General features: G+C 66.4%; 100 protein-coding genes. 49 read left to right on the top strand and 51 right to left on the bottom strand.

What is annotated here, in order from left to right; all coding sequences use genetic code 11:
* The first annotated feature begins 747 nt into the window (after positions 1-747).
* The 3 genes from ACSQ3D_RS26675 to ACSQ3D_RS26685 all read left to right on the top strand — a co-directional run bounded on the left by ACSQ3D_RS26675 (position 748) and on the right by ACSQ3D_RS26685 (position 3,019).
* On the top strand, positions 748-1,248 hold the full coding sequence (locus ACSQ3D_RS26675) for a hypothetical protein (RefSeq protein ID WP_436128842.1): 501 nt from the start codon (positions 748-750) through the stop codon (positions 1,246-1,248).
* 93 nt (positions 1,249-1,341) lie between these two features.
* On the top strand, positions 1,342-1,965 hold the full coding sequence (locus ACSQ3D_RS26680) for a superoxide dismutase (protein ID WP_436128843.1): 624 nt from the start codon (positions 1,342-1,344) through the stop codon (positions 1,963-1,965).
* Positions 1,966-2,116: 151 nt separating this feature from the next.
* The gene (locus tag ACSQ3D_RS26685; RefSeq protein ID WP_436128913.1) at positions 2,117-3,019 is read left to right on the top strand and encodes a ZIP family metal transporter; all 903 of its coding nucleotides are present in this window, start codon (positions 2,117-2,119) and stop codon (positions 3,017-3,019) included.
* Positions 3,020-3,144: 125 nt separating this feature from the next.
* Here the strand turns inward: ACSQ3D_RS26685 and ACSQ3D_RS26690 are convergent, their stop codons facing one another.
* Positions 3,145-4,374, bottom strand: a complete 1,230-nt coding sequence (locus ACSQ3D_RS26690; RefSeq protein WP_436128844.1) for a nucleoside recognition domain-containing protein — start codon at positions 4,372-4,374, stop codon at positions 3,145-3,147.
* Positions 4,375-4,685: 311 nt separating this feature from the next.
* Between ACSQ3D_RS26690 and ACSQ3D_RS26695 the strand changes: the two genes are divergently transcribed.
* From ACSQ3D_RS26695 to ACSQ3D_RS26725, 7 genes are all read left to right on the top strand, one after another.
* Complete coding sequence (locus ACSQ3D_RS26695; RefSeq protein ID WP_056419800.1) at positions 4,686-5,399, top strand: YebC/PmpR family DNA-binding transcriptional regulator; 714 nt, start codon at positions 4,686-4,688, stop codon at positions 5,397-5,399.
* Between the two features lie 83 nt (positions 5,400-5,482).
* Positions 5,483-5,812: a J domain-containing protein gene (locus tag ACSQ3D_RS26700; RefSeq protein WP_056419803.1), complete on the top strand. Its 330-nt coding sequence runs from the start codon at positions 5,483-5,485 to the stop codon at positions 5,810-5,812.
* Positions 5,809-6,387 carry a hypothetical protein gene (locus tag ACSQ3D_RS26705; protein ID WP_056419807.1) on the top strand — a complete coding sequence of 193 codons (579 nt, stop codon included), beginning with the start codon at positions 5,809-5,811 and terminating at the stop codon, positions 6,385-6,387. The genes ACSQ3D_RS26700 and ACSQ3D_RS26705 overlap by 4 nt, the downstream gene beginning before the upstream one ends.
* A gap of 154 nt (positions 6,388-6,541) precedes the next feature.
* Positions 6,542-7,309: a hypothetical protein gene (locus ACSQ3D_RS26710; protein WP_436128845.1), complete on the top strand. Its 768-nt coding sequence runs from the start codon at positions 6,542-6,544 to the stop codon at positions 7,307-7,309.
* Positions 7,310-7,411: 102 nt separating this feature from the next.
* Positions 7,412-8,701: a hypothetical protein gene (locus ACSQ3D_RS26715; RefSeq protein WP_436128846.1), complete on the top strand. Its 1,290-nt coding sequence runs from the start codon at positions 7,412-7,414 to the stop codon at positions 8,699-8,701.
* A 488-nt stretch (positions 8,702-9,189) separates the two neighbouring features.
* A complete protein-coding gene (locus tag ACSQ3D_RS26720; RefSeq protein ID WP_056419952.1) occupies positions 9,190-10,362 on the top strand; it encodes a GGDEF domain-containing protein in 1,173 nt (390 codons plus the stop codon).
* 220 nt (positions 10,363-10,582) lie between these two features.
* Complete coding sequence (locus tag ACSQ3D_RS26725; protein WP_436128847.1) at positions 10,583-11,230, top strand: DUF1569 domain-containing protein; 648 nt, start codon at positions 10,583-10,585, stop codon at positions 11,228-11,230.
* Between the two features lie 185 nt (positions 11,231-11,415).
* On the opposite strand, the gene ACSQ3D_RS26730 is transcribed toward ACSQ3D_RS26725, so the two are convergent.
* The 3 genes from ACSQ3D_RS26730 to ACSQ3D_RS26740 form a co-directional block, all read right to left on the bottom strand.
* A complete protein-coding gene (locus tag ACSQ3D_RS26730; RefSeq protein ID WP_436128848.1) occupies positions 11,416-12,816 on the bottom strand; it encodes a hypothetical protein in 1,401 nt (466 codons plus the stop codon).
* Positions 12,817-12,860: 44 nt separating this feature from the next.
* Positions 12,861-13,160, bottom strand: coding sequence for a hypothetical protein (locus ACSQ3D_RS26735; protein ID WP_156370498.1), 300 nt, complete (start codon positions 13,158-13,160; stop codon positions 12,861-12,863).
* A 247-nt stretch (positions 13,161-13,407) separates the two neighbouring features.
* Positions 13,408-13,935 carry a hypothetical protein gene (locus ACSQ3D_RS26740; protein WP_235504085.1) on the bottom strand — a complete coding sequence of 176 codons (528 nt, stop codon included), beginning with the start codon at positions 13,933-13,935 and terminating at the stop codon, positions 13,408-13,410.
* Between the two features lie 150 nt (positions 13,936-14,085).
* Between ACSQ3D_RS26740 and ACSQ3D_RS26745 the strand changes: the two genes are divergently transcribed.
* Together ACSQ3D_RS26745 and ACSQ3D_RS26750 are read left to right on the top strand one after the other, a co-directional pair.
* Positions 14,086-15,615, top strand: coding sequence for a winged helix-turn-helix domain-containing protein (locus ACSQ3D_RS26745; RefSeq protein WP_436128849.1), 1,530 nt, complete (start codon positions 14,086-14,088; stop codon positions 15,613-15,615).
* A gap of 151 nt (positions 15,616-15,766) precedes the next feature.
* Entirely contained in the window at positions 15,767-17,881 is a 2,115-nt protein-coding gene (locus ACSQ3D_RS26750; protein ID WP_436128850.1) for an NAD(P)-binding protein, read from the top strand.
* A gap of 36 nt (positions 17,882-17,917) precedes the next feature.
* Here the strand turns inward: ACSQ3D_RS26750 and ACSQ3D_RS26755 are convergent, their stop codons facing one another.
* Positions 17,918-19,192, bottom strand: coding sequence for an amidohydrolase family protein (locus tag ACSQ3D_RS26755; protein WP_436128851.1), 1,275 nt, complete (start codon positions 19,190-19,192; stop codon positions 17,918-17,920).
* A gap of 254 nt (positions 19,193-19,446) precedes the next feature.
* Here ACSQ3D_RS26755 and ACSQ3D_RS26760 point away from each other — a divergent pair, with 254 nt between their 5' ends.
* Complete coding sequence (locus tag ACSQ3D_RS26760; protein ID WP_436128852.1) at positions 19,447-19,848, top strand: VOC family protein; 402 nt, start codon at positions 19,447-19,449, stop codon at positions 19,846-19,848.
* Between the two features lie 54 nt (positions 19,849-19,902).
* Here the strand turns inward: ACSQ3D_RS26760 and ACSQ3D_RS26765 are convergent, their stop codons facing one another.
* The 9 genes from ACSQ3D_RS26765 to ACSQ3D_RS26805 form a co-directional block, all read right to left on the bottom strand.
* The gene (locus tag ACSQ3D_RS26765; RefSeq protein ID WP_436128853.1) at positions 19,903-20,640 is read right to left on the bottom strand and encodes a helix-turn-helix domain-containing protein; all 738 of its coding nucleotides are present in this window, start codon (positions 20,638-20,640) and stop codon (positions 19,903-19,905) included.
* A 15-nt stretch (positions 20,641-20,655) separates the two neighbouring features.
* Positions 20,656-21,129, bottom strand: a complete 474-nt coding sequence (locus ACSQ3D_RS26770) for a hypothetical protein (protein WP_436128854.1) — start codon at positions 21,127-21,129, stop codon at positions 20,656-20,658.
* Between the two features lie 66 nt (positions 21,130-21,195).
* The gene (locus tag ACSQ3D_RS26775) at positions 21,196-21,852 is read right to left on the bottom strand and encodes a DUF4230 domain-containing protein (protein ID WP_436128855.1); all 657 of its coding nucleotides are present in this window, start codon (positions 21,850-21,852) and stop codon (positions 21,196-21,198) included.
* A 3-nt stretch (positions 21,853-21,855) separates the two neighbouring features.
* Positions 21,856-22,494 (bottom strand): LysE family translocator, encoded by a 639-nt coding sequence (locus ACSQ3D_RS26780; RefSeq protein ID WP_436128856.1) that lies wholly within the window; start codon positions 22,492-22,494, stop codon positions 21,856-21,858.
* Positions 22,495-23,418 carry an ABC transporter permease gene (locus ACSQ3D_RS26785; protein ID WP_436128857.1) on the bottom strand — a complete coding sequence of 308 codons (924 nt, stop codon included), beginning with the start codon at positions 23,416-23,418 and terminating at the stop codon, positions 22,495-22,497.
* A gap of 102 nt (positions 23,419-23,520) precedes the next feature.
* Positions 23,521-24,582: an ABC transporter permease gene (locus tag ACSQ3D_RS26790; RefSeq protein WP_396505201.1), complete on the bottom strand. Its 1,062-nt coding sequence runs from the start codon at positions 24,580-24,582 to the stop codon at positions 23,521-23,523.
* A 211-nt stretch (positions 24,583-24,793) separates the two neighbouring features.
* Positions 24,794-26,335 (bottom strand): ABC transporter ATP-binding protein, encoded by a 1,542-nt coding sequence (locus ACSQ3D_RS26795; protein ID WP_436128858.1) that lies wholly within the window; start codon positions 26,333-26,335, stop codon positions 24,794-24,796.
* A gap of 200 nt (positions 26,336-26,535) precedes the next feature.
* Positions 26,536-27,534: a 5'-methylthioadenosine/S-adenosylhomocysteine nucleosidase gene (locus ACSQ3D_RS26800; protein ID WP_436128859.1), complete on the bottom strand. Its 999-nt coding sequence runs from the start codon at positions 27,532-27,534 to the stop codon at positions 26,536-26,538.
* A 210-nt stretch (positions 27,535-27,744) separates the two neighbouring features.
* The gene (locus ACSQ3D_RS26805; RefSeq protein WP_436128860.1) at positions 27,745-28,755 is read right to left on the bottom strand and encodes a BMP family protein; all 1,011 of its coding nucleotides are present in this window, start codon (positions 28,753-28,755) and stop codon (positions 27,745-27,747) included.
* A gap of 389 nt (positions 28,756-29,144) precedes the next feature.
* Here ACSQ3D_RS26805 and ACSQ3D_RS26810 point away from each other — a divergent pair, with 389 nt between their 5' ends.
* Positions 29,145-29,678 (top strand): hypothetical protein, encoded by a 534-nt coding sequence (locus ACSQ3D_RS26810; RefSeq protein ID WP_396505197.1) that lies wholly within the window; start codon positions 29,145-29,147, stop codon positions 29,676-29,678.
* 78 nt (positions 29,679-29,756) lie between these two features.
* Here the strand turns inward: ACSQ3D_RS26810 and upp are convergent, their stop codons facing one another.
* The 3 genes from upp to ACSQ3D_RS26825 form a co-directional block, all read right to left on the bottom strand.
* Positions 29,757-30,401 (bottom strand): uracil phosphoribosyltransferase, encoded by a 645-nt coding sequence (gene upp / locus ACSQ3D_RS26815; protein WP_056165581.1) that lies wholly within the window; start codon positions 30,399-30,401, stop codon positions 29,757-29,759.
* A gap of 195 nt (positions 30,402-30,596) precedes the next feature.
* A complete protein-coding gene (locus ACSQ3D_RS26820) occupies positions 30,597-31,589 on the bottom strand; it encodes a threo-3-hydroxy-L-aspartate ammonia-lyase (protein ID WP_056419850.1) in 993 nt (330 codons plus the stop codon).
* Between the two features lie 290 nt (positions 31,590-31,879).
* Positions 31,880-32,728 carry an enoyl-CoA hydratase-related protein gene (locus ACSQ3D_RS26825; protein ID WP_436128861.1) on the bottom strand — a complete coding sequence of 283 codons (849 nt, stop codon included), beginning with the start codon at positions 32,726-32,728 and terminating at the stop codon, positions 31,880-31,882.
* A gap of 360 nt (positions 32,729-33,088) precedes the next feature.
* On the opposite strand from ACSQ3D_RS26825, the gene ACSQ3D_RS26830 reads away from it, so the two are divergent.
* Positions 33,089-34,042 carry an EamA family transporter gene (locus ACSQ3D_RS26830; protein WP_436128862.1) on the top strand — a complete coding sequence of 318 codons (954 nt, stop codon included), beginning with the start codon at positions 33,089-33,091 and terminating at the stop codon, positions 34,040-34,042.
* A 63-nt stretch (positions 34,043-34,105) separates the two neighbouring features.
* On the opposite strand, the gene ACSQ3D_RS26835 is transcribed toward ACSQ3D_RS26830, so the two are convergent.
* From ACSQ3D_RS26835 to ACSQ3D_RS26845, 3 genes are all read right to left on the bottom strand, one after another.
* A complete protein-coding gene (locus ACSQ3D_RS26835; protein ID WP_436128863.1) occupies positions 34,106-34,996 on the bottom strand; it encodes a LysR substrate-binding domain-containing protein in 891 nt (296 codons plus the stop codon).
* A gap of 28 nt (positions 34,997-35,024) precedes the next feature.
* Positions 35,025-35,870, bottom strand: coding sequence for a glycine-rich domain-containing protein (locus ACSQ3D_RS26840; protein WP_436128864.1), 846 nt, complete (start codon positions 35,868-35,870; stop codon positions 35,025-35,027).
* Between the two features lie 325 nt (positions 35,871-36,195).
* Complete coding sequence (locus ACSQ3D_RS26845) at positions 36,196-37,734, bottom strand: helicase HerA-like C-terminal domain-containing protein (protein ID WP_436128865.1); 1,539 nt, start codon at positions 37,732-37,734, stop codon at positions 36,196-36,198.
* 237 nt (positions 37,735-37,971) lie between these two features.
* Here ACSQ3D_RS26845 and ACSQ3D_RS26850 point away from each other — a divergent pair, with 237 nt between their 5' ends.
* The 7 genes from ACSQ3D_RS26850 to rng all read left to right on the top strand — a co-directional run bounded on the left by ACSQ3D_RS26850 (position 37,972) and on the right by rng (position 45,243).
* Positions 37,972-38,691, top strand: a complete 720-nt coding sequence (locus ACSQ3D_RS26850; protein WP_436128866.1) for a YebC/PmpR family DNA-binding transcriptional regulator — start codon at positions 37,972-37,974, stop codon at positions 38,689-38,691.
* 226 nt (positions 38,692-38,917) lie between these two features.
* The gene (gene purD, locus ACSQ3D_RS26855) at positions 38,918-40,198 is read left to right on the top strand and encodes a phosphoribosylamine--glycine ligase (RefSeq protein WP_056419865.1); all 1,281 of its coding nucleotides are present in this window, start codon (positions 38,918-38,920) and stop codon (positions 40,196-40,198) included.
* Entirely contained in the window at positions 40,198-41,178 is a 981-nt protein-coding gene (hemF, locus tag ACSQ3D_RS26860; protein ID WP_436128867.1) for an oxygen-dependent coproporphyrinogen oxidase, read from the top strand. The genes purD and hemF overlap by 1 nt, the downstream gene beginning before the upstream one ends.
* A 216-nt stretch (positions 41,179-41,394) precedes the next feature.
* On the top strand, positions 41,395-42,333 hold the full coding sequence (rsfS, locus tag ACSQ3D_RS26865) for a ribosome silencing factor (protein ID WP_436128868.1): 939 nt from the start codon (positions 41,395-41,397) through the stop codon (positions 42,331-42,333).
* A 59-nt stretch (positions 42,334-42,392) separates the two neighbouring features.
* Positions 42,393-42,860 (top strand): 23S rRNA (pseudouridine(1915)-N(3))-methyltransferase RlmH, encoded by a 468-nt coding sequence (gene rlmH, locus ACSQ3D_RS26870; RefSeq protein ID WP_056165599.1) that lies wholly within the window; start codon positions 42,393-42,395, stop codon positions 42,858-42,860.
* Positions 42,861-42,964: 104 nt separating this feature from the next.
* Positions 42,965-43,579 (top strand): Maf family protein, encoded by a 615-nt coding sequence (locus ACSQ3D_RS26875; protein WP_056419875.1) that lies wholly within the window; start codon positions 42,965-42,967, stop codon positions 43,577-43,579.
* A 176-nt stretch (positions 43,580-43,755) separates the two neighbouring features.
* Entirely contained in the window at positions 43,756-45,243 is a 1,488-nt protein-coding gene (rng, locus tag ACSQ3D_RS26880; protein ID WP_436128869.1) for a ribonuclease G, read from the top strand.
* Between the two features lie 170 nt (positions 45,244-45,413).
* On the opposite strand, the gene ACSQ3D_RS26885 is transcribed toward rng, so the two are convergent.
* Positions 45,414-46,022, bottom strand: coding sequence for a glutathione S-transferase family protein (locus ACSQ3D_RS26885; RefSeq protein ID WP_436128870.1), 609 nt, complete (start codon positions 46,020-46,022; stop codon positions 45,414-45,416).
* Positions 46,023-46,119: 97 nt separating this feature from the next.
* Between ACSQ3D_RS26885 and ACSQ3D_RS26890 the strand changes: the two genes are divergently transcribed.
* On the top strand, positions 46,120-47,073 hold the full coding sequence (locus ACSQ3D_RS26890; protein ID WP_436128871.1) for a helix-turn-helix transcriptional regulator: 954 nt from the start codon (positions 46,120-46,122) through the stop codon (positions 47,071-47,073).
* A 30-nt stretch (positions 47,074-47,103) separates the two neighbouring features.
* On the opposite strand, the gene ACSQ3D_RS26895 is transcribed toward ACSQ3D_RS26890, so the two are convergent.
* Positions 47,104-47,835 (bottom strand): TorF family putative porin, encoded by a 732-nt coding sequence (locus ACSQ3D_RS26895; protein ID WP_436128872.1) that lies wholly within the window; start codon positions 47,833-47,835, stop codon positions 47,104-47,106.
* A gap of 173 nt (positions 47,836-48,008) precedes the next feature.
* Between ACSQ3D_RS26895 and ACSQ3D_RS26900 the strand changes: the two genes are divergently transcribed.
* From ACSQ3D_RS26900 to ACSQ3D_RS26950, 11 genes are all read left to right on the top strand, one after another.
* Positions 48,009-48,983, top strand: a complete 975-nt coding sequence (locus tag ACSQ3D_RS26900; protein WP_436128873.1) for a magnesium and cobalt transport protein CorA — start codon at positions 48,009-48,011, stop codon at positions 48,981-48,983.
* A gap of 229 nt (positions 48,984-49,212) precedes the next feature.
* Positions 49,213-49,311, top strand: coding sequence for a potassium-transporting ATPase subunit F (locus ACSQ3D_RS26905; protein WP_056414695.1), 99 nt, complete (start codon positions 49,213-49,215; stop codon positions 49,309-49,311).
* Position 49,312: 1 nt separating this feature from the next.
* Positions 49,313-51,118, top strand: a complete 1,806-nt coding sequence (gene kdpA / locus ACSQ3D_RS26910; protein ID WP_436128874.1) for a potassium-transporting ATPase subunit KdpA — start codon at positions 49,313-49,315, stop codon at positions 51,116-51,118.
* A gap of 9 nt (positions 51,119-51,127) precedes the next feature.
* Positions 51,128-53,227, top strand: coding sequence for a potassium-transporting ATPase subunit KdpB (kdpB, locus tag ACSQ3D_RS26915; protein WP_056414699.1), 2,100 nt, complete (start codon positions 51,128-51,130; stop codon positions 53,225-53,227).
* Between the two features lie 10 nt (positions 53,228-53,237).
* Positions 53,238-53,810, top strand: a complete 573-nt coding sequence (gene kdpC, locus ACSQ3D_RS26920) for a potassium-transporting ATPase subunit KdpC (protein WP_436128875.1) — start codon at positions 53,238-53,240, stop codon at positions 53,808-53,810.
* Positions 53,811-53,855: 45 nt separating this feature from the next.
* A complete protein-coding gene (locus ACSQ3D_RS26925) occupies positions 53,856-56,627 on the top strand; it encodes a DUF4118 domain-containing protein (RefSeq protein ID WP_436128876.1) in 2,772 nt (923 codons plus the stop codon).
* A 7-nt stretch (positions 56,628-56,634) separates the two neighbouring features.
* The gene (kdpE, locus tag ACSQ3D_RS26930) at positions 56,635-57,339 is read left to right on the top strand and encodes a two-component system response regulator KdpE (protein WP_094291090.1); all 705 of its coding nucleotides are present in this window, start codon (positions 56,635-56,637) and stop codon (positions 57,337-57,339) included.
* A gap of 123 nt (positions 57,340-57,462) precedes the next feature.
* A complete protein-coding gene (locus ACSQ3D_RS26935) occupies positions 57,463-57,852 on the top strand; it encodes a hypothetical protein (protein ID WP_436128877.1) in 390 nt (129 codons plus the stop codon).
* Between the two features lie 206 nt (positions 57,853-58,058).
* On the top strand, positions 58,059-59,177 hold the full coding sequence (locus tag ACSQ3D_RS26940; RefSeq protein WP_436128878.1) for a peptidase C39 family protein: 1,119 nt from the start codon (positions 58,059-58,061) through the stop codon (positions 59,175-59,177).
* Position 59,178: 1 nt separating this feature from the next.
* The gene (locus tag ACSQ3D_RS26945; RefSeq protein WP_436128879.1) at positions 59,179-60,714 is read left to right on the top strand and encodes a RimK family protein; all 1,536 of its coding nucleotides are present in this window, start codon (positions 59,179-59,181) and stop codon (positions 60,712-60,714) included.
* A 486-nt stretch (positions 60,715-61,200) separates the two neighbouring features.
* Positions 61,201-62,103 (top strand): DMT family transporter, encoded by a 903-nt coding sequence (locus ACSQ3D_RS26950; protein ID WP_436128880.1) that lies wholly within the window; start codon positions 61,201-61,203, stop codon positions 62,101-62,103.
* 65 nt (positions 62,104-62,168) lie between these two features.
* On the opposite strand, the gene ACSQ3D_RS26955 is transcribed toward ACSQ3D_RS26950, so the two are convergent.
* The 6 genes from ACSQ3D_RS26955 to lptF form a co-directional block, all read right to left on the bottom strand.
* Positions 62,169-62,717, bottom strand: coding sequence for a hypothetical protein (locus ACSQ3D_RS26955; RefSeq protein WP_436128881.1), 549 nt, complete (start codon positions 62,715-62,717; stop codon positions 62,169-62,171).
* 27 nt (positions 62,718-62,744) lie between these two features.
* Positions 62,745-63,896: a pyridoxal phosphate-dependent aminotransferase gene (locus ACSQ3D_RS26960; protein ID WP_436128882.1), complete on the bottom strand. Its 1,152-nt coding sequence runs from the start codon at positions 63,894-63,896 to the stop codon at positions 62,745-62,747.
* A 153-nt stretch (positions 63,897-64,049) separates the two neighbouring features.
* Positions 64,050-64,991 (bottom strand): CysB family HTH-type transcriptional regulator, encoded by a 942-nt coding sequence (locus ACSQ3D_RS26965; protein ID WP_099655625.1) that lies wholly within the window; start codon positions 64,989-64,991, stop codon positions 64,050-64,052.
* 71 nt (positions 64,992-65,062) lie between these two features.
* Positions 65,063-65,440 carry a sirohydrochlorin chelatase gene (locus ACSQ3D_RS26970; RefSeq protein ID WP_436128883.1) on the bottom strand — a complete coding sequence of 126 codons (378 nt, stop codon included), beginning with the start codon at positions 65,438-65,440 and terminating at the stop codon, positions 65,063-65,065.
* A 33-nt stretch (positions 65,441-65,473) separates the two neighbouring features.
* A complete protein-coding gene (gene lptG / locus ACSQ3D_RS26975) occupies positions 65,474-66,580 on the bottom strand; it encodes an LPS export ABC transporter permease LptG (RefSeq protein WP_436128884.1) in 1,107 nt (368 codons plus the stop codon).
* Positions 66,577-67,683, bottom strand: a complete 1,107-nt coding sequence (lptF, locus tag ACSQ3D_RS26980) for an LPS export ABC transporter permease LptF (protein WP_056414734.1) — start codon at positions 67,681-67,683, stop codon at positions 66,577-66,579. The genes lptG and lptF overlap by 4 nt, the downstream gene beginning before the upstream one ends.
* Positions 67,684-67,728: 45 nt before the next feature.
* Here lptF and ACSQ3D_RS26985 point away from each other — a divergent pair, with 45 nt between their 5' ends.
* From ACSQ3D_RS26985 to ACSQ3D_RS27000, 4 genes are all read left to right on the top strand, one after another.
* Complete coding sequence (locus ACSQ3D_RS26985) at positions 67,729-69,309, top strand: leucyl aminopeptidase (RefSeq protein WP_436128885.1); 1,581 nt, start codon at positions 67,729-67,731, stop codon at positions 69,307-69,309.
* Between the two features lie 19 nt (positions 69,310-69,328).
* Entirely contained in the window at positions 69,329-69,763 is a 435-nt protein-coding gene (locus ACSQ3D_RS26990) for a DNA polymerase III subunit chi (RefSeq protein WP_056414740.1), read from the top strand.
* On the top strand, positions 69,763-70,521 hold the full coding sequence (locus ACSQ3D_RS26995) for a hypothetical protein (RefSeq protein ID WP_436128886.1): 759 nt from the start codon (positions 69,763-69,765) through the stop codon (positions 70,519-70,521). Before ACSQ3D_RS26990 ends, ACSQ3D_RS26995 begins: the two co-directional genes overlap by 1 nt.
* 130 nt (positions 70,522-70,651) lie before the next feature.
* Positions 70,652-71,779: a branched-chain amino acid ABC transporter substrate-binding protein gene (locus ACSQ3D_RS27000; RefSeq protein ID WP_056414743.1), complete on the top strand. Its 1,128-nt coding sequence runs from the start codon at positions 70,652-70,654 to the stop codon at positions 71,777-71,779.
* A 282-nt stretch (positions 71,780-72,061) separates the two neighbouring features.
* Here ACSQ3D_RS27000 and ACSQ3D_RS27005 read toward each other — a convergent pair whose 3' ends face one another.
* From ACSQ3D_RS27005 to lexA, 3 genes are all read right to left on the bottom strand, one after another.
* A complete protein-coding gene (locus ACSQ3D_RS27005; protein WP_056414746.1) occupies positions 72,062-73,069 on the bottom strand; it encodes a D-2-hydroxyacid dehydrogenase family protein in 1,008 nt (335 codons plus the stop codon).
* A gap of 327 nt (positions 73,070-73,396) precedes the next feature.
* Positions 73,397-73,903 (bottom strand): hypothetical protein, encoded by a 507-nt coding sequence (locus tag ACSQ3D_RS27010; protein ID WP_436128887.1) that lies wholly within the window; start codon positions 73,901-73,903, stop codon positions 73,397-73,399.
* Positions 73,904-74,035: 132 nt separating this feature from the next.
* The gene (gene lexA, locus ACSQ3D_RS27015) at positions 74,036-74,710 is read right to left on the bottom strand and encodes a transcriptional repressor LexA (protein WP_056414752.1); all 675 of its coding nucleotides are present in this window, start codon (positions 74,708-74,710) and stop codon (positions 74,036-74,038) included.
* 112 nt (positions 74,711-74,822) lie between these two features.
* Between lexA and ACSQ3D_RS27020 the strand changes: the two genes are divergently transcribed.
* From ACSQ3D_RS27020 to ACSQ3D_RS27030, 3 genes are all read left to right on the top strand, one after another.
* A complete protein-coding gene (locus ACSQ3D_RS27020) occupies positions 74,823-75,755 on the top strand; it encodes an asparaginase (RefSeq protein WP_436128888.1) in 933 nt (310 codons plus the stop codon).
* Positions 75,756-75,805: 50 nt separating this feature from the next.
* Positions 75,806-76,228, top strand: a complete 423-nt coding sequence (locus ACSQ3D_RS27025) for a hypothetical protein (protein ID WP_436128889.1) — start codon at positions 75,806-75,808, stop codon at positions 76,226-76,228.
* A 92-nt stretch (positions 76,229-76,320) separates the two neighbouring features.
* Positions 76,321-76,791, top strand: coding sequence for a DUF6152 family protein (locus tag ACSQ3D_RS27030; RefSeq protein WP_056414761.1), 471 nt, complete (start codon positions 76,321-76,323; stop codon positions 76,789-76,791).
* Between the two features lie 232 nt (positions 76,792-77,023).
* On the opposite strand, the gene adk is transcribed toward ACSQ3D_RS27030, so the two are convergent.
* From adk to ACSQ3D_RS27060, 6 genes are all read right to left on the bottom strand, one after another.
* Complete coding sequence (adk, locus tag ACSQ3D_RS27035; protein WP_056414764.1) at positions 77,024-77,680, bottom strand: adenylate kinase; 657 nt, start codon at positions 77,678-77,680, stop codon at positions 77,024-77,026.
* Between the two features lie 321 nt (positions 77,681-78,001).
* Positions 78,002-78,829 carry a 3-deoxy-manno-octulosonate cytidylyltransferase gene (kdsB, locus tag ACSQ3D_RS27040; protein ID WP_436128890.1) on the bottom strand — a complete coding sequence of 276 codons (828 nt, stop codon included), beginning with the start codon at positions 78,827-78,829 and terminating at the stop codon, positions 78,002-78,004.
* Positions 78,826-79,008, bottom strand: a complete 183-nt coding sequence (locus tag ACSQ3D_RS27045; RefSeq protein WP_056165650.1) for a Trm112 family protein — start codon at positions 79,006-79,008, stop codon at positions 78,826-78,828. Before ACSQ3D_RS27045 ends, kdsB begins: the two co-directional genes overlap by 4 nt.
* A gap of 99 nt (positions 79,009-79,107) precedes the next feature.
* Positions 79,108-80,178, bottom strand: coding sequence for a tetraacyldisaccharide 4'-kinase (lpxK, locus tag ACSQ3D_RS27050; RefSeq protein ID WP_436128891.1), 1,071 nt, complete (start codon positions 80,176-80,178; stop codon positions 79,108-79,110).
* 178 nt (positions 80,179-80,356) lie between these two features.
* Entirely contained in the window at positions 80,357-80,791 is a 435-nt protein-coding gene (locus ACSQ3D_RS27055) for an ExbD/TolR family protein (RefSeq protein WP_056414765.1), read from the bottom strand.
* Positions 80,792-80,962: 171 nt separating this feature from the next.
* Positions 80,963-81,607, bottom strand: a complete 645-nt coding sequence (locus ACSQ3D_RS27060; RefSeq protein ID WP_436128892.1) for a MotA/TolQ/ExbB proton channel family protein — start codon at positions 81,605-81,607, stop codon at positions 80,963-80,965.
* Positions 81,608-81,969: 362 nt separating this feature from the next.
* Between ACSQ3D_RS27060 and xseA the strand changes: the two genes are divergently transcribed.
* Positions 81,970-83,298: an exodeoxyribonuclease VII large subunit gene (gene xseA / locus ACSQ3D_RS27065; RefSeq protein ID WP_436128893.1), complete on the top strand. Its 1,329-nt coding sequence runs from the start codon at positions 81,970-81,972 to the stop codon at positions 83,296-83,298.
* Between the two features lie 245 nt (positions 83,299-83,543).
* Positions 83,544-84,125: a superoxide dismutase gene (locus ACSQ3D_RS27070; protein ID WP_436128894.1), complete on the top strand. Its 582-nt coding sequence runs from the start codon at positions 83,544-83,546 to the stop codon at positions 84,123-84,125.
* A 99-nt stretch (positions 84,126-84,224) separates the two neighbouring features.
* On the opposite strand, the gene ACSQ3D_RS27075 is transcribed toward ACSQ3D_RS27070, so the two are convergent.
* Positions 84,225-84,713 (bottom strand): DUF192 domain-containing protein, encoded by a 489-nt coding sequence (locus ACSQ3D_RS27075; RefSeq protein WP_396504791.1) that lies wholly within the window; start codon positions 84,711-84,713, stop codon positions 84,225-84,227.
* A gap of 242 nt (positions 84,714-84,955) precedes the next feature.
* Here ACSQ3D_RS27075 and ACSQ3D_RS27080 point away from each other — a divergent pair, with 242 nt between their 5' ends.
* The 6 genes from ACSQ3D_RS27080 (at position 84,956) to ACSQ3D_RS27105 (ending at position 94,458) form a co-directional block, all read left to right on the top strand.
* Positions 84,956-85,336 carry a hypothetical protein gene (locus ACSQ3D_RS27080; protein WP_436128895.1) on the top strand — a complete coding sequence of 127 codons (381 nt, stop codon included), beginning with the start codon at positions 84,956-84,958 and terminating at the stop codon, positions 85,334-85,336.
* A gap of 74 nt (positions 85,337-85,410) precedes the next feature.
* Complete coding sequence (icd, locus tag ACSQ3D_RS27085; protein ID WP_436128896.1) at positions 85,411-86,670, top strand: NADP-dependent isocitrate dehydrogenase; 1,260 nt, start codon at positions 85,411-85,413, stop codon at positions 86,668-86,670.
* Between the two features lie 413 nt (positions 86,671-87,083).
* Positions 87,084-87,995, top strand: a complete 912-nt coding sequence (locus ACSQ3D_RS27090) for a hypothetical protein (protein ID WP_436128897.1) — start codon at positions 87,084-87,086, stop codon at positions 87,993-87,995.
* Positions 87,996-88,558: 563 nt separating this feature from the next.
* Positions 88,559-90,409, top strand: a complete 1,851-nt coding sequence (locus ACSQ3D_RS27095; protein ID WP_436128898.1) for a PAS domain S-box protein — start codon at positions 88,559-88,561, stop codon at positions 90,407-90,409.
* Positions 90,406-90,807, top strand: coding sequence for a response regulator (locus ACSQ3D_RS27100; protein WP_056165663.1), 402 nt, complete (start codon positions 90,406-90,408; stop codon positions 90,805-90,807). Before ACSQ3D_RS27095 ends, ACSQ3D_RS27100 begins: the two co-directional genes overlap by 4 nt.
* Before the next feature lie 15 nt (positions 90,808-90,822).
* The gene (locus ACSQ3D_RS27105; protein WP_436128899.1) at positions 90,823-94,458 is read left to right on the top strand and encodes an EAL domain-containing protein; all 3,636 of its coding nucleotides are present in this window, start codon (positions 90,823-90,825) and stop codon (positions 94,456-94,458) included.
* 30 nt (positions 94,459-94,488) lie between these two features.
* Here ACSQ3D_RS27105 and ACSQ3D_RS27110 read toward each other — a convergent pair whose 3' ends face one another.
* The 13 genes from ACSQ3D_RS27110 to ACSQ3D_RS27170 all read right to left on the bottom strand — a co-directional run bounded on the left by ACSQ3D_RS27110 (position 94,489) and on the right by ACSQ3D_RS27170 (position 106,658).
* Complete coding sequence (locus tag ACSQ3D_RS27110) at positions 94,489-95,292, bottom strand: glutamine amidotransferase (RefSeq protein WP_436128900.1); 804 nt, start codon at positions 95,290-95,292, stop codon at positions 94,489-94,491.
* A complete protein-coding gene (locus ACSQ3D_RS27115; RefSeq protein WP_436128901.1) occupies positions 95,289-96,767 on the bottom strand; it encodes an ABC transporter ATP-binding protein in 1,479 nt (492 codons plus the stop codon). Before ACSQ3D_RS27115 ends, ACSQ3D_RS27110 begins: the two co-directional genes overlap by 4 nt.
* Entirely contained in the window at positions 96,764-97,612 is an 849-nt protein-coding gene (locus tag ACSQ3D_RS27120; RefSeq protein ID WP_436128902.1) for an ABC transporter permease, read from the bottom strand. The genes ACSQ3D_RS27115 and ACSQ3D_RS27120 overlap by 4 nt, the downstream gene beginning before the upstream one ends.
* The gene (locus tag ACSQ3D_RS27125) at positions 97,609-98,574 is read right to left on the bottom strand and encodes an ABC transporter permease (protein ID WP_436128903.1); all 966 of its coding nucleotides are present in this window, start codon (positions 98,572-98,574) and stop codon (positions 97,609-97,611) included. The genes ACSQ3D_RS27120 and ACSQ3D_RS27125 overlap by 4 nt, the downstream gene beginning before the upstream one ends.
* Entirely contained in the window at positions 98,571-100,175 is a 1,605-nt protein-coding gene (locus tag ACSQ3D_RS27130; RefSeq protein WP_436128904.1) for an ABC transporter substrate-binding protein, read from the bottom strand. Before ACSQ3D_RS27130 ends, ACSQ3D_RS27125 begins: the two co-directional genes overlap by 4 nt.
* A 120-nt stretch (positions 100,176-100,295) precedes the next feature.
* Entirely contained in the window at positions 100,296-102,482 is a 2,187-nt protein-coding gene (locus tag ACSQ3D_RS27135) for a TonB-dependent siderophore receptor (RefSeq protein ID WP_436128905.1), read from the bottom strand.
* Positions 102,483-102,666: 184 nt separating this feature from the next.
* Positions 102,667-103,059: a DUF2946 family protein gene (locus ACSQ3D_RS27140; protein ID WP_436128906.1), complete on the bottom strand. Its 393-nt coding sequence runs from the start codon at positions 103,057-103,059 to the stop codon at positions 102,667-102,669.
* A gap of 271 nt (positions 103,060-103,330) precedes the next feature.
* Positions 103,331-103,699: a DUF4440 domain-containing protein gene (locus ACSQ3D_RS27145; protein WP_436128907.1), complete on the bottom strand. Its 369-nt coding sequence runs from the start codon at positions 103,697-103,699 to the stop codon at positions 103,331-103,333.
* Between the two features lie 56 nt (positions 103,700-103,755).
* Complete coding sequence (locus ACSQ3D_RS27150; protein WP_436128908.1) at positions 103,756-104,016, bottom strand: hypothetical protein; 261 nt, start codon at positions 104,014-104,016, stop codon at positions 103,756-103,758.
* 696 nt (positions 104,017-104,712) lie between these two features.
* Positions 104,713-105,447, bottom strand: coding sequence for a hypothetical protein (locus ACSQ3D_RS27155; RefSeq protein ID WP_436128909.1), 735 nt, complete (start codon positions 105,445-105,447; stop codon positions 104,713-104,715).
* On the bottom strand, positions 105,444-105,926 hold the full coding sequence (locus ACSQ3D_RS27160) for a hypothetical protein (RefSeq protein ID WP_436128910.1): 483 nt from the start codon (positions 105,924-105,926) through the stop codon (positions 105,444-105,446). Before ACSQ3D_RS27160 ends, ACSQ3D_RS27155 begins: the two co-directional genes overlap by 4 nt.
* Before the next feature lie 78 nt (positions 105,927-106,004).
* Positions 106,005-106,250, bottom strand: coding sequence for an Imm32 family immunity protein (locus tag ACSQ3D_RS27165; protein WP_436128911.1), 246 nt, complete (start codon positions 106,248-106,250; stop codon positions 106,005-106,007).
* A 54-nt stretch (positions 106,251-106,304) separates the two neighbouring features.
* A complete protein-coding gene (locus ACSQ3D_RS27170) occupies positions 106,305-106,658 on the bottom strand; it encodes a hypothetical protein (RefSeq protein ID WP_436128912.1) in 354 nt (117 codons plus the stop codon).
* Between the last annotated feature and the right edge of the window lie 387 nt (positions 106,659-107,045).

The raw sequence follows: 107,045 nt of genomic DNA on the forward strand, positions 1-107,045 counted from the left end.
TGCAGGCCGCCCGAGACCGCAGATGCACACGGCGCGATGATTCGTGCAGAGAGTCCCTAGGAGTCCCCATTGAATCGCCGCATCGTCACCATCTCTTTTGGAATCGCCACATTCGCGATCATTGGGGCGTCCTTGGCCCCTCTTTTGCTGCCCGCACCGACAACAAAATGCACACACCTCAGTACACCGGTTCGGTTTACGAGTATTGACAGCTTCCCCGTAAAGGTCAGTCGAGGCACACGCCAGTTTCCTCTGGTGGAATACAGTTACGTTGCTTCCGGCAAGAGCTATACCAGCACCAATATCTTCTGCGGAGCGAACGATAACGTCGTGGTGGACTGGAATAGAGTCGCCCAATTTTTTCATGATGCAAAGAATGGGGTGGACGTGGTGGCTTGGTTTGCCCCCTCGTCACCGGAGTCGGCATGCATCTCCATAACTTCCAAGTTCCGGTACTCCGTGGTGTCCAGCACATCCGCTCAATGTCGCTCGGACTGAGGCCGAGGATTCAACGAAGTGGACATGCACGGCAAGCTGGGCAGTTCCGCTCATTTCAACTCCGAGCGTCCGCTCTGCCAGCGCCAAAGGTCGCCTAAATTCAGCGCCAACGCATGCGGCGCTACCGCAACTGCCCGGCCAGCCTCTCAAATCCCTGCGCTAGACATTTTAATTGAGAATGCATATCATTTGCATGCCTGAGTACGCCACCTTCGTCCACCGCAAAAGGCTTCCCCCAGGAGCATTGCCATGGACACCGGCTTACACCCCCGCCCTCACCGACCCGATGCGACCCCCCACCAACCCGCCACGCTGACGCGCTGGCAGCATGCCGCGCAGCGCGCGCGGTCCGCACAGCAACTGGGTCAGTGGCGCATGGCCATGGCGTACCAGCACCAGGCGCTGGCCCTGTCGCTGCAGCTTCTGGAGCGCACGCCGCCCGCAGGGCATGAAGACGACTGCATTGCTGCCGCCGTGGTCTCGCACCTCAACGTGGCCGAGCTGCAGGCAGAGGCCGGAGCGCTGGCGGACGCCGCCCGGGTGCTGTGCCGTGCCCACGCCCTGTTGCTCAGCCTGATGGCCGACGCGCGCCATGGCGCGGCCCTGCAGCAGGCCGCCTGGCGCCATAGCCGCGAGACGCATGCCGCGCTGCTGCGGCATGTGCAGGCCCATGGCGCACAGCCCCTGATCACGCAGACCCTGACGTCGGCCCATGTGGTGCATGCGGCCGGTGGGGCAGGGCACCACTGAATCCTGTCCTCTTTCGCGCGCTGTGCCTGTTCGCGGTCGCTGCACTACGTTCGCCGCGCTTTTTCCCCAACTTTTTTGCCTTTCAAGGACACCATGCCCCATACCTTGCCCGCCTTGCCGTACGCCTATGACGCGCTGGAGCCGCACATCGATGCCCGCACGATGGAGATCCACCACACCAAGCACCACCAGACCTACATCAACAACCTGAACGCGGCGCTGCAGGGCACGCCACATGCCGACCTGCCCATCGACGAGCTCGTGGCACGGCTGGCGCTGTTGCCCGAAAACCTGCAGGGCCCTGTGCGCAACAATGGCGGCGGGCACGCCAACCACAGCCTGTTCTGGCGCGTGATGTCACCCCAGGGCGGCGGCCAGCCGCAGGGCGATGTGGCGCGCGCCATCGACGCAGACCTGGGCGGGTTCGATGCGTTCAAGGACGCCTTCACCAAGGCGGCACTCACGCGCTTTGGCAGCGGCTGGGCATGGCTGTCGGTCACCAAGGCGGGCCAGCTGGTGGTCGAAAGCACGGGCAACCAAGACAGCCCGGCGATGGCGGGCCTGATGTCCGGCCACACGCCCATCCTGGGCCTGGATGTGTGGGAGCACGCCTACTACCTGCAGTACCAAAACCGCCGCCCCGAATACATCGCGGCGTTCTACAACGTGGTGGACTGGGCCGAGGTCGAGCGCCGCTACGCGCTGGCCCGGGGCTGACAGATTCATCCGGGCCGTACACGCCACACCGCAGCCCGGCAATCGACCCGCTCTGTACCGCCCCCTGACCGATCCAGCCCGACTGACCCCAGGAGCCACCATGCCCACCCCGCCCACCTCCCTGACGTCGCCGGACACGGCGGATGAACCGATGCTGCCCGCTGAGCCTGGCGCGCGCAGCGACGCTGCCTTGCACTGGCGGCAGTGGATCGGGCTGGGCATCGTCCTGCTCGGTGTGGTTGCGGCGTTCGCCCAGGTGTGGGCCTGGATTGCCAACCAGCCTGTGGTGCTGGGCGCCCTGTGGGGCGGGCTGGCTGCGGCGCTGGCCACGGCGCTGGGCACCTTGCCGGTGATGCTGTCGCAGCGGCTGTCCGAGCGCACGCAGGACACGCTGTTCGGCTTTGGCGCGGGCGTGATGCTGGCGGCCTGTTCGTTCTCGCTGATCATTCCGGGCATCCAGGCAGCGCGCGCTGGCGGCGCGGGGGCCTGGGGCGCGGGCGGCACGGTAGGGGCGGCCATCCTGCTGGGGGGGCTGGTGTTGCTGCTGATGGAGCGGTTGCTGCCGCACGAGCATTTCATCAAGGGGGTGGAGGGCGCGCAGGCGTCGCGCACCCTGCGGCGCACCTGGCTGTTCGTCTTTGCCATCGGCCTGCACAACCTGCCCGAGGGCCTGGCGATCGGCGTGGCCTATGCCGGCGGCGACGCACTGCGTGCGAGTGCCCTGGCCACCGGCATTGCGATCCAGGATGTGCCCGAAGGCCTGGTGGTGGCCGTGGCGCTGCTCGCTGCCGGGTACCGCCGTTCGCTGGCGGTGGGGCTGGGCATGGCGTCGGGCCTGATGGAGCCCGTGGGCGCCGTGCTGGGCGCCGCGGTGGTCAGCTATTCCGCCAGTCTGCTGCCCTGGGGCCTGGGCTTTGCGGCGGGTGCCATGCTCTTTGTGATCAGCCACGAGATCATTCCCGAGTCCCACCGCAAGGGGCACGAGGCCTGGGCCACGGGCGGGCTGATGGTGGGGTTTGTGATCATGATGCTGCTGGATACCGCCTTGGGTTGAATGCTACATTTTTTATAGCTGTCAGCGCTTGCTGGAAAGGCGATAGGGCCGGTTTTGATGCTGCAAGGGGGCGATATCTGCATTGCCCCGAGGCATGTGCATTGCTTGGAGCAGGGCTTGGGCACTCACCCAAAGAACCAGTAGCACACCGCGATGGCCGCCACCACCCCGGCCAGTTCTGCCAGCAGCGCGCAGCCCACCGCGTGGCGGGCGCGCTGGATGCCCACGGCCCCGAAGTACACCGCCAGCACGTAGAACGTGGTTTCGGTGCTGCCCTGGATGATGGCGGCGGCCAGGGCCGCAAAGCTGTCCACGCCGTGCGTCTGCATGGTCTCGATGAGCATGGCGCGCGCGGCGCTGCCTGAAAACGGCTTGACCAGAGCCGTGGGCAGGGCGTCCACAAAGCGGGTGTCGGCACCCAGTTCGGTCACGCACCAGCGGATGCCGTCCAGCACATAGCCCAGCGCGCCCGAGGCGCGGAACACCCCCACGGCGCAGAGCATGGCCACCAGGTAGGGCAGCAAGCCCTTGGCCACATCGAAGCCCTCGCGCGCGCCGTCGATGAAAGCCTCGTACACAGCCACCTTGCGCCACGCGCCGATCGCGACAAAGGCGACGATGAGCGCAAACAGCGTGAGGTTGCCCAGCAGCGACGACAGCTGCGCCAGCGCCGCGCCGCTGAGCGTGGCCAACAGCGCCATGAAGCCACCCAGCAGCAGCGCCACAGGCAGCAAGTAGGCCAGCACCACCGGGCTCCACAGCGGCAGCCGCTGCACCACCGCCACGCTGACCAGCCCCACCAGCGTGGACGCGGACGTGGCCAGCAGGATGGGCAGGAACACCAGCGTCGGGTCCGGCGCGCCCTGCTGCATGCGGTACATGAAGATGGTCACCGGCAGCAGCGTGAGGGACGACGCGTTGAGCACCAAAAACAGGATCTGGGCATTGGTGGCGGTGTCGGGCTCGGGGTTCAGCTCCTGCAGCGCCTTCATGGCTTTGAGGCCCATGGGCGTGGCGGCGTTGTCCAGCCCCAGCGCGTTGGCGGCAAAGTTCAGCGTCATCAGGCCGAGGGCCGGGTGGCCGCCGGGCACCCCTGGCATCAGCTTGGCGAACAGCGGCGCCAGCCACCGCGCCAGGGCATCGACGATGCCGGCCTTCTCGGCGATGCGCAGAAACCCCAGCCACAGCGTGAGCGTGCCGAACAGCAGCACCATCACCTCGACCGACAGCTTGGCCATGGCGAACAGGGCTTCCACCATGGCCGCGAAGATCTGCGCGTTGCCGCCCACCAGCCATTGCGCCAGCGCGGCCACGGCCGCCGTCAGAAAAAAGCCCAGCCACAGGGTATTGAGCATCAGGAGTCCGTCATTCCAGGGAAGTGGGTTGGTCGCGTAAAGAGCGGGGGTGCCTAGCAATGGACTTTTCATCCGCTGCTTTCTGTCTGCCTGCTTGTCTATTTGCCTTTCTGCGAGGTTACCTGTCCTTGCCCTGGGCAGGGTCTGGCGGCGTGGCAACCGGGCAACGGTGGCCACAGTGGTACCCTATAGGGTTCGGTTCCGTTCACCGCAGGCGGCTTTTTACAGCCTGTGTCCTGCGCTGACGCAGAGCCGCCCGTACAAGGCGCCCCGGCGCGCCGCACACCAACACCAAGGAAAAGAGGTCCATCATGGGCGCGCAGTGGAAGGCAAAGGGCAAGGCGTTGGTCGCCGATGCCAAGGGCAAGCTGTTTGGCAAGCTGGTCAAGGAAATCACCGTGGCCGCACGCGGCGGCGCCGACCCCGCCAGCAACTCGCGGCTGCGCCTGGTGGTCGAGCAGGCCCGCAAGGTGTCCATGCCCAAGGACACGCTAGAGCGCGCCATCAAGAAGGGCTCGGGCACCGGTGCCGACGCGGTCAACTACGAGCGCGTGATCTACGAAGGCTTTGCGCCCCACCAGGTCGCCGTGATGGTCGAATGCCTGACCGACAACGTCAACCGCACCGCCCCTGAAATGCGCGTGCTGTTCCGCAAGGGCCAGCTGGGCACCTCGGGCTCGGTGGCGTGGGACTTCAACCACGTCGGCATGATCGAGGCCGAACCTGCCAACGCCGATGCCGACCCCGAGCTGGCCGCCATCGAAGCGGGTGCGCAGGACTTCGAAGCCGGCGACGAAGAAGGCACCACCACCTTCTGGACCGACCCGACCGACCTGGACCTGGTGAGCCGTGCCTTGCCCGCCCACGGCTTTACCGTGCTGTCGGCCAAGCTGGGCTACAAGCCCAAGAACCCGGTGAACCCCGCCAGCCTGAGCGCCGAGCAGCTCGAAGAGGTCGAAGCGTTCCTGGCGGCCATCGACGGCAACGACGATGTGCAGAACGTGTTCGTGAGCCTGGGCGCGTGAAGCAGCGCGCTGCAGCGTTCACCGCCTGCCCGGCGCGGGCTGCCTGCCGCGCAGGGGCCGGCGCACATGGAGAGGGCTGATTCATGACCGCAGACCACTACGCAGCGCTCGGGCTCGCGCCCAACGCGTCGCTGGCCGACATCAAGAAGGCCTTTCGCCAGAAGGCGTCGTTCTACCACCCGGACCGCAACGACGCGCCCGACGCCGCGCAGCGGTTCCAGGCGGTGCAAAAGGCCTACGAGGTGCTGTCGGACGACACCGCCCGCCAGGCCTACGACGACAACCGCCGCCGCAACCTGCTGGACGACCCGCTGCAGACCGCGCAGGAAATCTGGCAGACCTACGCCCGCGACATTCTTTCCTCGTCGTCCTCTTCGTCCTCGTCTTCATCTTCCTCTTTGCCCGTTCAGTGAAACTTTCTCCCTACTTCTATGACCTGCGTTCGGCCTACCAGGCCGAGCTCGACGATCTGGTGTCCGACTCCGAAGGCAAGGACGTGCTGCGCAAGCGCCTGGCCGAAAAGCGCAATGAAATCGCCTTCCTGGTGCAGATGATGGAGCTGGCGCCCGAGATGGTGGCGGTGGCCTTTCACCAGGGCTTTCGGTTTGCAAAACCGGCTGCGGTGGAGCACCTGCTGGGCCTGCCCCAGGATGAACTGCCCGACTGGCACAGCCTGACCCACGCCGTCACGCTGGAACCCTGGGCGCAGAGCCTGGCGCAAACCGTGTTGCGCGAGCCGCAGGGCGCGCGGTTTCTGGCGGTGGCCGCCGGGCTCGAATACACGCTGCTGCACGCCCGCATGGCCCCCGCCGCGCAGGCTGCAGACGCCGATGGCGACGACGCCGAAGACGGTGAAGACGCCGCGGAACACGACGACGACTTCAACACGCTGAGCGCCGACGACGCGGCAGACCCGCAAAACAGCCGCACGCGCGAAGAGGCCAGCTCCAACTGGCTGTCGGACGTCGGCTTCGACCGGAAGGATTGAGCCCCCTGAGGCGCTGCGCGCCTTCCCCCCGTGGGGGGACGCCTCTGGTGGACCGGCTAAGCCGGATCCACGGCGGCGCTGGCGATGGACGCGCGCCGGTCTCGGGCGCGTTCTGGAAACGACGAGACATTCTCTTGAGAGCTGAGGTACGACCATGAGCAACGACAGCAACAACACCCACCTGGCCCTGATCACCAAGACCACCAGCCTGATTGCGGCGGGTGACATCGTGGGCGCAGAGTCGGCGCTGGCCGAGCTGGCCGACACCGACGGCGACGGCGCGCTGATGGTGGTGCTGGACCAGCTCGCGCCCAAGGACATCCTGGCGGTGATGCGCGAGTACGACGACTCCAAGGCCTCGGTGGTGAACCTGCTGGTCACGCCCGAGCAGTTCGCGCGCGCGATGGTGCTGGAAAAACAGTACAAGGACCTCACGCACACGCACCTGCGCAACATGGTCAATGCGGTGGTCTTCCGCGACGACGCGGACCCGGTGGAATTCCTCACCGCGATTGGCGACCTGGAAGGCGGCGCCGAGGCGCTGGCCAACTACTTCGCCGAGAAGTGGAGCCGCATCGAGGCGTTTGCCCGCACCGGCACCTTCGACGCGGTCGAAGACTACGGCGTCACGCTCACCGACGATGAACTGCTGGCGTCCGGCTATGTGCAGCCCCGCGTCGACCAGGACGAGGTCGCGGACCGCGACTGGATGCAGATGGCCTGGCTGCTGCGCTACGAATGCCGCGACCTGTTCATCGAAATGCTGCTGGTGCTGCGCGCCAAGGCCCGCGCGTTCGACCTGGGCCTGGAGGAGGGCGACGAGCCCGCCGACGAGGACGATGGCAAGTTCGAAACCAGCGAGACCGACCGCGGCAAGGCCACACCGGCTGCGCGGGCCTCGGATGAAGAATCCGCTATCTAGATGGCAACCCCCTGTGGCGGGGCGGCCCTTGCGCGGCGGCCCTGGCTGGGGCCGCGCCAGTTTCGTGACACCGCGACGACGCGCAGCGCGATGGAAACCTGAATGACATTGCCTCACACACCACCCACCGATTCGCCTGCCGCACCCGGCGCGCTGCAACTGCACGATGCCCGCCCGTTCTTCGACAAGGCCCTGGCCTACGGTGTAGCGCACGGCATCATCGGCGCGGACCGGCTCGCAGCCATCCACACCGATGCCCCCAAAGGCATGGTGCAGATCGCGCGCTACTTCGGCAGCGAGTTCCTGCGGCCCGAGCTGGAAAAGGCGCGGGACCGCATGGTCAACCTCGTGAGCCTGTACCTGCTGGACACCACCGGGGGCGATCTGCACGAGGCGGCCGTCTCGTTGCGTGACAACTCCTTCTTGTCGCGCTCCAAGGGTGGCTCCGACATGCTCAAGCGCCTGATCGCCATGCCCGAGAGCAGCAACTTCGGCATGGCGGGCTACGCCGATGCGGAGACTCCGCTGCTGGCCGTGTGGTCGCTGCGCAGCCATGCCGAATACCGCGCCGAGCTCGCGCGCCGCACGCAGACCGCGGCCGCCATCGGCGCAGCCCGGTGGCTGGCACAGCAGTACGACCTGGACGAAGACGAGCTGGAAGCCGCTGGCGCCGATGCCGAGGCGGTCATCCGCACCGGACTGCTCATGCAAGCGCTCGCCCCCGGGGCGATGGAGCTGGGCGAATGGCCCAATGCCGTCGCGTTCGACAAACTGGTCACCGCGTTGCGCAAGAAGAAGGTGGCGGCCCCGGCCACGCTTCGTGTGCCGGCGGGCCTGCCCGCCGACTTGCGGGGCGCTGTCGAGGCGCAATGCGCCGCCGTGCTGGCCGACCTGCCCAGGCTGCTGGACACCGCCGCGCCCCTGCGCAACCTGCTGCGCCCTACAGGCACCTTCCGTGCGCGGTACTTTTTGCTGGACGACCCCCTGGCCGAGGTGGACGACTACCACCGCAGCCTGGACGAACTCGATGCCGACGAAGAGCCTCCGCAGCCTGCCAGCAAGACCTGGACGAAAACGGTGCAGGGCAACGACGACGAGCACTCGCTGCTGACGCTGTTCCTGTGCCTGGCGGCCGGGGTGCCCAAGAAGACCCTGCTGACCGAGAAGACCGCCGCCAGCCTGGTGCGCAAGGTCCGCAAGTCCGGCTGGCAGCCCGCACTGGCCACCGACTTCATTCAGGGCCACGCCAGCGGCGTGCACCAGCAGGACTACGCCACGCTGTGGGCCGGCTTCGTGCAGGATGCAGAGAAGACCTTGCTGAGCGACATGGACTACCAGATGCACGACGCGCTGGCGCTGCTGCGCCGCGAGTGCAACGTCGTGGGCGACTGAAGCCGCTGACGACACCGACGAGACTGACGTCGTAGCGCCCGGGCGCTGCGCCGGGTCGCCACGGCCGCTCTGGGCCGCCAGGCATCGGTGCCGCGCCATGGACCGCAGGTGGGCCAGCACGCACAGAGCCTTCGGGTCAATGATGAAGATGCCGTCGGAGTCCACGCCACCATCCGGTGCGTCCCAGTGCCGGTCGCGTGCGCTGGTATCCAGTTAGAGCCACCTGCAGCAGCCCGGTGCGGCCTTGCGCAGACATCAAACCGCACCGCGTCAATGGCATCGCACCGGCTGCGCCGCACACAGGGGCGAGCGACTTGCTTCACTGTCATCCGCATGAGGTCATGCTCGGTTAACATGAGGCCGCTTTCATGCCCTGCAGCGTGCGCTCTTGGATGATCGATCTGTCTGAGACGCCGAGCCTGCAGGGTAGACCAAGCCCGTGCCCGCGGCCCACCAGCCCCAGTTTTCTGCCCAGCTTCTTCGCGTACGTGCACAGTCCCACCCTCGTCATTCTGGCGGCCCTGCTGGCTGCGCTGGTTACCTCCGTGCTCTACGCCGTGTGGTACTTCCACCGGAACATCCCTGGCCTGCGCCTGTGGGTGCTGTCCTTTCTGGGGGCGACGGTGTTCAGCACCACACTGCTGCTGCGCACCTTCATGCCCGAGGTGGTGTCGGTGCTTCTGGCGCAGGCCTCCATCGCCCTGGCCTCGTACACCTGCCTGATGGGCAGCCGTGCCTATGTCGGCCGCAGTCCCCTGGGGCATGGCGCCGCCGCGGTCGGCATGGTGCTGCTGCTGGCGCTGTCGGCGTATTTCACGGTGGTGCACCCGCATCCGGGCGCGCGGTTTGCGCTGGCGGGTCTTTTCTCGGGGCCCTGCTTTTTGCTCACGGCGCGCACGCTCGCGCGCGGCGGCTTTCGCAACGTACCGGTGCGCTACCTGGTGGGGACGGCAATTGGCGCGCACGGGCTGTTCGTGCTGGTGAGGCCCGCACTGTTCAAGCTGTCGTCGCCGCTCACGGGCTTTCAGTGGAACGATGAGCTGCTTGAGCTGCTGTCCCAGTTCGTGGTGCTGGAGGCCACGCTGGCGCTGGTGCTGATCGGCTTCGGCGTGCTGATGCTCACGCACGAGTTCACCACGCGCGAGTTGCGCCACTTGGCCGAGGTCGACCCGCTGACCAGCGTGTTCAACCGCCGCGCGTTCCTCACGCTGCTGGACAAGGCGATCAGCAACGCGCAGCGCACGCAATCGGCGCTGCCCGTGCTGGTGATGGACCTGGACCATTTCAAGCGCATCAACGACACCTGGGGCCACCACTGCGGCGACGATGTGCTGCGGCACTTCGTGCAGCTGGCGGGCCGCTGCCTGCGCAAGGAAGACGTGATGGGGCGGCTGGGCGGGGAGGAGTTTGCGATCTTTTTGCCCAATGCGGATGGGCTGGGCGCGGCGGCGGTGGCCGAGCGCTTGCGCTCCACGGTCGAGTCCCAACTGGTGGAGAGCCTGGGGCCACAGGGCCGCAACGGCCCGCCGCTCACGGTGAGCGTCGGCGTGGCGCTGTTTGCCGAACCCGACACGGGCGAGGCCGTGCTGCAACGGGCCGACGAGGCCATGTACCTGGCCAAGCAGCGCGGCCGTAACCGCGTGGAGGTGCTGCAGCGGTAAGGGCGGCGAAGTGCGCGCGGCTGCATGGCTGCATGGCTGCACGCCCATCAGGCTGACCCGATCGATAGCGCATGCGCGGGCTGCCGGGCCGGGCGTGCTGCCGCGCTCGAATGTGGCTTGTGTCGCCTGCCCGACCTTGGCCGGCAGCTGGTGGGTGGCTGCCGGGCGGGGCGCGGTCGCACAATGGCAACCCCTTCCCCCACCTTCGTAAGAACCCCCGATGAGCGAGCAGACCGGCATGGCAGGCACAACACGTGGCGGTGCGGCTGCACCACGATCAAACCGGGGAATCCGGGCCCCGTCGCACACGCGCCGACGCGTTCTGGCGCTGGGCTCTGGCGTGGCTGCAGTGGGAGTGGCTGCGGGCGCCGGATACCTGCTCTACCAGCCCAGCCATGACCGGCAACTGGTCTACGCCCGCGTCAGCGACGCCATGAAGGAAGTGGACCGCCTGCACGCCGCGTCCGCCCAGCCAATCGCGCCCGCCACGGCGTGGAGCTGGTCGCAGACGTTGAAGCACTGCGCGCAGAGCATCGAGTTTTCGTTGGCGGGCTTTCCCGAGCCGAAGTCGGCGGTGTTCCAGCACACGGCCGGGGCCGCGGCGTTCGGCCTCTTTGCCTGGCGCGGTCGCATGAGCCATAACCTGGCGGAGCCCATTCCGGGTGCGCCGGCGCTGACTGCGCCCACAGCGGATGCGTCAGCCGCCTTGGCCCGACTGAAAGCCGCCGTGACAGCGTTTGAACTGCACCCAGGGCCGCTGCATCCGCACTTTGCCTATGGCATGCTCAGCCGCTCGCAGTACGAGCATGCCCATGCCATGCATCTGGCCAACCACCTGTCTGCGTTTGACGCGCGCATTGCTCGTTGAGCGACTGACCCGCTTGGCGGTCAGGTTTGATGGATGAAGCAACCTGGGATGTGCACCAACACCTGGGTGGAGCAGGCAGGCTGCCAGCCCTTTTTGGCCATGGGTCATGTGTGGAAGGTATCACCGGCCCCGCCGATCGGTGCTCGATGGCGAGTTGCGGACCATCGTTTTTAAAGAGTCTGTCATTACCGGTCAAAATATTTCGCGGGCAATGCAGGTGCGGTATTCGGAATCTCAATAAGCTGCGTATCGAGCCACGCTTGAGGTGCCGGATTGGATGGATTTTTTGCGTAGGCTCCCACATAAGGCGCCATTCGCGTGGTTTGGTAGACCGTGGGCGTCCATTCAGCCGGTGCCAGAAACAACGTGGTGCCTCTTTTTTCACTGTATGGACATGCACCGTACGTAGATATGTTCCACAACGTCTGCGTGTAGGTTTCATAGTCCGCAGTGTGACGCTTTGAGCCGATCGAGTACGGCCAGCCTTCAAGTTGGAAAAAGCTGTTGTAATCCCCTGGGCGCGCCAGCGGATTGTTGACCGTTCGACCCGTGAGGAACGAGAGAATAAGACCGCAGCCCGGTGGAGAAAAATCTCTGGATATATCCAGGTAGTACGTTCCCGTCACGTTGAGTAAACTCGTATAGTGTGAATTGCCAATGTCGTGCTTTGTTGTCAAAGCGCTCGACTTCAGCATCTCATCCATGGGCGTGACATTAGCGGTCGACGATGGCAGATCATCTTTTGCGCAGATTGCGACGAAGTGGCCGCCGCCCAGTAAAAGTGTCAAAAAACACGTGACGGTATCTGAATTCCAGGAATTTCCAGCACCGAGGAATGGCATCGAAATATAGCCGCTGAGCAAGTAGGAAATGGGCTCGGAATTTTCGACTGGCGCCATCGTGGGAAGCCAGAGGGTGAGTGGTCCGCTTGAGCTTGCGGTCACAATATAGTGTTTAAGAAAATCGAGAAGAGCGATGTCGTCGCTGTTGCAGATGCCGGTCTCCGTGCCATGCCATTGATCCAGAAACACTGCTGCAGCCCCAGCCAGCTGTCCGCCTGTGAAGTCTGCGGGCATGACGTAGCCGCTCTTGCAAGGCTCACTCGGTGTTGCTGAAATCTGAGATGCAGACCGAATGTTGGGCCCGAACATGCTGTTGGAGAAGTCTTGGCCATTTTCAAATGGCGGATTTGCCAAAATGCCCAGCGGTACTACGTAGCCGCCATCTGGACCAGAAGGTACGCTGTGATAGAGGTTCAGCTGCGGTGCAATAGATGTGCCCTGGTAGACAGGCGCATTGAATTCGCCGATCACTCCGACTGGCAAGCTGATGGCAATATTCGCAGGTCCGCCTTCAGGATTTACGGTGTAATTTATGATCAATAGATAATCTTCAGCGACGAGCTCAAATTCTCCAGCGCAGCCAGTCATTCCATTCGCGCTTATGTTTATCGCCCCATCAGGTGCGACAGACGGGGCGGATGGAGTGGGGGATGATCCAATGGTAGATGTCGGATTGTCAAATGTGAGCGATACCGATAGTCGATTGACGATCAATAAGTTGATGCTCGTTTCCACAGAAGGCATGTGCATTTCCGAGTTGATTGAATCCCCCCGCCCGCAAATTAAATCTATGCTTGATTCAGCGTAACGCTAAAGTTGGAAGTTGCGTTCCGAGGATTGGCTATATAGTAATTTTTCCCCGTGGTGAGCTTTCCGCCGGGGACAACGGTTCCATTTGTCGCGTCTTTGACAGGCGTTGGGTCTTCCTTGAGCGAAATGTCTTGTTTGATATCAAAAACGATGCCAGAGGGTAATGACAATGTAATGGATCCACCATCATCGCTGATGAGCGTAAAGTTCGGTCCGGACCGATGGGATTGGCCGGATTCGGGTTTTGGCAGCGAGGTTCCTGCGGCAATGACAGTCATTTTGAATTCCTTTGATTTGTGAGATTTAACAATGAGGATCGGCAAGTTGTTTTGCACTTGCCGATTTATTTCATTGGGAGTGGCTTAGTGCGTAGCATTAATTCGTCGCCTATCGCGATATAGACCATTTCGGTCATTCAATCCGAGTGGGTAATGAATTAATGAAATGCTCTGGATTTGATGTAATGAATATGAAATTTTGATAGGCGGATTCGTTTTATTTTTCAGGCCTATCAAATTTTATAGATCAGCAAGCGCCGAAGAGGGTGACGTTGGCGATGACGCTACCGTTCAGGTAGATCGTGGCCTTCAGGCCGGTGGGAATGAAGCTGCCGCAGGTTTGGGCGCACACCTTGATCTGACCGCCCACTGGAATATGCACTGGGGAGGTCACGCAGTAATTGCCATAGATCGGAATGGTGAAGCAGATCTTGTTGGTGGACGCGTTGTAACTTGCGCCAACGCAGACGGAAAGCTTCAGCGCATGGACGCCTTCCAGCTGCGCAGCTACGCCAGCATTGGCCTGCAAGGCCTGTGCGTGGCTGTTGCCTTCGGCGAAACCGGCTTCCGCAAAGTTGGGCACTTGGGCAGAGTTGTCATTGGCATTGTTTTGGTTGCAATTGCAGTCAGACATGGCTTTTCCTTGGAAATGGGATTTTCTGAAATTAATGCCGGCGTCGGAAGTGACTTGGTCCGGCATTTTCTCATGATGCTTTTGATTAATTTTAAATATCGATTTGATAATATTTAAAATGTTTTCTTTTTTGCGCTTCATGAGTGAAGGAATTCTCTGTCGTGCGTGGCCATATTGGCCTTAAGGCAAGCTGGCAAAAACTTAATAGTCCTTAAAAAATTCTTGATGTAGAGTCCGCCGGGCCACCTGAGGGGTGCATTGCACAGGTGATGAGAAACAGAGGCCAAGACCATGGAATTCACGTTTTCCCACTTCACGCTGAGGGTTCACGAGCGACAGTTGCTTTCCTACGGGAAGCCCGTCTTGCTGGGAGCGCGCGCTTTCGATGTGCTGTGCGCCCTGGTGCATAAGGCCGGCGGACTGGTGACCAAATCGGAGTTGTTCAGCCTGGTATGGCCGGGCGTGGTGGTGGAGGAAAACAACCTGCAGGTGCACGTGTCCTCACTGCGCAAGCTGCTGGGCTCCGAGGTGATCGTGACGATCCCCGGGCAGGGTTACAGGTTCGTGGCGCACGTTGCGCCGGTGGTGGTAGACGGCAGCGCCTCGGAGCTTCTGCCGTCCGTGGTGTCCAGTGCGTCCCGTTCGGTGGCAGTGCTTCCTTTCGGCGTCGCCGCGGGAATGTCCGACGACGGGTATCTGGCCGATGGAATGGCCGAGGACATCATCAACCGGCTCTCCCGGTCGCGATGGTTGTACGTGATAGCCCGCAACTCGTCGGTGAGCTACCAGCACCCACTGCCTGCGAGCGGCACCATCAGCCGCGAGCTGGGGGTCCGGTATCTCGTCTCCGGTTTTATCCGTTGGACCGGCAAACGCCTGCGGATCACCGCAGAGCTCATCGATGGACCGCGCAATGAAACCATCTGGGCGCAGAGCTTCGACAGGCCGGCGTACGACCTCTTTCAGGTGCAGGACGAAATATCGGCCGCCATCGTGAGCGCCATCGAGCCCGCCTACCTGCGGCGCGAGGAGTGGGCCAGCAGCCAGTCCACACCCCGTGACCGCGAGCATTGGGAGCTGTTGATGCGTGCACGCTGGCATTTCTGGCGCACCACGCTGGAGCACATGGACAAGGCAGAGCACTTTGCGAAAAAGGCGCTGCAGGCCAAACCCGACGATCCGCCGACCCTGGCCATGCTCGCTTTCATCTTGATGTCGCGGGTATGGGCAGGCTGGTCGGAGTCTCCCCGCATGGACATCGCCGAGGCCAACCGGCACGCCCTGCTGGCGGTCAGCCACGATGACAACGACGCCTTCGCGCATTTCACGCTGGGGACGGTGCTGTCGTTCTCGCGCAATTTTCCGCAGGCGATCTCCGAGCAGGAACATGCGCTGTCCATCTACCCGCAACTGGCCGCTGCTGCCGGCGAACTGGGGCGCCTGCTGGCGTTTTGTGGACGCACCCAGGAGGCTGCAAGCTACGTGCTGCAGGCCTGCGAGGCCAGTCCGCTCGATCCGCACCTGAGCCTGTGGCTGCGCACGCGAGCCCTGGCAAGCTTCATCGAGCGCGACCATGAGGCCGCGTTGAAGTTTGCCTTGCAGGCGCTGTCCAAGCGGCCGGACTGGTTCTTCAACCACTACCTCCTGGCGGCATGCCAGGTAGCCGCCGGCCATGTCGAAGATGGCCAGCAAACCCTGCGGCAGGCCCAGAAATTCGGGCCTTACACCATGCAGGCCTTGAAGGCCGGACACCCCTTCGCCGCCGAGGCGCATCTCAACGAGTACACGCACTGCCTGCGCCAGGCGGGCTGGAGCGAGTGACCCCGCTCAGCCACGCGTCCATGGGCTTGGCCTTCGGCCGTCAGTCGTCACGCGTTATGCGTTATCCGTTATTTGCAAGTTGCCAGTCCTTAGTTTTTAGTCATTCATTCATCCACAACAAGCCGCCTGAAATTCACTGGAGAGGGAAACCATGCCTGAAACGAATGCACCCCAGAAGATCGCCATCCTCGGAGGCGGCCTGGCCGCGCTGACGGCTGCCTACGAGCTGACCCGCCAGCCGGGCTGGCAGCAAAAATACGAGATCACCGTGTACCAGATGGGCTGGCGGCTGGGCGGCAAATGTGCGACCAAGCGGGGGCCCAACAACCGCATCGAAGAGCACGGCATCCACGGGTTTCTGGGCAGCTACTACAACGCGCTGCCCCTCATGGCCGACTGCTACAAGGCGCTGAGCCGCCCGGCCGACGCCAAACTCGCCACGTTCGAGCAGGCCTTCCTGCCTGAGAGTTTCGTGCTGATGTGGGAGTTCGAGAACGGCGGCTTCAAGCGCTGGCCCATGACCGTGCCGACCAACTCGCTCACCCCGGACGATGCCTCGTCGTTGCAGACCATCCGGCAGTGGATCGGCGGGCTGGCCGAGACTGCGCAGGGCCTGATCGACCCCCAGGCCGTGCCGGGCCTGAGCGAGATCCACCAACTGGAATTGCGCGCCGGGCAGGACATTTTGCGGCGCCTGCAGGCTGCCGTGCTGGATGAGAACGCCGAGCTGGCGGAGAAGCACCCCGTGCTCGACGAAGTGTGGAGCTGGCTGAACGCCCGGCTGAAGGCGTTGATCGAGGGCAACGACGACCTGAGGCGCCTGTACATCGTGCTCGAATACCTGATGGCCATCGTGCGCGGCGTCTTGGCCGACCGCATCATCGAGCGGGGCTTCGATGTGATCGACAACGAGAATTTCAGCGACTGGCTGACCCGCCACGGCGCGTCGGTCATGACGGTGTCGTCGCCGCTCGCGCTCAATACCGTCAACCTGTCCTACCAATACCCGCAGGGCGACACGGCCCGCACGGCCAGCATGGCGGCAGGTGCGTACCTGCACTGGTCGCTGCGCAGCTATGCGTACATGGGCGCGTTCGCCTGGCTGTTTGCCGCAGGCACCGGCGAGACCGTGATCGCGCCGCTGTACCTGGTGCTGCGCCAGCGCGGCGTGCAGTTCGAGTTCTTCCACAAGGTCGAGAACCTTGCGCTGTCGGCCGACGGCGAGTCGGTGGCCGCCGTGCAACTGGGCGTGCAGGCCACGCTGGTCAATCCGCAGGCTCCTTACGAGCCCCTGGTGCCGGTCGAGGGCCTGCCCTCGTGGCCTTCCGGCCCGGGCTATGACCAACTGGTGCAAGGCGATGCGCTGCGCGAGCAGAACATCGACCTGGAGTCGTACTGGACGCCGTGGAAGAACGTGGCCCAGAAGACCCTGAAGGCCGGCGAAGACTTCGACCAGGTGGTGCTCGCCATTGCGGTGGGTGCCGTGCCTTACCTGTGCAAAGAGCTGCTGGCCGCGCGCCCCGTGTGGCGCACCATGGTCGAGAAAGTGCCTACCGTACAAACGCAAACCATGCAGGTGTGGCTCAACCGCAGTACCACCGACCTGGGCTGGGACATTCCCCTGAAGAACCCCACGGACACGGTGATCGGCGCCACCTACATGAACCCGCTGGACGGCCAGGTGGACTTCACCCATCTGCTGCCGTGGGAGTCGTGGCCGGCCAGCCAGACGCCCAAGTCCCTGTGGTACTTCTCGGGTGCCATGGCCGACTACGAGCCACCGCCGCCGCTCACCGACACGGACTACCCGGCGCGGGCCCATGCGCGGGTCAAGGCGCAGTGCATTCAGTACCTGCAGGTGTGCATGGGACCGCTGCTGCCCAAGTCCACCACCAATGTGGTCTCGCCGCCGGGCGACCCGACCGGCATGGATTTCAGCCTGCTGCAGGACCACGACCCGGCCAATGCAGGGCAGGGCGTGCAGCGGTTCGATCAGCAGTTCTGGCGCGCCAACATCGACCCGTCCGAGCGTTACGTGATCAGCCCGCCGGGCAGCACGGCCGCACGGCTCAAGGCTTGGGAGTCCGGTTTCAGCAATCTGGTGCTGGCGGGCGACTGGATCTACACCGGCCTGAACGTGGGCAGTGCCGAGGGTGCCACCATGGGCGGGCGGCTCGCGTCGCATGCCATCAGCGGATACCCGGCGTTGGAAGACATCGTGGGGTATCCGGTGCCGGCAGCGACTCCGCCCACATCGCCGGTTTAGTCCGTTTAGGCCACCGTGCTGCTTTCAGCGGATAACTCATCCCGCCAGGAAAGCCACGTTGCCCGGCCGCCCTGGCAGGTCGAGCATGGCCACGGGCGCCGGGCTGCTGGCGACTTTCCTGCCCCGGCGGTACACCGCCAGCCGCGTGGCGCGCAGGCGGATGGCCTCGACCGGATTGCGTGCGTGCAGCAGCACGAAGTCGGCATGGCAGCCCGCCTGCAGCCCATAGCCCTCCAGGCCCAGCAGCCTGGCGGGGTTGACCGTCACTGCGTCGAAGCACTGGAGCATGGCGGCCTGGCTGGTCATCTGCGCCACGTGCAGGCCCATGTGCGCGGCCTCCAGCATGTCGGCGCTGCCGCCGCCGTACCACGGGTCCATCACGCAGTCGTGGCCGAAGGCGACGGTCAGGCCTGCGGCCATCAGCTCGGGCACGCGGGTCATGCCGCGGCGCTTGGGGTAGGTGTCGTGGCGGCCCTGCAGCGTGATGTTGATGAGCGGGTTGGCCACCACGCCCAGTTGCGCCTCGGCCATCAGCGGGATCAGCTTGCTCACGTAGTAGTTGTCCATGCTGTGCATCGATGTGAGGTGCGATCCTGCCACGCGGCCGTGCAGGCCCAGGCGGTGCGTCTCGTGCGCCAGGGTTTCCACATGGCGTGACAGCGGGTCGTCCGACTCGTCGCAGTGCATGTCCACCCGCTTGCCGAGTTTCGCCGCCAGCTCGCACAGGATCTTCACGCTCTCGGCGCCCTGGGCCATGGTGCGCTCGAAGTGGGGAATGCCGCCCACCACGTCCACGCCCAGGTCCAGTGCGCGGGTCAGGTTGTCGAGGCCGCCGGGCGAGCGCAGCACGCCGTCCTGCGGAAACGCCACGAGCTGCAGGTCCAGGTACGGCGCCACGCGCTGCTTCACGTCGAGCAGGGCCTGCACCGGCAGCAGGCTCGGGTCGCTGGTGTCCACATGCGAGCGGATGGCCAGCAGGCCGTGCGCCACGGCCCAGTCGCAGTACGCAAGGGCGCGCTGCACGATGGCCTCGTGCGTGAGCTGCGGCTTGAGCTCGCCCCACAGCGCGATGCCTTCGAGCAGGGTGCCGCTCTGGTTCACGCGCGGCTGGCCGTAGCTCAGCGTGGAGTCCATGTGGAAATGCGCGTCCACGAACGGCGGGCTGACCAGCAGGCCGCCCGCGTCCACGGTCTCGTGGGCGGGGGCTTGCAGGCCCTCGGTCACTTCGGTGATGCGCCCGTCCTGCACCGCGATGGAGACATCGGACCGGCCGTCGGGCAAGGTGGCGTGGGTAACGAGCAGGTCGAGCATGGTGTGAGGCAGTGCTGGGAGGGCAGGGTGGGCTAAAGAGCTGGGGGCACCGTCATGAAGCGCTGTCCACGGGTGTGTAGTGCAGTGTAGAGCGCTCGCGCGGTGCTGTGGGGCCAGCAGCATTCATGCCACGCACAGGCCGCAGTCCGCGGCTGTGTTCGGGGCTTGCCTGCGTGTGTCGGATTTCTTCAAGACGCCTGGCCGCCCCACGCCTATGCTCCACGCTTTTCCTGAATCTGAAGAAGGGCCCCCCTATGCAATTCGGCTACACCATCCTCTACGTCGAAGACGTTCCCCAGACCATTGCCTTCTACGAAGCCGCGTTCGGCCTCACGCGCCGGTTCGTGCACGAGGCTGGCGACTATGGCGAGCTGGACACCGGCGCGACTGCGCTGGCGTTCTCGTCGCTGCGCCTGATGACCGAGCTGGGCAAGAACCCGCAGCGCGCCACCGCCCGGGCCCCCAGCTTCGAGATCGCTTTCACCACCGCCGATGTCGCTGCCGCCGTGCAGCGCGCCGTGGCCGCCGGTGCGCGCCTGGTGCATGCGCCCGAGCAAATGCCCTGGGGCCAGACGGTGGCCTACGTGGCCGACATCAACGATGCGCTGGTGGAGCTGTGCACGCTCGTGGCGCCGCCGCCCGCCACCGCGGGCTGAACCGGGTTGGTGGCCGAGGACGCAACGCACGCTGCCGATGCGCAGCAAGCGCACTCAGCCATAGCCCGCCTGCGCCACCGTGGCCAGCAGGCCGGGTGAGCGGCGCAGCGCTGACGGCGACTGCCCCAGCCAGCGCAGGCAGTCGCGGCTGAGGTGGGCCTGGTCCGCATAGCCGTGGTCGGCCGCAATGCCGGCCAATGCCTCGCTGCCGCCCAGCGCCTGCGCCGCGCGGCGCACCCGGGCCAGGGCGCGCCAGTAGCTGGGCGGTTGCTGGGTCGCGGCACGGGTGAGGCGTTCCAGGCTGCGCTCCGACACCCCCAGGGACCGGGCCGCAGCCGCCACGGTGGCGGTGTGGGCCAGGGTGTGCAGGGCTTCCTGCACGCGCGCCTCCAGGTGCGTGTGCGTGTCGATGGCGTCGAGCAACTGCTGCTCCACGGTGGCGTCGATGTGCACTTGCTGACTGCTCCATAAGGCCCTGCGCACAGCCTGCGACCAGATGGCCTGCGCAGCGCGGATCAGCGCCGGGGCCTGCACCACCGTGCCCGGCCGCAGCCGGTAGCCGCGCCAGAACTCGTGGGCGGCCCCGGGCACGGTGACTGCGGCATCGGCCAGCGGCGATACCTGCCAGGCAGGGCGGCCCGCCGCATCCACATGCAGGATCAGGTCGCAGCAGCCATCGGGCAGCACCACCGTGGCGCCGGGCTCGGTGGTGCTTTGCTGCCAGCGGGCCAGCAGGCTGCGCGGCAGCAGCTCTGCGGCAGGCGGGGCGGGCGGCGGCTGCAAAAGATCCATGGCGGGATGGCGCCGTCAGCGCGAGGGCATGGTGCGGTAGCGCAGCGCGCCGGGCCGGTGGCCTGCATCGATGGTGATGCGAAACACACTGTCGTCATGGCCCGACTCGGCCCGCGCGGTGAAGCGGATGCCCTGCGGCGTGGCCTGACAGCGCATCTGGCTCAGCGAGATGGAGGCATGGTCATTGTTCAGCGCCGCCACGCCCACGGTCTTCACCTCGTGCGCGGAGTCGGTGTCGTCACGGCGCAGCCACTGGATGTACAGGAACGACTGGGCGTACCGCGTGGCATGCACGATGCGGTACATGCCCCTGCGGCTGCCATCCTTGCCGGGCGGGGCGGGCCATTCGCCGCAGGCCTGCACCCAGTCCACATCGGGCTCTGCGGCAAAGGCGCCATAGGGCAAGTCCATGCCCAGTGCGTGGGCGTTGCCGGCGGCTGCAAGCATCAGGGCCATGGTCCACAGTGCGGGCCGAAAGAGTTTGTGCATGGGTATCGAAGGGTTGTCGCAGAGGCGATGGCACAGGGTTCAGGTCAAGGCTCACTCAAGGCTCACTCAAGGCTGCCAGCGCACCTGCACCGTCCAGCCCGTGGCGGCGAACAAGGGCTTGAGCACCGCCTCGGCATTTTCCTTGGCGGTGGCCACGGTGCTGCTGGCCTGGCAGGTGCGCTCCACATCCTGCTGCGCGCGCTGCAGGGCAGTGTCGATGGCCTGCGTGTGGCTGGCCGAGCCCGGGATCAGCGGCTCGATGCCCGTGCCCTGCACCGCGTAGAAGTAGGAGCCGCCCTGGTCGCGCGGGCCGTGCTGCACCCGGGCCGACAGCGTGACAGGCGCTGGCAGCCGCAGCACGGCGGTGCGGGCAGCAGCGTCCACCGCTTCATAGCGGGCCTGGCGCATGTCGGCGCCCACCAGGCAGTCGCCGCGGGCCACCAGCAGCACCTGCGTGCCGCCCAGCTTCAGCTCCCACTGCGTCCACGGAATGCCCTGCGTGATCTGCTGCGTGAACTCGATGACGTTGGCATACCGCACCTTGACCGAGACCAGGTGGCCCATGTCCTCCAGCGTCAGCAGGGCAGGTGGGGGCGGCGGCGCGGCAGGCCGGTGCAACACGGCCCACAGGCCCAGCCCGCCCAGCACCATGCCCAGGGCGGTGCCGGCGAGGGCCGCGGCCAGCGGGCTGCGGCGCGGCGTGGCGACGACGGTGTCCGCCACGGTTCAGGCGCCGTGGCGCCGGTAGCCTGCCAGCAGTGCCGCAAGCACACCCATGCCCACGGCGCAACTGCGGTTGAGCCAGCGCAGCCCGCGCTGCGACAGCCACCGCACGGCCTGCCAGCCTGCAGCGGCGTAAGCCACCATGACCAGCGTGTCGAGCCCCACGAAGAGCGCGCCCAGCACCGCGTACTGCAGCGCCTGCGGCTGCGCCGGGTCCACGAACTGCGGCAGAAAGGCTGCAAAGAACAGCAGCGTCTTGGGGTTGGACAGCGCCACGCCCAGGCTGCGCGCAAACGCTGCCCGCCCCACGGCCTGCTGGCCTGGCACCTGGGCCACGGCGGCCTGCACATCCACCGGCGGGCTGCGCCACAGCTGCACGGCCAGCCACAGCAGGTAGAGCACGCCGGCAACGCGCACCGCGTTGAACAGCGTGGCCGATGCATTGAGCAGCGAACCGAGGCCCACTGCCACCACGGCGATCAGGATGCCTGCACCCAGCCCCGCGCCCGCCATGCCCCAGGCCGCACGGCGCATGCCGCCGGCCATGCCGTTGGCCAGCGCCAGCAGCATGGTGGGGCCGGGGATCACGGCCAGCGCCAGCGAGGCGGCGGCGAACATGAGCAGGGTTTGCAACGTGGGCATTCAGCGTTCTCCTTTGCGGTAGGGCTTCATCAAGGCCTGAGGATACGCGGCCTTGCGCGCCACCAGCACCAGCGCCAGGATGGACAGCCCGTACGGAAGCATCAGATAGACCTGGTAGGGCAGCCACGCATCGCCCGCCTGCTGCAGCCGCAACTGCAGCGCATCGCAGAAGGCAAAGAGCAAGGCACCCAGCAACGCCTTGCCCGGCCGCCACGAGGCGAACACCACCAGCGCCACGCAGATCCAGCCGCGCCCGTTCACCATGTTGAAGAAAAACGCGTTGAACGCCGACAGCGTGAGGAAGGCACCCGCCACGCCCATCAGCGCGGACCCCGCCACGATGGCCCCGGTGCGCGTGGCCGCCACCGGAATGCCCTGGCCCTCGGCCGCCTGCGGGTTCTCGCCCACCATGCGCACCGCCAGGCCCAGCGGGGTGCGCATCAGCACCCAGGCCAGCAGCGGCACCAGCACCAGCGCCAGCAGCGTGAGCGGCGTTTGCGCCGACAAAATGGGTATGCCCAGCCACTCCATCGGCGCAAACGGCTCGATGGTGGGCGGCGTGTTCACCTTCGGGAAGCTCACCCGGTACCCGTAGTACGACAGCGCCGTGGCCAGCAGCGTGATGCCGAGGCCCGACACATGCTGCGACAGCGCCAGGCCCACCGTCAGCCACGCATGCAGCAGCCCGAACGCCGCGCCCGTGAGCGCTGCCACCAGCACCCCCGTCCACAGGCCGTGCCCGGCATGCACGGTCAGCCAGCCCGTGAAGGCCCCCGCCACCATGATCCCCTCGATGCCCAGGTTCAGCACGCCCGCGCGTTCGCACAGCAACACGCCCAGCGTGCCCAGGATGAGCGGCGTCGCCACGCGCAGGGTGGCGATCCAGAAGGCCGGGTTGGCGAGGATGTCGAGCAACTCGGTCATGCGGCGGCGCTCCGGTCTTTCGCTATCAAATTAGTAGCTTCTAGCGCTTGATAGGCAAGCGGTAGGGGCATTTTTTGTTTGAATTTTGGGTGCATGGCGGGTTCACTTCCAGCGCACCCGGTACTGCGTGAGCAGCCCTGCCACCAGCACCGCGATCAGCGACGTGGCCACGATCACGTCCGCAATGTAGGTCGGCACGCCCACCGCGCGGCTCATGCTGTCGGCCCCCACCAGCACGCCCGCCACGAACACGCCCGCCGCCACCACGCCCAGCGGGTGCAGCCCTGCCAGCATGGCGATCACGATGCCGCTGTACCCGTAGCCCGGCGACATGTCGAGCGTCACATAGCCGGTGCGGCCCGCCACCTCGATGGCCCCCGCCAGACCCGCCAGGCCGCCCGACAGCAGCGCCACCAGCACCACGGTGCGCGTGATGGGCACGCCCGCAAACGCCGCCGCCCGCGCATTGGCACCTGCCGCGCGGATGTCGAACCCCGGCACCGTGCGCGCCAGCAGCGCCCACAGCATCACCGCCAGCGACACGGCCCACAGCAGCCCCGTGTGCAGCCGCGTCTGCGGCACCAGGCGCGACAGCTCCAATTCGCTCTGCAGCGCCACGCTCTGCGGCCAGCCCATCGAGAGCGGGTCCTTCATCGGGCCGTCGAGCAGTGCCGACACCAAGAGCAGCATGATGAAATTGAGCAGCAGCGTGGTGACCACCTCGTCCACCCCCAGCCGCGCCTTCATCAGTGCCGGGCCCAGCAACAACAGCGCCCCCGCCATCGCCGCCGCCAGCATCATCAGCGGAAAGAGCAGCCAGGGCGACCATTCCAGCCCCGTGCCGCCGTGCATCCCGCCCACGGCCACGGCGGCCAGCGCGCCCGCGTACAACTGCCCCTCGGCACCGATGTTGAACAACCGCGCCCTAAAGGCCACCGCGGCTGCCAGCCCGGTCAGGATCAGCGGCGTGGCGCGGGTGAGCGTTTCGGTCAGCGCAAACACCGAGCCGAAGGCGCCCTGCAGCAGCAGCGCGTAGGTCTGCCCCACCGGCGCGCCGGCCCACAGCACGAGCAGCGCGCTGATGAGCAGGGTGAACACCACGGCGCCCAGCGGCGCCAGCACGTAGGCCGCGGGGGAGGTGTGGTTGCGTTTTTCGAGTCTCATCGTTGTCCGTTGTCTCTTGCATGCGAAACGGGCGCGGCCCACGCCCGTGCACCCGTGGAACTGGCTTCGCCAGGCCACCGGGTGCGTCCCCCTCCCGAAGGAGAGGGGCTGAGGGCCGCGGCTCCAAGCCCGCCTGCGCAGGCTTGGACGGCCTCGAAGAGCCGGCGCCTCGGGCGCCGGCACCGAGGCGCGAAGCGACGCAGGGGGAGCTTCATATCACCCCCGCCATCGCCAGGCCGATGGCCTCGCGCGTCCAGCCCTCGGCAGGCAGCGCGTCGCCCAGGTGCCCTTCGTGCATCACCGCCACGCGGTCCCCCAGCGCCAGCACTTCATCCAGGTCGTCCGAGATCAGCAGCACGGCTGCGCCGCCGTCGCGCGCGTTGATGAGCTGCTGCTGCACCAACATCACCGCGCCGATGTCCAGCCCCCAGGTCGGCTGGTGCGCGACGATGAGGCGCGGGGCGGCGGCGGTGCCGGCGGCATCCTGCGGCGGCAGCAGGGCGCGGCCCAGGATGAGCTTTTGCATGTTGCCGCCCGACAGCGCCCGGGCAGGCGCATCGGGCCCGCCACCGCGCACGTCGAAGGTGCGGGCCAGGTGTTCGGCATGCGCGCGTGCGGCCCGGCGCTTGACCCACAGGCCCTTGAACCAGGGCTGCGCGAACCAGCGGCTGCGCAGGCGTTCGGACACCGCGTTCTCCCACACCGGCAGGTCGCCCACTACGCCCACCGCGTGCCGGTCTTCCGGGATGCGGGCCACGCCCTGTTCCACCAGCCACGCGGGCTGTGCGCGCAACGGTGCGCCCAGCAGCGTGGCATAGCCCGACACAGCGGCGCGCACGCCGCACAGCACATCGGCCAGCGCCACCTGCCCGTTGCCCGACACACCGGCAATGGCGACGATCTCGCCCGCATGCAAGGTGAGCGACACGTCCCGCAGCCGGTCGCGCCCGGTGGGGGCGGTGCTGACGCGGTCGAGCACGCACACCGGTGCACCCACCTGGCGCGCGGGGCGGCGTTCTGCGGCCTCTACGGCATGCCCCACCATCCATTGCGCAAGCTGGCCCTGCGTGGTGCCTTGCGCTGGCGCCTCGGCCACCAGCCGCCCCTGGCGCAGCACGGCCACGCGGTGCGACACGCGCAGCACCTCGGCGAGCTTGTGGCTGATGAAAATGATCGACAGGCCCTGCGCCACCATCTGGGCCAGCGTGTCGAACAACGCCTCGCTCTCCTGCGGCGTGAGCACCGCGGTGGGCTCATCCAGGATCAGGATGCGCGCGCCGCGGTACAGCGCCTTCAAGATCTCCACCCGCTGACGCTCGCCCACCGACAGGCTGCCCACCCGCGCATCGGGCTGCACTGGCAGCCCGAACTGCTGCGACACCGCCAGCAGCCTGGCCCGTGCCGCCGTGCGCCGCGAGAACGGCTGCCACAGCGGCTCGGTGCCCAGCAGCACGTTGTCCAGTACCGTGAGGTTGTCGGCCAGCGTGAAGTGCTGGTGCACCATGCCGATGCCCGCACCGAGCGACGCGCGCGGCTGGCCCGGCGGCAAGGGCTTGCCGAACACTTCGATATGCCCTTCATCGGCCACGTAGTGCCCGAACAGGATGGACATCAGCGTGGACTTGCCCGCCCCGTTCTCGCCCAGCAGCGCCAGCACCTCGCCGCGCTGCAGGGTCAGGCTGATGCCGTCGTTGGCAACCAGCTTGCCAAAGCGCTTGGTGATGTTCGTCAGGTGCAGGACGGCGTCGGGCATGGTGTGTGCGATGGAGTGCGTTATTTGCAATGCCTGTTCAATGCGCGCCACTCCCTCTCCCCCCGCGGGAGAGGGCCGGGGAGAGGGGGGCGGCATCCGCACCAGCGCAGCGCCGGCTGCACGTGCCCCCTCTCCCCAACCCCTCTCCCGCGAGGGGAGAGGGGCTCCATGCGGCCAGCGCCCGCTGCGGGTTCATGGTGTCACTTCCAGCTGGCCAGAAACGCCTGCAGCACCTTGGCCGAGTTGGCCGCGGCCAGGTGCATGAAGGTGTCCATCTCGTTCTCGCCATCGCCCCCGCCGGCCAGGTCGCTCAGTGAGCGGAAGGCGATGTAGGGCACGCCGTTGCTGTGCGCGACCATGGCGGTGGCGGCGGTTTCCATGTCGAGCACGTTGGCATCGAAGGTCTTGAACGCGTATTCGCGGAACGCCTTGTTGTCCACGAAGGCCTGGCCCGAGACGCCGTTGCCGCCGATCACCATGCGGGGGCGCTCCTTGAGGCACTTGTCGGCGTGGCAATGGTCCAGCGCGACGCTGGTGCCCAGGCTGCGCGCTACGGCCAGCATGCGGGCGTCGGCGGCAAACCAGAACTGCTTGGTCAGGGAGGGTTGTGCGGCGCTGCGCACCTCCACCGGGCGGGGGTGCATCATGCCGAAGGCGGGCAGGGTCAGCTCGCTTTTCATCCAGGCCGGGGCGCTGTACTGGCCGGGTTTGTCCTCGCGGGCCATGAGCCATTCCATGTACTGGCCCCACTGGGCAGGCACTGTCACGTCGCCGATGTGCAGGCCCGGGTTCACGCCGCCCGCGATGCCGCTGAACACGATGTGGCTGACGTTGAAGCGGTCCAGCGCGAGCTGGGTGTTCATGGCCGCGTTGGTCATGCTGATGCCCGACAGGAACACCACCACGGGCTGGCCCGACAGGGTGCCGGTGGTGAACTCCACACCGTTGATGCGGTGCTTGGCGGCTTGCTGCACCTGGGGCAGCAGCACGGTGAGTTCGGGCTCGAAGGCCGAGATGACGGCGATGCGCGGTGTGGCATCGAGCTGCACCACCGCAGCCCTCGATGAACGAGTGGGTGCTGTGCTGCAGCCTGCCACCGCCGCGGCCAGGGTGGCCGCCGCCAGCAGGCGCAGCCCGTGCCGGGCGAGGGTGCTGCGAAGATGGGTGGAAGTGGTGGTGCTGCTGCTGGATGAGGGCATGGTCAGGTCCTGAAAATGTCAGAAGTGCCGCAGCCTAGCGCAAGGCCGGTGCGGTGCGGTGCCGGCAACGCAGTGGAGGGCTGCCCGGCACCATTGACGGCAACGGTGTGCGCACGGCCGGTGGGTGACGGTGGCGGGTGGTCCACCACCGTCACGGGCGCTGCACCGCTGGCCGCGCCCATCAACGCAATGCCGACGGCATTACTTCGATTACTTCGCCGTGGACTTGGGCTGGCTGTCGTCCACCTTCACCGTGAACTTGCTGGCCAGGATCTCGGCCTCGCGCGCCTTGACCTTGGCCACGATGTCGGCGGGCACCTTTTTCTCGAACGTGCCCAGCGGCGCGAGTTCAGAGCCCTTGTGCTTCATCATCGAATACGGGCCGTAGTCCTCGGGCGTGAACTTGCCTTCCTTGACCAGCTTGAGCGCGCGGTCGATGCTGGGCTCCATGTGCCACAGGGCCGACGCCACCACGGTGTCGGGGTACTTGTCCTGCGTGTTGATCACGTTGCCGATGGCGAGCTTGCCCTTTTCCTTGGCCGCGTCGGACACGCCAAAGCGTTCAGCATAGAGCACGTCGGCGCCCTTGTCGATCATGGCAAACGTCGCTTCCTTGGCCTTCGGCGGGTCGAACCAGCTGTTGATGAAGCTCACGGTGAACTCGACCTTGGGATTGGTCTCTTTCGCCCCCGCCATGAAGGCGTGCATCAGGCGGTTCACCTCGGGGATGGGAAAGCCGCCCACCATGCCGATCTTGTTCGTCTTGGTCATGCCGCCCGCGACCATGCCCGACAGGTAGGCGGGCTCCTGGATGTAGTTGTCGAACACGCTGAAGTTGGGCGCCTGCGGCTTGCCGGACGAGCCCAGCAGGAAAGACGTCTTGGGGAAGTCCTTGGCCACCTTGCGCGCGGCGGCCTCCACCGCAAAGGCCTCGCCCACGATGAGCTGGTTGCCGCCGGTGGCGTACTCGCGCATCACGCGCTCGTAGTCGGCGTTGGAGACGTTCTCGCTCGACTTGTATTCGATCTCGCCCCGCGCCTCGGCGGCCTTCAGCGCTTTGTGGATGCGGCTCACCCATTGCTGCTCGTAGGGCACCGTGTAGATCGCCGCGACCTTGAGCTTGGCCTGCGCCCCCGCCAGCGAGGGCGCCAGGCCCAGGGCGGCCGACAGGGCCATGGAGGTGCAGAGCAGGCGTCCGGTGAAGATGCGGCGAGTGGTCATGGCAACGCTTTCTTGGGTTGGGTGCAATAGGGCAGTGAACTTGGCTCCAAGCAATAAGCATGCACGACGTTGCAGTGGCCTGCAACCGGCGGAGCGCCGTGCCCGGCCACGGGGCCCTCCCCCAAGGCTTAGCGCAGCGCACGATGTTCGCTTGCCAGGCGAGCCATCACGGGGCGGGCGGCCGCGCGCTGGGCAGGGGGCTCTTCCGTGGTGCGTGCCGATGCACTTTTATGTGCGACAGGCAACGCCACACGACGTGTTGTGCTGAATCAAAAGCCAAAAGTCGGTAATGTTCCGAATGCGACCAAGGCACCCTTTTGGGGTGTGTTCTTCTAGTTACAATTCGCCGCCCGCAAGCAGCGGGTCTATAAAACGAAGAGGGATTTCTTGTGAAAGCTTTGCTTGCAGCAGCGGCTGCCCTGTCGCTGGTAGGGTGTGCATCGGTCATGAACGACACCACGCACGGAGTGCGCGTAGACACCAAACAAAAGGGCGGCACCGTCGTGGTGGGCGCCGAGTGCGTGGCCACCAACGATTACGGCTCCACCACCTTCAAGTCGGGCACGATGCAGGCCCTGCGCCGTTCGTCCAAAGACATGACGATCGTGTGCACGCAGCCCGGCGAGGACGCCGCCAACGGGTCCCTGGTTTCCCGTCCCAATGGCGCTCTGGCCGGCAACATCATCCTGGGTGGCGTGATCGGCGCTGTCGTGGACCACAACCGCGGCACGGCCTACACGTACCCCACGTGGATCGAGATGGTGTTTGGCGAAACGCTGGTGTTCGACAGACAGCTGCAAAAAGGGGATACCGCTCTGGCGGGCGTGCCCGCCAACTCCCCAGCGGCCGTGGCCAAGGCACCTGGGAGGAGCAATGCGTCTTCAACCGAGTGCATGCAGCAGTTGCCTGGCGCTATTTGCTGACCCGACCGCCTTTGGGCCGTCTTCCGCCACGTACAAAGCCTCGCTGTTGCGAGGCTTTTTTACGGGTGCCCGTGGCGCCTACTTGGTGCCAAAGATCCGGTCGCCCGCATCGCCCAGGCCCGGCAGGATGTAGCCGTGGTCGTTCAGCTCGCGGTCGATGGCGGCGGTGAAGATCGGCACGTCGGGGTGGGCCTTTTGCAGCGTGGCCACGCCTTCGGGGGCGGCCAGCAGGCAGACGAACTTGATGGAGCGGGGGTTGAGCTTCTTCAGGCGGTCCACACACGCGGCGGCCGAGTTGCCGGTGGCCAGCATGGGGTCGACGACGATGATGTCGCGCTCTTGCATCTCGGACGGCATCTTGAAGTAGTACTCCACGGGCTGCAGCGTGGCCGGGTCGCGGTACAGGCCGATGTGGCCCACGCGGGCGCCGGGCACCACGTTGAGCATGCCGTCCAGAAAGCCGTTGCCCGCGCGCAGGATGGACACCAGCACCAGCTTCTTGCCGTCGATGACCTTGCCGGTCATGGTCTCCAGCGGGGTTTCGATCTCGAAGTCCTGCAGCGGCATGTCCCGCGTGACTTCGTAGGCCATCAACGTGGACAGCTCGCCCAGCAGGCGGCGAAAGCTGTTGGTGCTGGCGTCCTTGCGGCGCATGAGCGTGAGCTTGTGCTGGACCAGGGGGTGGGTGATGACGGTGACGTTGTTGTTGCTAGCGGTGCTCATGGCGCGGCCTCGGGTGTGCTGGGAATTGAATGAATGGCGGTGGGTGTATTTTCACCTCCATTCGCCGCGGGGCCGGGAAACCCGAGCGGCGGGGGCGCCCCGGCGGGGGGGCCAGGGCGTGTGATGGCAAAGCTGCAGCGACGTGCACAGCCGTACAGAGCCGTACAAAGCCACAGGCCCCGGCGCGCGGCCCGCTCAGTCCGCCAGAAACCGCGAGTACCGCGCCAGGTCCACGTTGCCGCCGCTCACGATGACGCCCACGCGCTCGCCGTGCAGCAGCTTGGCGCCGTCGTCCTCGCCGGAGAAGGCCTGCACGCCCGCGAAGGCGAGGGCGCCAGTGGGCTCGACGGTGAGCTTCATGCGCGCGGCGAAAAAACGCAGCGCTTCGATCAGCTGCGCGTCGCTCACGGTGATGATGTCTTCGACATGGTCGCGGATGATGGGGAAGGTCAGCGCGCCCAGCGACTGTGTCTGCGCCCCGTCGGCGATGGTTTGCGGGTGGTCAATGGTCACGATGTGCCCGGCGCGCAGCGACTGCTGGGCGTCGTTGGCGGTGGCGGGCTCGACACCGATGACCTTGCACTGCGGCGCCAGCGCCTGCGCGGCCAGCAGGCTGCCCGAGAGCAGCCCGCCGCCGCCCAGGCAGACGAAGAGGTAGTCGAGGTCGGGCACCTCCTGCAGCAGCTCCAGCGCGGCGGTGCCCTGGCCCGCGATGACGTGCGGGTGGTCGAACGGCGGCACCAGCGTCATGCCGCGCTCGCGCGCGAGTTGGCGGCTGATGGCCTCGCGGTCTTCGGTGTGGCGGTTGTAGGTGACGACCTGGGCGCCGTAGTCGCGCGTGGCGGCCATCTTGGAGGTGGCAGCGTCTTCGGGCATGACGATCAGGGCGGGCATGTCGAGCAGCCGGGCCGACAGTGCGATGGCCTGCGCGTGGTTGCCCGCCGAGAAGGTGAGCACGCCGCCCTCGCGCTGCGCATCGCTGAACTGGGCCAGCGCGTTGTACGCGCCGCGGAACTTGAAGGCGCCGGTGCGCTGCAGGTTCTCGCACTTGAAGAACAGCTTGGCGCCCAGGCGCTGGTCGATGGCCGTGCAGCGCATCACCGGCGTGTGGTGCGCGACGCCTGCGAGCCGCTGCGCGGCGGCGGCCACATCGTCGTAGGTGGGCAGGGGTAGGCTGGGCACGGTCATGGTGGCGTCCTCGCTGCGGGGCGCGGCCTGCCCCGGGTCGGCACATGATAGCCCTTGGTAGCGGTTTTGGGGTTAAAAATGACTGCTACCGCTTGATGGGTGGACGCTGGTAGCTATGAAATCGATAGTGATTGAATGGCTGGGGTAGGGCGGCGCTTCGGAGGGTGCGCCCTGGCTTCGACGGGCTCAGCCCGAACGGGTGGGGTGAGTGCTCCCAAGCTGTAGACACGCAGAGGTGGCGCAAGCAGCCGGCCACGACCGCAGCCCGCGGCTGCCCACCGCCCGCGCCATTACCCCTGTTCGCTGAACCGTATCAGCGGCGTCAGCGCCGGGAAGTCGCCCGCACGCTTTTGCTTCATGGCCGTGACGGACTCGCGCACGTGCTGGTTGCTCCAGATGGCGCCTTGCAGCCAGCCCATCTGGCGCAGGCTGTCTTCCACACTGTGGTCGCGGGCGTAGTTCAAGGCCTGCTTGGTGCCCCAGATGGCGACGGGGGGCTTGGTGGCGATCTCCTGTGCGCACTGCAGTGCGGCGGCGACCGTGGCCTCGTGGGTGTCGAACACCTCGTTGACCAGCCCGTGGCCCAAGGCCTTGGCGGCGCTCAGGCGGCGGCCGGTGTAGGCCAGCTCCTTGACCACGCCCAGCGGGATGAGCTTGGGCAGGCGCTGCAGCGTGCCTACGTCGGCCACCATGCCGATGTTGATCTCCTGGATGCAGAAGAAGGCGTCGGCCGTGGCGTAGCGCACGCAGGCCGCCGTGACCATGTCCACCGCGCCGCCGATGCAGCCGCCCTGGATGGCCATGATGACGGGGATGCGCAGGCTCTCGATGCGGCTGAAGGTGGCCTGCATGTCGGTGAGCAGGTCGAAGATGGCGGCCCGGCCCTCGGGGCTCTGGTCGTCCATGGTGATGGCGCCGCCGAAGGTCTCGAGCGCCATGCCCGCGCTGAAATGCTTGCCGGTGCTGCTGATGACCAGCGCCCGGGCCTCTCCCGCCTTGTTCAACTGGGCCAGCACCTCGTCCAGTTCGCGCCAGAAGGTGGGGTGCATGGTGTTCATGGCCTCGGGGCGGTTCAGCACGAGGTGGGCAACGTGGCTGTCGATGCTGAGCGAAAAGCAGGTGAAGGGCGGTGTGTTCATGGGCAGGCACTGTAGACCCGGCGGGCAGCGCTGTGTCGTCGCGTGGGTGACTTGGGGGGCGCCTTGGATATGAAAAGGGGCTCTATCGCTTTCCCTCTGTGCGCAGGGCGCTATGGATTGCGTAGCAGAGCGGAGGCAGTGTGGCTGCACCGGGCTGCGGTGCGATTGCTGCGCCGTGGCGCGCCACTGCTGCGCAACCGTCCGCAATCGCAGCGGCAGCGTGTTTAGCCTCGGTGGCTTTTCTTTATTGCAAGAAAGGCCTTGTGTGAATCGCTTCCAATGCTGCGGTGCGGCGCCCGCCCTCGTCCTGTCCGTTGCACCGATGCAGCGCCTTCGATGCCTTGCTGACGGAGCAGGCGCATGACCACCTGGGTGCTGCTGGGCTTGCTGGCCGGGCTGGTGCTGGGCACCTATGACTTTCTGACCAAGATCGCGCTGCGGGAGACCGGGGTGCTGGCCGTGGTGGTGGCGTCGTCGCTGCTGGGAGCCTGCGCATGGCTGCCTTTCATCGTGGTGCCGGGCGGCAGCGCTGCAGCGCAGGTGCTGGGCCCGCTGGGCTTGCACCCTGCGCCGCTGGCCTGGCAGGCGCATGCGCTGCTGCTGCCCAAGTCGCTGATGATGGTGGCGACCTGGGTGCTGTCGTACTACGCGGTCAAGGCGCTGCCGCTGTCGATATCGGCCGGGGTGCGCGCGTCGGGGCCGGTGTGGACGGCGCTGGGCGCCATCGTGCTGCTGGGCGAGCACCTGAGCGCGTGGCAGTGGGCGGGGCTGGCGGTGGCCATGCTGTCGTACCTGGCGTTTTCGCTGATCGGGCAGAAGGAGGGCATCCGCTTCAGCCGCGATGGCTGGGTGCTGTGCATGGTGGCGGCCACGCTGCTGTCGTCGGCCAATGCGCTGTACGACAAGCACATCGTCGCGCAGCTGCGGCTGGACCTGGCGGCGGTGCAGGCCTGGTCGGCCGTGCAGCGGGGCGTGCTGGCGCTGTGCCTGCTGCCGTGGGTGGTGACGTCTGTGTTGCCGGGGCGGGGCGGACGTGGCTTGCGAGGGCGGTGGCCGGGTTGGAGTGCGGCGTGGCCCGCTGTCTGGCCGGTGGTGGCGATTGCGGTGGCGTACGTGGTGGCCGAATACATCTACCTGGCCGCGGTGCAGGTCGAGGGGGCCATGATCTCGGTGATCTCCGTGCTGCGGCGGACCAACCTGGTGATGGTTTTCGGCCTGAGCGCCTGGCTGCTGCAGGAGCGGTTCATATGCCACAAGACCGTGGCGATGGCGGGTGTGCTGGGGGGCATCGTGTTGATGGTGAAGACGGGGTGACACCTGGGCAGCTGGCCCGCGTATTCCCCTTTCTGCGGCACAGGTGGCCGGCGTTGGCAGGCGCTATGGCGCCGCGTTGCCCTGACGTGCCAATTGCCGGATCCAGTCCATCACGGCCTGGCCGCGCGGCGTGATGACGGTGCGCTCGGACGCGAGCAGGTAGTACGACTGCTCGGCGGGCAGCGCCACGTCCGACAGCCGCACCAGCGCGCCGGACGCCAGCAGGTCGTGCACCAGCGACTGCCGCGCCAGCGCAATGCCCTGTTCGGCCAGGGCCGCGTCGATGAGCAGCGCGGTGTCGGTGAAGGTCATGGCGCGCTGCGCCGCCGCCACGCGGATGCCTGCCTGTGCCAGCCACGGCTGCCAGGGTTGCCGGGTGTGGGTGAGCAGCGTGCCCTTGCGCAGCGCACGCTCGCTGGCCGGGACGTCCAGCCGCCGCAGGTAGCCCGGCGCCGCCACCGGGAACCACACGTCGTCCAGCAGCTTTTCGCAGTGGTAAGCGTGCGGCCGGGCGCGTGCAAAGCGGATGGCGATGTCGGCGTCGCCCTGGTCCACGTCGGCCAGGTCGGTGCTGGCCTGGATCTCGATGCCGGGCGCCTGCCCGGTGGCCTGCAACTGCGCAAGCGCCGGTACCAGGCGCAGCCGCGCGAACGAGGGCAGGGCGCTGATGCGCACCACGCTGCGCTGCTGGTGCGCGTAGCCGGCAAACGTGTCCTGCAGGGCCTGCAGCGCGGTCTTGGTCTGCTGGTGCAGGTGCAGGCCTTCAGGCGTGGGCGCCACCGACCGGGTGCTGCGGGTGAACAAGGGCACGCCCAGGGTCTTTTCCAGTTCGCGCACGCGGTGGCTCACGGTGCTGGCCGACAGGCTGAGCGCGTCGGCCGCTTTTTGAAAGCTGCGCCACTGCATCACCGCGTCGAAGGCGGCGATGAGGTGCAGCGGCGGGATGGAGTGCATGGGGGCGAGGTTACCTGCGCGCGCCGCGTCAGTCGCCGCCGCCACCTCCGCAGCCGCCGCCGCAACTGCCCCCGTCACCACCTGCGTCGCCGCTGCTCCCGTCATTGCTGCTGCTGCTGGAGTGGGAGCTGGAGCTTTCGGCACCGCCGAAGTCGCCCGAGCTACCGCTGTAGCCGCTGTTGGCAAAATGGGTGCCGCAGTAGGTGCCGCTGGCGTCGCCCCCAGCATCGCTCTTGCGGATGATGTCGCGGCAGTCGGGCACGTAGGCAAAGCCGCCGGCAATCGCGAGCTTGGCGTCCAGCGCGAACAGCAGCGGCAGGCGCGAAGGGTATTTGGGGTGGATGCCCTCGTCCTTGCACGCCCAGTACCAGGCGCGGCGCAGGCCGTCGTTGTTCTTGGCCCGGGCGCCCAGGGCCTCGGCGGGCGTGTGGTGCAAGAAGAAGCCCAGCGCGCGCTCGCACCAGGTCTTGTAGGCCTGGGTGTGCAGGATGAACTCGTGCCACATGGCGTCCACCGCCTTGGACGGCATGGCGACGAACTGCTTCCGGCTGCGCATGCAGGCCATGAAGAACTGGCGCAGCCCGCGCTCGACCAGCTCGCAGTCCTTCTGGTTCAGGTGGGGGTACGCTTCGCGCAGTTTGCGCTTCAAGAACTGGGGCAGGGCGGCTTCGCGCACATAGCGCTCGCGCACCACATTGGTCCACTGGATGACGATGGCCGTCAGCACCACGGTGGCGACCGCATACGCCGCCCACGTCCAGCGCATGCGCCACAGCCCGGCGAACATGCCCACAAAGACCAGCACCCAGATGCCGCTGGCCATCAGCACTGTGCGGGGCCCCCAGCGCACGAGCAGGTTGTCGATGCGTCCCATCCCATCCTCCTGTGGTGTGTTGTTTTGTGCGCGCATGGTGCCATGCCTGCACGCACGCCGGGAGAAGAATTTGAGGGGGTGTGGCGAGGATGTTGAATGCTATTGAATTGATAGCTTCTGGCGCCTGATGGATAAGCGGTAGAGACCTCTGCAGTGCACTGTCTTCAGCCCTGATGTGCCCCCAGCGAGATCCCTTTGTCCAAGACCGTCATGACTGGCGCGCCCCAGGCCAGTGCACCCGTGGAACTGGCTTCGCCAGGCCACCGGGTGCGTTCCCCTCCCGCGCAGCGAGAGAGGGGGAAGGCGCGCAGCGCGGGAGGGCGAGCTACCTCTTCTTGCTGCCGAAGATCCCGCCCAATACGCCGCGCAGAATCTCCTTGCCGACACTCGTGCCCACGGTGCGCACGGCCGACTTGGCCATGGTCTGCACCAGACCGTCCTTGCGCCCGCCGCGCGGGCCGGTGGTGCCAAAGAGCAGGTCGTTGAGAAAGCTGCTTTCCTGCGGCTGGGCGCCTGTACCCGCCGTGCCCACCGGGGTGCCGCCGCCCGTGCGTGCGGCAGGCGTGCCGGCCGGTGCCGCGGGGGCGCTGTCGGCCCGGCCCTTGAGCTTTTCATACGCGGACTCGCGGTCCACCGTGGTCTCGTACACGCCGGCCACCAGCGAGCTGGCCATCAGCGCCTGCCGCTGCTGCGGGGTGATGGGGCCGAGCTGGCTGCCCGGGGGCAGCACGAACACGCGCTCGGTCACGCTGGGGCGCCCCTTGGCGTCCAGAAAGCTCACCAGCGCCTCGCCCACGGCCAGCTCGGTGATGGCGGTCTCGATATCGAGGCCCGGCTTTTGCCGCATGGTGGTGGCCGTGGCTTTGACGGCCTTCTGGTCGCGGGGGGTGAAGGCGCGCAGCGCGTGCTGCACGCGGTTGCCCAGCTGGGCCAGCACGCTGTCGGGGATGTCGAGCGGGTTCTGCGTGACGAAGTACACGCCCACGCCCTTGGAGCGCACCAGGCGCACCACCAGCTCGATGCGCTCGATGAGCACCTTGGGCGCCTCGTTGAACAACAGGTGGGCCTCGTCGAAGAAGAACACCAGCTTGGGCTGGTCGGGGTCGCCGATCTCGGGCAGTTGCTCGAACAGTTCGGACAGCATCCACAGCAGGAAGGTGGCGTACAGGCGCGGCGAATTCATGAGCTTGTCGGCCGCCAGGATGTTCACGACACCGTGACCATCGACGGTCTGCATGAAGTCCTGGATGTTGAGCATGGGCTCGCCGAAGAACGCACTGCCGCCCTGCTGCTCGATCTGCAGCAGCCCGCGCTGGATGGCGCCCACGCTGGCGGCGCTCACGTTGCCGTATTCGGTGGTGAACTCCTTGGCGTTGTCGCCCACGAAGGTCAGCATCGCGCGCAGGTCTTTCAGGTCCAGCAGCAGCATGCCGCTGTCGTCGGCGATCTTGAACACCATGTTCAGCACGCCCAACTGCGTCTCGTTCAGGTTGAGCATGCGGCCCAGCAGCAGCGGGCCCATGTCGGACACCGTGGCGCGCACCGGGTGGCCCTGCTGGCCGAACACGTCCCACAGCGTGGTGGGGCAGGCCAGGGGCGGGGGCACATCGAGGCCCCGCTCCTTGAGCACGGCGGCCAGCTTGTCGCCGATCTTGCCGGGCTGGCTTGCGCCGGTCAGGTCGCCCTTCACGTCGGCCATGAACACCGGCACGCCGATGCGCGAGAAGTTTTCGGCCAACGTCTGCAGCGTCACCGTCTTGCCGGTGCCCGTCGCGCCGGTGATCAGCCCGTGGCGGTTGGCCAGGCCGGGCAGCAGGTGGCATTCGATGGTGTCGTGCTTGGCGATCAGAAGGGGTTCGGCCATTTCGGGTTTCCTCGGGGGCGGGGTCGGCAAAAAGTAAAATCGGCAGATGACTTGTTCGGCCCGGGCGCTACAGAGGCAAAACGGGTGGATCGGGCGCCGCCTGAGGGGCGCAAAAACCAGCCTCTGCAGGCGCTGGCGGCGGAGTTTGCACCGCCGCCGTGGCGCGAAAGACACGGTTTGCCGCTGCACCGGGCCCAACAAGCATGGCTAGATTAAATCAATACAAAAGGACTTCTCGTGGCAGGACACAGCAAATGGGCGAATATCCAGCACCGCAAGGGGCGGCAGGATGAAAAGCGCGGCAAGATCTGGACCCGCATCATTCGCGAAATCACCGTGGCTGCCCGTTCCGGCGGCGGCGACCTGTCTGCCAACCCCCGCCTGCGCCTGGCGGTGGACAAGGCCAAGGCGGCCAACATGCCCGCCGACCGCATCAAGTACAACATCGACAAGGCCACCGGCAACGCCGAAGGTCTGACATACGAAGAAATCCGCTACGAAGGCTACGGCATCGGCGGCGTGGCCATCATGATCGACACCATGACGGACAACCGCGTGCGCACCGTGGCCGAAGTGCGCCACGCCTTCAGCAAGCACGGCGGCAGCATGGGCACCGAAGGCTCGGTGGTGTTCCAGTTCAAGCACTGCGGCCAGCTGATCTTTGCACCCGGCACGAACGAGGACCAGGTCATGGAAGTGGCGCTGGAGGCCGGTGCCGACGATGTGGTGACCGGCGAGGACGGCGCCGTCGAAGTGCTGACCAGCCCTGCCGACTTCGAAGCCGTCAAGCATGCGCTGCAGGCCGCCGGCCTCACGCCCGAACTGGCCGAGGTGACGATGCGGGCAGAAAACACCATCGAGCTGACCGGCGACGACGCCGTGCGCATGCAAAAACTGCTGGACGTGCTGGAAGATCTGGACGACGCTCAAGAGGTCTATCACAACGCGGCGTTGTGAAGCTCCCCCTGGGGCGCTGCGCGCCTTCCCCCTCTCTCGCTGCGCGGGAGGGGGACGCACCCGGTGGGCTGGCGAAGCCAGTTCCACGGGTGCGCTGGCGATGGGGCCGCGCCGGTTTCGAGGGCCTGGGCGCCCTGCGCAAAGAATGTTGAGTAACTGAGATCGAGATGTTTTTCCCGAACCCTGTACGTGGCCCAACGCCGCGCCAGAGGTTCACAAAGGTTCTATGAAAGTACTTGTGATTGGTGGCGGCGGCCGTGAACACGCAATGGCCTGGAAACTGGCCCAGTCCCCCAAGGTCACCAAGGTGTTCGTCGCGCCTGGCAATGGCGGCACTGCGCTCAACGCCAAGCTGGAGAACGTGGCCATCACCGACGTGCAGGCCCTTCGCGTCTGGGCACAGGAGCAGAAGATCGCCCTCACGGTGGTCGGCCCCGAGGCGCCCCTGGCCGCTGGCGTGGTGGATGAATTCCGCGCGCATGGCCTCAAGATCTTCGGCCCCACGCAGGCTGCCGCCCAGCTCGAAAGCTCCAAGGCCTTCAGCAAGGCCTTCATGCGCCGCCATGGCATCCCCACGGCGGACTACGACACCTTCACCGACCCGGCAGCGGCCCACGCTTTCGTGGACCGGCTGGGCGCGCCCATCGTCATCAAGGCCGACGGCCTGGCGGCGGGCAAGGGCGTGGTCGTGGCCATGACGCTGCAGGAAGCCCATGACGCGGTCGACTTCATGCTGGTGGACAACAAGTACGGCGTGACGCACAACGAGGGCGGGGCGCGCGTGGTGATCGAGGCGTTCCTCGAAGGCGAGGAAGCCTCGTTCATCGTGCTGTGCGACGGCAAGAACGTGCTGGCGCTGGCCACCAGCCAGGACCACAAGCGCCTGAAAGACGGCGACGAAGGCCCCAACACCGGCGGCATGGGCGCGTACTCGCCCGCGCCCGTGGTCACGGCCGACGTGCACGCGCGCGCCATGCGCGAGATCATCCTGCCCACCATCCGCGGCATGGAAAAGGACGGCATTCCGTACACCGGCTTTTTGTATGCGGGCCTCATGATCGACGCCAAGGGCCACCCCAAGACGCTCGAATTCAACTGCCGCATGGGCGACCCCGAAACGCAGCCCATCCTGATGCGCCTCAAAAGCGATTTCAGCGATGTGATGGCCGCCGCGGCCGACGGCAAGCTCGACCAGATGGAGCTGCAGTGGGACCGCCGCACCGCGTTGGGTGTGGTCATGGCCGCGCACGGCTACCCCGAGAACCCGCGCAAGGGCGACGCCATCACCGGCCTGCCGCAGGACGCTGACGATGCGGTGGTGTTCCACGCCGGCACGCAGCTGCAGGACGGCGTGGTCAGCGTGACCGGGGGCCGGGTGCTGTGCGTCACGGTGCTGGCCGACAGCGTCAAGCAGGCGCAGCAGCGGGCGTACGACGTGGCGCGCGGCATCCAGTTCGACGGCGCGCAGTACCGCCGCGATATCGGCTTCAGGGCGCTGAAGAGCTGATGGCGGGCGCACAAAGCCTGAACACGGCCGACACGGTGGAGCAGGTGCGCGGTTACCTGCAAGGCCTGCAGGCCCGCATCACCGCCGCGCTGGAGGCCGTGGAAGGCGCGCAGGAGCAGGGCGGCGCGCGCTTCCTGGCCGACGCCTGGCGCAAGGCACCCGGCGAGCCGCTGCAGGGCGACGGCATCACCAAGATCCTGGAAAACGGCCGCGTGTTCGAGCGCGCGGGCTGCGGCTTCAGCCACGTGCGCGGCCCGCAGCTGCCGCCGTCGGCCACGCAGCACCGGCCCGAACTGGCCGGCGCGCCGTTCGAGGCCATGGGCGTGTCGCTGGTGTTCCACCCCCGCAACCCGTATGTGCCCACGGTGCACATGAACGTGCGCATGATCGCCGCCGGCCACCCGGGCCAGGCGCCGACCTGCTGGTTCGGCGGGGGCATGGACCTGACGCCGTACTACGGCTTCGAGGAGGACGCGGTGCACTTTCACCGCACCTGCCGCGATGCGCTGGCGCCCTTTGGCGACGACAAGTACCCGCGCTTCAAAGCGTGGTGCGACGAGTATTTCTACCTCAAGCACCGCAGCGAGCAGCGCGGCGTGGGCGGGGTGTTCTACGACGACTTCTCGGAGCTGGGCTTTGCGCAAAGCCTGGCCATGACGCAGTCGGTGGGCGACGCCTTTCTGGCGGCCTACCTGCCCATCGTCGAGCAGCGCCAGCACATGCCCTACGGCGAGCGCGAGCGGGAGTTTCAGCTCTACCGCCGCGGCCGGTATGTCGAGTTCAACCTGGTCTGGGACCGGGGCACGCATTTCGGGCTGCAGTCCGGCGGGCGCACCGAGTCCATCCTGCTATCCATGCCGCCGCTGGTGGCCTGGTCGTACCAGCGCTCGGACGCCGCCGACTCTGCCGAAGCGCAGCTGGCGCAGCGGTTTCTGGTGCGGCGCGACTGGCTGGGCCGCGGGGCGCAGGCAGGCGCCTGACGCCGTGAAGATGCTGCCACAGATGGCCCGAAGGGCACCAAAGCTATAATTTCAATAGCTGTGTGCGCTTTTCACAAAAGCGCCAGAGGCCAAAAACACCGCGAACTGCCGCAGCGCCCCAGCGCGACACCGGCGCAACACCCAAGGCGCAGCCCCACTGGCTGTGCGCCGCGTTGCACGCTATATTGATTCCATTCCCTCTCTATTCACCACCTGATGACCACCTCCACCAAATCGGAATCCGCCGCCAAGAAAGACGTTACCAAGCTCCAGCGCGCCATCGTCGATGGGCTGGAGGACGTCAAGGCGCAAGACATCCAGGTCTTCAACACCGAGAATCTCTCGCCGCTGTTTGAACGGGTGATCGTGGCATCGGGCACCTCCAACCGCCAGACCAAGGCGCTGGCCGCCAGCGTGCGCGACGCGGTGAAGGAAGCGGGCTTCTCCAAGCCCCGCATCGAAGGCGAAGACAACGGCGAATGGATCATCGTGGACTGCGGCCCTGCCGTGGCGCACATCATGCAGCCCGCCATCCGCCAGTACTACCGCCTGGAAGAACTGTGGGGCGAAACCCCCGTGCGCCTGAAGCTGGGTGCCGCCAAGCCGGTGTCCAGCGCCGCCGCCGATCTGGCCGAAAAGAAGTCGGCGCAGAAGGCCGCCAAGTCGGGCGCCAAGGCCGCTGCGAAGGCTCCGGCCAAGAAGGCTGCTGCTGCAGCCCCGACCGTGGCTGCACGCTCTGGCAAGGCCACCGTGAAGGCCGTGGCCAAGACGGCGGCCAAGGCCGCCCCCGCAGCGCCCGCCAAGTCGGCAGCCGCCAAGCCCTCGGCAAGGCCGGCCGCCAAGACCAGCGCGGCCAAGCCCGCGGCCCGCGCCGGCAGCAAGCCAGCGGCCAAGACGGCCCCAACCAAGACCACCGCCAAGACGGCCGGCAGCACCGCAGCCGCCAAGAAGCCATCGGCCCCCAAGACCCCGATCAAGACCGTGGTCGTGAAGCCCGGTGGCGCCAAGAAGCCCGCAGCCGCCAAGTCGACCGGCGCCAAGGGTGCCGCAGCACCCGCACGCGGCGCCCCCCGGTCTGCCGCCAGCGCCCCGGCCAAGGCCGGCGCCAAGCCCGCGGCCAAGAAGTCGCCATCGCGCAGCGGCGGCCGGGCCTGACGGCCGGGCGGCACGGCTGAGCTGACGGGCGGCGCAACCCTTTTCGGTAACGCATTCGCATGAGACTGCTGATCGTGGCGGTGGGCCAGCGCGTGCCCGACTGGGCGCAGACGGCCTACGACGACTACGCCAAGCGTTTCCCGCCCGAGCTCAAGGTGGAGCTCAAGGCCGTCAAGACCGAGCCGAGGGGCTCCAAGACGCTGGAGACGCTCTACGCCGCCGAGCGCGAGCGCATCGAGGCGGCCATTCCGCGCGGCACGCGCGTGGTGGCGCTGGACGAGCGCGGCACCAACCTCACCACCAAGGCGCTGGCCGAGCGGCTCAAGGGCTGGCAGCTGGGCGGTGACGACGTGGCGCTGGTCATCGGCGGCCCCGACGGGCTGGACCCGGCCTTCCGCCAGGGCGCGCACGAGCGCATCCGCCTGTCCGACCTGACCTTGCCCCACGCCATGGTGCGCGTGCTGCTCATCGAGCAGCTCTACCGTGCCTGGTCGGTGAACGCCGGCCACCCCTACCACCGCGAATGAGCAGGCCAGAGCGCACCATGGCCCTCCTGCCGTTTGCTATTGATGTGATAGCTGCCAGCGCTTGATGGATCAGCGCTGGGGCCGATTTTTGATCGAATCCGTTCATGCCTGACTTCCTCTACCTCGCCTCCCAGAGCCCGCGCCGGCGCCAGCTGCTCGAACAGCTGGGCGTGCGCCATGAACTGCTGCTGCCCAATGTCGATGGCGACGAGCCCGAGGACGCCGAAGCCATCGAGGCCGTGCTGCCCGGCGAGGCGCCCACGGCCTATGTCGAGCGCGTGACCGGCCTCAAGCTCGACGCTGCCGTGGCGCGGCGCGCACGGCGGCAGCTGCCCGATGCGCCCATCCTGTGCTCCGACACCACCGTGGCCCTGGGCCGCACCATCTACGGCAAGCCCGACGACGCCGCGCACGCCGCGCGCATGCTGGGCGAGCTGGCAGGGCACGAGCACCGCGTGCTCACCGCCGTGGCGCTGCAGGTGGGCACGAAGCGGCTTGCGGCGCTGTCGGTGTCGCGCGTCACCTTCGCGCCCATGACGGCAGCGCAGATCGACGCCTACGTTGCCACCGGCGAGCCGCTGGGCAAGGCCGGCGCCTATGGCATCCAGGGACGTGCTGCCGCGTATGTGGAGCACCTGGCGGGCAGTTATTCGGGCATCATGGGGCTGCCCATGTACGAGACGGCGCAACTGCTGCGCGCAGCCGGTTTCGCCGTCTAGTGGCGCTTTAACGCACCCGGCAAACCCCCTCGCATCTCCCGCCCCCTGGGCCCGCCCGGCAGCTGTGGCCCCCACAAAGCCACCAGCGCTCGGCGGACCGGCAAAGACGTGATGGTGGGGGCGTGAACGGAGCCAAAGCCCGGCAGCGACCAAAACCCAAACATAACGACAACGCCATGCAACAAGACATCCTGATCAACTGGTCTCCCCAGGAAACCCGCGTGGCCATCGTGGAGCACGGTGCGGTGCAGGAACTGCACATCGAGCGCACGCTGGAGCGCGGCCTGGTGGGCAACGTCTATCTGGGCAAGGTCTCGCGGGTGCTCCCGGGCATGCAGTCCGCGTTCATCGACATTGGCCTGGAGCGCGCGGCCTTTTTGCACGTGGCCGATGTGTGGCACCGCCAGCCTGACGGCGAGCCGCCAGCATTCGCCCGCAAGACCGAGCCGCAGATCCCGATCGAAAAGCAGGTGTTCGAGGGCCAGTCCCTCATGGTGCAGGTCATCAAGGACCCCATCGGCACCAAGGGCGCGCGCCTGTCCACGCAGATCAGCATCGCCGGGCGCCTGCTGGTGTTCCTGCCGCAGGACGACCACGTGGGCGTGTCGCAGAAGATCCCCGGCGCCGAGCGTGATGCGCTGCGCGCACGCCTGCAGGCGCTGGTGGGCGACAAGTCCACGGGCGGTGGCGGCGGCTTCATCCTGCGCACCAATGGCGAAGACTCCACCGACGAAGAACTGGCCGAAGACATCGCCTACCTGCGCAAGACCTGGGCCCGCATCAAGGAGGCATCGCTCAAGCTGCCCGCCATGTCGCTGCTGCACCAGGACCTGGACCTGCTGCAGCGCGTGCTGCGCGACCTGGTGGGCGACCACACGCAGACCATCCGACTCGATTCGCTGGAACAATTCCAGCGCCTGCGCGCCTTCGGGCAGGAATTCATGCCCGCGGCTGCTCCCAAGCTGCAGCACTACAAGGGCGAGCGCCCCATCTTCGACCTGTACTCCATCGACGAAGAAGTCGCCAAGGCCCTGGGCCGGCGCGTGGACCTGAAGTCGGGCGGCTACCTCATCGTGGACCAGACCGAGGCGCTCACCACCATCGACGTGAACACCGGTGGCTACGTGGGTGCGCGCAACTTCGATGACACCATCTTCAAGACCAACCTGGAGGCGGCGCAGGCCATTGCGCGCCAGCTGCGGCTGCGCAACCTGGGCGGCATCATCATCGTGGACTTCATCGACATGGTGCAGGCCGGCCACCAGGACGCGGTGCTGACCGAGTTCAAGAAGCAGCTCGCGCGCGACAGGGTCAAGACCATGGCGGGCGGCTTCTCGCAGCTGGGCCTGGTGGAGATGACGCGCAAGCGCACCCGGGAGTCGCTGGCCCACATGCTGTGCGAGCCCTGCGAAGCCTGCCAGGGCAAGGGCAGCGTGAAGACCGCGCGCAGCGTCTGCTACGACATCCTGCGCGAGATCCTGCGCGAAGCCCGCCAGTTCAACCCCCGCGAATTCCGCGTGGTCGCCTCGGCGCGGGTGGTGGAGCTGTTCCTGGACGAAGAGAGCCAGCACCTGGCCGGGCTGTCGGACTTCATCGGCAAGCCCATCTCCCTGCAGGCCGAGAGCGCGGTGGGGCAGGAGCAGTACGACATCGTGCTGCTGTAGCGCCGCTGCATCGCCACAGCCCTGCGCACCCGCTGACGGTCGGCGCTGTCGCAGCGCTTCGTGAACAAAGAGTCCGTTCACGCTGAGCTTGTCGAAGCGCCGCGCGACGTTTCGGCAAGGCTGTTGAACGGCTCGTCCCAGCGGATCGGCGGGGTGACTGCCAATCCGTCTCAGGATTCGATCTGCATCGCCGGCCGCGCCTGCACCCGCGCCAGCCAGGCCTGCACGTGCGGGTGCGCATTCACCGGTGCGCCCAGAAACACGCTGTAGCCGAGCACCGAGCCGACGACCAGGTCCACCAGCGAGTAGTCGGCGCCCAGCACCCAGGGCTGCGCGGCCAGGCGCGCGTCCAGCACCGCCAGCAGGTCATTCAGGCCCGCCTTGGCGGCCTGCGCATGGATGTCGCTGCGCAAAGCCTCGTCGCCCCGCGTGGCCACATTCAGGCGCACCATCAAGGCGCCGTAGGTCACATACGACCATGCACACCACGACAGCGCCTGCAGCGCCTCGGGCGTGCCCGCCGCGGGCCACAGACCGCGCTCGATGCCAAAGCGGTGGCCCAGCCACAGATGGATGGCCAGGGTCTCGAACATCGGGGCGCCGTCCACCGTCAGGGTGGGGACCTTGCCGTTGGGGTTGAGGGCCAGGTATTCCGGGCGGTGCTGTTCGCCGGTGCGGATGTCGACCTTCACGCGTTCGTGGGGCACGCCCAGTTCGGCCAGGGCGCAGGCGATGGGGCTGGCGCTGGACATGGGGTGCCAGTAGAGGACGATGGACATGGAGAACTCCTTTGGGTTGGGGGTGAAAGAAAAGGTGTCTCCACTGTAGAAACCATTGCGGACAGTTTTAGTCCTCAATAAAAAGTACAGTGGCGCCATGTTGAGTTCATCGACGCGTCTTTTGCGGCTGCTCTCCCTGCTGCAGACCCGCACCCACTGGATGGGCCCCGAGCTGGCCGAGCGGCTGGAGGTGCACCCGCGCACCGTGCGGCGCGATGTGGACCGCCTGCGCCAGCTGGGCTACCCGGTGCATGCCAGCAGCGGCGTGGCGGGCGGTTACGCCTTCCGGGCCGGGCAGGCGCTGCCGCCGCTGCTGCTGGACGACGACGAGGCCCTGGCTGTGTCGATTGCGCTGCGCACCGCCACGGCCGGTGCGGTGGGCGGCATCGAAGAGCCCGCGCTGCGCGCCCTGGTCAAGCTGGAGCAGGCGATGCCCGCGCGCCTGCGCAAGCGGGTGGACGCGCTGCGCTCGGCCATCCTGCCGCTCGACCGCATCGGCCCCGTGGTCGAGGCCTCCGTGCTTGCCACGTTGGCAGGCGCCTGCCGCGACCAGCTGCGCACCGAGTTCCACTACGAAGACGCCCAGGGCCGCCACGCGCGGCGCAGCGTGGAGCCGCAAGGCGTGGTGCACACCGGCGAGCGCTGGTACCTGGTGGCCTGGGACTGCGTGCGGGGCGACTGGCGCACCTTCCGCATCGACCGCATCGTGGGCGACCCGCAGGTGGGCGCGCATTTCACGCCGCGGGCATCGCCCGATGGCGGTGATCTGAAGGGCTACGTATCCCGCTCGATTTCTGCACCGGCTCACACTGAGCAGGCGCGCGTGGTGCTGCACGCGCCCTATGCGTTGATGTCGCGCCGTATCCCCCAGTTTGCGGGCGTGGTGTCCAGCGTCGACGGTGGCCAGCGCAGTCAGCTGGAATGCGCGGCCAGCGATTCGCTGGTTTACTGGCTGATGGCGCTCAATGTGGACTTTGAGGTGCTGGCACCCGCGGCGCTGAAAGAGCGGCTGCGGGTGGCGGGCGCGCGGGCGGCGCGGTGCGCGCTGTGATGGCCCGTTGCTCGTCCTTGGAGGACGGGCTTACAGGGTCTTGGTGAGCGTGACGATCACGCGCGACTTGTTCACGTGGCCGAAGAAGGCCTTCTTGTTGGCGCCCACCACGGCAGCGCCGAGCGACAGGCCGCTGCCGAAGTCATACGCGCCGCCCACGCTGTAGTCCATGTAGTTGGGCACGCCCGTGTCCTTGATGTCGCTGGCAAAGAGGGTGAAGCCCACCGATGCCTTCAGCGTGATGCTGGGGGCCACTTCCTGGGCGAACGCCAGGTTCAGGTAGCCGGTGTTGGTGCCCTTCAGGCCCGAGCCCGCCTTGGCGCCTGCGAACCCGAAGTAGTCCTTGGAGATGGTGTGCGAGTACTTGGCGGTGAAGGGGCCCATGGTGGCCGCGCCGTACAGCTCGGTGGTGTTGCCGTTGCTGTTGCCGGGGTAGATGTAGGTCAGCGCGCCCACGTCGAAGTCGGCGCCGGCGGCCTTGAACTTGTAGCCGCCGTACAGGTCGGACTCGAGCGAGTTGTTGGCCAGCCAGTCCACGCTGGAGTTCCAGTTGCCCACGTACCAGCCGGTTTCGCCGAAGGTGTAGTCGAAGCCGCCTTGCAGGGCGGGCTTGACGGCCTTGGCCTTGGAGGCGTCCTGGTCCTGGCCACGGAACTTGTAGTTGGTGGTCAGGCTGACGTTGCCGGTGAGCTGGGCGCTGGCCAGCATGGGGAGCGCGGCCAGCAGGGCGACGGCGAGTACTTTGGTAGAGGCGGGATTCATGGCAACAATTGTGGAGAAAAAGACAAGAGCGCAAGCGTAGAAAAGCCTGCGTATAAAGTTCGCAAAAATTGCAGCCCACGCCGTAAATGTTGCGCAAGCCCGTGGATCTGGGGCGTTGTGGCAATGGCAAGATTGCTTGCATCTTCCATTTCAGTGTTGCAAGGGGTGCTGCGGTGTTGATCAATTGTGTTGTGTACGAGGACGGCACCAAGCTGGCCGACATCCCTGTCAGCGAGATCAGCGAGCACGTTTCGCTGCCAGGGTGTTTCGTGTGGGTGGCACTGCAGGATGCGACCCCGCAGGAGCTGGATGAACTGCAGGCCGAGTTCGGCCTGCACCCACTGGCGGTAGAAGATGCCCGGCATGGTCATCAGCGGCCCAAGGTCGAGGAGTACGCGTCCTCTCTCTTCGTGGTGCTGCACTTGCTCGAATCCAGCGGTGCTGCCGATCCGGTGTCACGGCCTGGTGAGCTCAATGTCTTTGTTGGCAAGAACTATGTGGTGTCGGTGCGCAACCGCAGTCAACGTGGATTTGTGGATGTGCGTGCGCGCTGCGAGCAGGAACCCGAGCTGTTGCGCAATGGGCCGGGCTTCGTGCTGTACGCACTCATGGATGCGGTGGTGGACCGCTATTTCCCGGTCATCGATGCGCTGGAGGTGAAGCTGGAAACCATCGAACAGCAGATCTTTACGCAGGGCGCTGCGCGAGCCAGCATCCGGCGGCTGTACGAACTCAAACAGCGCCTCACGGTGCTCAAGCATGCGGTGGCCCCGTTGCTGGAAGGGGCTGCCAAGCTGCATGGCGGGCGTGTTCCGCAGATCTGCATGGGCTCGCAGGAGTACTTTCGTGACGTGGTGGACCACCTGAGCCGGATCAACACCTCGATAGATTCCATTCGCGACACGATCGGCACCGCCATCCACGTCAACCTCTCCATGGTCACCATCGAGGACGGAGAGGTCGTCAAGCGCCTGGCCGCTTGGGCCAGCCTGTTTGCCGTGTGCACGGCGTTTGCGGGCATCTGGGGCATGAACTTTGACAGCATGCCCGAGCTGAAATGGCGCTATGGCTACGCGGCTGCGCTCGCGCTCATCGCCAGCACCTGTGGCTATCTGTACTACCGCTTTCGCAAGGCGGGCTGGTTGTAGACCCGTCTGCGATCTGCTGATCGAGCAGGCATTTTTACGCCATTTTTACGGCGCCCTCCACAACCTGTGCACACTTTTTACGGCCACCTTCTGAGAATCAAACATACGTTTTGATGCAGGAGTTGTCGATGGACGTGTTATGGATTGCCGCGCTGGCGGCGTTGTGGGTGGTCATGGCTGAGGCCGTGGTTTTGCTGGGCAAGTTCGGCCCGGCCAAGGGGGAGCGTTCATGATCGGCATGGAAATGCTCTATGGCTTTGGCGCCATCGTGGCCTTGGTGCTGCTGGCCTACCTGGTCTTTGCGCTGATCTGCGCGGAGGAGTTCTGAGATGGATACCTCTGCCTGGAGCCTGCTGGGGCTCTTCCTGATCGTGCTGGGCGTGTTGGCGTGGCCGCTTGGCAAATGGCTGGCTGCAGTCTGTGATGGCCGCCTGCCAAGGTGGATGCATGCCATCGAAAAACCTTTGTACCAACTGGCCGGGGTCGCGCCGCATCAGATGATGCACTGGCGCAGCTATGCGCTGGCGCTGCTGGCTTTCAATGCCATCGGCGCTTTTGCGGTGTATGGCCTGCAGCGTTTGCAGCACCTGCTGCCGCTCAATCCGCAGGGCATGGCCGCAGTGTCGGGCGATTCTTCGTTCAACACCGCCATCAGCTTTGTCTCCAACACCAACTGGCAGGGCTATGGCGGCGAGTCCACCATGAGCTACCTCACGCAGATGCTGGGCCTGTCGGTGCAGAACTTCTTCTCGGCGGCCACCGGCATCGCCGTGGCGTTTGCGCTGGCGCGCGGTTTTGCAGCGCGCAGCACCGATGGCCAGGGCTTTGTGGGCAACTTCTGGGCCGATGTCACGCGCATCACGGCCTGGGTGCTGATGCCCATCGCGTTCGTGATTTCCATCGTGCTGGTCGGGCAGGGCGTGATCCAGAACTTTGACGCCTACAAGGATGTGGCGACGCTGGAGACGACGGCCTATGAAGTGCCCAAGCTCGACGCATCGGGCCAGCCGGTGGTGGGCGGCGATGGCGCACCGGTGATGGAAGCCAGGACAAGCAACACCCAGACCCTGGCCATGGGCCCGGTGGCATCGCAGGAAGCCATCAAGATGCTGGGCACCAACGGCGGTGGCTTTTTCAATGCCAATTCCGCCCATCCCTATGAGAACCCGACGGCACTGACCAACTTCGTGCAGATGCTGGCGATTTTCCTGATTCCCGCCGCGCTGTGTTTTGCGTTTGGCCGCGTTGTGGGCGACCAGCGCCAGGGGTTTGCGATCCTGGCGGCCATGACGGTGATGTTCGTGGTGGCTGTGATCGCTGTGGTTTCCGCCGAGAAAGTCGGCAATCCGCAATGGGTGGGGCTGGGCGTGGAGCAAACCGCCAGCGCCCTGCAAGCGGGCGGCAACATGGAAGGCAAGGAGGTGCGGTTCGGCATCAATGCGTCGGCACTGTTCGCTGCCGTGACCACTGCCGCCTCATGCGGTGCCGTGAACGCCATGCACGACTCCTTCACGCCCCTGGGCGGCATGGTGCCGCTGGTGCTGATGCAGCTGGGCGAAGTGGTGTTTGGTGGCGTGGGCACGGGTCTCTACGGCATGCTGGTGTTTGCCATCCTCGCCGTCTTCATGGCGGGCCTCATGATTGGCCGCACGCCGGAGTACCTGGGCAAGAAGATCGAGGTGCGTGAGATGAAGCTCACCTCGGCGGCCATCCTGGTCACGCCCATTCTGGTGCTGGTGGGCACGGCGATCGCCGTGGCCACGGACGCGGGCAGGGCGGGCATCGCCAACCCGGGTGCGCATGGGTTCTCTGAAATTCTGTATGCGCTGACGTCTGCCGCCAACAACAACGGCAGCGCGTTTGCGGGCCTGTCGGCCAACACGCCGTTCTACAACGTGCTGCTGGGGCTGGCGATGTGGCTGGGCCGTTTCGGCGTGATCGTGCCGGTGCTGGCCATTGCGGGTTCGCTGGCGGCCAAGAAGCGCTTGCCAGTCACGGCGGGCACCATGCCCACACACGGTCCCTTGTTTGTCACGCTGCTGATCGGCACCGTGCTGCTGGTGGGTCTTCTCAATTACGTGCCCTCCCTGGCCCTGGGTCCGATGGTGGAGCACCTGATGCTCCGGGTTCAGTGAGGTATGGCAATGACCAAGAAAAAAACTTCTTCCGTTTCGCTGCTGGATGCAGCGTTGATCAAGACCGCGCTCTGGGGCGCGCTGGCCAAGCTCAGTCCTTTGGTGCAGTGGCGCAACCCGGTGATGTTCATCGTGTACATCGGCAGCATCTTCACCACGCTGCTGTGGCTGCATGCACTCAATGCGCCTGAGGATGCGAGCATGCGCCCGGCGTTCGTGCTGGCCATCACGGTCTGGCTGTGGTTCACCGTGCTGTTTGCCAATTTTGCCGAAGCGCTGGCAGAAGGGCGCAGCAAGGCGCAAGCCGCCTCGCTGCGCGGCCTGCGCAAGGAAACCTGGGCCAAGAAGCTCAAGGAGCCCGTGCACGGTGCTGCGTTCTTGCCCGAGCTGGCCACCAACCTGCGCCGGGGCGACGTGGTGCTGGTGGAGGCTGGCGATGTGATCCCGCTGGACGGCGAGGTGATCGAGGGCGTGGCCTCGGTGGACGAGAGCGCCATCACCGGAGAATCGGCCCCCGTGGTGCGTGAGTCCGGTGGCGATTTTTCTGCCGTGACCGGCGGCACCCGGGTGTTGTCCGACTGGCTGGTGGTGCGCGTGGCGGTGAACCCGGGCGAGTCGTTCCTCGACCGGATGATCGGCATGGTGGAAGCCGCCAAGCGCCAGAAGACGCCCAACGAGATCGCGCTCACCATTTTGCTCGTGGCGCTGACCATCGTGTTCCTGGTCGTTACCGTGACCCTGCTGCCGTTTTCGATCTTCAGCGTGCAGGCGTCGGGCGCGGGCACTGTGGTCTCGCTGACCGCGCTGGTGGCCCTGCTGGTGTGCCTGATCCCCACCACCATTGGCGGCCTGCTGTCTGCCGTGGGGGTGGCTGGCATGAGCCGCATGATGCAGGCCAATGTGATCGCCACCTCGGGCCGGGCCGTGGAGGCCGCAGGCGACGTGGACGTGCTGCTGCTGGACAAGACCGGCACCATCACCCACGGCAACCGCCAGGCCAGCGCATTTTTGCCTGCGCCGGGTGTGTCCAAAGAGCGCCTTGCGCGCGCCGCCTTGCTGGCGTCGCTGGCAGATGAAACGCCGGAAGGCCGCAGCATTGTGGAGCTGGCCCGCCGCGCCGGCGTGGATGGACAGAACCCGCAGGGCGTCACGCTGGTGCCCTTCACAGCCCAGACCCGCATGAGCGGCGTGGACCTGCCCGCAGCCGAGGGGCAGCCGGAATCTGCTCTCACCATGCTGCGCAAGGGGGCCGTGCTGGCGCTGGCCAAGCATGTGGAAGCCCTGGGCGGCAAGATGCCCCAGGATGTCATGAGCGCTGCCGACCAGGTGGCCCTGCGCGGCAGCACGCCCCTGGCGGTGGCCGAGGGCAGCCATGTGCTGGGCATCGTCGAGCTCAAGGACATCGTCAAGGCGGGCATCAAGGAGCGCTTCATCGAGCTGCGCCGCATGGGCATCAAGACCGTGATGATCACCGGCGACAACAAGCTCACGGCAGCGGCCATCGCGGCCGAGGCGGGGGTGGACGACTTCCTGGCCGAAGCCACGCCCGAAGACAAGCTGGAGCTGATCCGCAAGTACCAGGCAGAAGGCCGCCTGGTCGCCATGACCGGCGACGGCACCAACGACGCCCCCGCGCTGGCCCAGGCCGACGTGGCCGTGGCCATGGGCAGCGGCACGCAGGCCGCCAAGGAGGCGGGCAATATGGTGGACCTGGACTCCAACCCCACCAAGCTGCTGGAAGTGGTGGAGACCGGCAAGGCGCTCTTGATGACACGCGGCTCGCTCACCACCTTTTCCATCGCGAACGATGTGGCGAAATACTTCGCCATCGTGCCGGCCATCTTCGTGTCCACCTACCCGCAGCTGTCCGCGCTCAACGTCATGCAGCTGGCAAGTCCGTCGTCCGCCATCCTGTCGGCCGTGATCTTCAATGCGCTGGTGATCGTGTTCCTGATTCCCCTGGCCTTGCGCGGCGTGCGCTACCGCCCGGTGGGTGCGGCGGCGCTGCTGCGTCGCAACCTGGCCATCTATGGGCTGGGCGGGCTCTTGGTGCCGTTTGTGGGCATCAAGCTGATTGATTGGATACTGGTGGCCGTCGGGCTGATCTGAGGAGATTCTGATGAAAAACATTCTTCGCCCCGCGCTGGTGCTGTTTGCCTTGTTGAGCGTGCTGACCGGGCTGCTCTATCCGCTGGCGGTGACGGGCGCCGCCCAGGCGGTGTTTCCCCAGCAGGCAGCGGGCAGCCTGGTGCAGCGCAATGGCCAGACCGTCGGTTCGTCGCTGATCGGCCAGAACTTTTCAGACCCCGGGCATTTCTGGGGCCGCCCATCGGCCACGGCACCCATGCCGTACAACGCGGCGGCGTCCAGCGGTTCCAACCAGGGGCCGCTCAATCCGGCGCTGACCGATGCCGTGAAGGCGCGCGTACAAGCCCTGCGCGCGGCCGACCCTGGCAACACGGGCCCCGTGCCGGTGGACCTGGTCACGGCCTCGGCCAGTGGCCTGGACCCGCACATCAGCCTGGCTGCGGCGCAGTACCAGGCAGGGCGCGTGGCGCGGGCTCGCAGCCTGCCGGTGGCCAGCGTGAATGCCGTGATTGGCAAGCACGCGGAGCAGCCGCTGTGGGGGCTGCTGGGCGAACCCCGGGTGAACGTGCTGGCGCTGAACCTGGCGCTCGACGGCTTGCGCTGACATGCGTGACATGCTCTGACTTTTGGCACCGATACTTGTTGATGCATGACTGACATCCAGCGCCCCGACCCCGATGCTTTGATTGCGCAACTGCGCGCCCAGGAAGAGCAGACCCAGCGGGGCAGGCTGCGCATCTACTTCGGTGCCAATGCCGGGGTCGGCAAGACCTGGGCCATGCTCAGTGCCGCGCAGCGCGAGCGGCGCGCGGGGCGCGACATCCTCATCGGCGTGGTGGAAACCCATGGCCGGGCGGAAACCGCTGCGTTGCTGGAGGGGCTGGAGTCGCTGCCCCTGAAGCAGGTGGAGTACCGGGGCAGGACGCTTTCCGAGTTCGATCTGGATGCGGCCCTGGCCCGCAAGCCTGCCATCTTGCTGGTGGATGAACTCGCGCATTCCAACGTGCAGGGTTCCCGCCACGCCAAGCGCTGGCAGGATGTGCAGGAGCTGCTGGCTGCCGGCATCGACGTGTGGACGGCACTCAATGTGCAGCATCTGGAGAGCCTGAACGGCACGGTGGGGGCCATCACCGGTGTGCGTGTGCACGAAACGGTGCCCGACACCGTTCTGGACAACGCCGACGAAGTGGTGCTGGTCGACGCCACGCCCGACGAGCTGATCGCCCGCCTGGGCGCTGGCAAGGTCTACGTGCCCCAGCAGGCCGAACGCGCGGCGCAGAGCTTTTTCCGCAAGGGCAACCTGATCGCCCTGCGGGAGATTGCGCTGCGGCGCACGGCGGAGCACGTGGAAGACGATGTGCTGGGCTGGCGGGTGGAGCAGTCGGGCGCTTCCGGCAGCCGCGTGGGCAGTGCCTGGAACACCTCGGGCAGCATCCTGGCCTGTGTCGGGCCCCACGAAGACGCGGCGCAGACAGTGCGCACAGCCGCCCGCCTGGCGGGGCAGCTCAATGTGAAGTGGCATGCCGCCTATGTGGAGACGCCAAGGCTGCAGCGCCTGGGCGCAGCCCAGCGCGACAGGATTCTGGCCGTGCTGCAACTGGCGCAGGAGCTGGGTGCCGAGACGGCCGTGCTCACGGGCGACCGCGTGGCGCCGGCCCTGGCGGCGCAGGCGCTGCATCTGAACTGCGCCACCCTGGTGCTGGGGCGCCCCGCCGCGCGGGCGGGCTGGCGCAAACTTTTCACTTCCAAGGGTGTTGCGCGCGAGTTGGCCGAACGGGCGCCTTCGCTCGACATCGTCGAGGCAGCGCATGCGGGTAGCTCGCGGCGCCTGCCTCGGGCGCTGTGGGACCGCAACATCGGCCTGGATGATGACGGGGATGCGGGCGAGCCCGGCGCAGGGCGCTATCGCTGGCAGGGGTTTTTGTGGGCGCTGGGCGCCAGCATTGCCGTCACGGTGCTGGCGACACCGCTGCATGGTTTGCTGGAGCTCACCAACATCGTGATGCTCTACCTGGTGGGGGTTGTCGCAGTGGCCATGCGTTTTGGGCGCGTGCCCGCAGCGATGGCAGCGTTGCTGAATGTGTTGGCGTTCGACTTCTTCTTCGTCTCGCCGCGCCTGTCGTTCGCGGTGAGCGATGTGCAGTACGTCGTCACTTTTGCGGTGATGCTGGGTGTGGGGCTGCTGGTGGGGCAGCTCACGGCCGGGTTGCGGTTTGCCGCCGGGGTGTCGATCAGCCGGGAGCGGCGGGCCCAGTCGCTGTTTGAGTTGACGCGCGAGCTGTCTGCGGCGCTGGAGACCAGCCAGGTCATCGAGATCGGCGCGGCGGCCGTGCAGGGACACTTCGGGGGCCGCGCCGTGGTGGTGGCGCTGGACGCGTCGGACCGTCTTGAATACCCCGACGATGTGCCGCCGGGCTTTGACAAAAGCGTGGCGGACTGGACGCTGCGCCAGGGGCAGAGCGCGGGCCTGGCCACCAACACGCTGGCCGCGCAGGCCTGGCGCTATGAGCCGCTGAAGGCCCCCATGCGCGTGCGTGGTGTGCTGGCGCTGGAGCCTGCGCAGCCCCGCTGGCTGCTGATCCCCGAGCAGGCCCAACAGCTCGACACCCTGGCCCGGCAGATCGCCATCGCCTTGGAGCGTGTGCATTACGTGGACATTGCGCAGCAGGCCGTGGTGGACATGGAGTCTGAACGCCTGCGCAATGCCCTGCTGGGCGCGGTATCGCACGATGTCCGCACCCCCCTCACGGCCCTGATCACGCTCGCCGAATCGTTGCAGGTCGCTCCGCCGCAAGAGACAGGCACCGTGGCCAAGGCCATCGTGCGCCAGGCGCACCAGCTCAATGCACTGGTCAGCAACCTGCTGGACATGGCGCGCCTGGAGAGCGATGTGTCGGGGCAGAGCGTCCATCTGCGGCGGGACTGGCAGTCGGTGGAAGAGGTGGTTGGCTCTGCCATCCGGGCCGCCCGACCAGCACTGGGCGACATGCCTGTGCGCACCGAGGTGCCCGCCGACCTGCCGCTGGTGGAGTTCGACCCTGTGCTCATCGAGCGCGTGCTGGTCAACCTTCTGGAGAATGCGGCCAAGTACGGCGCGGGACCGGTGGTGGTGAAAGCATCCACCACCGACAACATGCTGGTGCTGAAGGTGCGGGACCATGGCCCGGGCCTGCCCGCCTCGGTGCGTGGCAAAGAGCACACCCTGTTTGAAAAATTCACCCGGGGCCAGGCGGAATCCGCCACCCCGGGCGTGGGCCTGGGGCTGGCGATCTGCAAGGCCGTCGTGCAAGCGCATGGCGGTGCGATCTCTGCCGCCAGTGCGGAAGGGGGCGGGGCAGAATTCACCGTGACCCTGGCGCGGCGCGAGCCGCCGCCCGACCCCGGTTTGAGTGAGATGGAGCGGGGCGTTTCTGCCCCTTGAGAAAACAATGCAGATACGTACCGTTTTGGTGATCGAGGACGAGCCGCAGATCCGGCGCTTTGTGCGCAGCGCGCTGGAGGCCGAGGGCTGGCAGGTGCACGAGGCGGGAACCCTGCGCGAGGGCCTTTCTGCCGCAGGCACCCGCCACCCCGACCTGCTGGTGCTGGACCTGGGGCTGCCCGATGGCGATGGGGTGGAGCTCATCCGCGATGTGCGGGGCTGGTCCGCCGTGCCCATCATCGTGTTGTCCGCACGCACCGATGAGACCGACAAGATCGCGGCACTCGACGCGGGTGCTGACGACTACCTCACCAAACCCTTTGGCACCGGCGAGTTGCTGGCGCGGGTGCGGGCCAACCTGCGCAGGCCCCGCGCCGCCACCGGCAACGGGCTGGTGCAGGAGGCGGCGGAGCCGCTGTTCCATTTCGGCGATGTCGAGGTGGACCGCAGTGCGCGCCTGGTGCGCAAGGCGGGTGTGGAGGTGCACCTGACCCCCACCGAGTACCGCATGCTCATGGTGCTGGTGGCGAATGCGGGTCGGGTCATCACCCAAAAGCAGCTGCTGCGCGAGGTGTGGGGGCCCATGCGGTCGGACCAGAGCCACTACCTGCGCATCTACATGGGGCACCTGCGCCAAAAGCTGGAGGCCGACCCCGCGCAGCCCCGCCATCTGCTCACCGAGTCGGGGGTGGGATACCGGCTGGCGGTGTAGGGCTGGTGCCAGCCCTGCGCACCCGCGCACATGCGTGGGGAACCCCGCCGGATTGACAGCGATTTGATGTCCGCCCCCGCATTTTTTACGAACGATTTACGCCGGATTTCCTAGACTGGCAGCATGTTCAACACCGGCCACAAGTGCCTGCCGGGGGCTCCGTGTGGTGAAAACATGCTGATGAAGAGTTGCCCCAGTATGGGCTTGCACCGGGTTTACCTGTTGCCTCTGGGGGAGAGTGATGGCGATCCCACCGGGTTGGTGCTGGTTCCGTTCACCACGCCGTATGCCGATGGGCAGAGCCTGCGCGCGAGGCTGCAGGCCGTGCTCGGGCAGCAGCTGCGCGGATACAGCCTGGCGTTCGACGTGCCCCGCCACACGGCCAAGGGCACTTTGTACATCCTGCGGCGCGACCTGGAGAGTGCCAAGCGTTGCCTGGCCTCTGGCCTGCCGCAGCTCGAGATTGGCTGCGCGGCCAGCGGGTCTTGCGCGGGGGCACTTTCATGCCACTGAACCATTGCAGCGCGCAGCGGTGCCCAATCATTGAGGCTGGCTTTGTGCGCAGCGCCCTGTGCGGCATGCGCCAGGAGCTGCTGCGCCATGGTTGATTGGATCGCATTGTTGTTGGCCGTGATGGTGCTCGTGGTTCCGATCGGAGTGGGGTGGATGGCATTGAAGCTGTCTGACCGCAAGGCGCACCGGCCCCGTGGGGACTGCCCGTGAAGCGACCACCGTCGACGGATGAGCGGGGCGTCGCACCGGCGGGCCCTGCAGATTTACCCGCACTGGAGCAGCTCGAAAACGCCGCGTTCTCCAGCGACAGGATTTCGCGCAGGAGCTGGGGGCGTCTGTTGTTGAGCCCCTCGGCCCGCGTGCTGGTGGTCCGATCGGGACAGACATTGGGTGGGGCCTGCGTGGTATTGCGCCGCGAAGGATCGTCCGTGGCACGCCTGTACTCCATAGCGGTGGCACCGTCCGTGCGGCGCGCGGGCGTGGCCAGCGGGCTGCTGGCTGCGGCGATCCGCGATGCGCGTGATGCGGGCTGTGCGGTGCTGCGGCTGGAGAGCAGGGCTGGCAACCTGTCGGCGCACCGTCTGTTCGCGCGCCACGGCTTTGTGCACACCTGCTGCAAAACCGCTTACTACGAGGATGGCGAACAGGCCCTGTGCTTTCAGAAGGACCTGTTCGATGGCGCATTGGCCCAGGCGGCGGCGTCGCACCAGGTGCGCCACTACGCGCAGACGCTGGACTTCACCTGTGGCCCCTGTGCGCTGCTGATGGCGATGTCCGCCATGGACCCGGCCATGCCGGTGAACCAGGCGGCCGAGATCCGCCTGTGGCGCGAGGCCACCACGGTGTTCATGGCCGCAGGCCATGGCGGGTGTGGGCCTTTCGGGTTGGCGCATGCCGCGCTGGCCCACGGCTTTGAGGTGTCGGTGTATGCGGCTGCCGGTGCATGGCTGTTCATGGACAGCGTGCGCGACCCCCGCAAGAAGGACGTGATCCAGTTGGTGGAGAACGACTTCAGGGCGGCACTGGAGGCGCGCCAGGTGCCGATCCATGCGCGGCCGGTGTCGCCCGACAGCGTGATCGAGCAGCTGCGGGCGGGGCGCCTGCCCATTGTGCTCATCAGCTTGTGGCGCCTGCACCGGCAGAAGACGCCGCACTGGGTGGTCATCACCGGCTTCGATGGTGCGGTGTTTCGCCTGCTGGACCCCATGGCACGTTCCGGTGACCCGGACGGCGGTGTGTCCATCAGTTGGAGCGAATTCAAGAAAGTCGCAAGGTATGGGCGCCGTGGGCGCACTGCCGCCGTCATCCTTTCTGGAAAGAAATAAATTGTCCTCAGAACATGTCATCGTGGTGGAAAAACTGGCCGACTTTCGATGGAGCCAGCCCGACATCAAGGTCATCACGGCAGAGCAATTCGTTGCAGAGCAGCCGCTGCACCGTGGGCGCGTGCGCAAGGTCACCAACCTGTGCAGGAGCTACGGCTACCTCAGCATGGGCTACTACTGCTCGCTGCTGGCCGAGGCGCGTGGTGACCGCGTAACGCCCAGTGTGGACACCATCCTGAGCCTGCAGCGCAAACGCCTCGAGCCGTCGGCGCTGGCGCAGCTGAACCGGCTGATTGGCCCGCTCAAGGAGATACCGCGCTCGGTGAACACACTGACGCTGCATGTCTTCTTCGGGATCATGGACGACCCGTCACTGGCTGCGCTGGCTCGCAAAAGCTTCGAGCTGTTCCGTTGCCCGCTGATGGAGGTCACGCTGGAGAGGCAGGAGCAGTCGGCCCATTGGCAGATCGGTGGCCTGCAGGCGCTGGACCTGCGCGATGTCGATGCCGCGCGCGACGAGGTCTTTGTGCAGGCCCTGCTCCAGTACACACGGCGTAGCTGGCGCCCCATGATCGCGATGCCCCAGCCGCGCATGGACCTGGCGGTGCTGCACGACCCGCACGATCGTCTCCCGCCGTCCAACCTCAAGACCCTGCGCAAGCTGGTCGATGTGGGGCAGGAGATGGGCATTGCCGTCGAACTGATCGAAAAAAAGGACCTGGCGCGGCTGACCCAGTTTGACGCACTCTTCATCCGCGAGACCACGGCCGTGACCCACCACACCTTCCAGTTCGCGCGCAAAGCCATGGCGGAGGGCATGCCGGTCATCGACGACCCCGCGTCCATCCTGCGCTGCACCAACAAGGCTTTTCTGGCCGAGCTGCTGCGCGAGCATGCCATTGCCACCCCGCTCACGCACATGGTCAGCCGCCGCACGCTGGCCGACATGCAGCACCGGCTGGCCTACCCGGTGGTGGTGAAGGTGCCGGACGGCGCGTTCAGCCGCAGTGTGAAAAAGGCGGAGAACTTTGAACAGCTGCATGGCATCGCCCGGGACATGCTCAAGGAGTCGGAAATCATCCTCGTGCAGGAGTTCATGTACACCGACTTCGACTGGCGCATCGGCGTGCTGGCAGGCCAGGCCATCTTTGCAGCGAAGTACTTCATGTGCGACGGCCACTGGCAGATCCTTCAACACACGGCCAATGGCAAGTACACCGAGGGCCGGGTGCAGGCCATACCGCTGGACCAGGTGCCCCCGCAGGTGGTGGCGGCGGCTGTCAGCTCTGCCCGCCTGGTGGGCGATGGTTTCTATGGCGTGGACCTGAAGGCCACGGCGTCCGGGGTGTACGTGATCGAGATCAACGACAACCCGAACCTCGATGTGGGGGTGGAGGACGCAGCCTTGGGCGATGGCCTGTACCGCTTGCTGCTCACCCATTTTCTCAGGCAGGTGGAGCAGCGCTTCAGCAACAGCCGCGTGGTGGGCGGCCTGGATCACCAGCCCGCCCTGGGCCTGGCGGTGGCTGCGGGCTAGCGCGTGTTGTCCGTTGGCGGGTCGGCACCCGACATTGGCCCGATTGCAAAGGGAGGGTGTGGGCAGATGGTGGGGCTGCTCACACCCGCTCTTTCTTCTGTGGGGACGCGGCAGTGTGCGATTGATTTGCTATCAAATAAGTAGCATATAGCGCTTTGTGGATGCGCGGGAGGCCGCTTTTTCTCTTGTTTTCTTGGTTTGTGTCTGTGCCGCGCTCACCAACAGACGCCAGTCCTGCGCCTGCTTGCCGCGCAGCCCGCACAGGTGTGGACACGGCGGGGGCTTGGGGCTGGTTCATCATGGCTGTCATGGCAGTTGCTTGTGCCTGGTTGGTGAATGGGACTGCGACCAGGGCATGCGGGCGCAGCCCCCGTGGCCGGCAGACGGTGCGATGATTGGCGGGCCCTCTGCCGCACTGCCGCTGCCTTGGCATCCTCCCAAATCCGGTGTGGCTGCTGCAGGCGGGCGCTTGATCTTCAGCCCCCCATGACCCAGGCAACACCCCACCAGTCCCCCGTCTCGAATCCGCTGGATTCAATCGCCCCGTTGTTGTTTGTCGCGCTCTGGAGCACGGGCTTCATCGGTGCCAAGCTGGGCTTGCCCTACATCGAGCCGCTGACCTTCCTGGGGCTGCGCTTTGCCATCGTCACCGTGCTCATGCTGGCCGTGGTGGCGCTGGCGCGCGCGCCCTGGCCGCCGGCAGGCAGGGCCTGGGGGCACATCGCAATGTCGGGCCTGCTGGTGCATGGCGTGTACCTGGGCGGGGTGTTCATGGCCATCGGGCACGGGTTGCCGTCGGGCATCACGGCGCTGGTGGTGGGCTTGCAGCCTCTGTTGACCGCGCTGGTCGCGGGCGCCTTGCTGGGCGAGAAGGTGCGGCCCGCGCAGTGGGTTGGGCTGGGGTTGGGGTTCAGCGGCGTGGCGCTGGTGGTGGCGGGCAAGGTGGCGACCGTGCCTGCCGGTGCCTTGGCGGGCATGCTGCTGCCCGCCCTGGTGGCGCTGCTGGGCATCACGGCGGGAACGTTGTACCAGAAGCGGTTCTGCCCCTCGTTCGACCTGCGCACGGGCTCGGTGATCCAGTACCTGCCGTGTGCCGTCGCCATGGCGGTGCTGGCCTATGCGACTGAAACCATGGCGATCACATGGAGCGGTGAGTTCGTGTTCGCGCTGGGCTGGCTGGTGCTGGTGCTGTCCCTGGGCGCCGTCAGTTTGCTGAATGTGCTGATCCGCCGCGGCGGCGCGGTGAACGTGGCCAGCCTGTTCTACCTGACCCCGCCCACGACCGCGCTGATCGCCTGGGCCGTGTTTGGAGAGACGCTCAGCGGCTGGGCGCTGGCGGGCATGGCGCTGGCGGCTGCGGGGGTGTGGCTGGCCAGGCAGACTCGATAGCGGTCGCGTGTCCCTCCGATTGGGGTCATGCGGGCATTGCCTGAACTCGCGCTGCTCCTACCTTGCTATGCAGGGCTGGAGCGGTCTCGGAAGTCGTGTGCCCATGAGAAAGCCCGCAAGGTGGGCTGGGAGCCAGGAGCGCTCGCATCCTGATGCTCGAAGTGAAGGGTGACGCCCTCACTCGTTGTGAGTATCACTGCAAGCGGTGGTTGCGTTGGAACGACCGAGCGGATTTCGAGGCCTCTTGATTTCGCCAGGATCAAGAATTCATTGAGTGGCCTGCTGTGGCGCAGCAGCGCTGTGTCCGTCAGTTTGAGAGGGCCGCCGCGAGGGCGTCCTGAGAAGAAACAGTCTGAGAACAACGTATACATCAGCAATGGCGCATCGAAATGAAATTCGATGACGCCGTAGGCCAGGATGACTGGAAAACAGCGCTCATCTCCAGCACGATAGGGCCCATCGGGGCCGATGGGCCCGTAAATCTCGATGCTGTCTGGTTGACCGAAGATTTTCGTAATGTCTTCGGGCGAGCAATTTCTTTTTGGCGTAAGAGGCCCAAACCGGCCGGACTGAAGAAATTCGAAAAGCGATATCTGAAGCTTCTTGTTTTTCATCTTCGAGTGTGGGCGCGCTTTAGTGCATCACAGCTTGCGCAGCCGCTCCAGCGCGGCGCGCAGCGTGTCGTCTTTCTTGGCGAAACAAAAGCGCACCACGCGCTGGTCGAACCCGTCGCCGTAGAACGCCGACAGCGGAATCGCCGCCACGCCCACTTCGCGGGTGAGCCACTGGCAGAAGTCCGATTCGTTCAAATCGCTCACGGCCGAGATGTCCACGCACTGGAAGTAGCTGCCGGTGCTGGGCAGCAGCTTCAGGCGCGAGTCCGCCAGGCCCTGGCGGAACAGGTCGCGCTTGGCCTGGTAGAACGCGGGCAGCTGCAGGTAGGGCGCCGGGTCCTGCAGGTAGGCGGCCAGGCCGTGCTGCATGGGCGTGTTCACGGTGAACACGTTGAACTGGTGCACCTTGCGGAACTCAGCCGTCAGCGCGGCGGGGGCCGCCACGGTGCCGACCTTCCAGCCGGTGACGTGGAAGGTCTTGCCAAAGCTCGACACGATGAACGCGCGCGCCGCCAGGCCCGGAAAGCGCGCGGCGCTTTCATGCTCGGCGCCGTCGAACACCATGTGCTCGTACACCTCGTCGCTGATGAGCAGGATGTCGGTGGGCGCGAGCAGGTCTTCGAGATGGCGCATCTCCTCGGCCGTCCAGATCGTGGCGCTGGGGTTGTGCGGGCTGTTGATGAGGATGGCGCGGGTGCGCGGCGTGATGGCCGCGCTGATCTTGCCGAAGTCGGGCCGGAAGCTGCCGGGCGTGAGCGGCACGCGCACCGCCTTGCCGCCTGCCAGCTCGATGTTGGGCACGTAGCTGTCGTAGCAGGGGTCGAGCACGATGACCTCGTCACCCGGGTGCACGACGGCCAGAATGGCGGTGATGATGGCCTGCGTGGCACCGGCCGTGATGGTGACTTCGGTGTTGGGGTTGTAGGCGCGGCCATGCAGCGCTTCGATCTTGCGGGCCACGGCCTCGCGCAGCACCGGCACGCCGGGCATGGGCGGGTACTGGTTGTGGCCGGCCTGCATGGCCGCCGTGACGGCGTTCACCAGCTCGGGGGCGCATTCAAAGTCGGGAAAGCCCTGGCCCAGGTTGACGGCCTGGTGCTCTGCGGCCAGCGCCGACATCACGGTGAAGATGGTGGTGCCCACGTTGGGCAGCTTGCTGGGGAAGGACGGAGTGCTCATCGCGTGGAGTGAATCATGGGAAATCAGCGCGGCGTTTGTCGGCCCGAAGGCCGCGGAGCAGGCCAAGCCAGCGGACGCCGTGGAACTGGCTTTGCCAGGCCACCGGCGGCGTCCCCCTGGAGGGGGAAGCCGCGAAGCGGCTCAGGGGGTGTTTCAAAGTTCGTAGTCGTTCACATGACCGGTCATCGCCCGGGCGATGAGTTCGCGGCTCAGGCGGTCGCTGAGCAGCTCGGCAAACTTGTAGACGAAGTTGCGCAGGTAGGCTCCGCGCTTGAAGGCCACGCGGGCCACGCTCTGGCCGAACAGGTGGCCCACGGGGCGCACCACCAGGTCGCCCATCGGGTCGTCGCGCATGGCCATCTCGGCCACGATGCCAATGCCCAGGCCCAGGCGCACATAGGTCTTGATCACGTCCGAGTCGATGGCTTCGAGCACGATGCGCGGCTGCAGCTTGCGGGCGGCAAAGGCGTGGTCGATCTTGCCGCGGCCGGTGAAGGAGGGGTGGTAGGTGATGAGTGCTTCGTGCGCCAGGTCATCGAGGCCGATGCGTTCCTTTTGCGCCAGCGGGTGGTCGGTGGGCACCACCAACACATGCTGCCATTCGTAGCAGGGCAGGGTGACCAGCTCGGGGTAGTCCGCCAGGGACTCGGTGGCCATGCCGATCTCGGCCACCTCGTCGATGATCATGCGGGCCACTTCGTGCGGCGTGGCCTGGTGCAGGCTGATGTTGACCTTGGGGTACGCCTCGCGCAGGCGCGCCACCGGCACCGGCAGGACGTAGCGGGCCTGGGTGTGGGTGGTGGCGATGCTGAGCGTGCCGCTGTCCTGCGCGCTGAACTGCTCGCCGATGCGCTTGAGGTTACCCACCTCGCGCATGATGACTTCGATGCTCTTGAGCACGTGCTGGCCCGGCTCGGTGATGCGCTTGAGGCGCTTGCCGTGGCGCGCGAAGATGTCCACGCCCAATTCTTCTTCCAGCTCGATGATGGCCTTGGAGACACCGGGCTGGGATGTGTGCAGGGCCTTGGCCGCCTCGGTCAGGTTGAGGTTGCGCCGCGCGGCCTCTTGCACAAAACGGAATTGGTGCAGATTCATATCTGATATCGCCTAAAGAGTTGCATCATTATGCTGCAACCATCTAAAGAAATCAGACAACCCTGCCTGATTTATCGCCCGGCGGGGCTCTCACAGGCTATATCGGCCATCAGTGCGGTCATGCGCGGGTCTTCGCCGATGGCCTGCTGCACATGGAATTGCGTGGCGGGGTGGGCGCTGCGCAGCGCCTGCACCAGCACCGGAAGGTCTTCCCGCGCGTGCTTGCCCGTGCCCAGAAACATCGGCACTACGGTGACCTGCGCGGCACCTTGCGCTACCAGCTGGGCAGCGGCCTCGGGCAAGCTGGGGCTGCACAGCTCCAGGTACGCGCAGGCCACGGGCCGCTCGGGGTGGGCGGCCGCAATGCGTGCGGCGACTGCTTCCATGGGCGCGCGCCACAGGGGGTCGCGCGACCCATGGGCAAACAAGATGATGGCACTCAGGCTCATGGCGTATCGGGGTCGAAGTAAGAAAGCAGGAAGCTAACGCCTGAGCACTAGCCACCCGAACGCGGCCAGCGACAGCACGGAGTAGATGAGCCCCGGCGCCGCGGCAGTCAGCCACGGCGACCAGTTCTGCAGGTTGCCCGCGTAGCCGAACACGTTGTTCAGCAGGAAGAAGCTGATGCCCGCCATCACCCCGCCGAACACGTAGCCCGCAATGCCGCCCGAGCGGAAGTGCAGGTAGGCAAAAGGCAGGGCCAGCACCACCATCACCAAGCACGAGAGCGGGTAGAACACTTTGCGCCAGAACTCGATCTCGTAGCGCTGGGCGGACTGCCCGTTGGCATCCAGATGGCGTATGTACTGGAACAGGTCGATGGTGGCCATGCGGTCGGGCTTGAGCAGCGATGCAGCCACCATGTCGGCGCTGATGCGGGTGGGCCACTGCAGCGTGGGGGAGTCCAGGTGCTCGACCCGGGCCTCGGTGGTGCCGCGCTGCTCGAACTTGCTGCGCTGCACTTTTTCAAGCTCCCAGGCGCCATCGGTGCCAAACTGGCCCGAGGCAGCGCGCGTTTGCGATGCCAGGCGGCCCTTGCCGTCGAACTCGAAGATGCGCACATCCAGCATGCCGCCGTTCGGGGTGAGTGCGCGCACATTCACCGCAAAGGAGTGGTCCTCTTGCCGCTCCTTGAGCCAGGCGCCCGTGGCGCCGGTGGTCAGGCGGCCCAGGTACCGCACCTTCACCAGCTGGGCCGCTCGGTCGGTCAGCGGCGCAATGTAGTCGCCCACCGCGAACGTGAACAGCACGAACACGCCGCCCAGCGTCAACAGGGTGCGCAGTGCCCGCCAGGGGCCCATGCCGCTGGTGCGCATGATGGTGAACTCCGAGCTTTGCGCCAGGCGCGCCATCACGAAGATGGTGCCGATGAGCACCGTGATGGGCAGCAGTTCGTACAGGTGGCTGGGAATGCTGAGCACCACGAACAGGAAGGCGTGCGACAGCTGGTAGCCCTCGGCACCCGTCCTGCCTACCCAGCGCAGTTCGTCCACCAGGTCAAAAAAGAAGAACAGGGCCAGGAACCCGGCGGTCACGAAGGTGACGGCCAGCAGGGCTTCGCGGTGGATGAGTCGGCGGATGGTTTTCATGGGGCGCTCCGGGGCTTCGGGCCGGCCTGCCAGAGCCGGCGGATGGTCCATTGGTTGTGGCGCGCGGCCAGCACCAGCAGCGACGCCACCAGCATGCCGCCGTGCAGCAGCACCATGAAGCTGGCCAGGCCGAGCCTGCCGGCCCCGACCCAGCTTTGCCCCAGGGTCATGAGGTTGTAGTAGACGATGAAGGCAAAGAGCGCGAACACCAGGCTGGTGCTGCGCGCGGCCCGCGGGTTGACGCTGGCCACGGCCAGACCCAGCACCACGAAGTTCAGGGCCGCAAGCGCGAGGCCGATGCGCCAGCCCAATTCGGCCTGGAAGGCGGGCAGGGGGTTCATCACCAGTTCATGCGTGGCGCGGGTCTTGACAGACAGTTCTTCGGCCGACCCCGAGGGCGCCGAGCCGATGCGGGTGCCGTATTCGGAGAACTCGCTCACCTTCACGCCGGGTTTGTCGCGCGTGGTCTCCAGGCGCTGGCCGTCCGTCAGCAGGGCCATGCGCTCGCCGTTCTGGGTCTCCAACCGCGCACTGCGCGCCGATGTCACGGACTCCCGCGTGCCGTCGGTGGCGGCGATGAAGATGTTGTTGCCGGTCTGCGTGTCCGCGCTTTCCTTGTCGATGAAGAACACGCGGCTGCCGTTGGAGGATTCCTGGAATTCGCCCGGTGCGATGCGGTCGATGTCGCTGCGCTGCTCGTAGCGGGTCTTGAGTTCCTGGATCTGCGAGTTGGCCCAGGGCCAGACCAGCAGCGAAAGAACGGCGACCACCGCCATCACCGGCCAGGCAAACCGCACCAGGGGCTTGAGCAGGCTGATGAGGCCGCGGCCGCTGGCGAACCAGATGACCATCTCGCTGTCGCGGTACATGCGCGACAGCGTGCCGACCACGGCGATGAAGAGGCTCAGGCTCAGGATGGTGGGCAGCTGCCCGAGGACGGTGAAGCCCATGACCAGCATCACATCGGATGGACTGACACTGCCCCGGGAGGCCTGGCCGAGGGTGCGGATCAGCATCATGGTCATGACCACGGTCACCAGCACCACGAGCGTCGCACCAAAGCTGCGCGCCAGCTCCTTGCGGATGGATGAATCGAATAACATTGGCTCGCAGCCTGTAGAGCACGCTGAAAAAGGAAAACATCGATTATGAACTTTGATCTCAAGACCCTTGAACTCACTGCGGCCGCGTCGGAAAAATGCGATCTGCTGATCGCGCTCATCCCCGAGGGGTTCAAGCCCGGGAAGGACGCGCTGTCCACCCTGGCTGCGCAGGCGCTCAAGAATGGAGATCTGGCCACCAAGGCGGGCAAGAGCCTGCAGCTCTACCAGGCCGCCGGCACCGCCGCCCGCCGGTTGATCCTGCTGGGCGCGGGCGACGGTGCGGCCCGTGCCATGCGCCAGGCGCTGCTGGCCGTGGGCGGCGCCATCAAGGCGCCGCATACCAAGCGCGTGGTCGTGTGTTTTGCCGCCAAGGCACAGGCGGGGGCCGTGAATGCCGCCGTGCAGGCGGTGGCGGAGGCCAGCTATGTCTACACCACCACCAAGTCCAAGGTGGAGGCGCGGGCCCTGAGCCGCTGCGTGGTGGGCGTGCACAGCGCGGCCGACGTGCGCGAGGCCTTTGATACCGGCGTGGCCTTGGTCTCGGGCGTCGAGTTTGCGCGCGAATGGGGCAACCGCCCCGCCAACCACGCCACGCCGACCCTGCTGGCCGATGCCGCCAAGACCCTGGCCAAGCTGCCGCGCATCCAGTGCAAGGTGCACGGCCCGGCGGAAGTCGCCCGCCTGGGCATGGGCGCCTTCCTGGCCGTGGCGCGCGGCTCGGAAGAGCCCCTGCGCTTCATCGAGCTGCGCTACAGCGGTGCGGCCAAGGACAAGGCACCGGTGGTGCTGGTGGGCAAGGGCATCACCTTCGACACCGGTGGCATCTCCATCAAGCCCGCGGCCGAGATGGACGAAATGAAGTTCGACATGTGCGGCGCCGCCAGCGTGCTGGGCGTGTTCCGCGCGCTGGGCGAGCTGCAGCCCGACATCAACGTGGTCGGCCTGATTCCGGCCTGCGAGAACATGCCCGACGGCCGCGCGGTCAAGCCCGGCGACGTGGTCACCAGCATGAGCGGCCAGACCATCGAGATCCTGAACACCGATGCCGAAGGCCGCCTGGTGCTGTGCGATGCACTGACCTATGCCGCGCGCCTGAAGCCCGCCGCCGTGGTGGACATCGCCACCTTGACGGGTGCCTGCGTGATCGCCCTGGGCGGCGTGCGCAGCGGGCTGTTTGCCAACAACGATGCGCTGGCCACGGCGCTGCAGGACGCAGGTGACACTGCGCAGGACCTGTGCTGGCGCATGCCGCTCGACGACGACTACGCCGACGGGCTCAAGAGCAATTTTGCGGACATGGGCAATGTGGCGGGCCGCGCGGGCGGATCGATCACCGCAGCCAAGTTTTTGCAAAAGTATGTGGGCGACCTGCCCTGGGCGCACCTGGACATCGCCGGCACCGCCTGGAAGGGCGGGGCGGCCAAGGGCTCCACCGGCCGTCCCGTGGGACTGCTGGTGCAGTACCTGCTGAACGAAGCCGGCGCGACCGCCGGCAAGGCTGCCAAGGCGGCCAAAGTGACCAAGGCTGCCAGGCCCGCATCGGCCGCTGCAGCCGCTGGTGCGCCGCGCGCCGCCACCGCCAAGCCCGCGTCGAACCGGCGCACGGCCAAGGCCGGCGGCGCCTGAGTCCTGCAGGGCACAGCGCATGACCGAAGTCGCCTTTCACTTCAATGCCCCCGACAAGCTGGCGTACGCATGCCGGTTTGCGCGCAAGGTACAGCGCAGCGGCGCGCGCCTGGTGATCTCGGCGCCCGCCGACACGCTGGTGGCGCTCGACCGCATGCTCTGGGCGCTGGCACCGCAGGACTTTGTGGCGCACTGCCGTGACGACGCCGACGAAGAACTGGTGCACGCATCGCCCGTGCTGCTGGCCGCTGACGCACGCACCGCTGCGCACCACGAGGTGCTGCTGAATCTGCATGCCGAAGTGCCCGAAGGCTTCGGCCGGTTCGACCGCCTGGTCGAGGTGGTGAGTGCGCAGGATGAGTCGGACCGCATGCAGGCACGGGCGCGCTGGAAGCACTATGCATCGCGCGGCTACGCCATCACCCGCCACGACCTCGTGCTGAAAGCCGGCTGATGGCACAGCAACCCCCTCGCACGCCGCCCCGCTTTGTTCCCACGCTCACCGAAGTGGTGCAAACGCCGGATGCCGTGCCTGCACACGGGGCGCCCGGTGCGCCCCTGGCGACTGCTTCGCCGGTTACAGCCGGGCGCACCACGGTGGTCTCGTCGCCCTTGCCGCCAGTGGTGCGGCCCGCCGCAGCGGGTGTCGCTGCGCCCGCGGTGCAGGTGTCTGCCGTGCGACCGCCGTTGCCCAGCGCGCAACCGCCCGCGGTGATGACCCAGCGGCCTGCACCGGCACCGGCACCCGTGCCGGCATCGATCCCCGCTCCAGCAGCGGCCTCCGGGTCTGCAGGTGTGTCAGCGTCAGCGTCAGCGACCGCGTCTGCGCCAGTGGCATCAGCCAATGCGAACACCGCGGCAAGCCCGCTGGCAGCGGCTGCCAGCGCGGGTGTACTCACCCGGCGGCTGCCCGCGGTCGATGCGCCCGCGCCGCCGCCTGCCAGTGTGCCCCGCGCCATGGTGGCGCCACCCGCTGTGGCCCGCGCGCTGCCCGATGGCTTCGAGGAATACATGGTGCACCGCGTGATGCAGCGTGTCGACGTTGTGCTGGATCAACGTCTGCGCGAAGCGATCGCCACAGTGGTGCAAGAGCAGACAAGATCGGTGCTGCCGCGGCTGCGCGAAGAGATCGAATCGGTGGTCCGCCACGCGGTGTACGAGGCCGTGGCCGATGAGTTGGCGAGTGGCACGCCTGTGGCGCCCAAGGGTTAACAGGGTATTCCCCTGTGGTTTCCCCCACATTTAATCGTGTTCCCTAATGATCTGGCCCGTAAATTGCGATATGTTCCCCTGCGTTGAGACACAAGAACATTCTCAGCGTTTATCTTTACTGGAGATTGATATGCAATTGAAGTTGAAACTGACCGTGGTTGCTGCTATCGCGGCTGCTGCTGGTGTGGCCTCTGCACAAGAGCAGGTGGTCAAGATCGGCCACGTGGCTCCGGTTTCCGGCGCCCAAGCCCACTACGGCAAGGACAACGAAAATGGCGCCCGCATGGCCATTGAAGAGCTGAACACTCAAGGCATCACCATCGGTGGCAAGAAGATCAAGTTCGAGCTGCAGGCCGAAGACGATGCTGCTGACCCCAAGCAAGGCACCGCTGCCGCACAAAAGCTGTGCGACTCCAAGGTCGCAGGCGTTGTGGGCCACCTCAACTCCGGTACCACCATCCCCGCTTCCAAGGTTTACAACGACTGCGGTATCCCGCACGTGACCGGTGCTGCCACCAACCCCAACCTGACCAAGCCTGGCTACAAGACCACGTTCCGCATCATCGCCAACGACAACGCCCTGGGCGCTGGCCTGGCGTTCTACGCTGTGGACACCCTGAAGCTCAAGACCGTCGCCATCATCGATGACCGTACCGCTTACGGCCAAGGCGTGGCAGACGTGTTCAAGAAGACCGCAGCCGCCAAGGGCATGAAGGTGGTGGACGAGCAGTTCACGACCGACAAGGCCACCGACTTCATGGCGATCCTGACCGCCATCAAGGCCAAGAACCCTGACGCCATCTTCTTCGGCGGCATGGACCCACAAGCCGGCCCCATGCTGCGTCAGCTGGAACAGTTGGGCATGGGCAACGTGAAGTACTTCGGTGGTGACGGCGTCTGCACGTCGGAAATCGCCAAGCTGGCTGCCGGTGCCAAGACCCTGGCCAACGTGATCTGCGCTGAAGGCGGCTCTTCGCTGGCCAAGATGCCTGGCGGTACCGCCTGGAAGGCCAAGTACGATGCCAAGTTCCCCAACCAGTTCCAGGTGTACAGCCCCTACACCTACGACGCCACGTACCTGATCGTGGACGCCATGAAGCGTGCCAACTCGGTCGACCCCAAGGTCTACACCCCCGAGCTGCTCAAGTCCAACTTCAAGGGCGTGACCTCCACGATCGCCTTCGAACCCAATGGCGAAATGAAGAACCCCGCCATCACCTTGTACAACTACAAGGACGGCAAGAAGACGCCTCTGTAATTCAGAGCGGCTTCCCTTCTCTGTCTGGTGCAGCATTCAGTGCTGCACCGGCAGGCGCAAAAAAGGCTTCCTTCATGGAAGCCTTTTTTATGGGTGGTGTGTCCGTGTGCGGCACTGATCGATGCCCGATGCCTGGCGGCGCAATGCAGGCCCGGTGATGATCCCGGTATGCGGGCTTGCACCGCGACCGGTCAAGGCTGGAGATTCAGTGTGGGGCCGGTCAGAGGCCGCCTGGGTGCGACCCTGGTCACCCGTCTACCGAACAGGGCGCGCACCAAAGCCTCAGCGGCGCACCTGCAGCGATCCGGGATTCACGATATTGGTGGGCGTGCCCTTGATGAAATTCACCACGTTGTCGAACGCAGCGCCGAAGTACAGCTCGTAGCTGTCCTGCTCCACATAACCGATGTGCGGCGTGCAGATGCAGTTCTCGAGCCGCAGCAGGGCATGGCCTTGCAATATGGGCTCGCTTTCGAAAACGTCGACCGCTGCCATGCCAGGGCGGCCGCGGTTGAGTGCGGCAATCAGGGCATCAGGCTCGATCAGCTCCGCGCGGGAGGTGTTGACCAGCAGGGCTGTGGGCTTCATGCAGGACAGGTCTTCCAGCGAAACGATGCCGCGTGTCTCATCGTTCAGGCGCAGGTGCAGCGAGATCACATCGCACTGCGCGAAGAATTCTTCCCGCGTGGTGGCTGCCTGGTAGCCGTCCGTCAGGGCCTGCGCACGCGACGCTTCGCGGCCCCAGATGCGGACGTTCATGCCGAAAGCGCGCCCATAGCCCGCCACCAGCTGGCCGATGCGGCCGTAGCCCCAGACACCGAGCGTCTTGCCGCGCAGCACATTGCCCAGCCCGAAGTTGGGCGGCATGGAGGCCGCTTTGAGGCCCGACTGCTGCCAGGCGCCGTGCTTGAGGTTGGAGATGTACTGCGGCAGCCTGCGCATGGCGGCCATCACCAGCGACCATGTCAGTTCTGCAGGAGCCACCGGCGAGCCGATGCCCTCTGCCACGGCGATGCCGCGTTCGGTGCAGGCGGCCACGTCCACGTGGCTGCCGACCTTGCCGGTCTGCGCAATCAGCTTGAGCCGGGGGAGCTTTTCCACCAACTGCCGCGTGATCTGCGTGCGCTCGCGGACCAGGACGATGATGTCTGCATCCTTGAGTCTGACGGAAAGTTGGCCCAGCCCCTTGACGGTGTTGGTGTAGACCTTGGCTGTGTATGCGTCGAGCCGAGAGGCGCAATGGAGCTTGCGCACTGCATCCTGGTAGTCGTCGAGAATCACGATGTTCATCCCGACATTGTGCCTTGGCACGCAGCGCCGCACTGCACTGGCAGGTCTTCGGGCGGCCCAAAACGCCAGCTTTTGGTGACGGATTGTCGCGGCGGCTGCCGCAGCCGCACGGAGTGGATGGGCTGCGCAAGTCTGGCGAGTGCAGCAGAGCCGACCGTGGCCACGAAGCAGGTGTTGTCAGCGTTTTTTGGTGCCAGTGCTCACAGCACGCCGCGTCGCGACGGCACTGTTTGCAGCACCCTGTGCGGGTTGCAAGCCCAAGGCCGGTGCAGCACCGGCGCGCCGGCCGCCAGCCGCCACCCGCCGGCCTGGGCAGCGATGATCTTTCTACGCTTGGAGCGCCTCGCACGCAGCCATGCGGTCGAGTTCTGCACACACGTCGGCCATGCGGCCTGCGATCACCAGGCGGCCGCTGGCGTGGGATACCTTGCGCACGGCCGGCACGGGCCGTGGGGGCAGCGCGCTGGATGCGATGGACGCCATGAATGCATCACGGCTGCTGCCGCAGGGTGCAGACAGAAACGACCGGTTGGCCGCCACGGAGGTGCGGGCGGCGGATGCTTTGGGCTCGGGTGGAGCCGGCTGGACGGTGAAGGGCCAGTTGCCCCGCAAAGGGCGCAGGCGGGGCGACCCAGCGCTGCGCTGGTCGCCGGCAGGCCCGCCATGGCCCGGCGTGCCATGCTCGCCCGGCGGGTTGGCGCTGGCAGGTGGTGATGAAGCCGGGGCGCCAGCGCGTGGGGCTTCGTCCAGGCGGACGAGGTTGTGCAGCCAGCGCGACAGCTTCTGCAGCGAATGGGGCAAGGCGGCGGACAGGGTGGACAAGGCAATTCCCATGTGAAAACTCCGAAAGTCGGGGGTTGGACATAGGCAGGATTGCAATGACAACCGGCACCGCAGGGCTGGCGTACCGACGTTGTGCCGGTACACCAAACGCCCGCCACCTGCGGCGCGGCCAGGCAGGGGGCTCTACATGAGCATGGTGTTGCGGATCAAGCCGACGGCCAGGCCTTCGATTTCAAAGGGCTCGCCAGGCTGGACCACGATGACGGGGTAGTCGGGGTTCTCAGGCAGCAGCTCGATGGCGGTGGCCGTGCGGCGCAGGCGCTTGACGGTGACGTCCTCGCCCAGGCGGGCCACGATGATCTGGCCGTTGCGTGCCTCACGGGTGGACTGCACGGCCAGCAGGTCGCCGTCCATGATGCCGGCGTCGCGCATGGACATGCCGCGCACCTTGAGCAGGTAGTCGGGCTTGTGCTGGAACAGGCTGTTTTCCACGCTGTAGGTCTGGTCGACATGTTCTTGCGCGAGAATCGGCGAGCCCGCCGCCACGCGGCCGATGAGCGGCAGCACCAGCTGAGACAGGCCCGGGATGGGCAGGCTGAACTGGCTGCCGCGTGCTGCATTGATGGAGCGCACCGTGTCGCTGCGCAGACGGATTCCGCGGGATGTGCCGCTGACCAGCTCGATCACGCCTTTGCGGGCCAGCGCTTGCAGGTGCTCTTCGGCGGCGTTGGCCGACTTGAAGCCCAGCTCGGCCGCGATTTCTGCGCGGGTGGGGGGCGCGCCGGTACGGGCGATGGCGGTCTGGATGAGGTCCAGGATCTGCTGCTGGCGGGCGGTCAGTTTCGGGTTGTCGAGCATGGTGGTTTCCGGTGGAGACGCTACAGTGGCGAACAACTGTTTTTTAATCCAGTAACTGTATTTTTCACCAGTTTTTCGGAGTACGCAAGTGAGTGGGCAAAAAATTGTGGTTTTGGGCACAGGTGGAACCATCGCGGGCACCTCGGCCCAGGCCGGCGACAACATCGGCTACACGGCCGCCCAGGTGGGCGTTGAGCAGCTGCTGGCCGCCGTGCCGGGGCTGACCCTGGCAGCCGGCGGCGCCACCCTGCAGGCCGAGCAGGTGGCCCAGCTCGACAGCAAGGACATGGACATGTCGGTGTGGCAGGCGCTGGCCGTGCGCTGCGCGCAGCTGTTGCAGGACGCCGCCGTGCAGGGCGTGGTCATCACCCACGGTACCGACACGCTGGAGGAAACCGCGTGGTTTCTGAGCCTGGTTCTGGATGCGCGGTCCAAGCCCGTGGTGCTGACGTGCGCCATGCGCCCGGCCAGCGCGCTCACCCCCGATGGCCCGCAGAACCTGCTGGACGCGGTGGCCGTGGCCACCACGCAGGGCGCGCAGGGCGTGGTGTCGGTGGCGGCGGGTGAGGTGCATGGCGCGCGCCATGTGCAGAAGGTGCATCCGTACCGCGTCCATGCATTCAGCTCCGGCGACGCCGGGCCGCTGGGGTGGGTGGAGGAGGGCCGGGTCCGCCTGGTGCAGGATTGGCCTCTGGCGCACGCTGAGAAAGCGCCATTAGCTATTGAAAAGATAGCGAATGCCGCCGTGTGGCCGCGGGTCGAGATCCTCCTGAACCATGCAGGTGCAAGCGGCGCCATCGTGGACGCGCTGGTGCGCGATGGCGTGCAGGGCCTGGTGGTGGCCTGTACCGGCAACGGCACGATCCACCATGCGCTCGAGGCCGCGCTGCTCAAGGCGCAGGATGTGGGCGTGCGCGTGGTGCGCTCCACCCGCTGCCCCGAAGGCCAGGTGCTGCCCAAGCCGGGCGATGCCCTGCCGGATTCGCGGGGGCTTTCGCCCGTCAAGGCGCGCATCTCGCTGATGCTGGACCTGCTCTCGCATTGATGCGCGGCCGAGCAGTCCACAACACACTATAAGTCCCAGGCGCCGCGGCCATGTTCTTTGCCTCCCTCAAGACCCACGCCTGGGCCTACCCGGCGCTGGAGGTGATCCACATCGTCGGCATTGCACTGCTGCTGGGCAATCTGGTGCTGCTGGAGCTGCGGGTGTTCGGCCGCGGCGCCGCATTGCCGGTCAAGGACCTGGCCCGGCTGAGTCTGTCGGTGGCCTTGTGCGGCTTCCTGCTGGCTGCGGCCTCGGGCCTGCTGATGTTCGCCACCCAGCCCGCCGAACTGCTCAGCAGCCGCGCATTCACCTTGAAGATGCTGTTGTTAATGCTTGCGGGTTGCAACGCGGCGTGGTTCCATGGCCGGGGTTCGCTGGCACGCCTGGACGGCGTGGCCAAGGTGCAGATGCTGGTCTCCACCGTCATCTGGCTGGCCGTGGTGGTGTGTGGCCGCTGGATCGCCTACCTGTAGCGCATGCCGCGCCGCGATGGCTGGGCAGTCTGGCTGCTGCAGCGTGCGCACCCCCGTTGTGTTCCCTGATTGATCTTCGAAGGAGAGCCCTGATGACCCTGCAACGACGCCATCTGCTGGTGGCAGCCTCCGCCTTGCCGCTGGCCGCGCATGCGCACCATGGCTGGAGCAGCTTCGACGCGGACCGCCCGATCTATCTGGAAGGCACGGTGAAGTCCGTGCGCTGGCAGAACCCGCACGCGGAGCTGCAGTTGGAGATTCCGGCCGGGCTGAAGCTGCCCGCCGACCTGGCGCAGCGGGCGGTGCCCGCGCAGACCGCGCCGGTGGACGGCAAGGCCTTGCTGGCCAAGGCGGTGCTGCCCACGCGCAAGGACCGCCAGTGGGAGGTGGAACTGGCACCCCTGACGCGCATGCAGGCTTGGCAGGTGCCGCAGATCCAAGCCGGTGCAGCCGTGTCGGTGGTGGGCTTTACCCTGCGGGACGAGAAGGGCGACGCCGTCTTGCGGGCCGAGTATCTGTTCGTGGATGGCAAGGCGTACGGCTTGCGCTCGGGGCCCGCATAAAGTCTGGAGCGCGTTCCAGCCAGCCTGCGGGCCTTGATGCCCCAGCCGGCAAGTCCGCAGCGGTGCAGGTAACTGTGCTGACAGGTTGGCCTGACGAGGCTGTGCAAAATTGCTTTCACTACCCCCCAAGAAAAACGGCGCCTTGGTGTCAAGGCGCCGTTGGGGTGCGGTCAGTGCCGGCGCTACTCGGTCGTGCAGACCGTGCGCGCCGCGTTGCCAGTCGCTGTGGTGGTCAGCTGGCCAGGGCCTGCAGCGCGCGGGTGGTGATTTCGTCCACGCTGCCCGTGCCGCTGATGGCGCGGTACTTGGGGGCGGCAGCGGGTTCGGCCTTGGCCCAGTTGCTGTAGTAGTCCACCAGCGGGCGGGTCTGGTCGCTGTACACCTGCAGGCGCTTCTTGACGGTCTCTTCCTTGTCGTCTTCGCGCTGGATCAGTTCTTCGCCCGTCACGTCGTCCTTGCCTTCCACCTTGGGAGGGTTGAACTTGACGTGGTAGGTGCGGCCGCTGGCCGGGTGCGAGCGGCGGCCGCTCATGCGTTCGATGATGGCGTCGAAGGGCACATCGATCTCCAGCACGTAGTCGAGCTTGACGCCCGCCGCCTTCATTGCGTCGGCCTGCGGGATGGTGCGGGGGAAGCCGTCGAACAGGAAGCCCTGCGCGCAGTCGGGCTGGGTGATGCGTTCCTTCACGAGACCGATGATGATGTCGTCGCTGACCAGGGCACCCGAATCCATCACCGCCTTGGCCTGCAGGCCCAGAGGCGTGCCGGCCTTCACGGCGGCGCGCAGCATGTCGCCGGTCGAGATTTGCGGGATGCCGTACTTCTGGCAGATGAACGTGGCTTGCGTGCCCTTTCCGGCGCCAGGCGCGCCCAACAGAATCAGTCTCATGGAAGTCCTCGAAGTTTAGAAATCGGGTGGCGCCGCTGGCCGGGGCGCGCCAAGGCCACCGCGTGCAGTCAGCGGTGGCCAGAGTACTCCCGGGGTGCGATGCTCTCTCTCGTTACAGTCGAGGATAGCATGTGACAACCTTGCCCTGACTTACACGGCGCACCGTTTATGGGCGTGTTTTCCTGGGGGGCCGCATCCGTGCCAGCTCAGGGCGCGGGCGGTGTTGCGCCGTGGTCTGCCAGGGTGGCGTGGACGAGGCGCACGCCTTTGGCGGACATCACCCCGGCGAGTCGCACACGCGTCAGTGCAGCGAGCCGGGGGTCAGCGGAAAAGCGCGCGCACGCGCTCCAGGTCCTGCGGCGTGTCCACGCCGGGGCCTGGTGCTTCCCCGGCCAGATAGACGGCAATGCGGTGGCCGTGCCACAGGGCACGCAGTTGCTCCAGGGCCTCCACCGCCTCGGTCGGCGCGGGTGCGAGGGTGGGAAACTGCCGCAGGAAACCCGCACGGTAGCTGTAGATGCCCACATGGCGCAGCGGCGCAAAACCCGCCAGTGCGGCGACGCCGGGTGTTGCCGCTTGCGCGGCGCCATCCTGCCACCAGGCCGTGCCTGCATGGTCGCGTGCCCACGGGATGGGCGCGCGGCTGAAGTAGTGCGCCAGGCCCCGGGCATCGAGCACCACCTTGACCACATTGGGGTTGGAGTAGTCGGCCAACGTGGCCAGTGCATGGGCTGCGGTGCCCATGCTGGCTTCGGGCCGCGCGGGCAGCAGGGCGGCCACTGCGTCGATGAGGGCCGGGTCCATCAGGGGTTCGTCGCCCTGCACGTTGACGACGATGTCATCGTCGTCCAGCCCCAGCTGGGTGCAGGCTTCTGCCAGGCGGTCGCTGCCGCTCGCGTGGTCGGCCCGGGTGAGGATGGCTTCGACACCGTGCCGGGCACAGGCCTCGAGGATGCGCGGATCGTCCGCGGCCACCACCACGCGGCTCGCGGCGCTGTGGGCGGCGCGCTGCGCCACCCGCACCACCATCGGCAGGCCGCCGATGTCTGCCAAGGGCTTGTCGGGCAGGCGGCTCGACGCCATGCGCGCCGGGATCAGCACCGTGAAGGCCTCGTCACCTCCAGGCAGCGTGGCGGGCAGCGCGCTCACCGCTCCAGTTCCTCGTCGGTCAGCGTGCGGGCCTCGTTTTCGAGCAGCACCGGGATGCCGTCGCGCACCGGGTAGGCCAGGCGTGCGCTGCGCGAGACGAGTTCCTGCGCCTCGCGGTCGTACGTCAGCGGGCCCTTGGTGACGGGGCAGACCAGCAGTTCAAGCAGTTTGGGGTCCATGGTGTGGCTCTCGGGAAAAGGGCGTTCGTCGGGCAGGCAGGCGGGGATGATAGCGGTGGGGCAGCGCCGTGGATCAGGGTATTGCATCAAGGCTGCGGCTCAGACCGGCAGGCGTGCATCCAGTGCACTGAAGAATTCCCGGTCGATGTGCAGTTGCAGTGGCACCGCCAGCGCGTCTGGGTGCTGAGGCCAAAGTTTTACCGCGTCTTTTTCAGTGCAAATGAGCAGGTACCGCTTGTCCTGTAAGCGCTGCCAGCTATCAAAATCATAGTGATCGGGCAGTGCCTCGGCATGCGCCAGCGCCAGCCCTTGCGCTTGCAGCATGCCAAAGAAGTCGCCCGGGCGCGCCACCGCGGCGACCGCGTGCAGGGGCTGGCCCCGCAGGTCCTGCAAAGGCACCCGGCTGCCATCGGCGCGCAGCGCGTAGTCGGCCAGGCGGCGGTCCAGGCGAAAGCCGGGCGCGTCGCTGCGGGGAGGCGCATGGCCGGCGTACAGCACCATGTCCACCGCCCGGGGCCACGGCTCGCGCAAAGGGCCCGCGGGCAGCAGGAAGCCGTTGCCGATGCCCTGGTCGTTGAAGATGCAGATCTCCACGTCGCGGCGCAGCGCCAGGTGCTGCAGGCCGTCATCGCAGATGATCACCTGGGTCTCGGGGTAAGCCGCCAGCAGGGCGTGCGCCGCCTCAGTGCGTTGCCGCGCCACGAAGATCGGCACGGGGGCGTGGGCGTTGGCCGCCAGATGGCGCGCAATGAGCGCAGGCTCGTCGCCGACGTCGGCGGCCAGGCTGTCGCCACGCACCTCGCGGCAATCGGTGGTGCGCCGGCCATAGCCGCGCGAGATGATCCCTGTGCGCAACCCCCGCGACTGCAGGTGCCGGGCCAGATCGATCACCACGGGGGTCTTGCCGGCACCGCCAGCAATCACGTTGCCCACCACGATCACGGGCCGGCCCGGATGGCTGGAGGCGAGCACCCCGGCCTTGTACAGCCAGCGCCGCAGCGACACCAAGGCCAGGTACACCATCGACACGGGCCACAGCGCCCAGGCCACGGGGCCGCGTGACTGCCAGGCTTTCTGCAGGCCTTGCGCGGCAGGAACGGGCTGTGCGCGGGGTGATGAGGAAGTGAGAGAAGAGGGGGCGGGCGCTGGTTGCCCGGGCGGCCGGCTCATGGTGTGCTGTCGGCCGGCTTGCAGCGGGGCCAGGCCGGGGCCCCGGCGTTGCGGCCTGCGGCGCGCCGGGGTTCGTGGAGGGCGCTGCGGCGCACCGGGTGGGGGGCCTTCAGCCCATGGCGCTCAGGCGAGCCCGCAGCCAGATAGAGAACCGTTGGCACCCAGCCCGCCATGCGGGTCAGCGGCTGGCCGCGCGCCCGGCTGCGGAGGACTGCGTGGCAAACGTGATCTGCGTCAGCCCGACGCGGCGGGCCGCTTCCATCACGGACACCACGGACTGGTGCGGCGCCATCGCGTCCGCACTGATGATCACGACGCTGCCCTGGCCGGCGGTGGCCGCGGTGCGCAGGGCTTGCGCAATGGCGTCCACGCTCTTGCCTTCGACGCCGGTCTTGTTGACGGCGTAGCGCCCGTCCGACGCCACGGACACGATGACTTCCTTGGGGTGGTCGCGCTGCTGCTCTGCGTCGGCCACCGGCAGCGTGAGCTGCAGCTCGGTGAACTTGCTGTAGGTGGTGGTCAGCATCAGGAAGATGAGAACCACCAGCAGCACGTCGATGAACGGGATCAGGTTGATCTCGGGCTCTTCCTTGGTGCGGGGGCGAAAGTTCATGTCAACGATCCAATCTGCTGCACGTCGTGACAGCGGGCTTTGGAAAACGGCGCGGCCCTTGCGAGCGGCCGCCGTTCAATGGCCGCCCCGCCGCACCGGCGGCATCCATAGGCCCCTGGCGCGCAGCGCTGAACAACGGGGGAATGGAACGATGGCGTCTCAAGGGGGAGTTCACTTCTTGCGCAGGCGCAGGATGTGGCGCGCGAACTGCTCGGAGGCCAGCTCCAGCGTGAGCAGATAGGCATCGACGCGGGCGCGGAAGTAGCGCCAGAAGATCAGTGCCGGGATGGCCACGATCAGGCCGAACGCCGTGTTGTACAGCGCAATCGAGATGCCGTGCGCCAGCTGCGCAGGGTTGCCGCCGCCCATCGCCTGGCCGACACCGCCGCCACCAGACTGCGAGCCGAAGATCTCGATCATGCCGATCACCGTGCCCAGCAGGCCGAGCAAAGGCGCGGCAGAGGCGATGGTGGCCAGGGCTGCCAGGTACTTTTCCAGCCGGTGCGCCACGGCGCGGCCCGTGCCTTCCATGGCGGCGCGCAGGTCGGTTTCGCTGCACTGGGGGTTGCTGTTGATGGTGCGCAGGCCGCTGGCCAGCACCTCGCCCAGCGCGGAGTTCTGCGCCAGCTGGTTCACCACGTCGGGCGTGGGAATGGCCTTGGAAGACACCGTGATCGCTTCATCCAGCAGCTTGGGCGGGGCGACGCGGGCGGTTTTCAGGGCCAGGAAACGTTCGAAAATCAGCGCCAGTCCCAGGACGGAACACGCAATCAGGGGCCAGATCGGCCAGCCTGCGGCTTGTATGATGGACAGCAAATCTCTCTCCGCGCAGATGAAGCAATCGGCGATTATGGCCCAGCTTCCCGCCCCCTCCAGCGCCAGTTTGCGTCACAAACAGTTACCTTGCTGCCCGCCCACCACGGCCTGCCGCTCACCCACAGAAACTGTGGATAACTTTGTGGGAAACCCGTCCCCGGCAGCCCGCAAAGTGGCGTCGCTGCGTGATTGCAACAGATTGATGAAAAATTGTGCAGTGAAAAATCCTTATAAATCAACAGCTTGCACGTGCAAACGTGCTATGCGGCCATTTTGCGCAGGCTTGGCCGGCGTTACGGTCGCTCCCTCCGTTCTGTGGAGTACTTCCCGGGTGGCAATGCCGCCAAACCCCGCTGTGGCCGATGCTTGAGCGTCCAGGCCTCGCTGCGACGCCGCGCGTCTGGGAAGTTGGCGCGCTGTGCCGCGCCATTGCTGATGCGCTGGAGGCAAGGTTCAATCCTGTCGCGGTCCGCGGCGAGATCACGGGCTTCTCGCGCGCATCCAGCGGTCATTGCTACTTCTCGGTCAAGGACGCGAACGGTCAGTTGCGCTGCGCAATGTTCCGGCGTGCCGCCAGCCTGCTTGACTTTTCGCCGCGCGATGGTGAATTGGTCGAGCTGCGTGGGCGCATCGGCGTGTACGAGGCCCGGGGCGACCTGCAGTTCATTGTCGAAAGCATGCAGCGTGCAGGGCAGGGCGCCCTGTTCGAGCAGTTCCTGCGCCTGAAGGCACAGCTGGAGGCCGAGGGCCTGTTCGACGCCGCCCGCAAGCGCCCGCTGCCCCTGATGCCGCGCGGCATCGGGCTGGTCACGTCGCTGGGCGCAGCGGCGCTGCACGACGTGGTCACCGCACTGCGCCGCCGCGTGCCGCACATCCCGGTGGTGCTGGTCCCGGCCCAGGTGCAGGGCGGTGCAGCGCCTGCATCGCTGGTGGCGGCGCTATCAAAACTGTATCGGCTCGCGCAGGCTGGGCAAGCGCCAGGGGCCGATCACGGCACCACGCCGCCTATCGATACGATCTTGCTGGTGCGCGGTGGGGGCTCCATGGAAGACCTGTGGTCGTTCAACGACGAGCAACTGGCGCGCACCATCGTCCAGAGCCCGGTGCCGCTCGTCTGCGGCGTGGGCCACGAAACCGACTTCACCATCGCCGACTTCTGCGCGGACCTGCGCGCGCCGACACCCACGGCGGCGGCCGAACTCGTGTCCCAGCCGCGCGCCGTGTGGATGGGGGCGCTGGACCTGATCGCCGAGCGCCTGGAAGACAGCCTGCAGCGCCAACTGGACAGCCGGCACCAGCGGCTGGACCAGGCCGCGGGCCGCCTGGGGCGCCCTTCGGGCCTCGTCGCACGCCAGCAACTGCAACTGGCGCGGCTATCGCAGCACATGCGCCACGGAATGCTCCTGAAATTGCAGCGGCTGGCGCAGACCCAGCAGGCGCTACAGGCCGATCTGCCGGTCAAGATACAGCGCCGCATCGGCCAGCAGGCAGAGCGGCTGGACCGCGCAGCCCTGCGGCTGCAATTGCTCGACCCGCGGCTGGTGCTGCAGCGCGGCTACGCATTGCTGACGGACGCCCAGGGCCACGCCGTGACCAGCGTGCGGCAGGCCCAGCCCGGCGATGCGTTGCGCGCCACGCTGGCCGATGGAGCGGTGGATGTGACCGTCGCCGCCCAGCCCCGCCTGCTGTAGGCCTGTGGGTGGGTGCCCGGCCCGCGGCACAGGGCGCGTGATGGCGCAGTGAGGGCAGCAGGTTCGGTCGCCGCTGTAGGACGTGCGCGCCATCTGAAGCTTTTTGGGGGCGGGGCCGGGCAGGAGCCTGCACAGGTCATCCGATGTTCCTACAATGCCCCTTTCGCGCTGTGTCCGACTGCATTGCCGAGGTGAGCGCTGCAGGTGGCATGCATCCCAGAATTTCAAACCACGAGGAAAACACCATGGAACATACCCTTCCCCCGCTGCCCTATGCCATCGACGCCCTGGCACCGCACTACAGCCAGGAAACGCTGGAGTACCACCACGGCAAGCACCACAACGCCTATGTGGTGAACCTCAACAACCTGCAAAAGGGCACCGAGTTCGAAAACCTGACGCTCGAAGAGATCGTCAAGAAGTCCAGCGGCGGCATCTACAACAACGCTGCTCAAATCTGGAACCACACCTTCTTCTGGAACTGCATGGCCCCCCAAGGCGGCGGCGAGCCATCGGGCGCGCTGGCAGCAGCCATCAACGCCAAGTGGGGCAGCTACGCCGCATTCAAGGAAGCCTTCGTCAAGAGCGCCGTGGGCAACTTCGGTTCGGGCTGGACCTGGCTCGTGAAGAAGGCCGACGGCAGCGTCGACATCGTCAACACCGGTGCCGCTGGCACGCCCCTGACCACCGCCGACAAGGCACTGCTGACGATCGACGTGTGGGAACACGCGTACTACATCGACTACCGCAACCTGCGTCCCAAGTTCGTCGAGACCTTCCTCGACAAGCTGGTCAACTGGAAGTTCGCGGAAGCCAACTTCGCCTGATCCATCGCGATCAGGCCACCCCGCTGCATCGCGCGGCGGGGCCCACAAAAAAAGCGGCCCCGGGGCCGCTTTTTTCATGGTGCGCGGGCCGCTCTCGCGTCACTGGCGGCGAAACGGGGCCCCGTTGAGCTTGGCACCGGCCTTGATGCCCTTCTGGGCGAACCAGCCCTGGTTCATCTCGAGGACATAGCGCACCGGCTTGGCCGAGCAGTGCGAGTCCAGCGTCTGCGGCTTCATGTCCGCCAGGTTCACCACCGTGCCGTCGTCGGCCACGAAGGCGGCCGTCAGTGGCAGCAGGGTGTTCTTCATCCAGAAGCACTGCTGCGCGGGCTGCTCGAAGACGAACAGCATGCCCTCGTGCTGGGGCATCTCCTTGCGGTGCATGAGCCCGGTCTGGCGCTGCTCCGGCGTAGCCGCCACCTGGGCATCGATGCGGTGCATGCCCGACGTCAGCTCCACACGCTGCAGGTTGAGCTGCGGGCCCTCCTGGGCCGTGGCCGCAGTGCTCACCAGGCCCAGGGCCAGCAACAGAGTGGCCGCCAGCGTGGGGCGTGCAGCGGCGGCGATTGCAAACAGCGGTGTCTTCATGGGAGATGCTTTCGGTTCAACAGGACTGGACGGCGAGAGTATGGGGCAGGGGTTGCGTGCAGTGGCGCTGCACGGGCTGAATAAAGCAGGCCACTGGAGCCAGCGCGCCTGCCTGACGATGGAGGCGCCCGGGCCGCAAAAATTCCACGGCAGGGTGCGCATGCTGGCAAAACGCTGGGCGTGCCGCAAGCCCGTCGTGCGGCCCACCAAGCAAAACGCCCGCAAATGCGGGCGATTCCGAGGTGTTGTTCAGGGCCGGAGAGGACCCTGAAGGCCCAGATCAGGCTGCCTTGTGGGCGGTTTTCTTCTTGGCGACCTTCTTGCCGGTCTTCTTCTTGGCCGTGTGGGCGGCCTTGGTCTTCGCTACGGGGGCCGGTGCTGCAGCTGCGGGTGCGGCGACGGGGGCAGGAGCGGGGGCTGGAGCCGTTGCGGGTGCCTGTGCAAAAGCACCTGCAGCGAACAGGCCAGCCACCAGGACAGCGAGGAGTTTTTTCATATATGCCGTTTCCAGTGTTGTTGAACGAAGGGTTGAGGGCCATGCGCAAAAATCGCACAGCTCCACTCGCAACGATAGCAGTGGCGGGCGCGTTGACAGGGTCTTTTGCGATTTTTTTTGTCATTAGAATTGTTCGGTTCTGAATGCCGGCAAGGCATCACCTGCTGATTCCTGTCAGCTTCCACTGGAGACCACCGTTTCATGACCAGCTACCAGCACATCACCGTGCCCGCCGAAGGGCAGAAGATCACGGTCAACGCCGACATGTCGCTCAATGTGCCGGACCAGCCCATCATCCCGTTCATCGAAGGCGACGGTACCGGACGCGACATCACGCCCGTGATGATCAAGGTGGTGGACGCTGCCGTGGCCAAGGCCTACGGCGGCCAGCGCAAGATCCAGTGGATGGAGGTCTTCGCCGGTGAAAAGGCCACCAAGGTCTATGGCCCCGATGTCTGGCTGCCCGACGAAACCCTGCAGGTGCTGCGCGAATACGTCGTCTCCATCAAAGGCCCGCTGACCACGCCCGTGGGCGGGGGCATCCGCTCGCTCAACGTGGCACTGCGCCAGGAGCTCGACCTGTACGTCTGCCTGCGCCCGGTGCAGTATTTCAAGGGCGTGCCTTCGCCGCTCAAGGAGCCCGAGAAGACCAACATGGTGATCTTCCGCGAGAACTCTGAAGACATCTATGCCGGCATCGAGTTCGAAGCCGAATCCGACAAGGCCAAGAAGCTCATCAAGTTTCTGAGCGAGGAACTGGGCGTCAAGAAGATCCGCTTCCCCAATACGTCCGGCCTGGGCGTGAAGCCCGTCTCGCGCGAAGGCACCGAGCGCCTGGTGCGCAAGGCCATCCAGTACGCCATCGACAATGAAAAGCCCAGCGTGACCATCGTGCACAAGGGCAACATCATGAAGTACACCGAAGGGAGCTTCCGCGACTGGGCCTACGCCCTGGCGCAAAAGGAGTTCGGTGCGGAGCTGATCGACGGCGGCCCCTGGTGCAGGCTCAAGAGCCCCAAGACGGGCAAGGACATCACCATCAAGGACAGCATCGCCGATGCCTTCCTGCAGCAAATCCTGCTGCGGCCTGCCGAGTATTCGGTCGTGGCCACGCTCAACCTCAATGGCGACTACATCTCCGACGCACTTGCGGCGCAGGTGGGCGGCATCGGCATTGCACCGGGCGCCAACATGTCCGACTCGGTGGCGTGCTTCGAGGCCACACACGGCACGGCGCCCAAGTACGCGGGCAAGGATTACGTGAACCCCGGCTCCGAAATTTTGTCGGCCGAGATGATGCTGCGCCACATGGGCTGGGTCGAGGCCGCCAACCTCATTTTGAGCTCGCTCGAAAAATCCATCGGCTCCAAGAAGGTCACTTATGACTTCGCCCGCCTGATGGAAGGTGCCACACAGGTGAGCTGTTCCGGCTTCGGGCAGGTCATGATCGACCACATGTGAACGCAGGGGCATCGAGATCGCCGGTGCTCGCGAGCCAATGCTTTCTACCTGAAGCCCGGCGCACATAGCTTCTGGAGCGACCCCGGCGTTCTGGGTGCCTGTCCTGCTGCCGCGGCTGTGCGGCCTGGTGGAGGACGTACTTTTCATCCACGTCGACAACTAAAGGCGTGAGTTCAGCTCGTGACCGCGCTGCAGCCGGGTGGTGGAGATGCCAGGTGCATGGGGTTCGGGCTCAGCTCCAAGCCACCCGTGGACTGTGTGCACTTGCTCGCAGCCTCTGGTAAGGCCGGATCGCTCTACGTCAACCGCAGAGCTGTAAGTGAGAGTTATTTGTGTTTAGGCGGCGTAATTCGTCTTGACCAAATGTCGCAGAAATTCACCTAATGACTACTCAACCTTTAGGAGGAGTCTGCGTGAATTTTCTTAGTTCTTTCGCCCGTCGCTCGTTGTTGAAGGGGGTGGCCGCCGCCGTTTCGGCCCTCGCGTTGGCCAGCCCGCTACACGCCCAAATTATTCCCAAGAAGATTGCCGTCTACACCGACTCCATCGGAGATGGCGGCAACGTGGGACGCAAATCGACCACAGCAGGCGGTAACAGCCGAGGGCCCGTTTCTCAGTACGTGAGCTACCCCGGCTATAGCAACAGCCCGAGCGACTACAACTTTGCGCTGCGCATCCATCAGGGCGCCGGTTCGTCTGACTATGACGCACAGCAGTTCGGCGCCAGCACGCTTTGGGGCATGATGAACGGCATGCGCCCGGACCTCTCCACTGACCCTGCCGACACTTTGTATCCCTTCGGCGGCCTGACGCTGGTGCAGCACGCGGCAGCTATCCAAGCTGATACCGTCATCATCCATCTGGGTGGCAACGATGGTGTAAACGAGGGCATACCCCAAGGTAGCGCCTTCGACGCTGAGGACAAAACCGGCCAGCGCATCGCTGCCCTGGGGATCGCCCTGGCTGCTGAAGGTCGTCGGCTGATCGTGATCGAGGCGCCTTACGTGGTGCCTGAGGATACCGCTGCCGCCTTCCTGGGGACGGAAACGAACCCAGACCTCCCGGACCACACCCCGGCCAGCGTGCTGGAGGCGTACCACGCCTATACGAACCACTTCACGGCCGTGAGCAAAGGCATCACGAACGGGGTGAATGCTGTCAACGCCGTGTACCCAGGCTACGCCGCCCGCGTCAACTACTGGTCCAACGGCGCCGTGCCAATGAGCCCCGGTGCGACCCACGAGGGTCTGCACCCAACCCTGGGCACCCACAACGCCATCGCCAATGCGGTGGCCATCCAAGTGAAGGCCTGGCGCGGCTGGTAATCAATGAGGGCCTCGGCCCTCGCTCAGAGAACCATGGATCAGCTTCCTCGCGGGACTGCTCTGTGAGGGCTGCTTGATGGCCCGCTGAAGCAGGCGATAAAACACCCACCCGCGAGAGCTCGTTCCACCGCGTTCCGCCGCCCCTGTTCCAGGATCTGTTTCATCGAACACCTGCAAGCACGTCAGCACCAAGCTGGGCATGAATTGCAAGACGATACTGAGGTCATGATCGACCACATGTAAGCTGCCCCGCGCCTTGTACAGGCGCCACGCACCGATGAGCCCCTGTTGCCGTTGCCGGCCACAGGGGCTTTTTTCGGGTGGGCGCAAGCCAGGCAATCCCTGCCCCGTGACACGCTGGCATGGACATTTGCGGGTTGGCATTTCTGCGGCATGCTTCTAAGATGATTTCGACCTGCCGCTTCGGCAGGGGCACGGCCTGCGCATGCACCCCGGCAGGCCGTGCACACAACGAACAACATTTCGACGGCCGTTCATGGCTGCCAGCGCACCTGCTGGCGAGACCTGCCTGCAAATGACGGACCGATCGCCCGGAGGGCTCAATGGGATCTGATTTTTCGGTCGGATACTGGGAACAGAACCCCGATGCGTTGCTGGTGCTGTCCCCGCAGGGCGCGGTGCTCCACTGGAACGCGGCGGCCGAGGCGATATTTGGCTACACCGAGTCCGAGGCCCGGGGCCGGCCCATTGCCGAGCTCATCGTGCCCGCCGACCAGGTGCGGGAGGAAGAAAGCATCCGCGCCCAGGCGCTGCGCGGCTCGACCACCGTGCACGAGTCGGTGCGCCGGCGCAAGGATGGCTCGCTCGTGCACGTCAACGTCTCGACCAAGGCGGTGCGCGATGCGGACGGAGAAGTGCTTTATTTCCTGTCGAGCAAGAAGGACGTCACCCAGCTCAAGGTGCAGCGGGATGCCAAGCTGCTGGAAGCGCGTTTTCGCGACCTGCTCGAATCCACGCCCGATGCGATCGTGATGGTCAACGTGACGGGCCGCATCGTGCTCGTGAACTCGCAGGCCGAGCGCCTGTTCGGCTATGTGCGGTCAGAGCTGATCGGGCAGTCGATCGAGACGCTGCTGCCCCACCGCTACCGCGGCGCGCACCTGGGCCACCGCAGCGGCTTCTTTGCCCAGCCGCGCACGCGCACCATGGGCGCGGGGCTGGAGCTGTACGGGCTGCGCAAGGGCGGGGACGAGTTCCCGGTGGAGATCAGCCTGAGCCCGCTCGTCACCGAGGAAGGCACGATGGCGATGACGGCCATCCGCGACATCACCGACCGCAAGCGGGCCGACCAGAAGTTCAAGGACCTGCTGGAAGCGGCGCCGGACGCCATGGTCATCGTCAACCGGGACGGGCGCATCGTGCTGGTCAACTCTCAGGCCGTGAAGTTGTTCGGCTGGAGCCGCGAGGAACTGCTGGGCCAGCCGGTCGAACTCCTGGTTCCCCGCCGGTTCGCGCAGCGCCACCCCGAGCACCGCCACGGCTTCTTCGCCGAGCCGCGCGCCCGCTCCATGGGCGCGGGGCTCGACCTGTACGGCCTGCGCAAGGACGGCAGCGAATTCCCGGTGGAGATCAGCCTGAGCCCGCTCGACACGGAGGAGGGCCTGTTCGTGTCGAGCGCGATCCGCGATGTCACCGAGCGCAAGCTCATCGAGCGGGCGCTGCGCGACAAGAATCTGGAGCTTGAAAATGCGGCGCTGGTCAAAGACCGCTTCCTGGCCAGCATGTCCCACGAGCTGCGCACCCCGCTCAACGCCATCATCGGCTTCACCGGCACATTGATCATGCAGCTGCCCGGCCCGCTCAACCCCGAGCAGGACAAGCAGCTGCGCATCGTGCAGACCGGAGCGCGCCACCTGCTGTCGCTCATCAACGACCTGCTGGACGTGGCCAAGCTCAGCGCCAACAAGGCATCGTTCAACCTGGAGGCGCTCGACGGCCGCAGCCTGGTCGAAGAAGTCGCCGCCACGCTCGAGCCCGAGGCCCGGCGCAAGGGCCTGGCCTTTGCCGTGCACCTGCCCCCGGGTGCCGTGCCGCTGTACACCGACCGCAGGGCGGTCAGCCAGATCCTCATCAACCTGGTGGGCAATGCGATCAAGTTCACGTCCGGGGGCAGCGTGGACGTGACGCTGGAGACCGCCACCCAGGCCACGAGGCGCACGGTCCGTGTCAGCGTGCGGGACACCGGGCCCGGCATCCCTGTGCAAGAGCAGTCGCGCCTGTTCGAGGCTTTTTCCCGGGTGGAGACGGCGGAGCGCAGGCACCAGGAGGGCACGGGCCTGGGCCTGCACCTGAGCCGCAAGCTGGCCGAGGCGCTGGGCGGGAGCGTGGACTTTGAAAGCACGCAAGGTCAGGGCAGCGTCTTTACCGTGGAAATTCCGGAGAGCAGCGCATGACACAGAGAGCCACGATTTTGGTCATCGAGGACGATGAGGCCAGCCGCCAGTTGGTCATCTACCTGCTGGAGGACGCGGGCCACCGCGTGCTGGCCGCAGAAAACGGTGCGCTGGGCCTGGCGATGGCCCTGGCCGAGGGGCCGGACGTGATTCTGTGCGACCTGCAGATGCCCGTGATGAACGGCTACGAGGTGGCGCACAACCTGCGTTCCAACTCCAGTTGGCGCGTGGTGCCCCTGGTCGCGGTGACGGCGTTCTCCATGCCCGGCGACCGCGAGAAGGCGCTGGAGGTGGGCTTTGACGACCACCTCTCCAAACCCATCACGCCCGAGACCTTCGTGCGCCAGATCGAGGCGTTTCTCGGCCCGTCCTTCCACTCACCGCCAGGCGCGGCCTGACACGGCGGAGCGCGCATGGCCAAGATTCTCGTCGTCGACGACATCCCGGCGAACCGGGCGCTGGTGGTGACGCTGGTGGGGCACAGCGGCCACCAGGCGCTGGAGGCGTCCGATGGCGCCCAGGCGTTGGCCATGGTGCGCGCCGAGCGGCCCGATCTGGTGATCTCCGACATCCTGATGCCCACGATGGACGGCTTCGAGTTCGTGCGGCAGATGCGTGCCGACCCCGAACTGGCCGGCACGCAGGTGATCTTCTACAGCGCGCACTACCGCGAGCAGGAGGCGCGCAACCTCGCGGCAGCCTGCGGCGTGCGCCAGGTGCTGGCCAAGCCCTGCGAGCCGCAGGACATCCTGGCGGCCATCGAGCAGGCGCTGACCGAGGTGGCCCCGCCCGCACCACATCTGGAGCGCAGCTTCCAGACGCAGCACCTGCAGCTGATGACCGACAAGCTCAACGGCAACGTGGCCGAGCTCGAAGCCATGAACCGCCGCCTGGCGGCGCTCACCGACCTGAACCTGCAACTGGCCTCCGAGCGCGACCCCCAGGTGCTGCTGGCCAACGTCTGCCGTGGCGCGCGGGAGCTGGTGGGGGCGCAGTATGTGGTGCTGTGCGTGGTGCGCAAGGACATCCACGCATCGCTCGTGTGCACCAGCGGCATCGAGGCCGCCACCACCGGTGCGCCGGATCTGCCGGTGGTCTCGCACGGCCTGCTCGGGCGGGTGCGCGCCCAGCGCCGCGCCCAGCGGTTCGTGCAAGCTGGCGGCGACCCGCGGTCCGTGGGGCTGCCTGCGGGCTACCCGGCCCTGCACACCGCGGTGATCGCGCCCATCACCTCGCTGTCGTTTTCGTATGGCTGGCTGTGCCTGGTCAACAAGCTGGGCGCAGCGGAGTTCAGTGCCGAGGATGAAAAGATCCTGTCCATCCTGGGCGCGCAGGTGGGCCGCATCTATGAAAACGGCAGTCTCTACGCCGAGGTGCAGCGGCACGCGGACCGGCTGCAGCTGGAGGTGCTGGAGCGCAAGCGCGTCATCGAGGAACTGCGGGCCAGCGAGGCCGGCCTGCACCGCGCGCAGGTGCTGGCCAAGATCACGCACGTGATCAGCGGGCGCGATGGCGTCTTCGAAAGCTGGCCCGATACCTGTCCTGCCATGCTGGGCGTTACGCCCGAGGCCATGCCGCAGTCGGCCCGGGAGTGGCTGGCCCGCGTGTACCCCGACGACCAGCCCCTGTACCGCGCACGGGCCCAGCAGGCCGGGCGGCAACGCGTGCGCATGGATTTCACCTACCGGCTGGTGCGTGCCGATGGCGCGCTGCTCCACCTGCGCCAGGTGATGGAGCCCCTGCCTCCCGAAGACGGTGCGCCCGAGAAGTTCCGCTGGTTCAACACCATCCAGGACATCAGCGTACAAAAGCGCGCCGAAGAGGCCCTGCGCGAGAGCGACCGGCGCTTCAACGACATGCTGGACAAGGTCGAGATGATCTCCGTCATGCTCGACAACGAAGGCCGCGTCACCTACTGCAACGACTACCTGCTCAAGCTCACCGGCTGGCAGCACGAGGAGGTGGCGGGCCAAAGCTGGTTCGCGCTGTTCCTGCCGCCCGAGCAGACGCACATCCGCCAGGTGTTTGCCGACGTGCTGGCGGGGCGGTCCTCGACCTGGCACTACGACAACGAGATCGTCACCCGCTCGGGCGAGCGTCGGCTGGTGCACTGGAACAACACCGTCCTGCGCTCCGTGGGCGGCCAGGTCACGGGCGTCGCGGCACTGGGCGAGGACATCACCGAGCGCAAGGAGGCCGAGCGCAAGATCAAGCGCCTCAACCGCGTGTATGCCATGCTCAGCGGCATCAACACCCTGATCGTGCGCGTTCGCAACCGTGAAGAGCTCTTTCAGGGCGCCTGCCGCGTGGCCGTGGAAGCCGGGCAGTTCAAGATCGCCTGGGTGGGCCGCGTGGACGAGGCCCAGATGAAGCTCGTGCCGGTGGCGCTGGCCGGGGCCGAGCCCGAGTTCCTGGTGCGCGTGCGGGAACGGCTGGGCCTGTACGCACAGCCCACCGCGGGCGAGGCGCTGAGCGCCGAGGTGGCCCGTACCGGGCAGCCGGCGGTGTGCGACGACGTGCGCGGCGACCCCCGCATCGTGCTGCCCGACCTGCTCGCGCAGCACGGCGTGGCATCGCTGGCCATGCTGCCGCTGATGGTGGCGAACAAGGTGGTGGGCGTGCTCGCGCTGTTCTCCGAAGAGGTGGGCTTCTTCGACGCGGTCGAGGTCAAGCTGCTGATGGAGCTGGCCGGCGACATCGGCTTTGCGCTCGACCACCTCGACAAGGAAGAGCGCCTGAGCTACCTGGCCTTCTACGACGAGATCACCGGCCTGCCCAACCGCACGCTGTTCTTGGAGCGCAGCGCCCAGCACCTGCGCTCGCGCGAGGGCTCCCGGGCCCTGCAGGGCCTGGCGCTCATGGACATCAGCCGGTTTCGCTTCGTCAACGACACGCTGGGGCGCCAGCGGGGCGATGAGCTGCTGCGGCAGGTGGGCGAGCGTCTGCAGAAAGCCGCTGGCGAGGCCTATGGCGTGGCGCGCATCGGCATCAACAGCTTTGGCATCTCGGTCACCGACGCCCGCGACGCCGATGCCGTGGCCCTGGCGGTGGACCACCTGATGCGCAGCTGCTTTGATGCGCCCTTCGTTCTGGGCGACACCGAACTGCGCATGGCCGCCAAGGCCGGCGTGGCCTTGTACCCGCTGGACGGCGCCGATGCAGAGGCCTTGCTGCGCAACGCCGAGGCCGCGGCGAACAAGGCCAAGGCATCGGCAGAAAGCCTGCTGTTCTACACCGCGGGCATGAACACCCGCGTGGCCGAGACACTGAGCCTGGAAGGGCGCCTGCGCCAGGCCCTGGAAGAGGGCCAGTTCGTGCTGCACTACCAGCCCAAGCAGCGCCTGGCGGACGGCCAGATCGTGGGCGCCGAAGCCCTGATCCGCTGGAACGACCCGCGCCGCGGCCTGGTGCCGCCGGGGCTCTTCATCCCGGTGCTGGAGGAGACCGGCCTCATCTACGACGTGGGCCGCTGGGCCCTGCAGCAGGCGCTGCAGGACAACCAGCGCTGGCGCCACGCGGGCCACACGGCGCTGCGCGTGGCGGTCAACGTGTCGGCCCTGCAGCTGCGCCACCGCAACTTCATCGCCGAAGTGCGGCAGGCCCTAGCGTTCGATGCCGGCGCCGGTGCGGGGCTGGAGCTCGAGCTCACCGAAAGCATGGTGATGGACGATGTGGAGCACAGCCGCCGCAGCCTGCACGCGCTGCGCGAGATGGGCATCACCGTGGCCATCGACGACTTCGGCACGGGCTTCTCGTCGCTGAGCTACCTGGCCACGCTGCCCGCGGACACGCTCAAGATCGACCGGTCCTTCGTCATGGGCATGGACACCACCTCGCAAGGCCACGTGCTGGTGTCCACCATCATCAACCTGGCGCACTCGCTGGCGCTCAACGTGGTGGCCGAAGGGGTCGAGACACATGACCAGTTGCGCCGCCTGGCACTGCTGGGTTGCGATGAAATCCAGGGCTACCTGCTGAGCCGCCCCCTGCCGGTCGAGGCGTTCGAGCAGCAGTTCCTGGGCGCGCACCCGGCGGCGCCGTCGCTCTGACCTGACGCCGCCCCTGGTGAGGGGTGTGGCTCAGCCCGCCTGACTCTGCGACGCGGAGCCAGAGCCAGAGCCCTGTGCCAGGCTCGCAAACCGCGCCAGCAGGCCGTTGGCGGCCGGGGTGGCCGCCACCGCGGCGTGCAGCGCCTGCACATCGACCCCGCCGCGGTGCAACGACGGCGCGAACAGCCGCACATAGTCCTGCATCACCGTCTGGGTGAACTCGGGGTGGAACTGCACGCCCCAGGCACAGGGCCCGGCGCGAAAGGCGTGGTGCGCCTCGTGGCCGTTGGCGGCCAGCGGCACTGCGCCAGCCGGCAGGCGCCGCACCGATTGCTCGTGGACGGTGTGGGCCGCAAACTCCAGGGGCAGCCCGCCGAGCAACGGGTCGCCTGCGGCTGCGGGCAGGCACTGCACGGCCACGCTGCCGATCTCCAGGCCCGCCGGGTGGTGCGCCACTTCGCCGCCCAGCGCGTGCGCCAGCAGCTGGTGCCCGTAGCAGATGCCCAGCAGCGGGGTGGCGCCTTGCACCAGCCGGACCAACCACTGCGCCGTGCGCTCGCTCCAGGCCTCCCGGTCGGTCACCATGGCCGGAGAGCCCGTGACGACCACCCCGGCGATCTCGTCCTGCGCAGGCCATTCGGGCAGCGCCCGCGCGTCGAGGGTACGGATCTGCAGCGCACTGCCGCCGGGGCCCGCGCGCAGGCCCTGTGCGATCCAGTCTTCAAAGTCCCCATGCGCCGCGCGCAAAGGCGCCGGGGCCACGCCGGTCTTGATGATCCACAGCGCTGGGGCGGTGGACGCTGGCACAGGGGATGCTTCTACAGGGTGGCTCATGGCGCTGCATTGTGAAGCACCCCGGCAGCCGCAGGTGCGCGCGGCATCGCTGCCCTGGCGTTCGCGGAAAAATCCAGCGTCCGCGTGCCGACCGCCGCGGCAATGTGCTCGTCGTGCGTCACCAGCATCAGCGCGGCGCCGGTCTCCCGCACCGCCGCCAGCAGCACGCCCAAGGCCTCCTGCTGGGTGATGGGGTCCAGCCGCGATGTCGGCTCGTCGGCGAACAGCAGCGCGGGTTGTGCCAGCAGCACGCGCGCCAGCGCGATGCGCTGCAGCTCGCCGCCAGAGACCTGCTCGGGCCTGCGTGCGAGCAGGCTTTCGGGAATGCGCAGCTGCTGCAGCCGCTGCAGCACCGCAGCCCAGGCGTGGCCGTGCAGGCGGGCCGCATCGCGCAGCGACTGCGCCAGGCTGGCGTGCGGCGCAAACGACGATACCGGATCCTGGTAGAGCTTTTGAAAAGCATGCGGCCGCAGCTGCGGCGCGCGCTGCACGCTGCCGGTGTCCGGCGCCAACAGGCCCAGCAGCACATTGCCCAGCGTGCTCTTGCCGGTGCCGCTCGGGCCCTGCACGGCGATGCGTTCGCCAGCGTGAAGGTCCAGGTCCATGGCTGCGAACAGGCTGCGGCCACCGTAGGACTTGGCAATGCCGCGCGCCTGCACCACGGTGTCTCCAGGCGTGGGCGCCGCAAAGGCATCCCACCGCGCGGGATCTGCCGCCAGCAACTGCCGGGTGAAGGGGTGCGATGGCCGGGTGGCTACGGTGGCGATGTCGCCATGCTCCACCACCTGGCCTTCGCGCAGCACGATCACTTGGCCGCCCAGCGCCTGGGCCACCGCCAGGTCGTGCGTGATGGTCAGCAGGCAGCCACCCGCGGCCAGCACACCGCGGAAGAGGTCGATGGTGCGGTCGCGCCAATGGGCATCCAGGCCCTTGGTGGGCTCATCCACCATCAGCACCTGCGCGCCGCCCGCCAGGGTGATGGCCGCGACCGCGCGCTGGGCCATGCCGCCCGACAGCTGCCAGGGGTAGTGCCGCGTTGCCTCGCCCAGCCCCGCTGCAGCCAGCTGGGCCTGCGCCAGCCCCTTCGCTTGCGGCCAGCCCCGGCCATGCAGCAGCGCATGCACCTCGGCCAGTTGCGGCGCCAGCCGGTTCAGGGGGTTGAGCGCCAGCGACGGCTCCTGCGGCAGCAGCGCCAGCCGCCGGCCCCACAGCGCGCGCCGCGCTGCAGCGTCGTCGGCGCGGGTGGTGGTGCCCTCGATGGTGATGCTGCCGGTGGCTTTGAGCGCGGGCGGCAGGTTGCCCATGATGGCCTGGGCCAGCAGCGACTTGCCCGCGCCGCTTTCGCCCACCAGGGCCAGCGCTTCGCCGGGCTGGAGCGTGAACGCGATGTCCCGCAGCAGGTGCCTGCCGTTGACCTGAATGCCCAGGCCGTCCACGGCCAGCAGGGCGGGTGATGAGAGGGTGGTGGTTGTCATGCAGTCTCCCGCTCGGGTTGCAGCAGCATCATGGCGGCCACCAGGCACACCAGCAGCGCCACCGGCGCGGCGATGAGCCACGGCGCTTCCTGGTAGTAGGGCATCGACTCGGTCATCATCAAGCCCAGCTCGGGCGTGGGCGGTTGAATGCCCACGCCCACGAATCCCAAGGCCGCCAGCGACAGCACGGCCTGCGCCGTGCTGAAGGCCAGCAGCGTGCCCAGCGTGGGCGCCAGCGCCGGCAGCAGGTGCCGGCGCAGCACGTAGCCGCGCCCAAAGCCCAGCAGGCGCGACGCCTGCACCGCGTCGCCCGCCAGCACGGGGCGCGCCACGGCGCGGCTCACGCGGAAGTACTCCACCCACAGCGCGAGGGCCAGCCCCACGTACAGCGCAGCCAACTGGCCCGGCGCGATGGCGGCGATCAGCAGCACCAGCAGCAGGCCTGGTATGGCCAGCGCGGCGTCCGACAGCATGACCAGCGCCCGCTCGGTGCGGCCTCCGCGCCACGCGGCCGCAATGCCCAGCAGCGTGCCGGGAATGGCCGCGCTGAATGCCGCCAGCAGCGCCATGCCCAGCGACAGCTGCGCCGCATGCGCCAGCCGCGCCAGGCCCGAGCGGCCCAGCACGTCGGTGCCCAGCCAGTGCTGCGCGCTGGGCGGTGCCAACTGGTTGCGCAGGTCTTGCGCCACCGGGCTGGCACCGATGAGCCAGGGGCCCAACGCTGCAAACGCAGCCAGCAGCCCGAGCAGCACCAGGCCCAGAGCCGTGCGCCAGCGGACGCGGGGGCGGGGCAGGCCCTGCGCAGGTGCCATCGGCATCGTGGAAGGCGTGGGGATCGCGCTCATGCCGACACCCCCTTGGCATGGCGCGGATCGAGCGCCACGCAGGCCGCATCCACCACCAGATTGAACGTGACGAACAGCAGCCCCATGCACAGGGCCGCGCCCTGGATCATCGGAATGTCGCGCCCGAACACGGCATGCACCAGCGCGTGGCCGATGCCGGGCCAGGCAAACAGCGTCTCCACCACCACCGCGCCCTCCACCAAGAACAGCGCCTGCACGCCCAGGTAGGCTGCCACAGGCACTGCCGCATTGCGCAGGCCATGGCGCACCAGCGCCTGCAGGTCCGACAGGCCCTTGGTGCGGGCAAACTCGAACGATGGCGACTGCACCACGTCCTGCATGGCCGCGCGCGTCACGCGGGCCAGCCCGGCGGCCAGGCCCAGGCCCAGTGTCAGCGCGGGCAGCACCAGGCTGGCGTGGCTTTCATCGCCCGCCACAGGCAGAAAGCCCCAGTGCACGGCCACCAGCAGCATCAGCAGCACCGACAGCAAAAACGGTGGCGTGGCGCGCAGCACCACGCTCAGCACCCAGCTGGTCTTGTCTACCCAGCCGCCCGGCCGCAGGCCGGCCCACAGGCCCATGGGCACGCCCAGGACGAAGGCCAGGCCCAGCGCGGCCGCCGACAGCCGCAGCGTGGCGGCCAGGTGGTGAGCCACTTCTTCCCACACCGGCGCTTGCGTAACCAGCGACAGGCCCAGGTTCAGCGTCGCGATGTCGCGCCACCAGTGCAGCAGGGCCCAGGCGGCGGGCTGGTTCAGCCCCAGTTCGGCGCGCACCGTGTCGGCGGCGGCATTGCTCACGAGGTCGTAGCCGTAGCGGCCCGCCGCGATGCGGGTGGCCAGGTCGCCGGGCAGCGAGCGCACCATCAAAAAGCACAGCGTGCCGATGATGAGTGCCAAGGCCACCACCTGCACCAGGCGGCGCGCGGCCAGGGCCCACAAAGGGTTGAGCGGGCGGGTCATGTCGTTTGCCATTCCATGGAAGTGATGCGGTAGGAGCGCTCCAGCGGGTCCAGCGTGACGCCGCGCACGCGCGGGTTCACGGCCACGTGCTGGCGGTACCAGGCCACGGGGATCACGGGCAGCTCGTCCTGCAGGGCGTGGGTGATGCGCTGGCGCAGCAGCGTGGCGCGCTCGGGCGTGGCGGCGGTGCGGGCGAGCTCTTGCAGCGACTGCACCACGGCGTCGCTGTGCCAGCCCATGGCGCCCCAGTCGCCGCCCTGGGCCGAAAAGTCCTGCGCCAGCGTGCCCGTGGGGTCGGGCACGTTGGCATAGTTGCGCGCGGCCAGTGCCAGCTGCAGGCTGCCGTCGCGGTGGCCCAGCGGTACGTCGCCAGAGTTGCCGATGCTCACCTTGACGGCAATGCCGGCCAGGCGCCACTGCTCTTGCAACGCGGTGGCGATCAGCGGCAGCTCGGGCCGGTCGAGAAAGGTGCGGATGCTCAGTGCCAGCGGTTGACCGTCAGGGCTGCGCAGGCCGTCGCCATGGCGCTGCCAGCCTGCGTCCTGCAACAGGCGCGCGGCGGCTTCGGGGTCGTGCCGCAGCGGGGGTAGCGCCCGGTTGTGCCAGGCGGCCAGCGTGGGCGGCAGCAACTGGGTGGCGGCCAGGTTCTCGTCGCCCATCAGCGCATGGGCAATGGCGCCCCGGTCGATGGCCAGGCTGAGCGCCTGTCGCACGCGCACGTCGCGCAGCGCGGGCAGGCCGGCATTGAGCTTGATGATGACGGTGCGCGGCAGCGTGACCGACGCCAGCCCCACCTTCTGGTGGCGGCGCAGCCGGCGCAGGCTGGCCGGGTCCAGCCCGTAACCCAGGTCGGCCTGGCCGCCTTCGGCCATCAGCGCGCGGGTTTCAGGCCGGCTGGCGGCCAGGTACTGCACGGCGGCGATGGCGGGCCGGGGCCCGTCGAAGCCGTCGAACACCACCGTTTCGACGTGCTGCGGCGGCACCAGCACCGCAATGCGGTACGGCCCGCTGCCCACGATGGACTGCACCTTGCCGCCGCGCCCGTAACTGGCCGGTGCCAGCACCATGGTGCTGCTGTGCGCCAGCAGCGCGGGCAGGGCGGCGTGGGGGCGGTTGAGCCGCACCACCACGGTGTGATCGCCCTGCGCTGCAATGCCGGCAATGGGCGCATGGCTGAGCAGCGCGGGCGGCACCTGCGCGTCCTGCAGGCAGCGCACCACGGCAGCGGCCGTCACCGGGCTGCCATCGTGAAACCGTGCGCCCGGGCGCAGGTCGAACTGCCACGCCAGCCCGTCTGCCGAGGTGCGCCAGCGCTGGGCCAGCGCACCTTCGGGGCGGCCATCATCGCCGGCGCCCATCAGCGTTTCGGCGACCTGCAGGCGGGTGAACATGTAGCCGCTTTGCGCAGGCGCCAGCCCGCTGATCTCCCACGGGCCCACGATGCGCAGCGGCGTGGTGCTATGGGGCGCTTTCGGCTGAGCCTGGGCCAGCGCGGGCAGGGCGGCCCCGGCCAGCGCAGCGGCAGGCCACTGCAGGGTGCTGCGCCGGGTGATGCGGGACTCTTCGGAAATCAAGGGGTGGTGCTGGTGCAATGTCGTCATACGGGTTCGCGCCGAATCACTCCATACCCCAATCCGTTCGGGCTGAGCCTGTCGAAGCCTCGCGCGGCGTTTCGACTGCGCCCAGTGAACGGTTCGGGTATTTTGGGAAGCAGCTGGGTGTCAGAACTTGGCCTGCAGGCCTGCGGTGAGGGTGCGCGCCGTGCCTGGCGTGACCCACACCCGGCTGTACGAGCTGGTGTAGTGCTTGGCATTGAACAGGTTGTCCACGTCGAGCGTGACGCTCAGCGTGGGGCTCAGGCGCCAGTACGCCACCAGCTTGGCGGTGGTGTAGCTGGGCAGATCGAAGCTGGCCGTGCCCGCATTGGCCTCGGCCTGCGTGCGCGCCTGGCCCAGGCGCTGGCCCATGTGGGTGATGCCGCCGCCCACGCCGTAGCGCTGCCCGTTGGCCAGTGCGTCTTCATACACAGCCAGCACGCTGCCGTTGACGCGGGGCACATTCAACAGCCGGCCGCCGACTTCGAGCAGGTTGTCGCGGGCGATGCTCACGTCGTTGATCACCAGGCTGGCGTTCACGCGCCAGTGCGCGCCGAGCCGGCCGGCCAGGTCCAGCTCCAGCCCGCGGCTGCGCACCTCGCCGGCGGCCACCGAGAACCCTGCGTTGGCCGGGTCGCTGGTCAGCACATTGCGCTTGCGGATGTCGAAGAGAGCGGCGGTGGCGCCGATGCGCTTGTCGCTGCTCTCCCACTTGGCACCAAGCTCCAGTGCGCGGGATTTTTCAGGGTCGAAGCCATTGCCTGCGACGTCGGAGCCCGTGTTAGGGCGGAACGAACGGCCCGCGTTGGCGTACACCGTCCACGCATCGGTGGGCAGCCAGCTCACGCCCAGGCGGGGCGACACGGCCGACGGGCTCTGCGCGGTGGTGCGCTGCGTGAGGCGGTTGTTGAGCGACTGGTCGTAGTTGTCGGCGCGCAGGCCGGCCATCACGCGCCACTGCGCGCCCAGCTTGATGGTGTCCTGCAAGTACAGGGCGGTGTTGCGCTGCATTTCCAGCGTGTCGGTATTGCGGCCCGGCGTGGGCTGGGGCTGGCCGTACGCGGGGTTCAGGATGTCGATGGCATACGGTGCGGCGGTGCTGGGGTTGGCCCGCAGCATCAGCGAATCCATGCTGAAGCGAAAGCTCTCCACGCCCGCCAGCACCTCGTGCTCCAGCGCACCGGCACGCACCGTGCCCTGCAGCGCGGCCTGCAGCGCGATGTCGTCGGACTGGAAGTCACGGTAGCGGCGCTGGCGCGTGAGCGTGCGGTTGTCGGGCCGCAGCGCGGTGGGCTCGGTCGAAAAGCCCTCCAGGCCCGTCTCGCGGTACGACAGCCCGGCGCGGCTGCGCCAGTCGGGGTTCCATTCGTGGGACAGCACCAGCTGGTGCGTCTGGTTGCGCACGGTGACGTTGCCATCGGCCGGCTCGCCCAGAAAGCGGCTCACGGGGATGGCGCCCAGACGGTTGTTGACCGCCACCACGCCCCGGTCGAGCGGCGTGGCGTGGCGCAGGAACTCGGCGGTGTATTCGAGCACCGTGTCGGGCGTGAGCTTCCAGGTCAGCGCGGGGGCCACCACCTGGCGCTGTGCATCCACATGGTCGCGAAAGCTGCCCCGGTCTTCCACCGCCACGTTCAGGCGGTAGGCCAGCCGGTCGTTGATGGGGCCGGTGGTGTCGAGCGCCGCACGGCCCAGGCGGTTGCTACCGGCGTAGGCCTCCACCGAGTGGGCGGCCTTCCACAGCGGCTTCTTGCTCACGATGTTGAGCGTGCCGCCCGGCTCGCTGCTGCCATAGAGCGCAGCGGCCGGGCCTTTGAGGAATTCGATGCGCTCCACGCCTGCCAAGTCGCGCGGCGCGTTGAAGCCGCGGTTGGACGAAAAGCCGTTGAGCAAGGTCGCCATTCCCGTGTTCTCGTTGCCCGGCAGGCCCCGGATGGCGATGTTGTCCCACAGCCCGCCAAAGCTGTTCTGGCGCGAGACGCCACCCACGTAGTCGAGCACATCGTCCAGCCGCGTGGCGCCCAGGTCGTCCAGCGTCTGGCGCGACATCACGCGCACGGATTGCGGCAGCTCGCGCAGCGGCAGGGTGGTCTTGGCGCCCTCGGCCTCGTCGGCGTAGTAGGCGCCAGAGGCGCTACGGCCGACGACGTCGACGGCGGAGAGGGTGGGTGGGGTGATCACATCGCCGTCTGCGGCGAAGGCGGGGTTGATGGAGGCGAAGAGCGACGCAACCGCCACGGCCGACAACGTGGGGCGCGGCAAGGCCGCTGGGCGTGAAAACGAAAGAGAAGATGACAAAGACGAAGAGCGCATGGCAAACCAGTCCAGAAGCGATGAATGCAAAGCCAGGAGCAGCGTGGCCCACTCCCGCCTGATTCAAGTGGTCAAGGCGGGCGCACAAAGCCGCGTGCCCGTACCCACCCCGGCGGGGTGACTACAAGGCTGAAAAAAGAGGGGGTGCGCTTGAGAGCGCGAGCTGGCGAGGACCTGACGAGCGTCAGGCCCGATGGGCTGGCGGAGGATCGCGTGCAGCAAACGGCCAGCGCACTTGCTGGACCGTGAAGGGGTCTGCGCTTTGCGGCCTGAGCGTGCTGGGTGTTCCGGGAAGCGGTAGCTGGCCGGCCGCCGGTGCATGTGCCAGGCCTGCTTCTAGCGCATGGGTTAAACACAAGGCGCACGTGCCGGCTGTACTTTCGCTGTGTTGGCCGCTGGCTGGGGTGTCTGTTGCATACGCCTCCACATCGCCTACGGCTGTCGAAACCGTGGCGCTAGCTACCACCTCCTGGATATGCCGTGCCTCATGCAGGGGCACACCCGCCAGGGCGTTGAACAACGCCACCAGCACAAGCGCGATGTGGAAGGGCAGGGCGGAGATGGTGCGGCGCAGCATGAGGGTTGCGAATCATACTCAACCGCGGGTATCGGATTGGCGGGCAAGTCGTTCCGCCATGAAGTGACGGGGAGTTAAAAGCCGTTGATCCGCCCCACGTGGAGGACAGGTTTCGATGCTTTGGGGATGGCGCGAAATGGTCGGGGAAGCACGCTCCGCTGGGCTTGCTAACTGAGGTCGGACCGAATGAAGGGCAGTCGGTTTAACGGCCAACGATTGACTTCAGCGGCGGCCGTAGGCCGTCCGCTGGAATGACGGGTTAGAACTCGGCTCACGGAGCAGCCTCGGCGACTGTGCCTTGATGAAAGATCATTTGCCACTGCTCAGCCCGACGCTGCCAGATAGAACTACGAAGGGTCAGCCTCGACGGATGCGACTGGCGAACTGCTTTGTACGTAACTAACGCGACGTGGGACTCTAGCATTTGAACCTTGAAGTCGCTTGCATGGACCTGCATTGGTTGCTCCGCCTGAAGGGCCGACACGATTTGCACTTTGTTGAAGACGCGGCCAGAACTTCCGAATTCGACGAAGCCGTCGGCCAGCAACCGCGAAACCGCCTCTGACTTGCGCGCAGCGGGCTGCAGGAGCAGCAGCTCGTACTCCTGCAGCAAATTCTCGATGGACAGCTGCTCTTGCATGCGAGTTCTAACGTTGAATTCAGCGGGCGCCGAAGGCGCTCGGCTGGAATGCTGGGTTAGAGCTCACCCGGAAGTCTCCATGTCTTGGAAGTTCCTTCGTACTCGAACTCCGCTTGTGCCTTGGCATCTTCCAGTTCTTCGTGCCAAGTGTCGGACTGGCTCTTCCATTGGGCATCGCAGCCAAACAGGTAGAAGGCGGTGTCATCGCTGTACTGACAAATGACGAGACCCGCTGCAGGGCCGAGTACCACGCCACCAACGATCTGCTTCGTGTTACCCGTATGACGGTGACGCTGGTCGATGGGCGTGTAGCACACGACTCTTGCACCTCCGACGTGTGATGGGCACGGATGCATTTGATGGGCCCTAACGGATGAGTTCAGCGGACGCCGAAGGCGGTCCGCTGCAACGCGTGGTTAGGAAAGCAGCGCATCGGGCCCGCTCAACTCGCTTCATTCTGGAGGGAAAGCGATGTGTGGCAGTAGCGGCATGTCTTGTCTTCGCCAGCATTGACACCGCCACACTTTGGGCACTTGATATCGGGCGCCCGATCGCTGAGATCCTGGAGACGCAGGAGGATGATGAGGCCCACGATGTTTAGGAGAGGTAGCAGGACCCCCAGCCACCCGGACCTTCCTTTTGCCTTGGCATAGGCCCAGAACGCCAGCACGATGGCTCCTACTGCAACCCACGCAAGACCGACTGGTGCTCCGCCCGGACCCCAGACATTTCCTGTCTGCGAGCCTTGACCAAAATAGACGATGGCTCCCCCACAACAGACGGCACAGGCAATCGCTGTGTTCGCGATTTGGTTGTATTGCTTGAGCAAGATTCTTCCTAACGTTTGACATGAGAGGCATGACCCGGCTTGCCGGGGCATGTCCTCTCGATGGAAGGGCTAGATGCCCGCGCGATGCCGCTTGAAGCTGGTTGACCCTTGCGTGACGAGCGCACCGACGAGAACCCACCAACGGCCTTGAAAGAAGTGCCGGCTTGCTGCTTTGCGATGGGGGCTAGTTCTGTACTGTGACCCATATCGCACGTGTGTTGCACTGATTGGGACAAGCAAAGACGAAGACCTCGTTGCCTAGGAACAGAACGTAGCCGTCTCTGTATGAGGAGTCCGGTTGCTCTGCCGCGGCAGGCAGTTTCTTGAATTTGTAGGAATCGCTGATCTGGGAAACGAAGGCCATCTTTGCCCCGCATGAACAGACGAACTGCTCAGGTTCTTGAACCCACTCGGGCTTGCCTCCAACGGCGATCTTGTAGCTCGGATTTGCGGGGTGCTCATCAAACTCGAAGGAAACAGGCTCCAGGATTCGCGGACCTAGCGCTGTACGCACCTTACCTGGTAGTGCCAAGAACGCTGCCCAGTTCCCGTCGCCGCCATTCCAGTAGTCGCCCTTGAGATGTGCCTTTGATTCGAACGACGGGATCTCGTTGTGCTCTGGGCACATAAAGATCGAAAGCTGCGACTCGGCTGCGATAGGCAGACCCAACTCGACTGGAACGGCGAACTGCAAGAACAACAACTGCTTTTGGCCACAAAGCCTGCATGTCGGGTACGAAGAATCGTTCGGCAAGATTGCATCGCAGCCACTGCTGTTGCGGCCATCCAAGGGTTCAGACTTTGGGTTCAAGTACAACCGGCGCATTTCGGGCACGTAACGTTTGACATGAGAGGCGCTGGCCGGCTTGCCCGACAGCGTCCTCTCGATGGAAGGGTTAGGCGGCGTGCGCTTCTTCATGCTGCGCGCTCGAGCTCTGCCGCAAGCAAGTCGAATTGCCTTTGAAATCTTGGGCCACAGGATGAGCCAACTCTGCGGACTCGGCTTGCTAGCCCCGAGGTTGCTTTAGCGAGTGCGTGCATCGATGACACGCGAATCTTGGGATCAATGAATGGGCCATTCATCGAATCGTTGATGCCGCAATAGAAGGCGATTCCTCGAACTGCGAGAAAAGCAACTTCAAGGTCTTGATCGGATGCAAGAGTTAACAGTAGGTGTTCTGCCTGTTCACCTTGCCGAGGGTTGAGGCTTGATGCTAGGCAGGCCCGCCAGTTCCTGTCGCGGTTTAGAGAAATGGACTTCAGCGTTAACCAATCTTGCTCGGAAAGTATTGCCATCATTTCAGCTGCATCTTCTGCGCCACCGCCATCGGCCCACTCCATCGAGTCGGCGTCGGAGTTTTGGAGAAGCGTATCAAGGCTGTTTACTGAAGCTTGCATAGCGGATGGCCCCTTGAGCCGCCTAACTTTTGACTTAAGCGGCGCCGTCAGGCGTCCGCTTGAAGGATGGGTTAGGTCTCACGAGACCTCCGCCCGAAACACAACGAAGTGCGGCGACGAACCGTCAAACTCCTTCATCCGATCGCCGAGATGAATGTGTCCATAGTCATCACCCATGCGGTCCATTTCGGCCGCGCAGAAAACGAGAAATTCACTCATCCGACGCAGTTCGCCGGGCGTCGCACACAGCGTGATCTCCGCCAGTTCGCCGGAAACGACGTACTTTGGCTCGACTTCCTGATCCGTATGTCCAAATATCTTCATGCGACTGAGACCTAACGTTGGAGTTAAGCGGCGCCGTTAGGCATCCGCCTTGAACTATGGGTTAGGCAGGCTCCCCGCCAATGCGGAAACATCATTTGCGCCATTTGATAGCCCAATTGTTTTGAGGTGGCCAGCAAGAACGGAGAGATAAAACCTCTCAGAGACTTGGAATTCGTAACCTCCTGGAAGGGCCCAATAACCGTAGATCTCCACTTGGCCTTCCGGTATGCACGCATTCTCGATCTCTCGCTGGTACTCATCCAGGTCTCCGGGATAGATGACTCCGAAACCGCCATTGGAGTCCCCAAACCCGTGACGTGCAGCTGCAAAGGAAGCGAGTTCAGCGGGCGTGCGCCAGTGGGAGATGACTTCCTGAATGCGTGCGACAGTTTCAGAGGAGCTCTGCATGTTTACCGCCTAAAGGACAAGTTCAGTGGGCGGCGCCGATCCACTGCAACGAACGGTTAGAACAGAGAATTTCACGGGGCCAGTTCCCATACTCCCGATGGGGAAATATCAGCTGCTTTCAATTTCATCTGTGAACATAGCTGATTGGCAGCCCACCGCATGTCGTATTGCCAAGTAAAAAATAGATCCGCTGAGGCTTCAAGATCATGCTGATGATGCTTCTAAATGTGCTTGGCAACTTCTACAAGCCGGGCACTACCTCCGAGTGCTTTTAACGCATCGATAACCCAGTCTTGAAGGTCTAATTTTGTCGCCATGACCTGTTCCCCTTATTACGCCTAACGTTGAAGTTCAGCGGACGCCGAAGGCGGTCCGCTGGAACGCCGT

Origin of the sequence: Acidovorax sp. LjRoot117, assembly GCF_964252695.1 — a bacterium.
GTDB lineage: Bacteria > Pseudomonadota > Gammaproteobacteria > Burkholderiales > Burkholderiaceae_C > Acidovorax.

What these genes read in the sequence shown, in the direction of transcription:
- ACSQ3D_RS26675 (WP_436128842.1), top strand. Translation starts at nt 748, where the DNA reads ATGGACACCGGCTTACACCCCCGCCCTCACCGACCCGATGCGACCCCC.
- ACSQ3D_RS26680 (WP_436128843.1), top strand. Translation starts at nt 1,342, where the DNA reads ATGCCCCATACCTTGCCCGCCTTGCCGTACGCCTATGACGCGCTGGAG.
- ACSQ3D_RS26685 (WP_436128913.1), top strand. Translation starts at nt 2,117, where the DNA reads ATGCTGCCCGCTGAGCCTGGCGCGCGCAGCGACGCTGCCTTGCACTGG.
- ACSQ3D_RS26690 (WP_436128844.1), bottom strand. Translation starts at nt 4,374, where the DNA reads ATGCTCAATACCCTGTGGCTGGGCTTTTTTCTGACGGCGGCCGTGGCC.
- ACSQ3D_RS26695 (WP_056419800.1), top strand. Translation starts at nt 4,686, where the DNA reads ATGGGCGCGCAGTGGAAGGCAAAGGGCAAGGCGTTGGTCGCCGATGCC.
- ACSQ3D_RS26700 (WP_056419803.1), top strand. Translation starts at nt 5,483, where the DNA reads ATGACCGCAGACCACTACGCAGCGCTCGGGCTCGCGCCCAACGCGTCG.
- ACSQ3D_RS26710 (WP_436128845.1), top strand. Translation starts at nt 6,542, where the DNA reads ATGAGCAACGACAGCAACAACACCCACCTGGCCCTGATCACCAAGACC.
- ACSQ3D_RS26715 (WP_436128846.1), top strand. Translation starts at nt 7,412, where the DNA reads ATGACATTGCCTCACACACCACCCACCGATTCGCCTGCCGCACCCGGC.
- ACSQ3D_RS26725 (WP_436128847.1), top strand. Translation starts at nt 10,583, where the DNA reads ATGAGCGAGCAGACCGGCATGGCAGGCACAACACGTGGCGGTGCGGCT.
- ACSQ3D_RS26730 (WP_436128848.1), bottom strand. Translation starts at nt 12,816, where the DNA reads ATGCCTTCTGTGGAAACGAGCATCAACTTATTGATCGTCAATCGACTA.
- ACSQ3D_RS26735 (WP_156370498.1), bottom strand. Translation starts at nt 13,160, where the DNA reads ATGACTGTCATTGCCGCAGGAACCTCGCTGCCAAAACCCGAATCCGGC.
- ACSQ3D_RS26740 (WP_235504085.1), bottom strand. Translation starts at nt 13,935, where the DNA reads ATGAAGCGCAAAAAAGAAAACATTTTAAATATTATCAAATCGATATTT.
- ACSQ3D_RS26745 (WP_436128849.1), top strand. Translation starts at nt 14,086, where the DNA reads ATGGAATTCACGTTTTCCCACTTCACGCTGAGGGTTCACGAGCGACAG.
- ACSQ3D_RS26750 (WP_436128850.1), top strand. Translation starts at nt 15,767, where the DNA reads ATGCCTGAAACGAATGCACCCCAGAAGATCGCCATCCTCGGAGGCGGC.
- ACSQ3D_RS26755 (WP_436128851.1), bottom strand. Translation starts at nt 19,192, where the DNA reads ATGCTCGACCTGCTCGTTACCCACGCCACCTTGCCCGACGGCCGGTCC.
- ACSQ3D_RS26760 (WP_436128852.1), top strand. Translation starts at nt 19,447, where the DNA reads ATGCAATTCGGCTACACCATCCTCTACGTCGAAGACGTTCCCCAGACC.
- ACSQ3D_RS26765 (WP_436128853.1), bottom strand. Translation starts at nt 20,640, where the DNA reads ATGGATCTTTTGCAGCCGCCGCCCGCCCCGCCTGCCGCAGAGCTGCTG.
- ACSQ3D_RS26770 (WP_436128854.1), bottom strand. Translation starts at nt 21,129, where the DNA reads ATGCACAAACTCTTTCGGCCCGCACTGTGGACCATGGCCCTGATGCTT.
- ACSQ3D_RS26780 (WP_436128856.1), bottom strand. Translation starts at nt 22,494, where the DNA reads ATGCCCACGTTGCAAACCCTGCTCATGTTCGCCGCCGCCTCGCTGGCG.
- ACSQ3D_RS26785 (WP_436128857.1), bottom strand. Translation starts at nt 23,418, where the DNA reads ATGACCGAGTTGCTCGACATCCTCGCCAACCCGGCCTTCTGGATCGCC.
- ACSQ3D_RS26790 (WP_396505201.1), bottom strand. Translation starts at nt 24,582, where the DNA reads ATGAGACTCGAAAAACGCAACCACACCTCCCCCGCGGCCTACGTGCTG.
- ACSQ3D_RS26795 (WP_436128858.1), bottom strand. Translation starts at nt 26,335, where the DNA reads ATGCCCGACGCCGTCCTGCACCTGACGAACATCACCAAGCGCTTTGGC.
- ACSQ3D_RS26800 (WP_436128859.1), bottom strand. Translation starts at nt 27,534, where the DNA reads ATGCCCTCATCCAGCAGCAGCACCACCACTTCCACCCATCTTCGCAGC.
- ACSQ3D_RS26805 (WP_436128860.1), bottom strand. Translation starts at nt 28,755, where the DNA reads ATGACCACTCGCCGCATCTTCACCGGACGCCTGCTCTGCACCTCCATG.
- upp (WP_056165581.1), bottom strand. Translation starts at nt 30,401, where the DNA reads ATGAGCACCGCTAGCAACAACAACGTCACCGTCATCACCCACCCCCTG.
- ACSQ3D_RS26820 (WP_056419850.1), bottom strand. Translation starts at nt 31,589, where the DNA reads ATGACCGTGCCCAGCCTACCCCTGCCCACCTACGACGATGTGGCCGCC.
- ACSQ3D_RS26825 (WP_436128861.1), bottom strand. Translation starts at nt 32,728, where the DNA reads ATGAACACACCGCCCTTCACCTGCTTTTCGCTCAGCATCGACAGCCAC.
- ACSQ3D_RS26830 (WP_436128862.1), top strand. Translation starts at nt 33,089, where the DNA reads ATGACCACCTGGGTGCTGCTGGGCTTGCTGGCCGGGCTGGTGCTGGGC.
- ACSQ3D_RS26835 (WP_436128863.1), bottom strand. Translation starts at nt 34,996, where the DNA reads ATGCACTCCATCCCGCCGCTGCACCTCATCGCCGCCTTCGACGCGGTG.
- ACSQ3D_RS26840 (WP_436128864.1), bottom strand. Translation starts at nt 35,870, where the DNA reads ATGGGACGCATCGACAACCTGCTCGTGCGCTGGGGGCCCCGCACAGTG.
- ACSQ3D_RS26845 (WP_436128865.1), bottom strand. Translation starts at nt 37,734, where the DNA reads ATGGCCGAACCCCTTCTGATCGCCAAGCACGACACCATCGAATGCCAC.
- purD (WP_056419865.1), top strand. Translation starts at nt 38,918, where the DNA reads ATGAAAGTACTTGTGATTGGTGGCGGCGGCCGTGAACACGCAATGGCC.
- hemF (WP_436128867.1), top strand. Translation starts at nt 40,198, where the DNA reads ATGGCGGGCGCACAAAGCCTGAACACGGCCGACACGGTGGAGCAGGTG.
- rsfS (WP_436128868.1), top strand. Translation starts at nt 41,395, where the DNA reads ATGACCACCTCCACCAAATCGGAATCCGCCGCCAAGAAAGACGTTACC.
- rlmH (WP_056165599.1), top strand. Translation starts at nt 42,393, where the DNA reads ATGAGACTGCTGATCGTGGCGGTGGGCCAGCGCGTGCCCGACTGGGCG.
- ACSQ3D_RS26875 (WP_056419875.1), top strand. Translation starts at nt 42,965, where the DNA reads ATGCCTGACTTCCTCTACCTCGCCTCCCAGAGCCCGCGCCGGCGCCAG.
- rng (WP_436128869.1), top strand. Translation starts at nt 43,756, where the DNA reads ATGCAACAAGACATCCTGATCAACTGGTCTCCCCAGGAAACCCGCGTG.
- ACSQ3D_RS26885 (WP_436128870.1), bottom strand. Translation starts at nt 46,022, where the DNA reads ATGTCCATCGTCCTCTACTGGCACCCCATGTCCAGCGCCAGCCCCATC.
- ACSQ3D_RS26890 (WP_436128871.1), top strand. Translation starts at nt 46,120, where the DNA reads ATGTTGAGTTCATCGACGCGTCTTTTGCGGCTGCTCTCCCTGCTGCAG.
- ACSQ3D_RS26895 (WP_436128872.1), bottom strand. Translation starts at nt 47,835, where the DNA reads ATGAATCCCGCCTCTACCAAAGTACTCGCCGTCGCCCTGCTGGCCGCG.
- ACSQ3D_RS26905 (WP_056414695.1), top strand. Translation starts at nt 49,213, where the DNA reads ATGATCGGCATGGAAATGCTCTATGGCTTTGGCGCCATCGTGGCCTTG.
- kdpA (WP_436128874.1), top strand. Translation starts at nt 49,313, where the DNA reads ATGGATACCTCTGCCTGGAGCCTGCTGGGGCTCTTCCTGATCGTGCTG.
- kdpB (WP_056414699.1), top strand. Translation starts at nt 51,128, where the DNA reads ATGACCAAGAAAAAAACTTCTTCCGTTTCGCTGCTGGATGCAGCGTTG.
- kdpC (WP_436128875.1), top strand. Translation starts at nt 53,238, where the DNA reads ATGAAAAACATTCTTCGCCCCGCGCTGGTGCTGTTTGCCTTGTTGAGC.
- ACSQ3D_RS26925 (WP_436128876.1), top strand. Translation starts at nt 53,856, where the DNA reads ATGACTGACATCCAGCGCCCCGACCCCGATGCTTTGATTGCGCAACTG.
- kdpE (WP_094291090.1), top strand. Translation starts at nt 56,635, where the DNA reads ATGCAGATACGTACCGTTTTGGTGATCGAGGACGAGCCGCAGATCCGG.
- ACSQ3D_RS26935 (WP_436128877.1), top strand. Translation starts at nt 57,463, where the DNA reads ATGTTCAACACCGGCCACAAGTGCCTGCCGGGGGCTCCGTGTGGTGAA.
- ACSQ3D_RS26950 (WP_436128880.1), top strand. Translation starts at nt 61,201, where the DNA reads ATGACCCAGGCAACACCCCACCAGTCCCCCGTCTCGAATCCGCTGGAT.
- ACSQ3D_RS26955 (WP_436128881.1), bottom strand. Translation starts at nt 62,717, where the DNA reads ATGAAAAACAAGAAGCTTCAGATATCGCTTTTCGAATTTCTTCAGTCC.
- ACSQ3D_RS26960 (WP_436128882.1), bottom strand. Translation starts at nt 63,896, where the DNA reads ATGAGCACTCCGTCCTTCCCCAGCAAGCTGCCCAACGTGGGCACCACC.
- ACSQ3D_RS26965 (WP_099655625.1), bottom strand. Translation starts at nt 64,991, where the DNA reads ATGAATCTGCACCAATTCCGTTTTGTGCAAGAGGCCGCGCGGCGCAAC.
- ACSQ3D_RS26970 (WP_436128883.1), bottom strand. Translation starts at nt 65,440, where the DNA reads ATGAGCCTGAGTGCCATCATCTTGTTTGCCCATGGGTCGCGCGACCCC.
- lptG (WP_436128884.1), bottom strand. Translation starts at nt 66,580, where the DNA reads ATGAAAACCATCCGCCGACTCATCCACCGCGAAGCCCTGCTGGCCGTC.
- lptF (WP_056414734.1), bottom strand. Translation starts at nt 67,683, where the DNA reads ATGTTATTCGATTCATCCATCCGCAAGGAGCTGGCGCGCAGCTTTGGT.
- ACSQ3D_RS26985 (WP_436128885.1), top strand. Translation starts at nt 67,729, where the DNA reads ATGAACTTTGATCTCAAGACCCTTGAACTCACTGCGGCCGCGTCGGAA.
- ACSQ3D_RS26990 (WP_056414740.1), top strand. Translation starts at nt 69,329, where the DNA reads ATGACCGAAGTCGCCTTTCACTTCAATGCCCCCGACAAGCTGGCGTAC.
- ACSQ3D_RS26995 (WP_436128886.1), top strand. Translation starts at nt 69,763, where the DNA reads ATGGCACAGCAACCCCCTCGCACGCCGCCCCGCTTTGTTCCCACGCTC.
- ACSQ3D_RS27000 (WP_056414743.1), top strand. Translation starts at nt 70,652, where the DNA reads ATGCAATTGAAGTTGAAACTGACCGTGGTTGCTGCTATCGCGGCTGCT.
- ACSQ3D_RS27005 (WP_056414746.1), bottom strand. Translation starts at nt 73,069, where the DNA reads ATGAACATCGTGATTCTCGACGACTACCAGGATGCAGTGCGCAAGCTC.
- ACSQ3D_RS27010 (WP_436128887.1), bottom strand. Translation starts at nt 73,903, where the DNA reads ATGGGAATTGCCTTGTCCACCCTGTCCGCCGCCTTGCCCCATTCGCTG.
- lexA (WP_056414752.1), bottom strand. Translation starts at nt 74,710, where the DNA reads ATGCTCGACAACCCGAAACTGACCGCCCGCCAGCAGCAGATCCTGGAC.
- ACSQ3D_RS27025 (WP_436128889.1), top strand. Translation starts at nt 75,806, where the DNA reads ATGTTCTTTGCCTCCCTCAAGACCCACGCCTGGGCCTACCCGGCGCTG.
- ACSQ3D_RS27030 (WP_056414761.1), top strand. Translation starts at nt 76,321, where the DNA reads ATGACCCTGCAACGACGCCATCTGCTGGTGGCAGCCTCCGCCTTGCCG.
- adk (WP_056414764.1), bottom strand. Translation starts at nt 77,680, where the DNA reads ATGAGACTGATTCTGTTGGGCGCGCCTGGCGCCGGAAAGGGCACGCAA.
- ACSQ3D_RS27045 (WP_056165650.1), bottom strand. Translation starts at nt 79,008, where the DNA reads ATGGACCCCAAACTGCTTGAACTGCTGGTCTGCCCCGTCACCAAGGGC.
- lpxK (WP_436128891.1), bottom strand. Translation starts at nt 80,178, where the DNA reads ATGAGCCGGCCGCCCGGGCAACCAGCGCCCGCCCCCTCTTCTCTCACT.
- ACSQ3D_RS27055 (WP_056414765.1), bottom strand. Translation starts at nt 80,791, where the DNA reads ATGAACTTTCGCCCCCGCACCAAGGAAGAGCCCGAGATCAACCTGATC.
- xseA (WP_436128893.1), top strand. Translation starts at nt 81,970, where the DNA reads ATGCTTGAGCGTCCAGGCCTCGCTGCGACGCCGCGCGTCTGGGAAGTT.
- ACSQ3D_RS27070 (WP_436128894.1), top strand. Translation starts at nt 83,544, where the DNA reads ATGGAACATACCCTTCCCCCGCTGCCCTATGCCATCGACGCCCTGGCA.
- ACSQ3D_RS27075 (WP_396504791.1), bottom strand. Translation starts at nt 84,713, where the DNA reads ATGAAGACACCGCTGTTTGCAATCGCCGCCGCTGCACGCCCCACGCTG.
- icd (WP_436128896.1), top strand. Translation starts at nt 85,411, where the DNA reads ATGACCAGCTACCAGCACATCACCGTGCCCGCCGAAGGGCAGAAGATC.
- ACSQ3D_RS27095 (WP_436128898.1), top strand. Translation starts at nt 88,559, where the DNA reads ATGGGATCTGATTTTTCGGTCGGATACTGGGAACAGAACCCCGATGCG.
- ACSQ3D_RS27100 (WP_056165663.1), top strand. Translation starts at nt 90,406, where the DNA reads ATGACACAGAGAGCCACGATTTTGGTCATCGAGGACGATGAGGCCAGC.
- ACSQ3D_RS27105 (WP_436128899.1), top strand. Translation starts at nt 90,823, where the DNA reads ATGGCCAAGATTCTCGTCGTCGACGACATCCCGGCGAACCGGGCGCTG.
- ACSQ3D_RS27110 (WP_436128900.1), bottom strand. Translation starts at nt 95,292, where the DNA reads ATGAGCCACCCTGTAGAAGCATCCCCTGTGCCAGCGTCCACCGCCCCA.
- ACSQ3D_RS27115 (WP_436128901.1), bottom strand. Translation starts at nt 96,767, where the DNA reads ATGACAACCACCACCCTCTCATCACCCGCCCTGCTGGCCGTGGACGGC.
- ACSQ3D_RS27120 (WP_436128902.1), bottom strand. Translation starts at nt 97,612, where the DNA reads ATGAGCGCGATCCCCACGCCTTCCACGATGCCGATGGCACCTGCGCAG.
- ACSQ3D_RS27125 (WP_436128903.1), bottom strand. Translation starts at nt 98,574, where the DNA reads ATGACCCGCCCGCTCAACCCTTTGTGGGCCCTGGCCGCGCGCCGCCTG.
- ACSQ3D_RS27130 (WP_436128904.1), bottom strand. Translation starts at nt 100,175, where the DNA reads ATGACGACATTGCACCAGCACCACCCCTTGATTTCCGAAGAGTCCCGC.
- ACSQ3D_RS27135 (WP_436128905.1), bottom strand. Translation starts at nt 102,482, where the DNA reads ATGCGCTCTTCGTCTTTGTCATCTTCTCTTTCGTTTTCACGCCCAGCG.
- ACSQ3D_RS27140 (WP_436128906.1), bottom strand. Translation starts at nt 103,059, where the DNA reads ATGCTGCGCCGCACCATCTCCGCCCTGCCCTTCCACATCGCGCTTGTG.
- ACSQ3D_RS27145 (WP_436128907.1), bottom strand. Translation starts at nt 103,699, where the DNA reads ATGCAAGAGCAGCTGTCCATCGAGAATTTGCTGCAGGAGTACGAGCTG.
- ACSQ3D_RS27155 (WP_436128909.1), bottom strand. Translation starts at nt 105,447, where the DNA reads ATGAAGAAGCGCACGCCGCCTAACCCTTCCATCGAGAGGACGCTGTCG.
- ACSQ3D_RS27160 (WP_436128910.1), bottom strand. Translation starts at nt 105,926, where the DNA reads ATGCAAGCTTCAGTAAACAGCCTTGATACGCTTCTCCAAAACTCCGAC.
- ACSQ3D_RS27165 (WP_436128911.1), bottom strand. Translation starts at nt 106,250, where the DNA reads ATGAAGATATTTGGACATACGGATCAGGAAGTCGAGCCAAAGTACGTC.
- ACSQ3D_RS27170 (WP_436128912.1), bottom strand. Translation starts at nt 106,658, where the DNA reads ATGCAGAGCTCCTCTGAAACTGTCGCACGCATTCAGGAAGTCATCTCC.